The following is a 115343-nucleotide window of genomic DNA, read 5'->3' as shown; positions in this document are numbered from 1 at the left end:
CCGGGCCGCCCGGGAGTGCGCCGCGCTGCCCCTGTACCACGCCTGTCGGGCCGCGGTGCTGAACTCCGCCGGCCGGGCCCGGGCCAGCCTCCCCAGGTGCTCGTCGCGCAGCGTCCGCATCCAACCCGTCGGATCGTGCAACGCCTGCGTGGTGACGTACCGGTCGGCGGTCAGCGGCCAGAGCGGGGAGAGCACCCGGGCCTGGGCCAGGTAGTCGTCGGCGGCGGCCACGGTCAGATCGACGAGCACCCCGTCCACCCGCCGGGTCGCCGGAGGCGGCCCCGTCCCGGGTCGATAGGTGACCACCAGCATCCCCGCCTCGCGGTCCCCGCCGCCGTCGTCGTCACCGTGCGCCAGCGGCCCGTGCACCGCGATCGCGAGCACATCGGCCGGGAACCGCCGCCGGACCGCCTCGGCGACCCGTTCCGCGACCGTCCACCGTCGATCGTCGAGACCCCGGCCGACACTGGACTGTTCAACCACGGGTCCGCCTTTCGCTACCGACCGTCAGCCTAGCCAGCCGATGGCTGGCTGTCGGGTGCGCCGCGCCCGGTCGGGGCCAGCCGGAAGATGTGGATCTCCCGGCCGCCGGCGCGCTGCACGTACGTCCGGTACGCGGGCCACTCGGTGACCAGGAGCTGCCACAACCGGTCCCGTTCGGCGCCGGAGGCCCGCTCGGCCCGCACCGCGACCCGCCGGCCCTTCACGTCCACCTCGGCGGCGGGGTCGGCGAGCAGGTTCATCGCCCAGCCGGGGTGGTGGGTCTGCCCCCAGTTGGAGCCGATAACCACGTACGCGTCGCCGTCCGGCACGTAGACCAGCGGATTGCTGCGAGGTTTGCCGGAGCGGCGGCCGGTCGTGGTGATCACCAGGGACGGGATCAGGCCGAGCGCGACCACCCGCCCCCGGGTGAGGCGACCGACCACCCGGTCGGCGGGGACCAGTAGACGTGCGGCCGCGCCGAACCACCGATGATGACCGACCCGACGGGTGATGTTTCCCAGCACTGACACGCCGATCAGTCTGCCGGCTGCCCGGCCCCGGCGGCACCCCTGCGCGGTCCTCTTTCGGCACCCGCGGAGCAGTCAGTCCAGCCGCCGTTCGATCGGTAGCCGGGCCCGGGTGAACAGGCCCGCCCCGAGCATCGCCACCACCGGCACCAGCACCAGGACCCCGAGCGCGGGCCACGGCACCAGGAAGGGGTACGGGTCGGGCGCCGGCCAGTCGCCGGCGTACTGCCGGTTCACCGACACCAGCACGATCGCGGCGGTGCCGAGCCCGGCCACGATGCCGAGCACCGAACCGAGACCGGCGATGACCCCGGCCTGGCAGATCGCCAGCAGCCGGCGTACCGCCGGGGCCGCGCCGACGGCCGCCAGAGTGGTCAGCTCGGCACGCCCCTCGGCGGCCGCGAGCGCGGTGGCGATCCCGGCCGCCCCCACCGTGATCAGCCCGGCCGCCGCAGCGAGCAGCAGAAGCAGCGGTGAGACGTCGGGCGGAGCGCCGCCGTGCTCCACGGTCAGCGAGAACGTCCCGTAGGAGCGCAGCGCCGCGGTGAACCGCGCCTGTTGTTCCTCGCCGGGCGGCGTCGTGCTGCCGACCACCCAGCCGGCCGGGGACCAGCTCAGACCGAGTTGTCGGGCCGCGGTGGTGGACAGCAGCAGGCGGGAGAGACCGGCCGCCTGGGGGAGCGCGTACCCCGGCAGGTCGCGGACGGTGGTCGGCGCGTCCGGGTTCGCGTCCGTGCTGAAGACGCGGACGGTCACCAGGCCGTCGTGCAGGTAGCGCGGGTCCGTCACCACCACGCCACCGGCACGCAGCACCGCCGTGGCGGCGGCGGTCGTCGTCGGGTCGGCGCCGGTGAGAAGTGGCAGCGCGGTGCCGTCGTCCACTCCGGGCTGGACGTAGCCGCCGTAGTAGTCCACCTCTGGGATCTGGCAGCGGGGGTCGGCCCGCGCCTGCTGGCGGTGTGCGGCGGGGAGGCGGTCGCCGGGCTGCCACGGACAGGCCTTGCTCGGCGGGAGGACGGGCGCGACGTCGCAGTAACGGGCGCCCGTCGGGTCGCAGTTGGGCGTGTTCACGGTCGCGACCGCGTCGACCCCCAACTGGTCCCGGGCCGCGGCGGTGACCTGCGCCAGGGTGGGCTGCCCGTCCGGCCGGTTCGCGTACACCAGCAGGTGGCCGGTCGGCAGCGCCGGCCGGTAGGCGCGCGCGTCGCGGGCGCCGTCGCTGGCCAGGTATCCGCCGAGGGCCACGCTGCTGGCGACGGCGGCCATCACGGCGCAGATGGCCGGTGCCGCGGCGGCCCGGTTGCGGCTGGCGTCGCGCAGCGCGATCCGTGGTGCCAGCGGCAACACCCGGCCCAGGCGGGCCAGCGCCCCGAGCAGCGTGGGCGTGCAGCACACCAGACCCAACTCACCCAGGATCAGCCCGGTGAGGATCACCGCCGGGGAGGTCCGGGTGGCGCCGAACGCCGCCAGCCCCGCCCCGCCGAGCACCAACGCCAACCCGACCGTCAACCAACGGCCCTGGGACGCCGGTGGGGTGCGTCGTCCGGCGAGCCCGGCGCTGACGTCCTGCCGGGCGGCGGTCCAGGCCGGCGCCAGCGCGGCGAGCACCCCGGCCAGCACCGCGACGCCACCGAGCAGCACCAGCGCTGTCGGCCAGCAGCGGTAGCCGCCGAAGCGGGCGCCGAAGACGTACTGCTCCATCAGCGGTCGACCGGCGAACGCCGCGCCGACGCCGACCAGCAGGCCGGCGGCGGCGCCCAGCAGGCCCAGCACCACGCCGTCAGCCAGCACGACCCGGCGCAGCTGGGCGGCGTCGCCACCCGCCACCGCGACCAGCGCCAGATCCCGTCGTCGACGACGGATACCGACGGCGAAAGCCGGCCCGACCAGCAGGACGACCTCCAGCAGCCCGAGGCCCGCGATCAGGACGCCGGTGCTCAGGTCGTTGGCGTCGCTCGGCCCGATCAGGCCGAACCCCGTCCGGTCCGTTCCGGTCCGCGCACCGACCGGGTGACGCGCGGTGACCACCACCCCCCGGTCGTTGAGTCGGGAGACCAGCGCGGCGTCCACCGGTGCGGGCAGGTCCGCCAGCCAGACGGCGTCCGGCTGCGGGCCGGTCGCCCCCACGGCACCCGGGTGCAGCGCGACGACCGGCCCGAGGTCGTCGGGAAACTCGACCACCCCTACAACGGTGTACGCCCGGCTCCCGTCGGCGGTGGCCACGGCATGGCCGAGGCGCAGGTCCAGGCGGCGCAGCGCGGCCGGACTGACCGCGACCTCACCGGGCTGCCGTGGCGGCCGGCCGGCTCGGAACCGCACCAGCCCGCGGGCCAACGGGTCGGTGAGGTCGAGCACCCGCCCGTTGACGACCTCGTCGCGGCGCGGGCCGCGCAGCGTCAACGGAACGCGCCGATGCACCTCGGTGACCCGGCTCCCCGGCCCCAGCAGGGCGGTCATCTGCGCGGCGGTGACCCGCGCGGGGGCCTCGCCGTCCGGTATGTACCAGCCCTCACCCCACTCGTTCTGCTCGACCGGGCTGCTGGCGATCCACTGCAACTCCGCGTCGGCCACCCCGAGCCGGCGGTCGACGCGTTCGCCCGGGGTCAGCTCGGCCATGTCGTAGCTGGCCGCCAGGAAGGCCAGCGCCGCGACCGGCAGGGCGATCATCGCGAGCACCAGCGCGGTGCGCCCCCGGGAGCGGCGTGACTCCCGCCGGGCGATCCGCAGCGCCGCTCGCCAGGAGCCGGTCAGCTCGGCGAACCGCCGTCGCCCGACCGGAGCGGGCCGCGCGACCGGCCGCCGCGTCGCGGTGTCGGCCCGAGCGGGGGCCCGCGGTGGCCGACGGATGGTCACCGGTCGCTGCCGGTCAGTAACTGATCGACGTTGCCCAGCGGTGCCGTGGTGTCGACCAGGACGCCGTCGCGGAGGAACACCACCCGGTCGGCCCAGCCCGCGTGCCGCGCCTCATGGGTGACCAGCACCCCGGCGGCCCCCGCGTCGATCCGGCGGCGCAGCAGGTGCAGCACCGCCTCGCCGGTCTGCGAGTCCAGGGCCCCGGTGGGCTCGTCGGCGAGCACCAGCCGGCGCTCACCCACCAGCGCGCGGGCGATGGCCACCCGCTGTTGCTGCCCGCCGGAGAGCTGGTCGGGGAAGCGGTCACCCAGTGCGGGCATGCCCACCTCGGTGAGTGCCGCGCTGGCCAGCGCGCGGGCGCGGCGTCCGCTGGTGCCGTCGAGCTCCAACGGGAGTGCCACGTTCTCCAGTGCGCTCAGACTGCCCAGCAGGTTGAGCTGCTGGAAGATGTAGCCGATCCGGCGGCGGCGCAGCTGGGCCAGCCCGCGGCGGTCCAGTGCCCCCAGCGGTTGCCCCTCGACCCGGACCTCGCCGCCGGTGGGTCGGTCCAACCCGCCGGCGAGCGCCAGCAGGGTCGATTTGCCGGAGCCGGACGGCCCCATCACGGCGACCAACTCGCCGGGCCGGACGACCAGGCTGACACCGCGCAGCGCGTGCACCGCGGCCGGCCCGGTTCCGTGGGTCCGGTGGACGGCGCGTAGCTCCAGCACCGCGTCGTCCGACCCGCTCACCGTCGTGCCTCCTCGCCGGCCCATCGCGCCGCGTCATCCGCGTCGACGTCGCTGGGCGGGGGAACGGGAGGCGCCGGGCCGCTGGGTTGGTGTCGAACCAGACTGGTCTCGCAGTGGTCCAGCCAGCGCACCTCCGCCTCGGCCTGGAACACCATCGAATCCAGCACGAGACGCCACGGGAGGTCCTCCGGCCGGTTGCTGCCGTACTTCAATCGGGTCAACTCCTGCAGGGCCCGCATCGTCGCGCTGCGTTGGGCCTGCACCACCGACCGGACGTCGACCCCGGGGGTGGTGAGCGCCAGCGCCAGCTTGATCGCCAGCTCGTCGCGGGGCCGGTCGGTACGGCTGATCGGGGTGGCGAACCACAGCGCCAGGTCCGCCCGGCCGGCGTCGGTGATCTCGTACGGGCGCTGCCCGGCCTCGCTCTCCGGCAGCGGGCGCACCAGACCGTCCCGTTCCAGCCGGGACAGCGTGGTGTAGACCTGCCCGATGTTCAGCGGCCAGGTCGAGCCGGTCGACTCCTCGAACGCGGCGCGCAGCTGGTAGCCGTACATCTGGCCGCGTTCGAGCAGGGCGAGCAACCCGTGACGGATGGACATGGCAACGGAGTATGCATACCTGGTATGCGGACTGCAACCGGAGCAGACCGGTTCAGGTCGGGCGTCCGGGAAACGGGACGGTCAGCGGGGTCGATCCGGCCGTCTTCCGCCACCGGGTGGCCCGCACGGCGTACTCGACCAGGGCGGCCAGCGCCTGGTCCCGGTCGGCGCCGGTGGTGGACGCCAGGGCGGCCCGCCAGTGTGCGGCGGTGCGCTCCTCCACCTCGGCGGCGAGCCGCAGGGCGCTCGCCCGGTCGGTCACGGGGAACGGCAGCGCGTACCCGGCGCGGTCCGGCGGGACGACACCGCCGGCCGTGGTGAGCTGCACCACCAGCGCGTCGCGTCGGCGGCGATGCGCCGCCTCCGCCTGGCGTGCCGCGTCCCGCGCCGCTCCGGTGAGCCGGACGCCGATGCGTCCGTAGGCGTAGATGGCCGCGTACTCGGCGGACAGGGCGGAGGTGAGCGCCTCCCCGGCGGACGGCTGCCTCACTTCAGTGCCTCCTGGTGGGTCGCCCGGGCGGCGACGATCGATCCGAGCAGTGCGGCCCGTTCCGCGGGTGCCGCGGCGCAGGCGGCGGTGGCGGACTGTTGGGCGGTCTTCTCCAGCGCCCGCAGGGCGGCGCGCGCGCCGTTCGAGTCGGCGGCCGGTGGGGTGGTCGGGGCGACGGAGGCCGCCGAGGGCACCGTTACGCCGATCACGCGGGCCAGCTCGGTGGCGTGCGCGGTGTGCGCCTCGGCGATCGGGTTGAGCCGGTCGGCGAGATCGGGATGCGCGGTCGCGCTGGCCCGGTACGCGGCGGCCAGCGCGAGCGACTCGTCCACCATCGGCCGCAGCGGGTCGGGCGGTGGGGCTGGTTGGTCGTCGCGGTCGAAAAGATCACAGCCGGTCAGCGGCGTCACGGCGCCACCGAGCACCAGTAGCGCCCCGGCACTCAGGAGCTTTCGCCGGGAATGTCCGGATGTTTGGTCGCGCTGTGTCGTTCTGCCGATCCCCACCGGCCAAGTCAACACCATGTGCGTCGGTCCGGGGGTCACCGGCGTCGGTGCGCCGCCCGGTCCGCCGCCGGGCAGGCGCGTTACGCTCTGCGCAACCACCGGCGTGTCCACTCCGGTGGCGTGCCGGCATGGCGGGACGACTGTCCCCGTCGACCAGGGAGAGGGTGCGGAGATGACGCAGCGTGGCCGTGCCACCAGGCCGACGGGTCGACCCCGCGACGCCGCGGGTCCCCGCGACGCCGCGGGTCCCCGCGGCGGCGGCGGTGACCTCGCCGCGCGGCGGGCCCGACTGCGGGCCGTGATCGAGCCGGTGGTCAACGACGCCGGTTACGACCTGGAGGATTTGTCGGTTTCCCGGGCCGGCCGCCGGCACGTGGTGCGGGTGATGGTGGACAAGGACGGCGGGATCGACCTGGACGCCGTAGCGGACGTCTCCCGCGCGGTCTCGGCCGCGCTGGACGCCGCGGAGGAGACCGGTGGCGACATCGTCGCCGGCGAGTACCAGCTGGAAGTCAGCTCGCCCGGCGTGGACCGGCCCCTCACCCTGCCCCGCCACTGGCGGCGCAACGTGGGCCGACTGGTCAAGGTCACCGTCCGGGGCGCGGTCGCGTTGCCCGGCCAGCGTGGCGAGCAGCCCGCCGGTGACCGTCAGCTGACCGGCCGGGTGGTCGCGACCGACGACGAGGGCGTGCACCTGGAGACCGACGACGGCCGTGCCGCCTGGGCGTACGCCCAGCTGGGCCCCGGCCGCGTGCAGGTCGAGTTCACCCGGCTCGCCGAGCTCGGTGAGCCGGACGACGAGTTCGACGACGCGGACGATTCCGACGAGTTCGACGACGCGGACGATTCCGACGAGATCGACGATTCAGACGACATCGACGACGAAGATGATGTGGAGGACGAGGAGAGGTGAACATCGACCTCGCGGCGCTGCGCGCACTCGAGCGCGAGCGGGAGATCCCGTTCGACACGATTCTCGCGGCGATCGAGACCGCGTTGCTGACCGCCTACCGGCACACCGACGGGGCCGAGCCGTACGCCCGGGTGGAGATCGACCGCAAGTCGGGCGCCGCCCTGGTGTACGCGCAGGAGATGGACTCCGACGGCGGCCTGGTGCGGGAGTGGGACGACACCCCGCACGACTTCGGCCGGATCGCCGCCATGACCGCCAAGCAGGTGATCCTCCAGCGGTTGCGGGAGGCCACCGACGAGGTGCACTTCGGTGAGTACGTGGGCCGCGAGGGTGACCTGGTCACCGGCGTGGTGCAGGCGCACGAGACGCGGACCGAGAAGGGCATCGTCAGCGTCGACCTGGGCAAGCTGGAGGGCGTGCTGCCGCAGTCCGAGCAGGTGCCTGGTGAGCGGTACGCGCACGGTGAGCGCGTCCGCTGTGTGGTGGTGCATGTGGCCAAGGGCATGCGCGGGCCGCAGATCACCCTGTCCCGGTCGCACCCGGCGCTGGTGAAGAAGTTGTTCGCCCTGGAGGTGCCGGAGATCGCCGACGGCACCGTGGAGATCGGCGCGATCGCCCGTGAGGCGGGCCATCGCACGAAGATCGCCGTCCGCTCCACCACCCCTGGTGTGAACGCCAAGGGCGCCTGTATCGGCCCGATGGGTCAGCGGGTGCGGGCCGTGATGAGCGAGCTGCACGGTGAGAAGATCGACATCATCGACTGGTCGGACGACCCGGCCACCTTCGTCGGCAACGCGTTGTCGCCGGCCAAGGCGTTGCGGGTCGAGGTGGTCGACCTGGCCGGTCGGGCCGCCCGGGTGACCGTTCCCGACTTCCAGCTCTCGCTCGCGATCGGTCGGGAGGGGCAGAATGCCCGACTCGCGGCCCGATTGACCGGTTGGCGGATCGACATTCGCTCCGATGCGGAGCAGGCCTCGCCGGCGGCGCGTGGGGTAACTGATCACGTGCGGGAGCCGGGCGGCGCGATCTCGGGCAGCTAGGGGTAGACTTCTTCCAGTGGTACGACGCACAACGCCGGAACGCACCTGTGTGGGTTGTCGGCAACGTGCGCCGGCCAGCGAATTGCTGCGGATCGTCGCGGTCAGGGACGAGGCTGGTCACAGCCTCCGGCCTGATCCGCTCCGCAGGCTGCCGGGTCGGGGAGCGAACATGCACCCGGATCCGGCCTGCTTCGCGCTGGCGGTGCGGCGCCGCGCCTTTGGGCGTGCGCTGCGCATCACCGAGGTCCTCGACCACGGTGTGCTGGCGGAGCACGTCGATGCGCCAACCACTACGTCCGGTCAGCCCGACCGGGCGAGGGTCGCTAGCAGGGTAGGACGACCGACATGAGCACACGATGAAGTCCCTGAAATGACCAGGCTTCAAGTGCACGAGTGAGGTCGCTGCGGGTGCTGCCCGCACGACCTCGGAGTGAGGAGTGCAGTGGCAGGCAAGGCCCGCGTACACGAGCTTGCAAAAGAGCTCGGGGTCGAGAGTAAGACCGTTCTCGCCAAGCTGAAGGAAATGGGCGAGTTCGTGAAGTCCGCGTCCAGCACCGTCGAGGCGCCCGTCGCCCGGCGGCTGCGTAACGCATTCGTCGCGTCCGCCGGGGCCCCGGCTCCGGCCGCCCCGTCGGCGCCCGCGTCGACGCCGGCTTCAACCCCGACCCCGACGCCAACCCCGACCCCGGGCGCGCCCCGGGTCTCGGCCAAGCCGATGCCGCCTCGGCGGCCGGCCGCGCCGGCACCCGGTCCGAAGCCCAAGGGTCCGGTGCCCGGTGCGCCGCAGTCGGCGACCCCGGTCGCCAAGCCGGCGAGTGCCCACGACATCGAGGTGGCGGCCGCGGAGGCGCGTGCCGCCGCGCTGAAGGCTGAGCAGGAGGCCGCGGTCAAGGCCGCGCAGGCCGCCCGCCAGCAGCAGCGGGAGAATCCCGTTCGTCGGGAGCCTCCGGCAGACGGCGCCAACCGTCCCGGCCCTCGGCCGGGTCCCGCGGCGATGCCGCCCCGTCCCGGTTCGCCGGCAGCTCGTCCGAGCACGCCGGCTCCCGGTCCGGGTGCCCGGCCGGGCGGTCGTCCGCCGGCGCGCGGCGCCGGTAACAACCCGTTCGGCATTCAGGGTGGCCAGCAGCAGCGGCCTCCGGCCGCCGGTGCGGGTGGCCCTCGGCCCAACACCCCGGCGGGCATGCCGCCGCGGCCCAGCCCGAACTCCATGCCGCCGCGGCCCAGCCCGGCGTCCATGCCGAGCCAGCGGCCGGCTGCCGGTCGCCCGGGTCCCGGTGGGGCTGGTCGTCCCGGTGGCGGCGCAGGCCGTCCCGGTGGCGGTGGCGGTGGCGGCTTCCGTGGTGGTCCTGGCGGCGGCGCCGGTGGCGGCGGCGGTTACCGAGGCGGCCCTGGTGGCGGCGCGGGTGCCGGCGGTGGCGGTGGCTACCGTGGCGGTCCCGGCGGCGGTGCGGGTGCTCCCGGTGGCGGTTTCCGTCCGGGTGGTCCGGCCGGTGGCGGCGGTCGTCCGGGTGCCGGTGGTCGTGGCCGTGGCGGCGGTGCCGCGGGTGCCTTCGGGCGTCCGGGTGGCCGGCCGACGCGCGGTCGCAAGTCCAAGAAGCAGCGCAGACAGGAGTTCGACAACCTGTCGGCTCCGACCATGAGCTCGGGTGCTCCCCGGGGTCAGGGTCAGGTCGTCAGGCTCTCCCGTGGCGCGTCGCTGTCGGACTTCGCCGACAAGATCAACGCCAACCCGGGTTCGCTGGTCCAGGAGATGTTCAACCTGGGCGAAATGGTCACCGCGACCCAGTCCTGTTCTGACGACACCCTGCAGCTGCTGGGTGAGCACCTGGGCTTCGACATCCAGATCGTCAGCCCGGAGGACGAGGACCGCGAGCTGCTCGCGCAGTTCAACATCGACCTCGACGCGGAGGTGGCCGAGGAGCGTCTGGTCAGCCGTGCGCCGGTGGTGACCGTCATGGGTCACGTCGACCACGGTAAGACCAAGCTGCTCGACGCCATCCGTAAGGCGAACGTCGTGGCCGGTGAGGCGGGTGGCATCACCCAGCACATCGGTGCGTACCAGGTGCACGTTCCGCACGATGGTGTGGACCGTGCGGTGACCTTCATCGACACCCCGGGTCACGAGGCGTTCACCGCCATGCGTGCTCGTGGTGCCCAGGTGACGGACATCGTGATCCTGGTCGTCGCGGCCGACGACGGCGTGATGCCGCAGACCATCGAGGCGTTGAACCACGCCAAGGCGGCCGACGTGCCGATCGTGGTCGCGGTCAACAAGGTCGACAAGCCGGAGGCCAACCCGGACAAGGTCCGCCAGCAGCTGACCGAGTACGGCCTGGTCGCCGAGGAGTACGGCGGCGAGACCATGTTCGTCAACGTGGCGGCCAAGCCCGGCATCGGCATCGAGGAACTGCTCGAGGCCGTCCTGCTGACCGCCGACGCGTCGCTGGAGCTGACCGCTCCGATCGACGGGCCGGCGCAGGGTGTGGCCATCGAGGCGCACCTGGACAAGGGCCGCGGTGCGGTGGCGACGGTGCTGGTGCAGAAGGGCACCCTGCGGGCGGGCGACTCGATCGTCGCCGGTGGGGCGCACGGCCGGGTCCGGGCCATGCTCGACGAGAACGGCAACCAGCTCTCCGAGGCTGGGCCGGCGCGTCCGGTGATGGTTCTGGGTCTGACCGCGCCGCCCGGTGCGGGTGACACCTTCCTCGCCGCGGCGGACGACCGCACGGTGCGGCAGATCGCCGAGCAGCGACAGGCACGGCGGCGGGCGGCGGCATTCGCCAACTCCCGTGGTCGGGCCACCCTCGAGACGCTCATGGAGCAGCTCAAGGAGGGCGAGAAGACCTCGCTCAACCTCATCCTCAAGGGCGATGTCTCCGGTTCGGTGGAGGCTCTGGAGGACGCGCTGTTCAACCTCGACATCCCCGAGGAGGTCCAGCTCAAGGTCCTCGACCGGGGCGTCGGCGCGATCACCGAGAGCAACGTCATGCTCGCGAGCGCCTCGTCCGAGCCGGTCACGATCATCGGCTTCAACGTGCGGGCCTCGAACAAGGTCCGTGAGATGGCCGACCGCGAAGGCGTGGAGATTCGGTACTACACCGTCATCTACCAGGCCATCGAGGAGATCGAGGCAGCGCTCAAGGGCCTGCTCAAGCCGGAGTACGAGGAGGCCGAGCTGGGCACCGCGGAGATCCGCGATGTCTTCCGCTCGTCCAAGATCGGCAACATCTCCGGTTGCATCGTCCGGTCGGGCGTCATCCGACGCAACGCGAAGGCTCGCCTGCTTCGGGACGGGACGGTCGTGGCGGACAACCTCACGATCACCTCGCTCAAGCGGTTCAAGGACGACGCCACCGAGGTCCGCGAGGGCTTCGAGTGCGGTCTGACCCTGGGTGGTTACAACAACGTCCAGGTCGGCGACGTCATCGAGACCTTCGAGATGCGGGAGAAGGTTCGCGCCTGATCCGGCAGTGACACGCTGATCAAGGGGTTTACGCCGAACGGCGTAAACCCCTTGATCATGCGGGGCGGGTTGGCGGTATCGTCCGGGGCGATGTTCACCGGAACCGCGGTCTTCGACCTGCTGCTGCCGGGCGACTCCCGGTCGCTCAAAGCCAAGAGATCATATGTACGGCCGATCGTTGCGGCGCTGCGCCGTTTCGAGGTGTCGGCCGCCGAGGTGGGTGCGCTGGACCTGCATGGTCGAGCGCAGCTCGCGGTGGCCGTGGTGGCCGCCGAGACAGCGCACGTCCGCGAGGTGCTCGACTCCTGTGAGCGCCTGGTGGCCGCTCGCCCCGAGGTCGAGTTGCTGTCGGTCCGTCGCCGGCTCTACGGCGTGGACGACGACTGACCATGGTGCCGGCTGTGCCGGGTGACCGGCGCGGCCACGAAGGTAGTGTTCGAGATGTTGGCCGGTCGACCGGCGGCCTGCGGGCCGCCGGGTCGACCGGGAGCAGGACGCCGTGGAGGTGGCGAGATGTCTGATCCGGCCAAGGTACGCCGGCACGCGGAACGGGTGCGTGAGCTGGTCGCGTCGGTGGTGCGGAGCCAGATCAAGGACCCGCGGCTCGGGATGATCACCATCACCGATGCCCGGATTACCGCTGACCTGCGCGACGCGACGGTCTTCTACACCGTGCTCGGTGACTCGGTGGCCCAGGCGGACACCGCGGCGGCGCTGGAGAGCGCCAAGGGGCTGCTGCGCAGCACGGTCGGCAAGGCGCTCGGGCTGCGCCACTCGCCGACCCTCACGTTCGTCCTCGACGACGTGCAGGACCAGGTCAAGCACATCGACGACCTGCTCGCCGCCGCCCGCAACGCCGATGCCGAGGTGCAGCGGCTCGCCGCCCAGGCGAAGTACGCGGGCGAAGCCCAGCCGTACCGGGTGGACGACGACACCGACGAGGCGGACGAGGCCTCCGACGCCAAGGAGACCCCGCGGGGTGGGGAAACGCGGTGACCAGCACCGCCAACGCCCCGCTCGCCGGGGCAGCCGGGCTCGGTCCGGCCGAGGCGGACTGGGCTGCGGCCGAGGCGTTGGTGCGGGCTATCCCACCGACCGGCCGCACCCTGCTGATCTGCCACGTCAACCCGGACGGTGACGCGCTGGGCAGCATGCTCGGCTTCGGTCTGGGCCTGCGGCAGCTCGGCGTACGCGACGTGCAGGCCACCTTCCCCGGGCCACCGGAGGTGCCGGAGCCGTTCCGTGGGTTGCCCGGCCTGGATCTGCTGGTCCCGGCGGACGCCGCCGAGCCGGCGCCCGATCTGGTGATCTGCTTCGACGCGGCGAGCGTGTCGCGCCTCGGCGAGCTGGCCGGGCGGTTGTCGACGGCGGGTGCGGCGCTGGTGCTCGACCACCATGCCTCCAACCCCGGTTTCGGCACGGTCAACCTGGTCGATCCGAGTGCGGCGGCCACGTCGGTCGTGGCCGAACAGTTGCTGGCCCGGCTCGGGGTGGTTGTGGGTCCGGCCATCGCCGAGTGCCTCTACGTGGCGCTGACGACGGATACCGGCTCGTTCCGGTTCGAGGCGACCACGCCGGCCGTGCATCAGATGGCTGCCCGGTTGCTGGCGACCGGCATCTCGCCCGGTGACATCTCCCGGCGGGTCTTCGACACCCGGCCCTTCGGCGCGGTCCGTCTCTTCGGCGAGGTGCTCGGCCGGGCCCGGCTGGAGCCGTCCGCCGCCGGGGGTCGAGGGTTGGTGTGGACCTTCGCCACGCTGGACGACCTGGCCCGGCACGACCAGCGACCGTACGTGCTGGAAGCGCTGATCGACTCGGTGCGCTGCACCGCCGAGGCGGATGTGAGCTGTGTGGTGAAGCAGACCAGGCCCGCCGAGTGGGCGGTGTCGATGCGCAGCAAGGGCGCGGTGGACGTCAGTCGGGTCGCGGTAGCGCTGGGCGGTGGCGGGCACACGTTCGCGGCTGGTTTCACCGGTCGGGGCAGCGTCGAGCAGGTGGTCGAGTCGATCCGTGGTCAGCTGGACGCGGCGCTGATCGGCTGACGCCCTCGGGCGTCATCGATCCGTTGGTCTGGAAGATCAGGGTCAGCTCCGGGGAGTGTTGGCCTTCCCGCGCTCCGTGAGACCGGGAAGAATTGCGGGATGGAGCAGCCGCACGACCTCACCGTGGAGGCCCCCCGCGCCTGGGACCGGCCCGCCGTCTCCGTTCCCGTCATCGTCTGCCTGTCGCTCGTCGGTGGCCGGTTCGCGTCCTTCTCCACGGAGGCGAATCTGTTCACCCTCGGCACGGGTGGGGTGCTGATCTGGCTCGGTCTGAGCAACCGGGTGCCGCGCCGGCCCGCGCCGCGCCGGCTGGGCGCTGGGGCGGCCTGGTGGGCGGTGCCGGTGGTGGTGTTCGGCGTCTTCGAGGGCGTGACCTTCGTGCTGGCTGCCGGCGATGATTTTCCCACCTTCTCCCGGCTGGCCGACCCCTTGCTGGAGGATCATCTGACCCGCTCGGCGGCTTGGTTCGCCTGGTTGGCCGCCTTCTGGGGTTTGGTGCGGCGATGATGCGAGCGCTCGCGATCGGCGGTTTCCTCACCGCGCTGGTCCTCTTCGCGGTGGTCGAGTGGATGGCCCGGCGGGAGGGGTCCCGGATCCCCACCCTGGGCGAGGTCTGCGCGTACGTGATGCGCTATGAGGTCGGCTCGGTGCCGGTGGGCCGGATCGGTCTGTTCGGGTTCTGGTGGTGGCTGGGCTGGCACTTTCTGGCCCGCTGAGCTGGGTTGCCGACCGTCCAAATGGCGGGAACCGTAAGCAGTATGTGGACCTGAACGATAACTTGGGAGAGGGCCGGCGCCGCCTGGCGGTGCAGGTCACGGGCGGTGGTGCCACACCCTGTGCCGCCTCCCTCCAGGGTCGGACCGACCCGGGCTCACGCTGCCCAGCCGGCTGCTCCGGTAACCCCGGACCGCCGTGGGGCGCTCAGCACGACCGCCCGTGAGGGCCGCCGCGCGTCGGCGGCTCGCGCCCTGGAAGAGGAGCGCCACCATGCCGAACAAGCCCAAGCCCGAGACCACCACAGACGACGCCCGCGAGCAGGCCCGCCGCGCGCTGCAGACGTCGATGGACACCCGTCAGTGACCCACCTCGACCGGTGGTGACGCCGCCGACGTGCCACGCCGGCAGCGTCACCATCCGTCCGGCTCTGCTGCCCTGATTCGATCACGGTCCGCCGTGGCCGGCCGGTGTCGGCTCCCCTGCCGGCCCTCAGTGGCAATCGTTCAGGACAGGAACTTGTCCAGTGCCGCCTCGATGGTGCCGGAGTCCGGTGCCGCGTACGCCCTCATGGTGGTCTTGTCGTACGAGATGAAACTTGGGCACCTGGTCGTCGGGGCGGTCACGGTGCCGCCGCTGCCGATCTTCTCGCCGGTCTTGGCCGCGTAGAAGGTCAGGGTGTAGCGCGACGAGACGTAGTCGATGGAGATCTGCTTCTCCGACTTGTCCTTGTACTGACACTTCTTCGGGGAGCCCTCGCTGCCCTCGTCGAACTTCAGGCAGCCCACCACCGACACCTTCTGGAAGTCCTCGCCCTTGGCGTAGTAGGGCTTGTCCGAGGGGATGTACCTCGACGACCAGGACGTCGGCCGGTCGGGGTTGTTCGAGAACGTGTACGCCTTGGCGCCGGCCGGGCCGCTGTAGGGTGCCGCGTTCAGGATCGGGCTGCCCTCGCAGACGTTCGACAGGTCGCTTGAGTAGCGGGCGGTCATCGAGTTGTTGTCGTTCGGCGGATCCGCCGCCCCGGGCGCGGGGGAGGCCGCGGTGTCCGGCGTGCTGCCCGAGCCGCTGCCGGTGCCCAGGGTGGGTTCGGAGGACGTGGCCACCACGGGCTTGTCGCCGTCGTCGTCGTAGGCGAGCAGGAGGCCGATTCCGGCGCCGCAGATGGCGAGTACGAGGACAAGCGCGCCGGCGACCAGCCCGATGATCAGACCCTGGTTCGACTTGTTCGGTGCCGGTGGGGGTGGTGTGCCGTACTGCGGCGGCGGCTGGCCGTATGGCGGGTAGCCACCCTGCTGCGGTGCGGCCGGTGGGCCGCTCCAGGGGGTGGCGCTCGGGCCGGGCTGGGGCTCTCCGTACGGAGGGTAACTGTCGCTCAAGTTAACGGCCTATCGCTGTCATGGTGCCCCCGTTTGGGAGATTCGGACAGGGTAGTGAGCGCCACAAATCGGGACGCCGCCGAGATGGAGCGCGTCCGGGCCGGGGTCGGCAGTTGACTCCCGCCGGGCCGGTCAGAGGCCGGATGCGTAAGTCATCAGCAGTCTTGCGATCCTTACAGGGGGCGTGCGAGGATCGGCGACGATGAGCCAGCTCACCCCCACCGCCACCGCCGGGCCCGCCTCGCCACGCCGGATCGCCGCGCTCGCCCTGCCGGCCCTCGTGGTGCTCGCCGCCGAACCGCTCTACGTGCTGGTCGACACGGCCGTCGTCGGTCACCTCGGCCGGGTGCCGCTCGCCGCGCTCGCCGTCGGCGGCACGGTCATGACGCTCACCGCCTGGGTCGGCACCGTGGTCGCGTACGGCACCACCGGGCGCGCGGCCCGCCGCTTCGGCGCAGGTGACCGGGCAGCCGCCGTCTCCGAAGGCGTCCAGTCGTCCTGGCTGGCGTTCGGTGTCGGTCTGCTGATCGCGATCGGCATGCAGTTCGGTGGCGGCGCGCTCGCCCGTACCCTCGTCGGTGATGGTGGCGAGGTGGCCGACGCCGCCGCGCAGTGGCTGCGGATCGCGGCCCTCGGCGCTCCCGGCCTGCTGCTCGCCGCCGCCGGCAACGGTTGGCTGCGCGGCGTGCAGGACACCCGCCGCCCGCTGTTCTTCGTGCTCGGCCCCAACCTGCTCTCCGCGCTGCTCTGCCCGCTGCTGGTCTACCCCGGCGGGCTGGGTCTGGTCGGCTCGGCGGTGGCCAACGTCGTCGCGCAGACGCTCTGCGGGGTGCTCTTCGCCGCCGCCCTGGTCGGTGAGCGGGTGTCACTGCGGCCCCGGCCCCGCGTGATCCGCCAGCAGTTGGTGCTCAGCCGGGACCTGCTGATCCGTGGACTGGCCTTCCAGGCCAGCTTCCTGTCCGCGACCGCCGTCGCCGCCCGCTTCGGCGCCGCCGCCGTCGGCGCCCACCAGATCGCCCTGCAACTCTGGTTCTTCACCGCGCTGGTGCTCGATGCCCTCGCCATCGCCGCGCAGTCCCTGGTCGGTGCCGCGCTCGGTGCCGGCGACGACGCGGGCGCGCGGGCGCTCGCCCGCCGCGTCGGGCTGCTCGGCGGCGTCTGCGGCGTCGCTTTCGCGCTGCTCATCGCCGCCGGCGCCGGCATCGTGCCGTCGTGGTTCAGCTCCGATCCGGGGGTACGCGAACAGGCCATGGTGGCCTGGCCGTGGTTCGTCGTCATGCTGCCGTTGGCCGGGGTGGTGTTCGCCCTCGACGGCGTGCTGATCGGCGCCGGCGACGTGCGTTACCTGCGCAACCTCACCATCGTGGCGGCGCTCGGCGGCTTCCTGCCGGCCATCTGGCTGGCGTACGCGCTGGATCTCGGGCTGGGCGGCATCTGGGCCGGGCTCACCCTGTTCGTGGTGATCCGGCTGGTCGCCCTGCTGCTGCGACTGCGCGACGGTGGCTGGGCGGTCACCGGCGCGGTCCGCTGAGGGCTCCTGCTGGCACTGCCGGTCGCCCGGGTCACGCCGGGCCTGCCCACGCACTGCGGGGTGGGTGCCATCTGGCAGGCTTGGCCGACGTGAGCACCGATGGTCTGATCGTGGTCGACAAGCCCGGCGGCATGACGTCGCACGACGTGGTGGCGCGGATCCGCCGACTGGCCAAGACCCGGCGGGTCGGGCACGGCGGCACCCTCGACCCGATGGCGACCGGGGTGCTGGTGATCGGTGTCGGCCGGGCCACCCGGCTGCTGACCTACGTGATCGGCGCGGGCAAGAGCTACACCGGCACCATCCGGCTCGGCCAGACCACCGTCACCGACGACGCCGAGGGCGACGTGATCGCCACCGTGCCGGCCGGCCAGGTCAGCGACGAGGCGATCCGCTCCGCGTTGGCCGGGCTCAGCGGCGAGGTGGACCAGGTGCCGAGCGCGGTCAGCGCCATCAAGATCGACGGACAGCGGGCGTACAAGCGGGTCCGCGACGGGGAGAGCGTCGAACTGCCCGCGCGCCGGGTCACCATCTCCCGGCTGGAGGTGCTGGCGATCCGCCGCACCGAGCCGGACGTGGTGGACGTGGACGTGGACGTGACCTGCTCCTCCGGCACGTACATCCGGGCCATCGCCCGCGACGCCGGCCTGGCGCTCGGCGTCGGCGGGCACCTCACGGCGCTGCGGCGCACCGCGGTGGGTGGTTTCACCCTCGCCGAGGCGGCGACCCTCGACGAGTTGGAGCAGCGCGCCCCGGACGTGGTGAACCTGCCACTGGACGCGGCGGCGGACCGGTTCTTCGCGCGCCGGGAGGCCACGCCCGACGAGGCCCGGGTGCTCGCCCACGGCGGGCCACTGGACCCGGCCGGCCTCAGCGGGCCGTACGCCGTCTTCGGGCCGGCCGGCGGCCTGATCGCTATCGTCAGCGAGCGGGACGGGCGGGCTCGGGCGGAGATCGTGCTCGCTCCGGCCTGACAGCGGGCGCAGGTCCGCCGGCCCGCAGCCGGCGGTGTCGACCCGCCGGCCTGCGGGACAGCAGACCGGCGGGACAGCAGAGAGGAACGGCATGCAGCGGTGGCGGGGCTACGACGCGGCGCCCGGCGGGTGGGGACGCTCGGTGGTCACCATCGGCGTCTTCGACGGCGTGCACAAGGGGCACCAGGCGACGATCGGGCACACCGTGGCCCGGGCCCGCAAGCTGGGTGTGCAGTCGGTGGTGGTCACCTTCGACCCGCACCCGGCCGAGGTGGTCCGCCCCGGTTCGCACCCGGCGGTGCTCACCGAGCCGGCCCGGAAGGCCGAGCTGATCGAGGCGCTCGGCGTGGACGTGCTCTGCGTGGTGCCGTTCACCCCGGAGTTCTCCCGGGTGCCGGCCGAACAGTTCGTGCACGACGTCCTGGTCGAGCACCTGCACGCCGCGTTGGTGGTGGTCGGCAGCAACTTCCGCTTCGGGCACCGGGCGGCCGGGGACGTGGCGTTGCTGGAACGGCTCGGTCAGACGTTCGGCTTCGGCGTGGAGGGCGGCCCGCTGGTCGCCGAGGACGGCACCGTCTTCTCCTCCACCTACATCCGGTCCTGCGTCGACGCGGGCGACGTGGGCGCGGCAGCCGCCGCCCTGGGCCGCCCACACCGGCTGGAGGGGGTCGTGGTCCGCGGCGACCAGCGGGGCCGGGAGCTGGGCTTCCCCACCGCCAACCTGCTCTGCCACCGCTATGCGGCGGTGCCCGCCGACGGGGTGTACGCGGCCCGGCTGATCCGTCGCGGCCAGCGTGAGCCGCTGATGGCGGCGGTCTCCGTGGGCACCAACCCGACCTTCTCCGGCCGCGAGCGGCGGGTGGAGGCGTACGCGCTGGACTTCTCCGGCGACCTGTACGGCGAGCGGCTGGCCCTGGACTTCGTGGCGCACCTGCGTGGTCAGGTCCGGTACGACTCGATCGAGCCGTTGATCGCCCAGATGAACCAGGACGTCGAGCGCACCCGGCGGGCGTTGGCCTGATCGTCGTGCGGGTGACGGGGCGCCACCGAGGCCCTTCGCCGGGTGTTACCGGCGAGTGCTGGTAGTCTTGCCGGGACGTCGGGTGACCGGCGTGGGGCCTCGCGTGCCTGCTCGACGCCGCGGGTGCGAGGTGCCGGTCCGTTCCCGGTCCATCGGGACGACGGACACCCACTTGATCAACCCATCGAAACAGGGAGAACATGGCGCTCGATCAGGAAGCCAAGGCCAGCATCCGCGCGGAGTACGCGACCGCCGAGGGCGACACCGGTTCGCCGGAGGTTCAGGTCGCGGTCCTCACCAAGCGGATCGCGGAGCTGACCGAGCACCTGAAGGTGCACAAGCACGACCACCACAGCCGCCGTGGGCTGCTGCTGCTGGTCGGCCGGCGCCGTCGGTTGCTCAACTACGTCCAGAAGAAGGACATTGCTCGCTACCGGTCGCTCATCGAGCGGCTCGGTCTGCGCCGGTGACGTGACGGGGGAGTGGCCGGTCGGCCGCTCCCCCGTACCGCGTCCCACCTGAAGAAACACGGGCCGCGCGACCACCCGAGAGGGAGCCGGTCAGCGTACCGGTCTCCGGTAGTGGCCCCCGGGAACCCCGGCATCATGCCGGCCACCCGGGCGCTTCGATCGAAGACCGGCCGGCTGAGCAGCTCCCCGATGTCGTGGGCCCACGACGCGAAGGAGCACGACAGCACATGACCGAGACCAAACTCGGCACCGAATCCCGCACCGCCGTGATCGACAACGGGTCCTTCGGCACCCGCGAGATCACCTTCTCCACCGGCCGGCTGGCTCGCCAGGCCGCCGGTTCCGTCATCGCCCAGCTGGGCGAGACGGTGGTTCTCTCCGCCACGACCGCCGGTAAGCACCCGAAGGAGCAGTTCGACTTCTTCCCGCTGACCGTCGACGTCGAGGAGCGGATGTACGCCGCGGGCCGCATCCCCGGCTCGTTCTTCCGCCGTGAGGGTCGGCCCAGCGAGGACGCGATCCTCACCTGCCGGCTGATCGACCGGCCGCTGCGCCCGTCCTTCGTCAAGGGCCTGCGCAACGAGGTCCAGGTCGTCGAGACCATCCTCGCGCTCGACCCGCAGCACCCGTACGACGTCGTGGCGATCAACGCCGCCTCGATGTCGACCAAGCTCTCCGGCCTGCCGTTCTCCGGCCCGATCGGGGCGACCCGCGTCGCCCACATCGACGGCCAGTGGGTCGCCTTCCCGACCCTGGAGGAGCTGGCCCGGGCCACCTTCGACATGGTCGTGGCCGGCCGCACGCTCGACGACGGCGACGTCGCGATCATGATGGTCGAGGCCGAGGCCACCCCGAACGCCGTCGCCCTGATCTCGGCCGGTGCCACCGCCCCGACCGAGGAGATCGTCGCCAGCGGCCTGGAGGCCGCCAAGCCGGCGATCCGTGAGCTGTGCCGCGCGCAGAGCGAGCTGGCCGAGGTCGCCGCCAAGCCGGTCACCGAGTTCCCGGTGTTCCTGGACTACCAGGACGACGTGTACGACGCCGTTGCCGAGTTCGCCCGCGGCGACGTGGCCGAGGCGATCACCATCGCCGGCAAGGCCGACCGCGAGGAGGCCCTGGACCGGGTCAAGGCCCGCGTCGCCGAGGAGTTGGGCGGTCGGTTCGAGGGCCGGGAGAAGGAGCTCAGCGCTGCCTTCCGGTCGCTGACCAAGTCCGAGGTGCGCAACCGCGTGCTGCGCGAGCAGGTCCGCATGGACGGGCGTGGCCCGCGCGACATCCGGGCGCTGACCGCCGAGGTCGGGGTGCTGCCCCGGGTGCACGGTTCGGCGCTGTTCGAGCGGGGCGAGACCCAGATCCTGGGTGTCACCACGCTGAACATGCTCCGCATGGAGCAGATGGTGGACACGCTCTCCCCGGAGAACCGCAAGCGCTACATGCACAACTACAACTTCCCGCCGTACTCGACCGGTGAGACCGGCCGGGTCGGCTCGCCGAAGCGTCGCGAGATCGGCCACGGCGCTCTCGCCGAGCGTGCGCTGATCCCGGTGCTGCCGTCGCGCGAGGAGTTCCCGTACGCCATCCGGCAGGTCTCCGAGGCGCTCGGTTCCAACGGCTCCACCTCGATGGGTTCGGTCTGCGCCTCGACGCTGGGCCTGCTCTCCGCGGGTGTGCCGCTGAAGGCGCCGGTCGCCGGCATCGCGATGGGGCTCATCTCCGACGAGGTGGACGGCAAGACCCAGTACGTGACGCTGACCGACATCCTCGGTGCCGAGGACGCGTTCGGTGACATGGACTTCAAGGTCGCCGGCACGCCGGAGTTCGTCACCGCGCTGCAGCTCGACACCAAGCTCAACGGCATCCCGTCGGACGTGCTTGCCGCCGCGCTGCAGCAGGCGAACGAGGCCCGGCAGATCATCCTCGGGGTGATGAAGGCGGCGATCGAGGCTCCGGCCGAGATGTCCGACTACGCGCCGCGGGTCACCACCGTCAAGATCCCGGTGGACAAGATCGGCATGGTGATCGGCCCGAAGGGGCAGACCATCAACGCGATCCAGGACGAGACCGGCGCCGAGATCTCCATCGAGGACGACGGCACGATCTACGTCGGCGCCACCAACGGCCCGTCGGCCCAGGCGGCCGTCGACCGGATCAACGGCATCGCCAACCCGACGCTGCCGAAGCAGGGCGAGCGGTTCCTCGGCACGGTGGTCAAGACGGCCGCGTTCGGCGCGTTCATCTCGCTCCTGCCGGGCCGTGACGGCCTGCTGCACATCTCCAAGGTGGGCGACGGCAAGCGGGTCGAGCGGGTTGAGGACTTCCTCAACGTCGGTGACCGCGTCGAGGTCGAGATCGCGGACATCGATGCCCGCGGCAAGATCTACCTCGACAAGGTCCGCCCGGAGGGCACCGAGGCTCCGGCCGCCGGTGAGGCCGCCGCTGGCGACCGGCCGGCTGGTCGGGACCGGGGCGACCGGGCTCCGCGTGACCGTGGCGACCGTGAGCGTGGCGCCGACCGTGGCGCGCGTGGCCCGGAGCGCGGCGGCGAGGGCGGTAGCGGCGGCGAGGGTGGCGAGGGCGGCGAGCGTCCGCGCCGTCGGACCCGGCACAGCTGACCGTCGTACAACGCATCACCCACCCCTCGTCGAACCGGGAGCACCACGTGAGTCGGGCCTTCAGCGCGCCGTTTCCACCGGATCGACGGGGGGTGGCCCCGTCTCGGGACACCGGGGCGGGCCGTTCCGGCGGCACCGCCCGCGCGGTGACCCGGACTCTCAGCGACGACCCGCTGGGCGGCACGGTACGACGTACCGTGCTGCCCAGCGGCCTGCGTGTCCTCACCGAGGCGATTCCGGCGATGCGCAGCGTCTCGTTCGGCATCTGGGTGGCGGTCGGCTCGCGCGACGAGACCGGCCCGCAGGCCGGTGCCGCGCACTTCCTCGAACACCTGCTCTTCAAGGGCACCCACAAGCGCACCGCACTGGAGATCTCCTCGCAGATCGAAGCGGTGGGTGGTGAAACCAACGCCTTCACCACGAAGGAATACACCTGCTACTACGCACGCGTGCTGGACGAGGACCTGCCGCTGGCGGTCGACGTGATGTGCGACCTGGTCGCCGATTCGCTGTTGGAACCGGCGGACGTCGAGACCGAGCGTGGCGTGATCCTGGAAGAGATCGCCATGCACGACGACGAGCCCGGTGACGAGGTGCACGACCTCTTCGTCCAGGCCGTCTACGGCGACCACCCGCTGGGTCGGCTGATCTCCGGCACCGCCGAGACCGTCACCCCGATGACCCGCCGGCAGATCCAGAGCTTCTACCGGGGTCGCTACACCGCGCCGCAGATCGTCATCGCCGCCGCCGGCAACCTGGACCACGCCGCGGTGGTGAAGATGGTCCGACAGGCCGTGAAGGGCACGCCGCTGGACAGCGACCCGGCCAGCCCGGCACCGCACCGCGCGGCGACCCCGGCGGTACGCACCAAACCGGCGACCACCCTTGTGGAGCCGAAGGAGACCGAGCAGGCGCACGTCATCCTCGGCTGCCCCGGCATCGACCGGCTCGACGACCGGCGGTTCGCGCTCGGGGTGCTCAACAACGTGCTCGGCGGCGGCATGTCCAGCCGCCTGTTCCAGGAGATCCGCGAGCAACGTGGGCTCGCCTACTCGGTCTACTCCTACGCCAGCCAGTACGCCGACAGCGGCCTGTTCGCCGTCTACGCCGGCTGTGCGCCGGGCAAGGTGGACGAGGTGCTGGCCCTGACCCGCGCCGAGCTGGCCCGGGTGGCCGCCGACGGGTTGACCGAGGCCGAGGTGGCCCGGGGCAAGGGGATGAGCAAGGGTTCCTTCGTGCTCGGCCTGGAGGACACCGGCTCCCGGATGAGCCGGTTGGCCAAGGGTGAGCTGCTCTACGGCGACCTGATGCCTGTCGACGAGTTGCTCCGGCGGGTCGACGAGGTCACCGTCGAGGATGTCAACGTCCTCGCCGCCGAGCTGCTCAGCCGGCCGATGTCGCTGGCCGTGGTCGGCCCGTTCGGCAAGAACGACTTCTCCGCCTGAGATCGCGGCGCGACAGGGGTCGTCCGGCTGCGGGCGGAGCCCTGTCGACCTGGCATCCCGGCGGGTGGATCCCCGCGGATCCGGCCCGGAGGGCACGTCCCGACTGGGATAGGTTGTGGCCCGTGACTGACGAGCAGGAGAAGACCCCCGCCGAGCTGGTGCGGGTCGGTGTGTTTGGTGCCCGTGGCCGGATGGGCGTCGAGGTCTGCAAGGCGGTTGACACCGCCGACGACCTGGCGCTGGTGGCGTCGATCGACCAGGGCGACGACCGTTCCGCCGTCGCCACCGCCGAGGTGGTCGTCGACTTCACCACACCGGACGTGGTCATGGACAACCTGCGGTGGGCCATCGAGCAGGGCATCAGCGCGGTGGTCGGCACGACCGGCTTCACCGAGCAGCGGCTGGAGCAGGTGCGCGGCTGGCTGGCCGACAAGCCGCAGGTGGGTGTGGTCATCGCCCCGAACTTCGGCATCGGCGCCGTCCTGATGATGCAGTTCGCCGCGCGCGCCGCCCGGCACTTCGAGTCCGTCGAGATCATCGAGCAGCACCACCCGCGCAAGCTGGACGCCCCGAGCGGCACCGCCACCCACACCGCCCGGCAGATCGCCCAGGCCCGCGCCGAGGCCGGTCTCGGCCCGGTGCCGGACGCCACCAAGGACGAGGTGCCGGGTGCGCGCGGCGCCGACATCGACGGGGTACGCGTCCACGCAGTGCGCGCCACCGGCCTGGTCGCCCACCAGGAGGTGCTCTTCGGCGGCACCGGCGAGACGCTGACCATCCGACACGACTCGTATGACCGGGTGTCGTTCATGCCGGGCGTGCTGCTGGCCGTCCGCGCGGTGCGCAACCGCCCCGGCCTCACCGTCGGCCTGGACGCTCTGCTCGACTGACCAGATCTTGGACAGTTTCCGTTACGCGCTGACGGAAACTGTCCAAGATCTCGGGGAAGCGGACCGGGTAGCATCCGCCGGATGATCGATGCGGGACACCTGGACCGGGCCGGACGGCGCGTCACGCTGCGGCCGGTCGACAACGACAACTGGCGGGCGGTGGCCGACGTCGCCCCGCGCGACGACCAGCGCCGTTTTGTGGCCGCTCTGGGCGCCCGTTACCTGCTGCTGAGCACGCGCTCCGAGGTGTGGAACTCGCTCGCGGTGTACGCCGATGAGAGCGTCGTCGGCCACGTCATGTGGGGCGTGGACGACGACGGCTCGCACTGGATCGGCGGGATGCTGATCGATGCCGCCGAGCAGGGCCGGGGCGTCGGCCGGGCCACGGTGCAGACGCTGGCCGCCTGGTTGGCGGCCCGAGATGGCAACCCCCCGGTCCGCCTCTCGTACCACCCCGACAACACCCCAGCCGCCGCCCTCTACACCTCCCTCGGCTTCCACCCCACGGGAGCGCTGGACGACGACGAGCTGATCGCCGAACTCCGCCCCTAACCACCCCACCCCACCGCGCCCCTAACCACCCCGCCCCACCCCGCCCCCGCCCTGACCCCGTTGATCATGAAGTTATTGCCACGACACGCCGCGTGAAGCGACAACAACTCCATGATCAACGGGGGCGGGGTGGGGTGGGGTTAGGGGGTGGGGGTGGGGCGGCTTGGGGTGGGGCGGCGTGGGGTGGGCAGGGTGGGGATCTGGGTCAGGGGGGTGGGGAGGCCGTGGACGGTGGCTTCGCCGGTGCGGTTGACCGTGACGTCTACCGGGGCGTTGGCCACCCGGAGTCCGTCGACCGCGACGGCGCCCAACTCCGCTCCCGCCAGGGGGGCCAGTCGGACCGTGCCGCCTGGCACGTCCGGGTAGAGCCCTGTGGCGGCCTGGAGCAGCAGCACCGCGCCTGCCGCCGCCCACGCCTGAGGTCGGCACGCGGCCGGGTACGGCACCGGCCGATTGACCAGTGCGCGGTCGTCACCGCCGTACAGCTCCGGCATCCGGTAGTCGAATGCCTCGGCCGCGCTGAGCAGCCCGTCGGCCAGGCCGAGCGCGGCCTCCCGGTGCCCGGCGCGGGCCAGCCCACCCAGCACGATCGCGGTGTCGTGGGTCCAGATCGAGCCACAGTGGTACGACAGCGGGCTGAAGCCGGCGTCGTCGCTGGACATGGTGCGTAGCCCGAACCCGGCGGCCATCGTGTCGGTGGTGAGCAGGTGCGCGACCTGGGCCTCTTCGTCCCGGTCGAGCAGGCCGGTGCCGAGCAGGTGGCCGATGTTGCTGGTCAACGAGTCGACGGGGCGCTTGTCCCGGTCGAGGGCGAGCGCGGGTTGCGGGCCGTGGCGGCCGTCCACCCAGAAACTGTTCCGGAACCGGCGGACCAACCCTGCGGCGTGCTCGCGCCAGCGGTCCGCGCCCGGTCGGCCGAAGGCGTCCAGCAGGGCGGCGCCGTTCACGGCGGCCTCGTGCGCGTACCCCTGGACCTCGGCCAGCACGATCGGCGCGGTGGCCAGGGTGCCGTCGTGGAAGCGGACGGCGTCGCCGGAGTCCTTCCAGCCCTGGTTGGACAGCCCGTGCCCGGTGGTGTCGATGTACTCGACGAGGCCGTCACCGTCCGGGTCGGCGTGCTCGCCGAGCCAGCGCAGTGCCGCCTCCAGGTGCGGCAGCAGGGGCTCGACCTGTTCGGCGGGCATGCCCCACCGCCACGCGTCGTGCAGGAGGTTGACCCAGAGCATGGTGGCGTCGACGGTGCCGTAGTACGCGGGCGGCAGGCGCAGGCCGTTGCCGGGCACCGTGAACTCGTGTCGGCGCAGCTCGTGCAGGATTTTGCCAGGGGCCTCGCCGGTCGCCGGGTCGATCCGGGTGCCCTGCCGGCGGGCGAGCACGCGCAGGGTGCCGGCGGCCAGGTCGGTGCCGAGCGGCAGCATCATCCGGGCGGCCCAGAGGCTGTCCCGGCCGAACAGGGTGAGGAACCAGGGCACCCCGGCGGCGAGGAACACGTCCGTCGGCGTGCCGGTCTCGGCCAGTCGTAGGCCGCGCAGGTCGTCCAGGCTGCGGTCCAGCAGTCGGACCAGGCGGCGGTCGTCGGCGGTCACCGCGGGTCGGGACCATTCTGGCTCGCCGGCCGGGCCGACGACGACGGCGCGCGGGTCGTCGACGGTCAGCTGCCAGCGCAACACTGTCTCGCCGCCGGGGGGCAGGTCTACCGGCCAGGCCAGCCGGGGTGTGGTGGCACGCTCGGCGGTGGCCAGCACGTCCGCGCCCGGCGCGCTGACGGTGACGGTGATCCCGGCTGCCGACCAGGTGAGCAGGCCGGGCTGGCCGGTCTTGGCCTCCAACGCGGTGGTGGTGCCACCGGACTTGACGGTCTCGATGGGTGCCAGGTCGCAGCCGAGGTCGACGGTGACGGTGGCCCGTACGCCCACCGTGGCGGTGGAGATGATCCGCAGCTCTTCGGTGAGGCCGTTGCGGGTGGCCCGACGGATGCGGTCGACGCGGACGGTGGGGTCGGGCGTGGGGTCACCGAGCCAGCGGGCCAGGCTGACGAAGTGCGCGCCGTGTGGGCCGTCCTCGCCACGGGTCAGCCCTTCAAGCTCCCGCTCGTCGACCCGCAGCTCGGCGCGGGAGAGCACCCGGGCGTCGGCGTGGAAGACGCCCTGGACGCCGGTCGGGCGGATCTGCCCGGTCGCGTCCCCCAGCGCGCTGGTCGGGGCGAAGACCACCCCGACCAACTCGTGCAGGAGGGGTTGCAGCTGGCGTTCGATCACGGTGTGGCTCCAGATCCTCGGGGTGCGGGGCGGACATCTTGACAACGCGCCCCTGGCGGTGCAAAGTGCGAAACATTCCAGAAACTTGAACGATCCAATCCTGCCTTATCCAAATTGGATCGTTCAAGATGGCGAGAGGGATTAAGTGGCCGAAAAGGTGACCATCGCGACGGTGGCCCGGCACGCCCGAGTCAGCCGGCAGACGGTGTCCAACGTGCTCAACGCCCCGCACATTGTGCGGCAGGAGACCCGTCAGCGGGTCGAGGACGCAATCAACGCGCTCGGCTACCGGGCCAACCAGGCCGCCCGACAGATGCGCACCGGCCGGTCCCGCCTCATCGCCGCCCGGATCGACCCGACCCGCGACGGCATCAACGGCTCCGTGCTCGACCGCTTCCTGCACGGCCTCACCGAGACCGCAGACGCCGCCGGCTACCGGGTGCTGCTCTACACCGCCACCGACGACGACCGGGAGATCGCCACCTACGGTGACCTGCTCGGCACCTACGAGTTGGACGCGTTCGTGCTGGTGGGCACCAAGTACGGCGACCCGCGTACCACCTGGCTCGCCGACCGGGACGTACCGTTCGTGACCTTCGGTCGCCCCTGGGACGCGCTCGACGCGCACCCCTGGGTGGACGTGGACGGCGCCGCCGGCACCGCACAGGCCACCCGGCACCTGCTGGGCGCCGGCCACCAACGGATCGCGTTCATCGGCTGGCCGGCCGGCTCCGGCGTCGGCGACGACCGGCTGGCCGGCTGGCGCGACGCCCTGCACGCGGCCGGCGTCGACCCGACCGGGCTGCACCGGGAGACCGAGGACGGCATCGCCGAGGGCGAACGTCTGATGCGTGACCTGCTCGTCACCGTGGCGCCGAGCGCCGTCGTCTGCGCCAGCGACTCACTCGCCCTCGGCGCCCTCCAGGCCATCCGCGGCGTCGACCCGCAGGTGTCGGTGATCGGCTTCGACGACACGCCGGTGGCCGCCGCGGTCGGGCTGACCAGCGTCAGTCAGCCGCTCGGCGAGGCCGCCGCCCGCTGCGTGGACCTGCTCACCGGGGTCCTCGACGGCGACCACGAGACCCCTACCCCCGTGCTGCTCCAGCCCTCGCTGGCGCTGCGGCACACCGCGTAGTCCCACCCCCCCCACCAGGAGAAACCATGGCACCCCGAACAATCACCCGGGCAGCGGTGGCCGGCCTCGCCGCCGTCGCCCTCCTCGGCTCCGCCGCCTGCGGCAGCGGCTTCGACGACTCGTCCGGCGACGCCGCCCAGTCCAGTGGTCCGGCCAGCCTGCAGATCCTGATCGGCTCGTCCGGCGAAGCCGAGACCAAGGCGGTGCAGGACGCCGCCGCGAAGTGGGCCACGAGCTCCGGCAACACCGCGACGGTCACCCCGGCGCAGGACCTGACCCAGCAACTCGGCCAGAGCCTGGCCGGCGGCACCCCGCCGGACGTCTTCTACGTGGACGCCGCCCGGTTCGCCGACTACGCCAGCGTCGGCGCCCTGGAGCCGTACGGCGACAAGATCAGCAACTCTGGTGACTTCTACGAGAGCCTGCGCACCGCCTTCACCTACGACGGCAAGCTCTACTGCGCGCCCAAGGACTTCTCCACCCTGGCCCTGCAGATCAACACCGACCTGTGGACCAGGGCCGGGCTGACCGACGCCGACGTGCCGACGACCTGGGAGCAGCTCACCGCGGTCGCCCAGAAGATCAAGGCCAAGGGGCAGGTCCCGCTGGCCCTCGGCGACACCCGGGACCGGATCGGCGCCTTCATGGTGCAGAACGGTGGCTGGCTGACGAGCAAGGACGGCAAGCAGCCCACCGCGGACACCCCGGAGAACCTGGCCGCCCTCCAGTACGTCAAGACCATGCTCACCACCGGCCTGGCCAAGTACCCGAAGCAGCTCGACGCCGGCTGGTCCGGTGAGGCGTTCGGCAAGGGCAAGACCGTGATGACCATCGAGGGCAACTGGATCAAGGGCGCCCTGCAGAACGACTTCCCGAACGTGAAGTACAAGGTCGTGGCGCTGCCCGCCGGACCGAAGGGGCAGGGCACCCTCTCCTTCACCCAGTGCTGGGGCATCGCGGCGAAGAGCAAGTACAAGGACCAGGCGATCAAGTTCGTCGAGGCGATGACGAGCGGCGAGCAGCAGATGACCTTCGCTACGGCGTTCGGTGTGATGCCCTCCCGCCAGTCGGTGCGTGACCAGTACACGGCAGCCTTCCCGGCGGACAAGGTGTTCATCGACGGCGCCGAGTACGCCCAGGGCCCGGTGAACGCCCCGAAGATGGACAGCGTCCTCAAGGACCTCGACACCGGTCTGCAGAGCCTGAGCAACGGCGACCCGAAGACCGTGCTGCAGAACTTCGACAAGAACGCCAAGGCGGCGCTCGGCGGCAGCTGAGGTGCTGGCGGGGGCCCCGGCGACCACCGGGGTCCCCGCCGCACGTCGGCCGGAGAGGAAGGGAGGGACGATGGCAATCGACACACAGGCCGCCGTGGCGACCGCGCCCGGGCCGGGCCCCCGCCGGCGCAGGGGCGGCATCCGGAGCAACGAGAACCTCGCCGGCTGGCTCTTCGTCGCGCCGGTGATCGCCATTCTGGGGCTGTTCCTGCTGCTGCCGATCCTGATGGCGCTCTGGGTCAGCCTGACCGACTGGAACGGCCAGGGCACCCCCTTCACCGGCGACGTCCCGTTCGTTGGCGCGCACAACTACACCCAGTTGTTCACCGAGGACGGGCTGGCCCGCCGCGACTTCATGACCAGCATCCGCAACAACATCTACTACGTGGCGATCGTGGTGCCGGCGCAGACAGTGCTCGCGCTCGGCTTGGCGCTGGTCGTCAACAACCGGATGCTCAAGGGCAAGAGCTTCTTCCGCAGCGCCTTCTACTTCCCCTCGGTCACCAGTTCCGTCGCGATCAGCGTGGTGTTCCTGTTCCTGTTCGCCAACTCCGGTGCCGTGAACGCGCTGCTCGGCTTCGCCGGTATCGACGGCCCGGAGTGGTTCGCCGATTCCCGCGGAGTGCTGCACCTGCTGTTCGGCGTGGTCGGCGTGGACTCGCCACCTGCGGCACTGGCCGACGGCGGCCCGTTCGGGCTGACCTGGTGGGACTGGTTGGCCGGCCCGAGCGTGGCGATGATCTCGATCATCACGCTGGTCATCTGGACCACCTCCGGCACCTTCATGCTCATGTTCCTGGCCGGGCTGCAGAACGTGCCGGTCACGCTCGACGAGGCGAGCACTCTCGACGGCGCGTCCCGGTGGCAGCGCTTCCGGCACGTCACACTGCCGCTGCTGCGGCCCACCACCTTCCTGGTCCTCACCCTGGGCATGATCGGCTCCTGGCAGGTCTTCGACCAGGTGTACGTGATGAGCCAGGGCGACCCGGCCAAGACCACGCTCACCCCGGCCTACCTGTCGTACCGGACCGCCTTCCGGGACTTCGACTACGGCTCCGGCGCGGCGATCTCCTTCGTTCTGTTCCTGATCATCATCGTGCTCACGCTGATCCAGCGGCGGGTGCTGGCCGAACGGGACACCGACCGGCCGCGACGCGGCTGGTGGCGTCGACGCGTACCGGAGAGGTCCTGAGATGGCCGTGCTCACCGACCGCCCGGCGACGGCGCCCGCGCGGCGCGACGAGCGCGCGGCCCGCACCCTGGCCACTCGCTTCCTGGGGTACGCCACGCTGGTCTTCTTCGGGCTGGTGTTCCTCTACCCGTTCGTCATCCAGATCGGCAACTCGCTCAAGACCGAACCGGACGCGGCGGCGAACCCACTGTCGCCGTTCCCGGACCCGCTCACCCTCGCCGGCTTCGAGCGGATCTTCGCCGGCACCAACTTTCCCCTGTGGCTGGGCAACTCGCTGCTGGTGACGGTGCTGGTCACCCTCGGCCGGGTCTTCTTCGACTCCCTCGCCGGGTACGCGCTGGCCCGACTGCGATTCCGGGGCCGCAGCGGTCTGTTCGCCGCCGTCATCGCGGTGATGGCGGTGCCCGGGGTGGTGCTGCTGATCCCGAAGTTCCTGGTGCTCAACCAGTTGGGCATCTACAACAGCTACGCCGGTCTGGTGGTGCCGCTGCTGGCCGACGCGGCGGGCGTGTTCATCATGAAGCAGTTCTTCGAGTCGATCCCGGTGAGCGTCGAGGAGGCGGCACGGATCGACGGGGCGAGCATCTTCCGCACCTTCTGGTCAGTGGTGCTGCCGATGGCGAAACCGGCGCTGATCACCCTCACCATCCTGTCGTTCCAGGGCTCCTGGAACGAGTTCCCGCACAGCCTGGTGTCGGTGCAGGACCCGGACCTGTTCACCCTGCCGCGGGGCCTGGCCGACCTGGTCAGCGGTTCACTCGGCAGCGGCACCCAGTACCCGCTCAAGCTCGGCGCCGCGCTGCTGGCCACCATCCCGGTGGCGATCATCTTCGTGGTGTTCCAGCGGTACTTCGTCCGCGACGCGAACGACGGCTCGGACAAGGGCTGATCCGGGTCGGTGTGGCGGCCTCGACCCGGGGCCGCCACACCGGTCACTCGACCTTCTCGGTCGGCACGCCCACGTGCAGGCGCACCTGGGGCACCAGCATGTCGTCGACGTCCAGCGCGCGGGCCGCGCCGTCGGGCTCCCACCCGGTGCTGGTGAGGAACTTGCGAGTCGCCTCGTCACCGTCGAACGCCCAGGCCACGGCCCGACTCATGCCGTCCTCCCGCCACAGGTCGACGGCGGCGGCGAGCAGCCGACTGCCGTGCCCCCGCCGGCCCCAGCGCGGCTCCACCAGCAGGTCGGTCACCGCCGCCACGTCCGGGCCGAGCGCGTCGGCGGGCTCGCCCGGCGCCAATGCCTCGCTGTCGGCCGGGCCGGAGGCGGCGAACCCCACCAGATACGATTGCTCGGCCTGTTCGACGGCGACCAGCACCCGGTGCGCGCCCGAGGGCGGCTCCAACACCGCGGCGCTCCACCGCCGGGCGAGGAACGCCTCGTCCAGGTTGTCGAGTACATGCCGAGGCAGGATCCGGCGGTACGCGACCCGCCAGGTCGCGAGTTGGATGCGTGCGATCTCGCCGGCGTCCTCGGGACGCGCCGGGCGGACGTACCCGAGAGCCATGGGACGGAAGCCTACGCAGGGCGAGGGAGACGACGGTGGCGCAGGGTGCCAACAGGACAACCGCGCAGGTCGTCGGGGTGGTGGTGCTCGCCGCGGCGGTCACCGGGTTCCTCGCCGTCGCGGCCGTCCGGCACGGGTTCTTCGATCTGAAGGTCTACTACGGTGCGTTGACCTGGTGGGTGCACGACGGCGGGGAGATCTACGACTACCTCAAGCCGGGCACCCAGTACGGCTTCACCTATCCGCCGTTCGCCGCACTGGCCATGCTGCCGATGGCGTACCTGCCGTGGTCGGCCGCGATCGTGGTGAGCGTGCTCGCCAGCGTGGCCACCACCACGGTGCTGATCTGGTGGCTGGTCGACCCGATCGCCCGCCGCGCCGGCTGGACCCGCTGGTTCGCCCTCGCCGTGGCGCTCTGCCTGGCCGCCGCGTTCGAGCCGATGCGCGAGACGGTCAACTTCGGCCAGGTCAACACGCTGCTGCTCTTCCTGGTGGCGGTGGACCTGCTGCGTCTGCTGCCGGTCGGCAACCGGTGGGCCGGGGTGGGCATCGGCCTCGCCACAGCGATCAAACTGACCCCGGGCGTGTTCATCGTCTACCTGCTGGTGACCGGGCGATGGCGGGCGGCGCTCACCGCCAGTGGCACGGCTGCCGGGGTGTCGCTGCTGGCCGCCGCGCTCTTCCCGGACGCGTCCCGGGAGTTCTGGACCGAGGCGCTGTGGAACACCGGGCGGGTGGGCGAGCTGGCCTTCGTGTCCAACCAGTCGCTGCGCGGGGTGGTCGCCCGGCTCGATCCGGAGCACCCGAGCACCCTGCTGTGGCTGCTGCTGGTGCTCGGCACCCTGGCGCTCTGGGCCTGGCGGTCCCGGGCCGCCGTCGCGGCCGGCGACGAGGCGACCGGCCTGGCGCTGACCGGTGCCGTGATGTGCCTGGTCAGCCCGGTCACCTGGGTACACCACCTGGTCTGGCTGCTACCCGCGTTGATCCTGTTGGTCGACAACGCGATGGCCGCGCCGGCCGGCCGCCGGCGGCGGGTCCTGCTGGTCGCCGCGACCATCGGGTACGCGCTGCTGATCAGCCGGACCGTCTGGTTCTGGGAGAAGGACTTCACCGGCGTCGACGGCTTCCTGGGCAGCAACGCCTACGTGTGGATCAGTCTGGCGCTGTTGGCTTTCCTGCCGATCCGCCGGTGGCTGACCCCGCACGGGTCAGCGGTCGAGGCGTCCGGCGTACCGCAGCTCGACCAGCCCGACCGGCGGGCCCCCGCCGGCCAGCGGCACCTGGTAGGTCGACCGCTCACCGTCCGGTGACAGGCCGGCGCGCTCGCAGAACCGACGGGCCCGCCGGTTGTCCGCCAGCACCCACGCCCGGTACCCGGCCCAGCCGCGCTCGGTGAGCCCGCTCCGGGCGGCGTCCAGCAGCGCGGCGGCGGTCCCGTCACCCCAGCGGGCCGGCTCCACGTAGAGCGCCACCACCTCGCCGACCGTCGGGTCCAGGTCGTCGCGGTCCTGGTTGCGGCGGTACGGCCCGAAGGTGGTGAAGCCCACCACCGATCCATCCACCTCGCCGAGCAGGGTGGTGAACGGGTGCTCCGGATCGGCGGTGCCGACGTCGCGCCGACGCTGCGCCCAGGCCACCACGTTGAGCCGCCCGAGCACCTCGTCCGGCATGAAACCGGCATAGCCCGCCTGCCAGCCGTGCACGTGCACCCGGGCGACCGCCTCGGCGTCGTCCGGCTCCTCCCGACGGATGGTCAGCATTGCACCGTTCTATGCCTCGTTGGTCGTCACGTCCAGCTTCCCGCACCGGCGTCGTACCGATGAATTAAGGTCGCCGACGATGACCACACCGGAATCACTCTCGCTGGCCCAGGCCCGCCGCGTGGCGCTCGCCGCCCAGGGCTTCGCCGACCCGGCGCCGACGGGCGTGCCCACCCGCCGGCACCTACGGCGGGTGCTGGGCCGGGTCGGGCTGATCCAGATGGACTCGGTCAACGTGCTGCAACGCGCGCACTACCTGCCGCTCTACAGCCGACTCGGGCCGTACCCGACCACGTTGCTCGACCAGGCCGCCTACCGGCGCCCGCGGGAGTTGTTCGAATACTGGGGCCACGAGGCGTCGCTGGTCCCGGTCGAGTTGCACCGGTTGCTGCGCTGGCGGATGGCTCGCGCCCACAGCGAATCCTGGGGCGGCATGCGGCGGATCGCCCAGGAGCAGCCGGAGTTGGTCGCCTGGGTCCGCGACGAGGTGGCCGCCCGAGGGCCGCTGACAGCTGCCGAGATCGAGCACGATGCGCCCCGGGAGACCGGCAACTGGGGGTGGAACTGGTCGGCGGTCAAGCGGGCGTTGGAATACCTGTTCTGGGCCGGGGAGGTGGCCGCAGCCGAGCGCAGCACCTCGTTCGCCCGCCGATACGACCTGCCCGAGCGGGTGTTGCCGGCGGCGGCGCTGGCCGCGCCCACCCCGAGCGACGCCGAGGCGTACCGCACGCTGGTGGCCCTTGCCGCACGGTCGCTCGGGGTGGCCGCCGAGCCGGAGCTACGCGACTACTTCCGACTGCCGCTGGCCGGTGCCCGACAGGCCGTCGCGGAGCTGGCCGAGGCCGGTGAGTTGGTGCCGGTCACCGTGGCGGGCTGGCGTCAGCCGGCGTGGCTGCACACGTCCGCCCGGCTGCCCCGCTGGGTGCGGGGCAACACGCTGGTCAGCCCCTTCGATCCGTTGATCTGGGAACGTGCCCGCACCGAGCGGCTGTTCGACTTCAGCTACCGGATCGAGATCTACGTCCCGGCGCCTCAGCGGGTCTACGGCTACTACGTGTTGCCGTTCCTGCAGGGCGACCGGTTCACCGCTCGCGTCGACCTCAAGGCCGACCGCAAGGCCGGGGTGTTGCTGGTGCCGGCCGCCTGGCTCGAACCCGGCGCCGACCCGGGGGAGACCGCCGTCGCGCTGGCCGCGGAGCTGTACCGGCTGGCCGGCTGGCTCGGCCTGGACGCGGTGGCACCGCCCGCGGCCGGCGATCTGGCCGGTCCGCTCACCGCCGCGTTGGCCGGCGTGTCCGGTGTACCGTGAGCGCGTGACGAGCCCTTCCGGACCGGTCGACCAACCGCAGCCCGCCCCCGCGGCGGTCCACCTGGCGCCGGCCGACGGCGCGACGCCCGACGGCTTCGGTGCCGGCGGTGCGGGTCCCGACGGCTTCGGCCCTGGCGGTGCGGGTCCGGAGGGTTGGCCGACGACTTCGGCGGTTGGCTACTCGGCGCCTGAGCCGGATCGGATCACCCGGTTCGTGCTGCGGCTCCACGAACGCTCGCCACGCTGGGCCGCGCCGCTGGCGGCGGTCGGCTGTGTCGCCGTCGGGATGGGCTACGCGTTGCTCAGCAATCCGACCCACGCCGCCCCGGACGCCCTACCCACCTGTCTGCTCAAGTTGACCACCGGGCTGGACTGCCCGGGCTGCGGTGGCACCCGCGCGCTCTGGTACGTGCTGCACGGCGACCTGCCGGCCGCCGCCCGACACCACTTCCTGTTCATCTTCGCGCTGCCGTTCCTGGCGTACCTCTTCGTGGCCTGGGCGGCAAACCAGGCGTTCGGTTGGCGGCTGCCCGAGCTACGGGTCAGCTCGAAGGTCATCGGCGGGTTCCTGGGCGTGTGGCTGGCCTTCTCGGTGCTGCGCAACCTGCCCTGGGCGCCGTTCACCTCGCTCTACGTCTGACCCGTCGCCACCGCCGCCCGCCCGGCGCGCCGCCCCGCTGATGCGGCGCTCGGCGGGCATCCGGTGGTCGGACTCCCTTTGGAGCTGAATCGTTTGCGACATCACGTGTCGCCTGCTCCGCCGATCTCCTCGGCCGGTCGCCGCTGGTGAGTCGCCCGCCTCGGCCGGTCGCCGCCGGCCAGTTGCCCGACTGTTCGGGTCGCCCGACCAACCCATGATCGACTCGGCATTCACGAAACGGGGCCATCCACCCGCCCCGGACACCCCGACTTTCAGCAACCCGGAAGCGGCAGCTCGGGTCGCGCGGGCCTCGCTTGGGCGCCTCGGGTCGCTCGGGCGGCGTTCGTCGGCTCGGGCGGCCCAGCACTCAGGGCTGATGTCGTAAACGATTCAGCTCCAAAGGGACGCCGACACAACTGTCGGCCCCGGGCCTCGACGACGATGCGCGGACCCCGGCCCACGCCCCGGGTGCGTCGGAGGCCTCACCGCCTGAGTGATCGTCATTGCACGTGGCGCGGCTGAGTTGGGCCGGCCGGCACCGCACCACTAAAGTCCCAGGAATGCCGGACATGGTGCAGCCCCAGGTCAAGTTGATCGCGTGGACCCAATTCGCGGCCCCGGACGACGTGCCGTGGTCGACCGACGCGGAGGGTGGCCAGGCGCTCGCCGAGTTCGCCGGCCGGGCCTGCTACCAGTCGTGGAAGAAGCCGAACCCGGCGACCGCCACCAACGCCGGCTACCTGGCGCACATCCTCGAGGTGGGCCACCTGAGCGTGCTGGAGCACGGGTCGGTCACCTTCTACTTCACCGGGGTGTCCCGCTCCTTCACCCACGAGCTGATCCGGCACCGGCACTTCTCGTACTCCCAGCTGTCCCAGCGCTACGTCCCGGAGCGGGACGCGGCCATGGTCGAGCCCGCGGTCATCGCCGACGACCCGGAGCTGCACAAGAAGTTCGTAGAGGCGGCCGAGGCGAGCGTTCGGGCGTACACCGAGCTGCTGGAGGGCCTGGAGCAGCGCTTCGCCGACGAGCCGAACCCGACGCTGCGCCGCAAGCAGGCCCGGCAGGCGGCCCGGGCGGTGCTGCCGAACGCCACCGAGACCCGGATCGTGGTCTCCGGCAACTACCGGGCGTGGCGGCACTTCATCGCGATGCGGGCCACCGAGCATGCCGATGTGGAGATCCGTGAGCTGGCCGTGGAGTGCCTGCGCCAGTTGCAGGGTGTCGCCCCGAACGTGTTCGCCGACTTCGTGATCTCCACGCTGCCGGACGGCACCGAAGTGGCGGCCAGCCCGCACGAGGCGTCCTGAGCCCTTCCCCGGCGGGCCCCGGCTGGTCGTCCGCTAGGTTGGAGGGTATGACGCACGACCACCTCGACGCCGCCGCCCGACCGGCGTCCCGCCCTTTCGGCCGGCTGCTCACAGCCATGGTGAGCCCGTTCACCCCCGACGGTTCCCTCGATCTCGACGGCGCCGCCCGGCTGGCGAGCCACCTGGTCGACGAGCAGGGCAACGACGCGCTGGTGGTCAACGGCACCACCGGTGAGTCGCCGACCACCACCGACGCGGAGAAGGAGCACCTGATCCGGGCCGTGGTGGAGGCCGTCGGTGACCGCGCCAAGGTGGTCGCGGGCGTCGGCACCAACGACACCCGGCACACCATCGAGCTGGCCGCCGCCGCCGAGAAGGCGGGCGCGCACGGTCTGCTGGTGGTCACCCCGTACTACAACAGGCCGCCGCAGAGCGGGTTGCTGCGCCACTTCACCGCGGTGGCCGACGCCACCGGCCTGCCGGTGATGCTGTACGACATTCCGCACCGCTCCGGCGTGCCGATCGACACCGAGACGCTGGTCCGGCTCGCCGAGCACGGGCGGATCGTCGCGGTCAAGGACGCCAAGGGCGACCTGACCGCCACCAGCTGGGTCACCAGCCGGACCACCCTCGCCTTCTACAGCGGCGAGGACGCGCTCACCCTTCCGGCGCTGGCCGTCGGCAGCGTGGGCGTGGTCGGCACCTCGACGCACTTCACCGGGGCGCTGACCGCACAGATGATCGAGGCGTACGACGCGGGGGACATGCCTGCCGCGCTGGCCCTGCACCGGCGGCTGCTGCCGCTGTTCACCGGCATCTTCCGTACCCAGGGCACGATCCTGGTGAAGGCGGGCCTGGCATCGCTGGGCCTGCCTGCCGGCCCGGTGCGACCCCCGCTCGTGGACGCCACCGACGACGAGATCGCCCAGCTGCGCGCGGACTTCGCGGCAGCGGGCCTGGAGCTGCCCGAATGAACGAACGAAACGATGGACGTCGAGTAACGGCGTCGCAGAACGAGGTGGACGCGTGACCGAGGCGCACATCGAGGCGGAACTGCCCCCGCCGCTGCCGGAGGGCGGCCTGCGGATCATCCCGCTGGGCGGGCTCGGCGCCATCGGTCGGAACATGACCGTCTTCGAGTACGACGGCAAGTTGCTGATCGTCGACTGCGGGGTGCTGTTCCCCGACGTCGAGCAGCCGGGTGTGGACCTGATCCTGCCCGACTTCGGCCCGATCCTGGACCGGCTCGCCGACGTCCAGGCGATCGTGCTGACGCACGGCCACGAGGACCACATCGGCGCGGTGCCGTACCTGCTCGCCCACAAGCCCGACATCCCGCTGGTCGGCTCACAGTTCACCCTCGCCCTGGTCGAGGCGAAGTTGGCCGAGCGGCGGATCCAGCCGTACACGCTGACCGTGCGGGAGGGCGGCCGCGAGCGGCTCGGCCCGTTCGAGTGTGAGTTCTTCGCGGTCAACCACTCGATCCCGGACGCCCTCGCGGTGGCCATCCGCACCCCCGCCGGCCTGGTGCTGCACACCGGCGACTTCAAGATGGACCAGCTTCCCCTGGACGGCCGGATCACCGACCTGGCCGGCTTCGCCCGGCTCGGTGCCGAAGGCGTCGACCTGCTGCTGTCCGACTCCACCAACGCGGAGATCCCCGGCTTCGTCACCCCGGAGCGGGAGATCGGGCCGGTGCTCGACTCGATCTTCGCGAAGGCCAAGGGCCGCATCATCGTGGCCTCGTTCGCCTCGCACGTGCACCGCGTGCAGCAGGTCTTCGACTCCGCCGCCGAGCACGGTCGCAAGGTCGCGCTGATCGGCCGTTCCATGGTCCGCAACATGGGCATCGCCCGGGACCTCGGCCTGCTCAACATCCCGGCCGGCCTGGTCATCGGGATCGAGGAGGCGACCACGCTGCCGCCGGAGCAGATCGTGCTGATGTCCACCGGTTCCCAGGGTGAGCCGATGAGCGCGCTGGGCCGGATGGCCAGCGGCGACCACCGGCACATCACCATCGCCCCCGGTGACACCGTCGTGCTGGCCTCCTCGCTGGTGCCCGGCAACGAGACCTCGGTCTACCGGGTGATCAACCGGCTCGCCCGGGCCGGCGCGGTGGTCGTGCACAAGGACGTGGCCAAGGTGCACGTCTCCGGGCACGCCCCGGCGGGCGAGCTGCTCTACCTGCTCAACGTGGTCCGGCCCAGCAACCTGATGCCGGTGCACGGCGAGTGGCGGCACCTGCGCGCCCACGCCCGGCTCGGCATCGAGTCCGGGGTCGCCGCCGACCGGGTGGTGATCTGCGAGGACGGCGACGTCGTCGACCTGGTCGAGGGCCGAGCCAGCCTGGTCGGGCACGTGAAGAGCCGGTACGTCTACGTGGACGGCCTTGCCGTCGGCGACGTCAGCGAGTCACTGCTCACCGAACGGCGGATCCTCGGTGACGGAGGCTTCATCGCCACCACCGTGGTCGTCGACTCGGTCACCGGCAAGGTGGTCGCCGGCCCGACGCTCTCCGCGAAGGGTTTCTCCGAGGACCCGGAGGCGTTCAACCCGGTGGTGCCGCTGGTCACCGAGGCGCTCAACCGGGCCGCGGCGGACGGCATCACCGACCCACACCAGCTCCAGCAGATCGTCCGGCGGACCGTGGGGCGGTGGGTCAACGACAAGTACCGTCGTCGGCCGATGATCGTGCCCACCGTCGTCGAGGTCTGAGCGACTCCCGCTGACGCCGGTCCACCCGAACGGGGTGGGCCGGCGTCGCCGTGTCCGGGGCGGTCAGGGCAGCGCGGCGACCGCCTCGGCGTACGCGACGCCGGTGGCGATGGCGGCGTCCATGAGGACCCGCAACTGCGCCGGGGCGACGCCGTGGGCCAGGTCCGTGGCCAGGTCGCCGGCCAGCACCAACTCGTCGCCGAGGTCGTGGGCGTACGCCTTCGGCAGCAGCCGGTCGTGGTTCCACGCGTTGCAGAAGGCGTACGCCTCGGCGCGGCGGGCCGCCGGCAACCGGCGGTTGGCCATGGCGCGGGCGTGTAGCACCTCACCGCGCTCACCGGCCCGCCGGAACTGGATCACCGCACTGTCCCAGTGGCCGACCACGGTCTCGCCCTCGTCCACCAGGTACGGGTCGCCGCGCCCGTCGAGGATCGCGGTGATCATGGCGAGGGAGAGCGCTGACAACTCGCGTTCGCCAGGCTCGGCCTCGACGTCGGAACGGTCGTCGTCGGGTTCGTCGAGCCCGTCAGGCTCGTCGTCGGTGGGCAGTGGAACCTGCGCCGCGAGTGGGCGCTCGGCCAACCAGGCGGCCATCCGTCCGGAGTGGTGCCCGGTGCCGTTGCGCGCGTCGAAGCTGCCTGCCAACTCGCTGGCCACCCCGAGCAGCAGCGCCCCGAGCGTGGCAACGTCCAACTCGGTGGCCGCCCGCTCGCCGTACGCCGGGCGGGGCATCGTCCGCCCGCCCAGCCCCGCCTCCACGGCCAGCGCGCAGACCAGTGCCCCGGCGGCGGCGAACTCCATCGCGGCGAGATCGTCGGTCGGCCGGTCCAACCGGGGCAGCTGCTCGGCCAGAATGGCCAGCCCGCGTTCCAGGTGCCCGCCCAGCGCGCAGAACCGCAGGTGCGCGGCGAGGTGCGGGAACGCCGCCCGCTCACGTCGGTGCCGGCGGTACGCCCGCACGTGTGCCGCCGCCGCCCGCGCCGGCTCGCCGGTGCGCAGTGCCGGCAGCAGACCGGCGACCAGGTCCCGTTCGGGCTGGTCGGTGCAGGAACGCGGATCGCCGTCGGATTCGGCGAGTTCGGTGAGCGCGGCGGTCCACTCGCCCCACCCGGCCAGCAACTCGGCGCGCCGGGCCGAGGCGCAGCCCGGGCAGCCGCCGGCCGGGCCGGGCCGTTTGCCGGACCAGCGCTCGTACCAGTGCCGGGCGGTGGGCTCGTCGCCCAGGTGATCGGCGATCCGGCAGTGCAGCTCCGCGACCGTCGGCGTGTCCGGGCCGTCCGCGCCGACGCGGTGGGCCAGGTCGTGCAGCAGGGACCGGGTCTGGTCCAGCCCGACCCGGGGGGTGCCGAGCAGTGCCTCCACCGCGTACCGCTGGTAGCGCAGCAGCAGCCCGGTCTCCGGGTCGGTGAGCAGGTCGGGTCGGTGGTCGGCGGCGGCCCGGCAGCGCCGGACCGGCTCGACCAGCCGCCACCGCTCCCCGTGCAGCAGGTACGCCTCGATCAGCGCGAACCGCGCCTCCATCCCGGACCGGACGTCGCCGGCCGCGTCGGCGCGTTCGGCGAGCCGTTCCAGCGCCACCTGCCGGGCCGGGCCGTCGGGGAGGTCGCGGGCGTCGGTGAGCGCGGCCTCCAGCGCCGGCACCCGGCCGGTCACGACGGCACCGCGCCGGGCAGTCGACGGACCGCCACGGCCAGTTGGCAGCCGGTGGAGATGCCACAGTCGAGCAGTTGGTCGAGCTGATGGGGGGTCACTCCGCGTTCCAGGTCGGCGATCACCTCTCCGTACACCCGGGCTCGGCCGTCGTCGTCGACGTGCACGAACGCCTTCGGCCAGAGCCGGTCGTGGTTCCAGGAGTTGCAGAACGCGTACAGGTCGGGCACCCGTTCGATGCCGAAGGTCGGATCGACCATCGTGCGGATCTGGAGCAGCTCCCCGTCGCCGCCGACGCGGAGGAACCAGATCATGTTGTCGTCGAAGCGGCCCACCAGTTCGCCGTCCGGGGTCAGGCCGACGGACCGGCCGCGGGCGGCGAGCACCGCGGCGACCAGTTCGCCGGTCAGTGGACGCAGTGCGCCAGGGTGCCCGGCCAGCGGATCGTCCGGATCGCCCGCGATTTCCGGCGACGCCATGGGGCATCCCTTCTGAGGCGGATATCACGACCGGCGGCGGGGTTCGTGTTACGACGCGCGGACACGAACCGGAAAAGCGGGGATCTGCCCGGCCCCACCGTTACCGTGACTCTATGGCGGGCCGTACCTCTCAGGCGAGCCGGCGGCGCGGCGCGTCGCCGCGCGGTGGCACTAACAGTCGTGCCCGTCAGCCGGCGAAGAAGACCACCCGGGCTCCGGTCCGACGTCGCACCACGCCGCCCCGGCCCGGCCCGGCGGTCTACGTCGGCCGTGCGGTCGGTGCACTGTGGATGGGGTTGGCGCACGGGATGGGCTGGGCCGTGCGCGCCGCTGGCCGGCAGGCCGCCTCGGCCCGTGATCTCGACCCGGAGCACCGCCGGGACGGCGCCGGGCTGCTGATGTTCGGGCTCGCCCTGCTCTCCGCCGTGGCGCTCTGGCTGTCCGGAGCGGGGCCGGTGGGGGCGCGACTGGCCGACACGGTCCGGCTGTTCCTGGGCGCGATCTCGGTGGTCGTACCGGTGCTGCTGATGATCGGGGCGTGGCGGTTGATGCGTCAGCCGGCGGATCCGGCGCACCGGGGCCGCGGGTTGATCGGCTGGGGTTCGCTGCTGGTGTCGACCGCCGCGCTGCTCCAGATCGGCCAGGACCCGGCCGGCCCACTGCAACGTGACTTCGCCGGCGGCCTGGTCGGCGCGGGCGTCGGTGGGCTGCTGGAGCGGGCTGTGACCGCCTGGGTGGCGGTGCCGCTGCTCATTCTGCTGCTGCTCTTCGGCCTGCTCGTGGTGACCGCGACGCCGATCAACAAGATTCCCGAGCGGCTGGGCCTGCTCGCCGGCGGGCTGGTGGGCACACCGGAGGCGGACGAGGAGGCGGACGAGTCGGCCGCCAAGCCGGCCCGCAGACGACCGGCGAAGCGGATGCCCCCGCCACTGGACCCGGACGACTTCGAGGACCTGGACGGCGCGGACCTCCAGGAAACCATGGTGCTGCCGCGCAAGTCTCCGGCGAAGGTGCCGGCGAGCCGCAAGCCGCCGGCCGAGCCGCCGGAGCACTCGCCCGCCCCGACCCGGGCCGAGCAGCTCGCGTTGACCGGGCTGGCCGGGGACTACACGTTGCCACCGGCCAACATGCTCAGTGCCGGGGCTGCCGCGAAGACCCGCAGCAAGGCCAACGACGAGGTGATCGCCGCGCTGACCGGCGTGTTCGACCAGTTCGATGTGGACGCCGCGGTCACCGGCTTCACCCGTGGCCCGACCGTCACCCGTTACGAAGTGGAGTTGGGCCACGGCGTCAAGGTCGAGCGGATCACCCAACTGTCCCGCAACATCGCGTACGCGGTGAAGTCGCCGGACGTCCGGATCCTCAGCCCGATCCCGGGCAAGAGCGCCGTCGGCGTGGAGATCCCGAACACCGACCCGGAGAACGTCGCCCTCGGCGACGTGCTGCGTTCACGGGCGGCGACCAGCGATCACCACCCGATGGTGGTGGCGCTCGGTAAGGACATCGAGGGCGGCTACGTGGTGGCCAACCTCGCGAAGATGCCACACATCCTGATCGCCGGCGCCACCGGCGCGGGCAAGGCGCTGGCCCTGGACACACCGATCCCGACGCCTGACGGCTGGTCCACGATGGGTGACCTCCAGGTTGGCGGGAAGGTCTTCGACGAACGCGGTCGTAGCTGCACCATCGTCGCTGCCACCCCAGTGATGTACGACCGCCCGTGTTACGAAGTGGAGTTCTCCGACGGCACGGTCATCGTCGCTGACGCCCAGCACCAATGGCAAACGACGACGAGGGCTGGCCGCACCCAGCGAACCCATCGCTGGAGGGACGGGTCTTACTGGTCGGCGGATGATGTGCGGCGGCTGGCTGCAAAGGCAGACGAGGTGTTGGCAGAGCCTGATCGCTCGGTATCGACTGATGAGGTTATCTCCGACGCCGGCCAGCAGTTCCGGAACGCGCTGTATAAGGTCGCGCGTGGGCTGCCGAAGGAGCCGGGGAATACCCTGACCAGGTATGTGCGGGGTGGACGCGAGGTGACCCGCCGAGTTCCCGCCTATTCCCGTCACCGTCTCTATCAGGCGTTGAGCGAGCTCGTCGCTGATCCGGGCCGGTCGGGTCGGAGGCGTAGCTTCGACGACCGGCCAGTGACGACCGAAGAGATCGCAGCCTCGCTGCGGGTGGTCGGGCGTGGCGGATCCTGGGCCAACCATGCGGTCGCGGTGTGCGGACCCCTCGACTATGCAGAGCAGGATCTACCAATCGCTCCGTACACCATGGGTTGTTGGCTGGGTGATGGCACGACCGGCACGGCCGGCTTCACCTGCGACGAGGAGGAACTGCTGGACAACATTCGGCTGGACGGGTACGTCGTGACGAAGCATCCCTCCAGCCGGCTGCAATATACGATCTCCAATGGGCCAGAACGGGATGGGCGAATCGCCGAGGCCGTGGATCTGTTCGCTCAGGGTGTGAGCCTCGTGCGGGCGGCTCGGCAGGTCGGGGTCGGCCTCACCGCTGTGTGCAGGGCGGCTCGAGGTCGGGCCAGGGCTGTCCGTCCGGACCGCCGAGAGTCAGAGTCCGCTCCCCGTGAGCAGTACCGGACGTTGCGGCACTCGTTCCGCGAGATCGGCACGAAACATATCCCTGCCAGCTACCTACGCTCCTCGGAACAGCAGCGTCGTGCTCTGCTGGCCGGTCTGTTGGACACGGACGGAACAATTTCCCCTCGGGGTGGCGTCGAGCTCGGTCTCACCAACGAACGTCTGGCGCAGGATGCGCTAGAGCTGATCATCGGGCTCGGCTACCAGGCGACAATGACGACCAAGCGGGTAAAGGGCCGGACCGAGGCGTCCTCCACCTGTTACCGCATCCACTTCACCCCGTCCGACAAGGTCTTCCGGCTCACACGCAAGGCAAGTCGTCAGGTGGTCAGCGGGCGTGCCACAACCTCCCGGCGATACATCGTGGATGTACGACCGATTCCCTCGGTGCCCGTGCGATGCATCGAGGTCGACAGTCCGAGTCATCTGTACCTGGCCAGCCGCGCGTGCATCCCCACCCACAACTCCAGCTGCCTCAACACCCTGCTGGTGTCCATCCTCACCCGGGCCACCCCGGACGAGGTCCGGCTGCTGCTGATCGACCCGAAGCGGGTCGAGATGACCGGCTACGGGGGCATCCCGCACCTGGTCACCCCGATCGTGACCAATGCCAAGAAGGCGGCCGACTCGCTGGACTGGGTGGTCCGCGAGATGGACATGCGCTACGACGACCTCGCCGCCAACGGGGTCCGGCACATCGACGACTTCAACCGTAAGGTCCGCAACGGCGAGATCAAGGCCCCGCCGGGCAGCGAACGCGAGATGCGGCCGTACCCGTACCTGCTGGTGATCGTGGACGAGCTGGCCGACCTGATGATGGTCGCGCCGCGCGACGTGGAGGACTCGGTCGTCCGGATCACCCAGTTGGCCCGTGCCGCCGGTATCCACCTGGTGCTGGCCACCCAGCGTCCCTCGGTCGACGTGGTGACCGGTCTGATCAAGGCGAACGTGCCGTCCCGGCTGGCGTTCGCCACCTCCTCCCTGGCGGACTCCCGGGTCATCCTCGACCAGCCGGGCGCGGAGAAGCTGCTCGGCCGTGGTGACGGGCTCTTCCTGCCGATGGGCGCCTCCAAGCCGGTGCGCATCCAGGGCGCCTGGGTCACCGAGCGCGAGATCGCCGATGTGGTGAAGTTCTGCAAGGACCAGCGGGAGCCGGAGTTCCGCAAGGACGTGCTGGCCCCGGCGCAGGAGAGCAAGAAGAAGATCGACGAGGACATCGGCGACGACCTCGACCTGCTGGTCCAGGCGGTGGAGCTGGTGGTCACCTCGCAGTTCGGCTCGACCTCGATGCTCCAGCGCAAGCTGCGGGTCGGTTTCGCGAAGGCCGGTCGCCTGATGGACCTGATGGAGACCCGGGGAGTGGTCGGGCCGTCCGAGGGGTCGAAGGCGCGCGACGTGCTGGTCAAGCCGGACGAGTTGGACGAGGTCCTGGTCGGTCTGCGCGGCGACGGGGACTGACCGACAGCCGATCCCGGACGCAGGACGGGCCCGCCGGTTTCCGGCGGGCCCGTGACGTGGGGGAGCGGTCAGTTGTTGATCAGGGCGCCGATGATCACCAGGCTGATGATCGCGGCGACGACGCTCGCCACGGCGGCGTACCAACCCAGCGGCTTGTCGCCCAGCACCGCGCCGACGACGCCCGCGATGACGCCGAGCACGCCGAAGATGATCGGGTTGAGGAGCAGGGCCAGGACCGCGAAGACGAAACCCACGATGGTGAGGATGCGGGCGGCGCTGCTGCGGGGACGGGCGGTGCTCGGCATGTCGGCCATGTCTTCCTCCGGTTGAGAGCCTGTCGTGACAGATCGATCACTACCCACTGTGGGCGCGGCTCACGCCTGCCGACGGAGCGCCTCAGTGGAAGATCTTCAACCCGATCACGCCCGCGACCACCAGCAGCAGGCAGAGAATTCGGGGCAGGCTCGCCGACTCGCCGAGCGCCAGCATTCCGACCAGCGCGGTGCCGACCGCGCCGATGCCGACCCAGACCGCGTAGCCGGTGCCGACGGGGATGTCCCGCAGCGCGTACGACAGCCCGGCCATGCTCAGCAGCAGGGCCACCACGAACACCACGGACGGGGTCAGCCGGCTGAAACCGGCGCTGCGGTCCAGGGCGATTGCCCAGGCCGTCTCCAGCAGTCCCGAGATCACCAGTACGAGCCAGGCCATCGTTCACCTCACCGGAAGTGCCCGGGGCTGCCGCGCCGGGACGAGTCGAGTCTGCACGTCACGCGGGGCGTCTTGGCCTGACCGGGTACGCCCACCACTCGTCCGGAGCGGCCATGAACAACCGGCCACCGAATCCGACGCTAGCACCGACCCCGGCGCCGTGGCGGTGACCACCACCACGGTCCGTTGACCTCTACCTTACTTCAACTTGCAGTATCGCCAGCATGACCATGCTCTACGCCGACCCCGAGGTCGCCGCCGCGCTGGACGCCGCCACCACGGTCGACGCCATGCGTGCCGCGCTCCTGGCCGCGTACGAGGGACGCCTGATCGCGCCGCCCCGGGCCGCCGCACCGCTGGGCGGTGGGCGGATGGTGCTCACCGCCGGGCACCTGGTCGGCGAGTGGTACGGCTTCCGCTCGTACGACACCTTCGGCCACCCCCAGGGCGAGCAACTGGTGGTGTTGCACGACGCCCGGACCGGGGCGATCCGGGCGGTCGCGGTGGGCGAGGAGCTGGGTTCCCGTCGTACCGGCGGGTTGGGTGGCGTCGCGGTCGACGCGCTGGCCCGACCCGACGCCGCCACAGTCGGTGTGATCGGCTCCGGCCGACAGGCGTGGACCCAGGTCTGGGCCGCAGCCGCGGTCCGCCCGTTACGCGAGGTGGTGGTGCACAGCCGGTCCGCCGCTCGCCGGGAGATCTTCGCCACCCGGGTCCGTGACGAACTGGGCGTGCCGGCCCGCGCGGTGGCCGACCCGGGCTCGGCCGTCGCCGGGCGGGACCTGGTGGTGCTGGCGACCACCAGCCCGACCCCGGTCCTCTGCGCCGCCGACCTCAGCCCCGGCACGCACGTCAACGCGGTCGGCTTCAAGCAACGCGACCGCAGTGAGTTCGGCACCGATCTGCTGGACACCGCCGATCTGCTGGTCACCGACTCGGCAGCCCAGGCGGCGGACTACCAGCCGCCGATGCTCGCGGCCACACCCCCGTACGCCGGGCGGTTGCGCGACCTGGGCGGCATCCTGGCCGGCGCGGTCCCCGGCCGGACCAGCGCGGACCAGGTCTCCGTCTTCTGCTCCACCGGCCTGGCCGGCACCGAGGTGTTCCTGCTCGACGCGCTGACCCGGGTGGCGGCCCCGGCGCGCTGACCGGCTGACGGGACAGGGCTGACCGAATGGTGTCGACCGTCTCCGCAGCCCGCGTGCGTGGGCTCACCCGGCCGGCCCGGTACCCTCGGATGGTGTCTGCCACCTCTCCTTCTCCCGCTGACCACGCCGAGGGCCGTCGCGTCGCCCTGCTGACCCTGGGCTGTGCCCGCAACGAGGTCGACTCGGAGGAGCTGGCCGCCCGCCTGCACGCCGACGGCTGGCAGGTGACCACCGACGGCGAGGGCGCCGACGTGGTGGTCGTCAACACCTGCGGTTTCGTGGAGAAGGCCAAGCAGGACTCCATCCAGACCCTGCTCGCCGCCGCCGGAACGGGCGCCAAGGTGGTCGCCGCGGGCTGCATGGCCGAGCGGTACGGCCGCGAGCTGGCCGACAGTCTGCCCGAGGCCCAGGCGGTGCTGAGCTTCGACGACTACCCCGACATCGCCGCCCGGCTGAACGCCGTCGTCGCCGGCGAGCAGATCACCGCGCACACCCCACGGGACCGGCGCGAGCTGCTGCCGCTGACTCCGGTGCAGCGCCGCGACAGCGGGGTTTCGCTGCCCGGCCACGGCACCGTGACCCGCACCCCCGTCGACACCGACGAGCACACCCCGGCCCACCTGCGCCAGGTGTTGCGCCGACGGCTCGACACCGGCCCGGTGGCCTCGCTGAAGCTGGCCAGCGGCTGCGACCGCCGCTGCGCGTTCTGCGCCATCCCGGCCTTCCGGGGGGCCTTCGTCTCGCGTACCCCGGATGAGCTGCTCGCCGAGGCGGAGTGGCTGGCCAAGTCCGGCGTACGGGAGCTGGTGCTGGTCAGCGAGAACTCCACCTCGTACGGCAAGGACCTGGGTGACCCGCGCGCCCTGGAGAAGCTGCTGCCGCAGCTCGCCGCGGTGAGCGGCATCGTCCGGGTGCGGGCCAGCTACCTTCAGCCGGCCGAGACCCGGCCGGGGCTGATCGAGGCGATCGCCACCACTCCGGGCGTGGCACCGTACTTCGACCTGTCGTTCCAGCACTCCAGCGAGCCGGTGCTGCGCCGGATGCGGCGTTTCGGCTCGACCGACCGTTTCCTGGAGCTGCTGGCCAGCGCCCGCGCCCTGGCCCCGGACGCGGGCGCCCGGAGCAACTTCATCGTCGGTTTCCCCGGCGAGACCCGCGCCGACGTCGAGGAGCTGGTCCGGTTCCTGACCGAGGCCCGGCTCGACGCGATCGGCATGTTCGACTACAGCGACGAGGACGGCACAGAGGCCGCGGGCCTGCCCGGCAAGGTCTCCGCCGCGACGATCAAGCGGCGCTACGACCGGCTCAGCGCCCTCGCCGACGAGCTCTGCTCGCAGCGGGCCGAGGATCGGCTCGGATCGACCGTCGAGGTGCTCGTCGACTCGGTCGAGGACGGCGTGGTGGAGGGCCGGGCGGCCCACCAGGCGCCGGAGGTCGACGGCTCCACCACCCTGGTCGCCCCGGCCGAGGGCGGGGTCGATCTGGCCGCGCTGCGCCCGGGCGATCTGGTACGCGCAACGGTGACCGGCACCGAAGGGGTGGACCTGCTCGCTGTGCCGGATGAGATGATCTCGGCGGCGCCCGGCGCGGCACGGTGACGGCGGGCCCGAGCGGAGCGGGGGACCCAGGTGGTGCGGTGCCGGGAACGCCACGGCGGCCCGAGCGGAGTACGGCGGTGACCGGGGCGACGGAGTCGACGCCCGGCCGGGTGGTGGCCGTGGTGCCCGTCGTCAACGCGGCCAACGCGCTGACCGCCCTGCGGTTGGTGCTGGTGCCGGTCTTCGCCGCCTCGGTGATCATGTCCGGGATGACCCACGCCGGTTGGCGGATGGCGGCCTGCCTGATCTTCGCCGTGGCCTCGGCCACCGACCTGGTGGACGGTTGGATCGCCCGCCGCTTCGGGCTGGTCACCTCGGTCGGCAAGGTGGCCGACCCGATCGCCGACAAGGCGCTCACCGGTGCGGCGCTGGTGCTGCTCTCCTGGTACGACCAACTGCCCTGGTGGGTGACCGCGCTGATCCTCGTCCGCGAGCTGGGCATCACCGGGCTGCGGTTCTGGGTGATCCGGCACGGCGTGATCGCCGCCAGCCGAGGCGGCAAGGTCAAGACCGCGCTCCAGATCCTGGCCATCGCCTGGTACCTCTGGCCGATGCCGGCCGCGCTCGCCGTCGTCGGCCCGTGGATCATGGGAGCCGCCGTCCTGGTAACGGTAGCCACCGGCTTCGACTACATAACCCAAGCCATACGCCTGCGCCGCCCCCGCTAACCCCCGGGGTTTTCCCGCGTTGATCATGAAGTTATTGCCATCCCGCGCGGCGTGTCGTGACGCTAACTTCATGATCGACGCGATTGTGGGGTTCGGGTTGGGGGTTTGGTGGGGGAGGGTGTTGAGGTGGACGGTGTTGAGGTCGGCAGTGCGGCGGCGGGGGTCGTGCATCGGCTGGCCGAGCGGCACGAGACCCTGGCCACCGTCGAATCGCTCACCGGCGGGTCGCTGGCCGCCTCGATCGTGAACATCGCCGGTGTCAGCGGGATCTACCGGGGTGGCTTGGTGGTCTACGCCACCGAGTTGAAGGCGACCCTGGCTGGCGTCCCCGTCGACCTGCTGTCCGAGCGGGGGCCGGTGGACCCGGAGGTGGCGGCGGCGCTCGCCGAGGGTGGCCGGCAACGATGCGGCGCGGACTGGGGTTTGGCTACCACCGGGGTCGCCGGCCCCGAGCCGCAGGACGGAAAGCCGGTGGGCCTGGTCTACGTCGCGGTCGCCGGCCCGAACGGCGGTGCGGTCCGTCAGCTCCACCTGGACGGGGGGCGGGACCATGTTCGCGCTGCGGCGGTGGTCGAGGCGCTGCGGCTGCTCACCGAACGGCTCGTTGCCGCGACACCGTGACAGCCAGCGGGGCGGGGCGGGACTGGGCGGCGGCCCTCCCGGGAAGCCCGCCCCGGCGAACCGACGGGCGGGGCGGGATGTCGCTCGGGCCCGCAACGGGTACGGTTGCGGGAAGGCTCCGACGTTCGGGGTCGGCGTGGTCCGCCGCGACCGGCTGCCCAGCGCCGGGCGCGAGGTATCCCTCAGGGGGAGGTGCGATGATCCTGCTACGCCGGGTGATCGGTGACGCACTGCGAGCGCGCCGTCAGGGGCAGCAGCGCACGCTGCGCGAGGTCTCCACCGCCGCCAACGTCAGCCTCGGCTACCTCTCCGAGATCGAACGCGGGCACAAGGAACCGTCGAGCGAGCTGCTCGCCGCGATCTGCGACGCCCTTGGCGCCCGCCTGTCCGAGCTGCTGCGTGAGGTGAGCGACACCGTGGCGCTCGCCGAGCAGATGCCCGAGGTGCTCGTCTCGATGCAGGACGAGCCGGCCGACGTCGCAGCCAAGACCACCAACCGGGGTGTCCGTCAGGTCACCTCCGACGGCAAGGTCGCTGTCTCGGTCCGCCAGGACTCGCCGCTCAAGGCCACGCTGCGCAGCACCCGGGTCCGCCCGACCGAGCGCGACCGGGACGTGGTCTGCGCCGCCTGACCCCGATCCGGTTGACCATGGGCGGGGTGGCCCCGGCCGCGTAGGGTTGCTCACAGGAGCCGCCGGTGCTGTCGACCGCCCGGTACGGATGCCTCATTGGCGTTCGGCTGGGACGATGGAGACCGGCCGGTAACGGTCGGTCGGTTCTGCCGGCCCGGCCGTGGTGGAGCGACGCTACTGAGGGGATACCACGGAGATGGCGAACCCGTTCGTCAAGGGTTGGAACTACCTGATGGCACTCTTCGGTGCGAAGATCGACGAGCATGCCGATCCCAAGGTGCAGATCCAGCAGGCCATCGAGGATGCCCAGCGGCAGCACCAGGCGCTGGTCCAGCAGGCCGCCGCGGTGATCGGCAACCAGCGTCAGCTGGAGATGAAGCTGTCCCGGCAGATGTCCGAGGTCGAGCGGTTGCAGGGCAACGCCCGCCAGGCCCTGGTGCTGTCCGACCAGGCCCGGGCCAAGGGCGACGAGGCCGAGGCGGTGCGCTTCGAGCAGTCCGCGCAGACGCTGGCCAGCCAGCTCGTCTCCGCCGAGCAGGCCACCGAGGACCTGAAGACCCTGCATGACCAGGCGCTGGGTGCCGCCGCCCAGGCCCGCCGAGCGGTCGAGAACAACTCGATGATCCTCCAGCAGAAGCTCGCCGAGCGCACCAAGCTGCTCAGCCAACTGGAGCAGGCCAAGATGCAGGAGACGGTGGCCCGCTCGCTGGAGTCGATGTCGTCGCTGACCGCGCCGGGCACCACCCCGTCACTGGATGAGGTGCGCGACCGCATCGAGCGGCGGTACGCCAACGCGATGGGCCGCGCCGAACTGGCCGGCAACTCCGTCGAGGGCCGCATGTTGGAGATCCAGAAGGCCACGATCGACTCGGCCGGCTCGGCCCGGCTGGAGCAGATCCGGTCCAGCATGGCGGGGGAGCAGCTCGGCGGCGCCACCCAACGACCGGCCGTGCCGCAGGCCGAGAAGGCCGGCCCGGCCAACGACCCGACGGCTGCCGCCCGGCTGGACGAACTGCGCGCCAGCATGGCTCGCGAGCGGGGCACCGGCGACCCGACCGCTGCCGGCTGAACGACCGGACCGAGGAGTCACTGTGGCAGACGAGCGGACCCGGTACTTCCGGAAGCTGGGTCGGCTTCGCCGGTCGGCCCGACGGTGGAGTGTGCTGGCCGGTGGGCTCGGCGGCGCGGCGGTGGTGCTGACTCCGTACGCCGGCGTTGGTCTGCCCGACGCGGCCTGGGCTGGCGCCGCGGGCAGTGCCATGGCGCTCGCCGCCTGGCGTTGGATCGACGTGCGCGCCCTGGCCGCCCAGCCGGCGCCCCCCGCGCTCGACCCGGCCGAGGCGGCGGCCCGGTCGAGGGCCCGGTTGATCGCCGCCGTCGAGCGGCTGCCGGTCGGCCCGGGCGTGCTGGCCGAGGTGCGCCGGGTCCGTTCCCGGATCGCACTGCGCGGCACCAGCGCCGGGGAGCCGTGGGCCCGACTGGACCAGGCGGCGCTCACCCTGGCCGGAATGGCTCCCCGGCTCACCGGGCTGGCCGAGCCGGCGGTGCTGGAGGCCGCCGCCGCCGACCGCTCGCTGCGCGAGCTGGCCGCCCGGGTGGCCAGCGTCGAACGTGCCCTGCGGTTGGCTCCGGCCGACGCTCGGCCGCCGTTGGCCGAGGCGCACGCCGCACTGGCCGCCCAACTGGAGGGCGGGGTGGCGGCGTACGAACGGTTGGTGGTCGCCGCCGCCGGCTATCTGGCCGAGGACTCCCGACCGGAGACCGCCCACCCGGCCGCCGACCGGCTCACCGAGGCGACCGACCTGCTGCACGGGGTCGCCGGTGCCCTCGCCGAACTGCGGGCCGTCGGCACCCCGCTGCGCGCGCCGACGCGCTGACCGGGCCGTCGGCACCCCGCTGCGCGCGCCGACGCGCTGACCGGGCCACCCCCGGGACCGCGCGCCGACCTCGGGCCGGTCACGGTGGTGTCGTCACCACGACCGGCCCGGTGTACGGCGAGGTGCCAACGACGTTGAACGACCGGATCCGGTAGTGGTAGGTGACGCCCCGGGCCAGCCCCGTGTTGGTGAACCCGCGACCGGTCACCGTGAAGGTGGCCACCTCCTGGTCGAAGGCCGGGTCGAGGGCCCGCTGCACGGTGAACCCGGACCCCGGGCCGCCGGGGGTGCTCGCCGCCCACGCCAGGGTCACCGTCGCGGTGTCCGGCCCCGGAGCGCTGGCGGCGGCGCTCACCCCGCTGGGGGTGCCCGGCGCGGGTGGTGAGGTCACCGTGGCGACCGTCGACCACGCCGAGGCGGCGCCAAGGTAGGTGGTCCGCACTCGGTAGTAGTACGTGGTGTTCGGTGCGACGGTCGCGTCCAGGTGGTTGTCGCCGACCCCGATCGCCGTGGTGCCCGGGCCGCTGGTGAACGTCGGGTTGGTGGCCCGTTGCACGTCGATGCCGGTGGCGAACGACCGGTTCGTCCAGCGCAGCGCCACCCGCAGGGGCGCGGCCGGCGGGAGCGTCGCCACCAGACCGCTCGGCGCGGCCAGGTGCACCGAGGCGGGCACCCCGTTCGACCAGGATGAGTAGCTGACCGCGTTCTCCGCCCGGATCCGGTAGTGGTAGGTCACCCCGGGGGTGACTGTCGCGTCGGTGTACCGGGTGGCGGCGGCCGCGACGGTGATCGTGGTGACCTCGCCGCCGAAGGTCACGTCGGTCGCCCGTTGCAGCAGGTGGCTGGTGGCGGGTGGTCGCCCGCCGTTGCTGGTCCAGGCCAGCGCGATCGCGGGTAGCGCGGTGGCCGAGCCGGGCACCGGGGTGGCGGTCAGCCCGGTCGGGGCCTTCGGCGCCACCCGCAGCACCAACGGTCGGGTCATCCCACCGTCGCGATGGCCGGCGAGTTGGCTGTGCCAGCGGTACTCCCAGCCCAGGTTGACCAGTTGGTTGACCATAGTGGCGGGTCGCCCGTCGGCTGGGCTGATCGGTGTCGAGCCGGTCCGCGCTCCGGCCGGGCGACAGGGGTCGAGCAGCCGGACGCTGTCGCCCAGCTTGAACGGCAACACCGGGGCGACCGGGCGCAGCGCCACCACCACGTCCTCCCGGGGGTTGACCCGGACGATTCCCTTCCAGCCCAACTCCGTGCCGTGCGGAAGTCGCAGCGTGCCGTCCCAGCCAACCCGGTTGATCACCTGCAGGTCGCAGCCGCCGACCTGCAACGGCTCGGTCTGCCGGACGTTGCCACTGATCCGCCAGAGCTGTGTGCCGTCGGTGGGGCCGCCCACCGGCACGGCGGTGTCGGTCGCGAAGAGGACCTCGGTGACCGGGTCGGTGGCACCGAGCGGCAGCGCGTTCTGGTGGAGCGGCCCGGCGTGCGGGTGCCCGACGCCGAGCCGGCCGGCCAGCCGACCGTGGTCCGGCTCGAAGATCTGTTGCGCGGCCTTGACCGCGATGGGCAGGGTCACCGGGCCGGTGCCGGCGGTCGGCGTGAACGTCACGGTGGTGGCGTGCACCGGCACCGTCGTCTGCGCCGCCGTCCGGGTGCCGAACGCCGGGTCGTACGCCGGTTGCGGGACGATCGGCGGGCGCTGGCTGGCCGCGTACGCCTGGGGTAGCCGTTCGCGCAGCCGGTTCAGGTCGTACGGCGGCGCGGGCGTCCCGCCGACCCGGAACTGGAGCAGGGTGCGGGTGTTCGGGCCGTACCCCGGTTCGGTCGGCGGCGGGCCGCCCTCGGCGCTGCGGTCCGGGGCGTCGGTGTGCTGGTCGTAGCGGGGGTCGAAGCCGGGCAGTGGGGCCGGAGCGTCGTTGTACAGGATCAGCGTGGTGCCCGGTGGCACAGCGGAGAAGTCGACGAGCACGTCGGCCCGCTCGCCCGGGGCGAGGAGCAGCGTGTGCCCGTCGACGTTCAGCACTGTCGGGTCGAGCCGGTCGTACCGGTAGCCGATCGGTCGGTTCGGCAGCACCACCGGCGCCGGCAGGAGGCCGCCCTCGTTGCCGATCTGGATGAACTCCGGGCCGGCGGCGTTCGGGTCCGGCACACCGCCGTCGCGTCCGTCGGTCGGCCACCCCGCCGGACGGTCCGCCGCGCGCGCGGCGGGCACCATCGGCACCTCACCGGCGTCGGGGTCGGTGAGCGCGCCGTCGGCCGTCCACATCGCCGCGTCGGAGCGGGCGCGGTAGAGCTGGAGGTTGAGGCTGCGGTCCAGGCAGGCGTTGAGGATCCGGAACCGGTACGCGCGCGGCCGCACCTCCAGGTACGGGTAGGCGACGCCGTTGACGAGCGGGGTGTCGCCGTACGCCTCGGGGACTGCCGACGGGTGCGGCACGTCGGGGTTCAGCGGCGGCTCCTCCGGGGCGCCGACCGGGTCGTGGTGCGGGTTCGGCACCCAGCCGTCGGCGTGGGCGTCGTGCGGGGCGCAGTTGCGGGTCCAGGGGCCGTAGTCCCACCGGCCGGTGGGGTTGCGTCCGCCGGACCGGTAGGGGTTCTGCCGGGGTTGGTAGACGTGCGGGTGCCAGAGGCTTCCTCGGGCGCCCCAGCGTTCCCGGTCCCAGGTCGGGTCCTCGGCGGCGAGTTGGGTGTCGTCCGGAACGAACGTCTTGTCCTCGATCACCAGGGGCACCTGGTCGGTCGGCAGCACCGCGTCGGCGATGAGCTGGTCCTCGGCCGGGTCGGTGAGCAGGTAGAGCGCGAGCTGTCCGGCGTAGACGGTGAGTCGGGCCAGGCCGAGGGTGTTGTCGTGGAACCACAGCAGCCGGCCGCTCTGCTCGTTCGGGAAGTAGAGGGTGGTGGCCCCGACGCCGGGCGCCGGCATGTCCGGCACGTGGGCCAGGCCGGGTCCGGTCGGGTACGGGGTGATCTCCCCGGCCGGGGTGATCCACTGACCCGGGTTGCCCGCGCTGGTCCAGCCGGTCTGCGCCCCGGCCAGGTGCAGCACGGCTCGGTTCTGCGGGTAGGGCGCCGGCCCGTCCAGCGGGCCGAGGCCAGCCCCCTCGACCGTGTCGTCGACCGGCAGGAACAGCTCGCCGGCCCGGCCGGTGGGGAGTTGGTTGATGAACTTCACCCGGACCGGTCGACCTCGACGGGCGAGGATCATCGGCCCGAGGTGCCAGGGGCGCTCCGGCGGCACCAGCGTGTTGTGTCCGGCCGGGTCGGTGCCCAGGTTGAGTTGCCGGTAGCCGCGCAGTCGGGTGGCTGGCAGGTCCCGGTGCAGCCGCTGGGCGTACTCCTGGAGGCCGATCTCGTAGTAGTCGCAGCCCGGATAGCTGATCGTGTCCGGTGCTGCCACCGGCAGTTGGCTGCCGAGATCGCCGCGGCCCGGCTGGCCGGGCAGGGGCAGCGGGTCGACGAACTTGCGCAGCCCGGTCGCGGCTGCCACCTGCCCGTCGGGGTCCCGGGTCGGGCGTGGGCTGTGGGCGAAGTTCGGCACGGGGCCGAAGTAGCGGGGCACGACGGCCGGGTCCAGGCTCGGTGTCGCAACGGCCTCCTCTGCGGTACGCGCGGCCGGCACGGACGCCACCCGGCCGTCGGCGGCGTCGGTGTCGCGGGTGGCCCGTTCGAAGAAGGTGGAGCGGAGTCTGCGGAACATCGCCATGACTCTCCCCGGTTCGGGGCGCGAGGTCCGCCACCCCGGCGTGGGGAACCTCGGCACTCTGCTGACGGTCGGTGAGCGCTCAATCGCAGCATGCGACTCCGGCGGCCGGATAGGAATTACCCAATCGTCCGTTTCTGCGATGGGTTTCGTTCGGCGAGGGCCCGGTCAGCCGGACGGCGGCGGACCCGGGCGCTCGGGCTGGCAGACCGGGCACCAGTAGGTGACCCGTTCGCCCAGTTCCTCCTTGCGGATCGCGGTGCCGCAGCGGCGGCAGGGCTGGGCGCGGCGGCCGTACACATAACTGGTCTGCCCCCGACGCAGCGAGCCGGTGCTGCTCTGCGTCCACCGACCACGGTTGGCGGCGAGCAGCCGCTGTGCGAGAGCCACCAGGCCCGGCAGATCGGGCACCCCGCCGACCGGGGTCCACGGTGACACGCCACGCAGGAACAGCACCTCGCACTTGTAGAGGTTGCCCACGCCGGCCAGGTTGCGCTGGTCCAGCAGCGCCTCGCCGATGGTCTGCTCCGGGTGGTCGGTGAGCCGACGGACCGCCTCGGCCGGGTCCCAGTCCGACCCGAGCAGGTCGGGGCCGAGGTGGCCGACCAGTTGCTCCTCGTCGGCGGTCGGCACCAGGGCCAGGTCGTGCAGGTGGTAGCCGACAGCGACAGCGCCGGCGCTGCGCAGCACCGCCCGGATCAGGTGCGCGGGTCGGCCGCTCCAGCGTCCCCCCGGGGCGTACGCCCGCCAGGCGCCGTCCATCCGCAGGTGGGAGTGCAGGGTCCAGTGCTCCTCGGTGGGGGCGCTGAGTCGCAGCAGCAGGTGCTTGCCCCGGCTGGCCGACTCGCGAACGGTCCAGCCGGTGAGCTCCGTGGTCGCCAGTTGCGGCACCCGGAAGTCACTGTCGGTGATCCGCGCGCCGGCCAGCGCGCGGTGCAGCACGCGCGCGGTGTTCCAGACGGTGTCGCCTTCGGGCACCCTGCCATCCTCCCCCGGTCGAACGAGATTCGCATGTGTCGCTATTTGTACTCAGGTTCCTCATGATCTCCTGACATGCGAAGGTCAGGGGGTTCTGAGGAGAATGCCCATGACGCGACCGCGTTGTCCTATCCCATCCGTCGCCCTCATCGCCACCCTCTGCCTCCTGCTCACCGCAGCGCTCCTGCCCGCCACCGGCAACGTCCCGGCCACACCCAGCGCACCGATCGCCCTCGTCGCCGCCGCACCCGGGGACGAACGATGGAACGCCGACCTCACCATCGTCGACCGCGACGACGTCAACGTCCGGCGTACCACCGCAGGCCTACGTCTACGCGAGGCCCGGCCCACCGGGCGCGGCGCCCGCAGCCCGCACAGCGCGGTCGCCGAGGGGATGCTGCTGACCGCTCCCCGCACCCTCGCCCGGCCGGCCACCCGGGTCCGCGCCGAGATCAACGCCGCGGTCCCGACCGGGGCGACGGTGGAGGCGCAGGTCCGCGGCTGGCGGGCCGCCGGCTGGACGGAGTGGCGGGCCGCCGGCGCGGTCTTCGACCGGCCGGTCACCCGGGTGCAGATCCGGGTGGTGCTCACCGCCCCCGATCGTGGCGCGACGGCGACCGTACGGGGCGTGCGGCTCACCGCCGACGCGAACGCCGCCGTGTCCGCCGCCACGCCCGGCCGCACCTACCGGGTGTACGCCACCCGCATCGGACTGGTCGGTGAACTGACCGCCAACGGCCGTACCGTGCAACCCCGGGACCACTTCGCGGCGCTGCCGTCGCGGCGCGGTCTCTCCCCGCTCAACACCGGCGACTACACCGTGCGGGTCTGCACCACCAGCGGTTCCCGCTGCGAATACGCCCCGGTCTGGGACGTCGGGCCGTGGAATACCCGCGACGACTACTGGAACCCCTCATCGGTGCGGGAGAACTGGAAGAACCTGCCGCAGGGGCGGCCCGAGGCGCAGGCCGCGTACCAGTCCGGCTACAACGGCGGGCGGGACCAGTTCGGGCGGATCGTGCTCAACCCGGCCGGCATCGACCTGGCCGACGGCACGTTCTGGGACGGGCTGCGGCTGACCACCAACGCCTGGGTGGACGTCGCCTACCTGTGGACCGGAGGCGGGCCGCGCGGCGTGGTCGGTGACGGGCCGCTCAACATCCGCACCGGGGCCAGCACGTCGTACGCGGTCCGTGGTCTCGCCGCCCGGCTGGCCCACGTGCCGATCCAGTGCTACGTCACCGGCCAGTCCGTCGCCGGCCCCTACCGCACCACCACCCGCTGGAACCGCCTGGCCAGCGGCCAGTACGTCAGCCACGCGTACATCTCCAGCGTGTACGGCGGCAGCGTGCCGGCCTGCTGAGCCACGCCCACCCCGTCGGGCGCCGCGCCAGCGTCAGGGGCGCTCGTCGGGGCGAGCCGTCCGCACCATGTCCTGGTAGCGCGGGTGGCTGGCACCGTAGACGGCGTAGTTGAGACGGGCGTGCGAGAGGCTCAGGTCGCCGTTGGGGCCACCCCGGACGGCGTCGGCGTCGGCGTCGGTCTGGCCGTCGTCGGTCCAGAAACAGACGGGGCAGGTCCCCCCGCCGGTCCGGGATGCACAGCAGGGACAGCCCACGGGAACCACATGCTCACCCACCGGAGAAGCATTCCACAGTCGAACATCAGCCCGATACCCGCAGGAGGTCCCCCGGAGACGCCGCGAGGAGGTCCGCGGCCCGCCCGCCGTTGACCGCGACCGCGACCAGATCGGCCGAGTCGACGTACGTCACCAGCTGACCCGCCGGGGCGTCACCGAAGGTCCGTCCACGCACCGCCGTATGGGCCGGTGCCGTTCCCGGCGGCCCCACCCGGAGCGTGGCCGGCAGCGAATCGAGCAGCTCGGCCGGTGCGGCCAGTTGGACGTTGCCGAAGTGGTCCACGGTCAGCACCTCGGCGGTGAATCCGTCGGCGTCCCGGGTCACCGTCGGCGTCGGCAGCCGCACCAGCCCGGCCGGGTCGACCAGCAGCCCGCCCGGGGCGGCCAGCGCGACCCCCCGCCGGGCGGTGCCCACGCCCGGGTCCACCACCGCCACGTGCACCCCCACCGGCAGGTACGGCACGGTCTGCGCCAGCACGGCGGCACCCCGCCGGACATCTCCCGGCGGAACCAGGTGGGTCACGTCGATCACCCGGGCGGTCGGCGCGATCCGGGCGACGACCCCGTGACAGGCGGCCACGAAGCCGTCGGTGAGGCCGTAGTCGGTGGTCAGCGAGATCCAGGGCACAGCGGACATGCCCGCAGGCTAGTAGAACCGGGTGCTGACGGATTCGGGACAGCGCAGTGGCCGACCGGCCCCTCCCGCCGCCGGATGCCGTTGGGCAGACTGCCCTGGTGACAATTCGGAGCCTGCCCGCCGTCGGAATCCTGCTGGTCGCCGTAGCCGTCACCGCCGGCTGCGGCGGTGGCGACACCGATCCGTCGAGCGCGGCCCCCACCGCATCGTCGTCCTCGGCCGCGGCGGCGACCGCTCTGCCGAGCGCGCCGACGCCCTCGGCGGCTCCGCCCAGCGTCAGCGGTGCCGCGTCGCCGGCGGCCCCGCCGGCAGCGCCCCCGTCCGTCGCCCCGGAGGGGCCCACACAGCGCCGGCCGGCCAGCCCACCGCCGGTGGTGCTGCCCCAGCGCCCGACGGGTGCGCCCGGGGCGACCCAGGTCGTCAACGCGTTCAAGGCCGCCGGCCTGAAGGTGTCGCACCCGAAGGACCGCTCGGTCGACTGTGGGCCGGACGGCCTCGGCCTGGGCTGCTCCGAGCTGATCGCCACCGACGCCGTCACCGTGTACGTCTTTCCCGACGAGACCAGCGCCAGCGACATCGCCGAGACGTGGGGCGGCCAGTCGTACCGACGCGGTGCGGTGGTGCTCAACTACCTTGAGGCGAAGACCCCGGCCGCCGACCGGTCCCGCTACGAGAAGGTGCTCAACGGCCTGGGCTGAGACCTGGCGTGGCCGAAGCATGTCGCTCTCTTGACTGTGATGTCTGTGAGTCATCGTGATGACTCACAGACATCAGGCTCTGTGCGGGATTGCCCTCGATGGGGCCCTGGCTGGCTGGTTGGGGGCATCGGGCATCAATCGGCGCGTGCGCTCGTCCGCGTTGCGCCGACGGGCAGCCGCGCAAGCCCGGCCCACAGGGGTGGTCCGGAGTTGGCGGGTCAGCCGCGCAGGCGTAGGCCACGGGGGGTGGCCCGGAAGCCGGCAGCGGTCAGCGCGTCCCGCAACGGCGAGGAGTGCACCGCCTCGCCGTCGGCCCGCTCCACCGACATCGCGCCCAACGCCCCGGAGTGGACGGCGTCGGCGAGGGCCTTGCCGGCCGCGGCGAGCATGTCGGTGTCGTCGCTGAAGGAGAGCAGCGTCCGGCCGCCGCGTTCGACGTAGAGGACGAGGTCACCGCCGACCTGCACCACCAGGGCGCCTGCCTTGCGGCCGGCCCGGTGCCCGGTCGCCGGGGTGGCCCCGTCGCCGGAGTCGACCACCCGTTCCGGCCAGGGCAGCGCCGCGCCGTACGGGTTGGCCGGGTCGGTCGCGGCGAGCACTGTGGCCACCGCGCCCCGCCCCCGGGCACCGTCGGTCGGCTCGGCCAGCGCGCGCAGCCGGTCCACCGCACCGGGTACGGCGAACTGCGCGGCGCCGAGCCCCTCGACGAAGTAACCCCGGCGGGCCGCGCCGCGCTCCTCCAGCGCGGACAGCACCGGGTAGACCGCCGAGAACCCGCCGACCACCTGCTCGGCCATCACCGCGCCCCGGGTGACCACCCCGTGCCGCTCCAGCAGTAGGTCGGCGAGCGCGGCGGCCCGACGGGTCGGGTCGAGGTCCCGGTCGGGGAGACGTGACCAGCGGCCGGCGACCGTCGGCGGGCCACCGCGGGTCGGCAGCGCCACCCGACCGGGCCGCCGGTAACGGGTGCGGGGCGCGGACGGCCGGGAGCGGTGGGCGCCGCCAGCGCCGAGCACCGCCCGCAGCGGGGCGAGGGTGTCGTTGCTGAGGTGCCCCGCCCAGACCAGATCCCAGATCACCCCGGTCAGCGCGGCGTCGTCGGTCGAACCGACCCGGTCGGCCAGTGCGCGGAAGAACAGCGCCTGCCCGTCGCCGAGTGCGTCGAGCACCGCTTCGTGCAGCGGGGTGCGGGTCAACGCCTCGTCGGGCGGCGGGAGCAGCAGCGGCGCGGTGTCCGCGTACGCCAGGGTGACCCAGCCGTCGCCCCCGGAGATCGCGCCCGACCCCGCCCAGAGCACCTCCCCGCTCGCGCACAGCTCGTCGAGCTGGGCGGGGGAGTAGTCCGCGACCCGGGCGGGCAGCACCAACCGCTCCAGGGCGGACGCCGGCACCGCCGCACCCTGCAACTGCTCCACCGTGGCGGCGAGCGCCTCCACCCCTCGGGAGGACGAGCCGACCTGCTGCCAGCGGGGCAGGAACGCGGCCAGCGCCCGGGGTGGCACCGGCTCGATCTCCCGGCGCAGCGCCGCGAGCGAGCGGCGGCGCAGCATCCGCAGCACCTCGGCGTCACACCACTGGGCGCCGGCCGAATCGGGGGTGAACTCCCCGGAGACCACCCGCCCGGTCGCACCGAGCCGGCGCAGCGCCTGCTCGACGACGAACACACCGAGCCCGAACCGGGCCGCGCAGCTGGCCGCGGCGAACGGCCCGTGGGTGCGGGCGTAGCGGGCCACCAGGTCACCGAGCGGATCGGCCACCGGGGCGAGGTACGCCTCGGCCACCCCCATCGGCAGCGCCACGCCGAGGGCGTCACGCAGGCGGGCGGCGTCCTCGACGCCCACCCAGCGCTGCTCGCCCGCGATCCGGACCCGCAGCACCCGGCGGGTCGCCTCCAGCTCGCCGAGCCAGGTCTGCGGCACACCCCGCTCGGTCAACTCGGCGTCGCTCAGGTCACCGAGCACCCGCAGCAGCTCGACGACGTCCTCGGCGTCGCGGGGGCGGCGCTGCTCGGTCAGCCACCGCAGCTGCCGGTCGGTCTCGGTGAGCACCGCCGGGTCGAGCAACTCCCGTAGGTCGACCCGGCCGAGCAACTCGCCGAGGAGCGTGGAATCGAGGGCCAGCGCGGCGGCGCGGCGCTCGGCGAGCGGGGCGTCACCCTCGTAGAGGAACGCGCCGACGTAGCCGAAGAGCAGCGACCGCGCGAACGGGGACGGCGCGCTGGTCTCCACCTCGACCAGCCGCACCTTGCGGGTGGCCAGGTCGCGCATCAGCCCGGCCAGCGCCGGCTGGTCGAAGACGTCCTGAAGGCACTCCCGGGCCGCCTCCAGGGTGACCGGGAAGTCCGCGTACTCGCGGGCGACGTCGAGCAGCTGCGCGGCGCGTTGCCGTTGCTGCCAGAGCGGCTGGCGGCGGCGCGGGTCGCGGCGCGGCAACAGCAGTGACCGGGCGGCGCACTCCCGGAAACGGGCGGCGAAGAGGGCGGAGGTGCCGACCGACTCCTCCACCAGCTGGGTGATCTCGTCGGGCTCGAAGACCACCACGTCGGCCCCGGGAGGCTCGTCGGCGGTGTCCGGAAGTCGCACCACGATGCCGTCGTCGGAGGGCATCACCTGGGCGTCCACCCCGTACCGTTCGGCCAGCCGGCGACCCACCGCGAGGGCCCAGGGCCCGTTGACCCGGGCGCCGAGCACGCTGTGCACGGCCAGCCGCCAGTCGCCCAGCTCGTCGCGGAACCGCTCGACCACGACAGTGCGGTCGTCGGGCAGCGAGCGGGTGGCCTCCCGCTGCTCGCGCAGGTAGGCCATCAGGTTGCCGGCGGCCCAGTCGTCCAGCCCACCGTCGCGCAGCGCGGTCAGGGCCGCCTCGTCGGTCTGTCGCAGCAGGGTGCGCACCCGGGCACCGATGGCCCGGCCCAGCTCCACCGGCCGGCCCAGCTGGTCGCCCTTCCAGAACGGCATGCGCGCGGCCTGACCGGGTGCGGGCGAGACCAGCACCCGGTCAGGAGTGATCTCCTCGATCCGCCAGGAGGACGAGCCGAGCAGGAAGACGTCACCGACCCGGGACTCGTAGACCATCTCCTCGTCCAGCTCGCCGACCCGGGCGGCCCGCTCGGCCCCGGCCAGGAAGACCCCGAACAGGCCCCGGTCGGGGATGGTGCCGCCGCTGGTCACCGCGAGTCGCTGCGCGCCGGGGCGGCCGGTGAGCAGGTCGGTGGCCCGGTCCCAGACCAGTCGGGGGCGCAGCTCGGCGAAGGCGGTGGACGGGTAGCGGCCGGAAAGCATGTCCAGCACGGCGTGCAGCGCCGAGTCGGGCAGCTCGGCGAAGGGTGCGGCCCGGCGGACCAGCACGGCCAGGTCGCCCAGCGCCCACGGCTCCAGCGCCACCATCGCGACGATCTGCTGGGCCAGCACGTCCAGTGGGTTGCGCGGGTAGTGCAGCTCCTCGATCGCGCCGTCGGTCATCCGTTCGGCGACGACCGCGCAGGAGAGCAGGTCGCCGCGGTGCTTGGGGAAGACCACCCCGCGGGAGACCGCACCCACCTGGTGCCCGGCCCGGCCGACCCGTTGCAGCCCGGCGGCCACGCTCGGCGGCGCCTCGATCTGCACCACCAGGTCGACCGCGCCCATGTCGATGCCCAGCTCCAGGCTGGAGGTGGCCACCACCGCCGGGAGCTGGCCCGACTTGAGCGCCTCCTCGATGTGCTTGCGCTCCTCGCGGGAGACGCTGCCGTGGTGGGCGCGGGCGATCACGGGTGCCGCGCCTGCGGCCGCGCCGGACTGAGCCATCACCTCGGCCGGCGGCCGGTTGCGCAGCGGACCGGCCGGGCCACCCCAGAGCTGCGCGTCGGACGCCGGGCCGTCGTCGCCCGCCGGCAACCCCTCGGGTACGCCGATCGCGCCCTCGTCCGACGCGGACGCGGCCACCGCCTCGGCAGCCAGCTCGTTGAGCCGGGCGCAGAGGCGCTCGGCGCTGCGGCGGGAGTTGGTGAAGACGATTGTCGAGCGGTGCTGCCCGATGAGGGTGAAGACCCGCTCCTCCACGGCCGGCCAGATCGAGGCCCGGCGCGGACCGGGGCCGCCGAGGTCGTCCTCCGGCGGCTGTTCCTGCTCGTCCAGGCGGGTCATGTCCTCCACCGGGACCTGCACGCTGACCTCGATGGTCTTCGGAGTGGCCGGCTGCACCACGTCGACCGGGCGGGCGCCGCCGAGGAACTGCGCGCAGGCGTCGATCGGCCGGACGGTGGCCGAGAGGCCGATGCGCTGCGCCGGGGCGGGCAGCAGCTCGTCGAGGCGTTCGAGGGAGAGGGCGAGGTGGGCGCCCCGTTTGCTGCCGGCCACCGCGTGCACCTCGTCGACGATCACCGTCTGGACGCCGCGCAGCGAATCGCGAGCCGCGGACGTGAGCAGCAGGAACAGCGACTCGGGGGTGGTGATGAGGATGTCGGGCGGGGTGCGGGCGAAGGCTCGCCGCTCGTCGGCGGGAGTGTCGCCGGTGCGCATGCCGACGGTGATGTCGGGCGGTGCGACGCCCAGCCGGGTGGCCGCCTGCCGGATGCCGGCCAGCGGGGCGCGCAGGTTGCGCTCCACGTCGACGGCGAGAGCCTTGAGAGGGCTGACGTAGAGCACGCGGCACCGCTGGCGAGCCTCGGTCGGGGCTGGCTCGCGGGCGAGTCGGTCCAGTGACCAGAGGAAGGCGGCGAGCGTCTTGCCGGAGCCGGTGGGCGCCACCACCAGCGCGTTGCGACCGGCGGCGACCGACCGCCAGGCGCCGGTCTGCGCGGCGGTCGGGGCGGCGAAAGCGTTGTCGAACCAGGCGCGGGTGGCCGGCCCGAACCCGGAGAGCACCGCGCCGGCGTCTGCGTCTGCCCCGGTCACCGGTCCATCGTGCCCCGCCGGTCTGACATCTACGAGTGCCTCACAGCGGAATGGGCAGGCAAATGGCAAAAAGCGTGGAACGTGCGCTTAATACGTTAAGTCTCACTTAACTGCTTGCTTCTGAGGAGCAACATAAAGTAACTTCACTCGCAACGCGAACCGGGGTGAGGGGATCTGATGACCGGCGAGCAGCACACCGTCGAACCGGGCACCGACGTGCTGATTCGCAAGGTCGACAGCCATCTCGCCGCGCTCCGCGCCGGCCTGCACGGCCCCGAGCTCGAGCTCGCCGAACGTCTCGCCCGCTGCCTGCGTGAGTTGGTCCTCTGCACCGCCCAGGCCAGCGCCGCCGATCGGGGTCAGGTCCGCGTTGCCGTGCACTATTTCGTGCTGCGTCGCGAGAGCCGTGGTCGCTTGCTCTCGGTGCGATCGCTGACCGCCGCGGAACGCGTGGTCGACCGGGTCGCCCGCCAACTCGGCCGCCCCGACCTGCTGGCCGACCTGCGCCGCGACCGCCCCGCAACCGACGACGCGCAACCCCTCAACAACGCCCTCCTAACCTGACACCCCACCCCACCCCACCCCACCCCACTCGCCCCCCCCGCCCCGCCCCGCCCCCACCCCCCACCCCACCCCACCCCCCTCGCCTCCCGCGATCTTGCACTTGCTGTCGCGGCAAAGGGGACATTCCGTGCAGTTCGACAGCCGAAACTGCAAGATCGGCGCGAGCGGGGAGGTTGCGCGGCCGGGGCTGAGGGCTTGGGTGGGGGTTTGGGCTGGCGGGCGAATTCTGGCAAAACCGGCACGGTGAGGGACGAACTGGCGTCTGATCGCTGCTAGACGCCACCGCTGCCACGGGCGTCGGCCATGTCGATCGGGAGCGCGGGTGCTGGTACTGCTCATCCTCCATTTCGTGGCGGCCCTCGCCGCGCCCCTGCTCGTCCGCTGGTGGGGTCCGCGCGCGTGCTACCCGCTGGCGCTCGCGCCGGCCGCCGCGTTCTGCTGGGCGCTGGCCCGCACCCCGGCCGTCGGCGGTGGCGGGGCGGTGGTCGAGACGTACCCGTGGATCCGGCAGTTGGGCCTCGACATCGCGTTCCGGCTCACCACGCTGTCCTGGCTGATGACGCTGCTGATCGGCGGCGTCGGCGCGCTGGTGCTGGTCTACAGCGCCCGCTACTTCAGCGCCGGTTCCATCGGGCTGGCACAGTTCGCCGCTGTCCTGGTCGCCTTCGCCGGCGCGATGCTCGTCCTGGTCTTCGCCGACGACCTGCTGCTGCTCTACGTCGGCTGGGAGCTGACCACGATCTTCTCGTACCTGCTGATCGGGCACAGCACCGAACGGCGGTCCAGTCGTTGGGCGGCGGCGCAGGCGTTGACCGTCACCACGCTGGGCGGGCTCGCCATGCTGGTCGGCTTCATCATGCTGGGGGAGCACGCCGGCAGCTACCGCTGGTCGGAGATCAGCGCACAGCCGCTACCCGGCGGCGGGTACCTGGTGGGCGCCGTGCTGCTGATCCTGGCCGGCGCGCTGTCCAAGTCGGCGGTGCTGCCGTTCAGCTCGTGGCTGCCGGTCGCGATGGCGGCACCCACACCGGTCAGCGCCTACCTGCACGCCGCCGCCATGGTCAAGGCCGGTGTCTACCTGGTCGGGCTGCTCGCACCGGTGCTCGCCACGGTCGGCCCGTGGCGGCCGTTGGTGCAGGTCGCCGGCGTGGCGACCATGCTGCTCGGCGGTTGGGCCGCGCTGCGCCAGACCGACCTCAAGCTGCTACTGGCGTACGGGACGGTCAGTCAGCTCGGCCTGCTGGTCGCGGTGACCGGCTCGGGCACGCCGGACGCCGCGCTGGCCGGCACCGCGATGCTGCTGGCACACGCCCTGTTCAAGGCGGCGCTGTTCCTCGTCGTCGGCATCATCGACCACAGTGCCGGCACCCGTGACCTGCGCGAGTTGTCCGGGCTGCGGCACTGGTCCCGGCCGCTGTTCGTGGTGGCCGTGCTGGCCGCCGCATCGATGGCCGGGGTGCCGCCGCTGGTCGGCTTCGTGGCCAAGGAGGCGGTGTTCGCGGCGTTCACCGACCAACCGATCCTCCTCACCGGCCTGGTCGCCGGGACGGTGCTCACCGTCGCGTACAGCGCCCGCGTCCTCTGGGGCGCGTTCGCCGACCGGCCGGGCGTGGCGCCGGTCCCGCCGGGGTCGATCGCCGCGTCGCTGCTGATTCCGCCCGCGGTGCTGGCCGGGGTCGGTCTGCTCGCCGGACCGGCCGCGAGCGTCCTGGACGACCTGCTGCGGCCGTACGCCGATCTGCTCGGCGGGGTCGACGCGCACCTGGCGCTCTGGGCCGGACCGACCCCGGCGCTCGGCCTGTCCGTACTGGCGCTCGTCGGCGGCGGCCTGCTCTTCGCCGTGCACGGGCCGCTCGCCCCGGTGCTGGCCCGACTGCGGTCGCCGGTGAGGGGAAACCAGGGGTACGAGTGGGTCGTGGGCCGGTTCGACCGGCTGGCCATCGATGTCACCAGCGCGACCCAGCGCGGCTCCCTGCCGCAGTATCTGGGCATCATCCTGGTCACCCTGGTGCTGGTGCCAGGCGCGGCGATGCTCTCCGCAGCCCCCTGGCGGGCGCGGATTCCGCTCTGGGACAGCCTGTTGCAACCGGTGGTCGTGTTGGTGATCACGGTGGCGGCGGTGCTGGCGGTCCGTGCCCGTCGCCGGCTGACCGCGATGTTGCTGGTGGGCGTGACCGGCTACGGCACGGCGATGCTCTTCGTGCTGCACGGGGCGCCCGATCTGGCGCTCACCCAGTTTCTGGTGGAGACGTCGACGATCGCGGTCTTCGTGCTGGTGCTGCGTCGCTTGCCGGAGCGGTTCTCGGCCCGCCCGCTGCGCCGTACCCGCTGGGTCCGTCGGGCGATCGGGGTGGCGGCCGGCGTGGTGGCCGCCGGGTTGGCCCTCACCGCCGTCGGCGCCCGCCGGGCGCCGAGCATCTCCGCCGCCTTCCCGGATCTGGCGGTGGCGCACGGGTACGGCCGCAACGTGGTCAACGTGACCCTGGTCGACATCCGGGCCTGGGACACGATGGGCGAGCTGGCGGTGCTGGTGGTGGCCGCGACCGGGGTGGCCAGCCTGATCTTCGAGCGCTCCCGCACCGGGCCGCGGCCGCGCCGGCCCGAGTCGGGCCAGCGGGTGAGTGGGCACGACCGGCCGGTGTGGCTGCGCGGTGGCCCCACCCTCCACGAGGAGCGCCGCTCGATCGTGTTGGAGGTGGTCATCCGGCTGATCTTCCACACCGTGGTGCTGTTCTCCCTGTTCCTGCTCTTCTCTGGGCACAACGCGCCGGGCGGCGGGTTCTCCGGCGGTCTGGTGGCGGGTCTCGCCCTGGTGGTCCGCTATCTGGCCGGCGGCCGGTACGAGCTGACCGAGGCGGTCCCGATCGGCGCCGGCCCGATTCTCGGCGCCGGGCTGGCCCTGGCGGTGGGCAGCGGCGTGATCGCCCTGCTGCTCGGTGGGTCGGTGCTGGAGAGCGCGAAGGTCGACCAGACGCTGCCAGTGGTCGGCGACACCCACCTGGTGACGTCGCTCTTCTTCGACATCGGCGTGTACCTGGTCGTGATCGGTCTGGTGCTGGACATCCTGCGCAGTCTCGGCGCCGAGGTGGACCGGCACATCGAGGCCACCGGAACGGCCACGGGTGAGCTGGCCGTAGACAAGGGAGACCGGGCGTGATGACGGGGAGCGACGCGGGGCCGACGTTGGTGCTGGTCCTGGCCGTCGCGGTGCTGGTCGGGTGCGGGGTGATCCTGCTGTTGGAGCGCAGCCTGACCCGGATCCTGCTCGGTGTGATCATGCTCGGCAACGGGGTGAACCTGTTGATCCTGTTGGGCGGCCGGTCGGGCGGGGCGCCGATCGTCGGCACGGGGCCGGTGCAGCGGATGAGTGACCCGTTGCCGCAGGCGATGGTGTTGACCTCCATCGTGATCACCTTCGGGTTCACCGCGTTCCTCCTCGCGGTGGCGTACCGCAGTTGGTATCTCTCCGGCGACGACGAGGTGCCCGACGACCTGGAGGACCGGCACATCATCCGCCGGGCCGGGCGCAACGAGGCGAGCGCTGTCGACCGCGGTGGGGAGGGCCCGAACGGTGACCCGGAACAGGTCGACCCCGAGCCGGCGCGCCGACGGTTACGCCACGGGGATGACGCGTGATGAGCGCGCTGGTGCCACTGCCGGTGGTGGTGCCACTGCTCGGTGCGGCGCTGACCCTGCTGCTGGCCGGGAATCCCCGACTCCAACGCGTGATCAGCGTGCTGTGCCTCGGTGGCACGCTGACCGTGGCTGTGTTGCTGCTGGTGCAGGCGTACCGGTTTGGGCCGGTGGTGGTGGCGGTCGGGGCGTGGCCGGCACCGGTCGGCATCGTCCTGGTGGCCGATCAACTCGCCGCGCTGATGCTGGTGGTGTCCTCGGCGGTGACCCTCTGCGTGCTGTTGTACTCGATCGGTCAGGGTCGCAGCGAGACGAGCGAGATCTCCCCGGTGTCGATCTTCCACCCGACGTACCTGGTGCTCACCGCTGGTGTCACCAACGCGTTCCTGGCGGGCGACCTGTTCAACCTCTTCGTCGGGTTCGAGATCCTGCTGGCGGCGAGCTTCGTGCTGATCACCCTGGGCGGCACCGAGGCCCGGATCCGGGCCGGCTCGACGTACGTGGTGGTCAGCATCCTCTCCTCGATGATCTTCCTGACCTCGGTGGGCCTGGTGTACGCGGCCACCGGCACACTCAACCTCGCCCAGCTCGCCCAGCGCCTCGACGACCTGCCCAGCGGCGTCCGGTTGGCCCTGGAGCTGATGTTGCTGCTGGCGTTCGCGATCAAGGCGGCGGTCTTCCCGCTGTCGGCCTGGCTACCGGACAGCTACCCCACCGCGCCGGCACCGGTCACGGCCGTCTTCGCGGGGCTGCTCACCAAGGTGGGCGTCTACGCGATCATCCGTACCGAGACGTTGCTGTTTCCCGGTGGGCAAGCCGACGTGCTGCTCATGGTCGTCGCCGGGCTGACCATGGTGATCGGCATCCTCGGTGCGGTGGCCCAGTCCGACCTGAAGCGACTCTTCTCGTTCACCCTGGTCAGTCACATCGGCTACATGATCTTCGGGGTGGCGTTGAGCACCGCCGCCGGGCTCTCCGGCGCGATCTTCTACGTGGTGCACCACATCACCATCCAGACCACGCTGTTTCTCGTCGCCGGCCTGGTCGAGGAGCGTGCCGGCAGCACCGACCTGCGCCGCATCGGCGGGCTGGCCCGGGTGGCGCCGCTGCTCGGTGTGCTCTTCTTCGTCCCGGCCATGAATCTCGCCGGAGTGCCACCGTTCTCCGGCTTCCTCGGCAAGATCGGTCTGCTCCAGGCCGGGGTGGCGGCCGGCGGGCCGCTGCCCGGCGTACTGGTCGCGGCGGGGACGCTGACCAGCCTGCTCACCCTGTACGTGGCGTCCCGGGTGTGGAACATCGCCTTCTGGCGGGCGCCCCGGCTGGCCACCAGCGCGCCGATCGTCCAGCTGCCGAAGCTGATGGTGGGCGCCACAGTGGCCCTGGTCGCCCTCGGGCTGGCGTTGACCGTGCTGGCCGGTCCACTCTTCGACGTCACCGCGGACGCGGCCGCGGACCTGCGTCTGCGCACCCCGTACGTCCGTGCCGTGTTGCCCGGCGGCGTGCCGTGACCGGCCCCCCTGAGCCGGCTCCCGACGCCCGCGGGCCTGCGATTGTGGGGCGCGGCCGGCTCGGGCGCCGGCGGGACCAGGCGGTGGCGCTCGGCTGGCTGGTGCTGGTCTGGATTCTGCTCTGGGGCGACATCACCTGGGCGAACCTGGTCGGTGGCCTGCTGGTGGGTGCGGCCGTGCTGGTGTTCTTCCCGCTGCCGGCGGTCAGCTTCGGTGGCCGGCTGCGACCACGGGCGCTGCTGGCGTTCGCGGGGCGGTTCGTCATCGAACTGGTCAGCGCGAGCCTGCACATCGCCCGGATCGCCGTGCAGCCCGGCTACCGGCCGCGCGGGGCGATCATCGGGGTCCGGTTGCGGGTGCCCACCGACCTGAGCCTGGCGCTCACCGCGGAGGCGGTCTCGCTGGTGCCGGGCACGCTGATCCTCGAGGTGGATCGGGACGCCGGAACGCTCTACCTGCACGTCCTGGACACCCATGGCCCGGCGGACCTGGACGTGGCCCGGGAACACACGCTCGCCGTCGAGCGGCGGATCATCCGGGCGGTGGGCTCCACCGCCGAACTGCGCCGCGTCGAGACCCCGTCACCGCAGAAGGGAACCCGCCCGTGACCACGTTGCTGGCCGTCGTCCTCACCGTGCTGTTGTCGGTCACCGCGCTGCTCGCGCTGGCCCGCCTCTACCTGGGCCCGTCGCTGGTGGACCGGGTGATCGCCGCGGACATGCTGCTCGCCACGATGGTCGGCGCGGTGGGCGCCGAGGCGGCGGTCAACCGGCACGCCACCACCCTGCCCGTGCTGGTGGTGCTCTCCCTGCTCGGCTTCGTCGGCTCGGTGGCGCTGGTCCGCTTCGCCGTCCGGGAGCAGCAGTGATCGCCACCATCGCGGACTGGCTCGGCGCCGGTTGTCTGGTGGCCGGCGCGCTGCTCAGCCTGGCCGCCGGGATCGGCGTGCTGCGCTTCCCGGACGCGCTGTCCCGGATGCACGCGGCCACCAAACCGCAGGTGCTCGGGGTGCTCCTGTTGCTGCTGGGCATCGCGTTGCGGCTGCGGACCCCGGCGGACCTGGGCATGATCCTGCTGGTGGCGGTCTTCCAGCTGTCGACCGCGCCGGTTGCGGCGCAGATGATCGGGCGGGCCGCGTACCGGTCGGGGCGGCTCGACCGGGGTCTGCTCGACACCGATGAGCTTGCCGAACGCGGACCAGGCCATGGGTCGGCGGGGCCGGCGTGACGGCCGGCGGCGTCCGCGTAACCGGACGATTCGCTCCTTCGGCCCACCCTCAGCGGAGTCCCAGTCAGCGCCGATAAAATGAAGGCATGATCGACTCTTCTGCCCAGGAGGGCAGCAGTAGCCAGCCGGGTCGTGCCCGGCATATCCCCGTACCGACGACCCCGGGAGCCCTGAGCGACCCGTGTTGATCGTCGTCGGTCTCCTTCTGATCATCATTCTCACTGCCGCCACCGGTTACTTCGTGGCGCAGGAGTTCGGCTACGTCGCCGTGGACCGGGGCAAGCTGCGCCAGCTCGCCGATGACGGCGATCAAGCCGCCGCCCGGGCCCTGACCGTCACCAGCCGGCTCTCCTTCATGCTCTCCGGCGCCCAACTCGGCATCACCGTGACCGCGCTGCTGGTCGGCTACGTCGCCGAGCCGTACCTGGGTGGTGGTCTCGCCGACCTGCTCGGCGTGGCCGGCGTCAGCGAGGCTGTCAGCCTGCCGATGTCGGTGGCGTTGGCCCTGGTCATCGCCACCATCGTGCAGATGGTCCTCGGTGAGCTGGCTCCGAAGAACCTGGCCATCGCCCGAGCCGAGCGACTGGCCCGGGCGCTGAGCCGATCCACCCTGATCTACCTGGCCGTCGCCGGGCCGCTGATCCGACTCTTCGACCGGGCATCGGTCCGGCTGCTGCGCCGCGTCGGTATCGAACCGATCGAGGAACTGCCCAGCGGTGCCACCCCGGCCGACCTGGAACAGATCATCGCCGAGTCCCGCGAGGAGGGCAGCCTCGACGCCGAGATGTCCACGCTGCTCGACCGAGGTCTGGACTTCCGCGAACTGACCGCCGGCGAGGCCATGGTGCCCCGCGTCGACGTGCACACCCTACGGGCGCACGAACCGGTGAGCCGCGTGGTCGAGCTGCTGGACACCGGCCACTCCCGTTTCCCGGTACGCGGTGCGGAGGGCGTCGACGACCTGCTCGGCATCGTCGGCATCGCCGACGTGCTCGGCGTACCCCCGGGGGAGCGGGCCACCACCCCGGTGAGCGCGGTGGCCGGGCCGCCGCTGCTCGTACCGGAGACGTTGCCCCTGCCCACGGTGCTCGACCGGCTACGGTCCGGGCACCGGCAGATGGCGTGCGTCGTCGACGAGTACGGCGGCTTCGCCGGCGTCATCACGCTGGAGGACATCGCCGAGGAGCTGGTCGGCCCGATCCGCGACGAGGACGACCCACCGGAGCGGGCACCGGCCCGGCAGGACGACGGGTCCTGGGTGGTGCCGGCCCGCTGGCGAATCGACGAGGTCGCCGACAGCACCGGCATCGCCCTGCCCGAGGCCCCGGAGTACGACACCCTGTCCGGGTTGGTGATGCGGGAGCTGGGTCGGGTTCCGGAGGTCGGTGACCGGCTGGAGATCAGCCTGCAACCCGAGGGAGCGGACGGCGAGGAGCACGAGGCGGAGCCTCGGGCCCTGGTCGAGGTGCTGGCCGTGGACCGGCACGTGGCCGACTCGGTGCGGTTGCAGCTGACCAAACCGGGGGTGACCGCATGAGCCCCGGAATCGCACTGTTCAGCTCGGTGATCCTGCTGGCGTTGAACGGGTTCTTCGTGGCCGCCGAGTTCGCCCTGGTGGCCAGCAAGCGCTACCGCCTGGAGCAGGCGGCGGCGAACGGTGGTCGGGCCGCGCGGGCGGCGCTCGACGGCGTCCGCGAACTGTCGCTGATGCTGGCCGGCGCGCAGCTCGGCATCACGCTGTGCACCCTGGGTCTCGGCGCGCTGGCCGAACCGGCGATCGAGCACCTGATCAGCCCGCTGCTGCACGCGGTGGGCCTACCGGACGCGGCGAGCCACCTGGTCAGCCTGATCTTCGCGCTGGCGCTGGTGACCTTCCTGCACCTGGTGGTGGGGGAGATGGCCCCGAAGTCGTGGGCGATCACCGACGCGGAGCGCTCGGCGACGCTGCTGGCGCTGCCGTTCCGTGCCTTCGCCCGGGTCTCCCGACCGGTGCTCTCCGCGCTGAACGCCCTGGCCAACGCGATCCTTCGGTTGGTCGGCGTCAACCAGCAGGACCAACTCGCCCAGGTGCACGGCCCGGACGAGCTGCGGATCCTGCTGGAGCAGTCCCGTGAGCACGGGCTGCTCGGTGCCGAGCAGCACCAACTGCTGACCAGCATGCTGGAGTTGCAGGGCACGTCGGTGGCGCAGGTGATGGAACCGTTCGCCACCATGGTCACCGTCCGCCGAAACGACCCGGCCGGGCGGATCGAAGAGGTCAGCCGCGACAGCGGCCGATCCCGGCTCGCGGTGCTCGACGAGGCGGGCGACGTGTGCGGCCTCGTGCACGTCCGGGAGGCGGTACGGGTGGTCACCACCGGCCGGGCCGCCACCGCCGGGGAGCTGATGACGCCCGCGTTCACCCTGCCCGCGACGTCTTCGGTCACCGAGGCGGTGGCGGCGATGCGGGCCCGGCAGTCGCAGCTCGCGTTGGTGCGCAACGGCGGCGGCCCGGCCCGGCCGATCGGCTTCGTCGCCCTGGAGGACCTCCTGGAGGAGGTCATCGGGGAGTTCGACGACGAAACCGACACGGTGCCACGCGGGCGGCGATTGCGATGAACCGGATGGGTGGTCACGTTCCGCCGACGTTGGGGTCACCCCGTGCCGGGTCCGCCGAAGTTTCGGTGACCTCGCGGGGGATCCGCGAGAGTGGAGGTGACCCTTGCGGCGGATCCGCAAGAGTTGAGGTGACCTCACGGGGGTGAGGTTGTGGAGCCTGACCTGGCGGAGGGCGCGGTGCGGTTGACGGGAGTGTCGCCGGAGTCCGCTGGGACCGGGCTCTCCGTGCAGACCACGCTCCCCAATCCGAGCACCCGCCCGGGCCTGCGCCTGCCCGGGCGGGTGACCCTGGCCGCCGGGCTCGAGGACGTGCTCGTCCGCCACATCCGGCTCGGCCTGGTGACCACTGTCGAGCCGGACGATCCGGCGGCACCGCGGCGGCTCATGCAGTTCCACCACCTGCCGATCGCCGGCCGGTTCGTCGTACCGGCCGGTCGGCGGCGGGCGGTCGACTTCGCGTTTCCGCTGCCGTGGGAGACCCCGGTGACCATCTTCGGCGGGGTGCCGCTGCTGAGCCTGCGGATGGGTCTGCGGACCGAGGTGTCGCTCGACCCCGACCTTGACCAGGGGGCCATGGTGCCGGTGTTCGTGCACCCGATCCCCACCCAGCAGCACGTGTTGGCGGCGCTGGACACGCTGGGCTTCATGATCCGCCAGTCCGGCTTGCAGGAGGGCGGGTTGCCGGGGGTGGAGCACACCCTGCCGTTGCACCAGCGCTGGGGCTACTGGGTGGGGCCGCTCTACGCCGGCCCGATCACCGAACTGGAGGTGATCTTCGTGACCAACTCGGCGGGCCTGGAGGCGATCCTCTGGATGGATCGCCGGCTGGCGCTGGCCGGAATCACGCACCAGAGCATCAGTCGATTCCGGATCTGGCACGAGGACGCCGACCGGCGGGACTGGGTCGCCACCGTGGACGGCTGGATCCGCCAGGCGATCAACCGGCACGCCGCCGCGGCCGCGCACGCCGACTGGTCCGCGCAGATCGCGGGGTCGGCGCACGTCAGCCGCCATCCCGACGAGCCGATCCGACCCGGTTACGGCCTGGGCGGCACCGCCGGCAGCGCCGGTGTGGGAGGCGGCGGCTCCGGCGGCGACGGCACCTGACCCGGCCCGACCCGCCCCGACCCGCCCAGCCCCGGCCCCGCCCAGCCCGGCGATCTTGCGTTTTGTGTGTGGACAAATATGGTGAAAGAACGCATCCCGGCAACCGAAAGTGCAAGATCGCGGCGGCGCTCGGTGCGGAGAGCGAGTTCGTGCGGGCGTCAGACGCAGGGCTTTGGCCGCCGGTGTCGATCATGGAGATGTGGTGGGCGCACCTTTTGCGAGGCACTGCAACTCCATGATCGACCCGTGTGGCGCGTCGACCTGTGCGGGGGGTCAGCCGGCGCTGGCGGTGGCCAGCTTGAGGCTGAAGGCCAGGAAGAGGGCGGCCACGGCGGTGGTGCCACCGGCCGCCAGGCGGCGGCGTTGGCGGAACTGGGTGGCCAGGAAGGTGCCCGCGAAGATCAACGCGGTCAGGTAGAGCGCGCTGGTCACCTGAGCGATCAGCCCGAGCAGCAGGAACGACAGCGCCGGCCAGGCGTAGCCGGGGTCGACGAACTGGATGAAGAACGAGATGAAGAACAGGATCGCCTTTGGATTCAGCAGGCTGATCACCAGCGCCTTGCGGAACGGGCTGCGCATCGCCGCCGGCTCCGCGGCGTCGATGAGCCGCGGCGTGCTCGGGTCGTTGCGGTCGCGCCAGCGTCGCACGGCGCCGAGCAGCATGGTCACCCCGACATAACCGAGGTACGCGGCACCGGCGTACTTGATCACCATGAACAGCGGCGGGTACGCCTTGAGCAGCGACGCCACCCCGGCGGCGGAGAGGAACATCAGCACCCCGTCGCCGACGAACACGCCACCGGCGGCCCGGTAGCCGACCGCGACGCCCCGCTTGGCCGCGGTGGAGAGCACGAAGAGTGAGTTCGGCCCGGGCAGCAGGATGATGGCCACGGTGCCCAGCACGTACGTCCAGATGTCGGTGATCCCCAGCACGCCCGCCATCATCACGCCGCCGGTGCCGTCCGCAGAAGTCTTTCCCGCAGCCTGGCCTGTGCGTTCGGCCACTCGTCGACGGTCATCGCGTACTGCACGGTGTCCCGCCAGGAGCCGTCCGGGCGTTGCCGGTGCATCCGCAGCACCCCTTCCCGGGTGGCGCCGAGCCGTTCGATCGCCGCCTGGGAGCGAACGTTGCGGATGTCGGTGTGCCAGGCGACCCGTACCGCGCCCAGGTCGTCGAAGGCCCGGCTGAGCAGCAGCAGCTTCGCCTCGGTGTTGATCCCGGTCCGCCACCAGGGCCGGCCGAGGAAGGTGTGCCCGATCGCCACCGCCCGCCGCTGCGGGTCGATGTCGTAGTAGGAGGTGCTGCCCACCACCGCCCCGGTCGCCGCGCACCGCTGCACCCAGGCCACCCGCTCGCCCCGGTGCTGGGCGGCCAGGGCGGTGCCGATCACCTCGGCGGTTTCGGCTGGTGCGGTGGGCGGCGCGACGCTGAGGTGCCGCCACACCTGCGGGTCCGCGGTGGCGGTGTGCAACTCGTCGGTGTGCGCCAACTCCAGCGGCTCCAGCCGAACGTGTTCGCCGTGCAACGGCACCGGGTCGTGCCAGGGCGTGCGGGGCGTCCGCAGGTACGCCGGCAGCGGCGCGGTGACGCCGGCGTCCGGCTCGGGCGCCCCGGCGGTCAGTCGCAGCGGCAGCACGCCGGCCCAGTGCGGCAGGTGCAGGTCGGCCTCGTCCTCGCGGACCCCGCCGGTGCGGGCCCGGACGGACACCTCACGCAGCGGCAGCGCCAGTACGGCGGTCTCGGCCAGCTCGCGACGGCTGGGCGGACGGGTGGCCGTGCTGCGTCCCGCGCCGACCTTCTCGACCAGCGCGGTGAGCATGGCGAGCTTCTCCCGCTCGTCGGTGACCAGTCGGGCGGTGCCGTGCGCGACGACCGAGCGGTAGTTGGCGCTGTGGTGGAACTGGGAGCGGGCGTAGACCAGCCCGTCGAGCAGTGTCACCGCGACGCAGACCGGCAGCCCGTCGTCGCCCCGGGCGGCGAGCAGCGGCCGACTGCCGGTGGAGCCGTGCAGGTAGAGCGTGTCGCCGATGCGGACGTGCAGGGTGGGCAGCACCCGGGGCTGGCCGTCGACGGTGAAGCTGAGCGCGCAGTCGTACGCCTCGTCGAGCACGGCGTGGGCGGCGGCGTGGTCGTAGCTCATCTTGTCGCGGGAACGGTGGGGTGTGGTCCGGGCGGTAGGTGGATACATGCGCGCGCCCCTTTGTTCTAGTACAATCTCATATTTGTGTCAGCACACTATCAGTTCACCGGTACGACAGCCGTCGAGATTTCGGCCAGCATCGAGTCGGGCATCCGCTCCGGCGCCCTCTCGCCGGGGGCCGCCGTGCCGCCCGTGCGGGCACTCGCCGCGCAGTTGCAGGTCAGTCCCGCCACCGTCGCCCGTGCCTACCAGGAGCTGCGCCAGCGCGGCCTGCTCGCCACCGCCGGTCGGCACGGCACCCGGGTACGCCCCCGCCCGCCGGTGGCCGCCCGCCGCTCCGCGCTGCGTCCCCCACCGTTGCCCGGTGCCCGAGACCTGTCCCGCGGTGAACCCGACCCTCGGCTGCTCCCCCCGCTGGGCCCGCACCTGGCGGCGCTCGCCACCGACAGCGGCCCGTCGGTCGGCTACTCCGATGCCGGGGTGCTGCCCGAACTGGCCGAGGCGGCCCGCGCCCGGCTGCGCGCCGACGGCGTACCGGCCGGGGAGTTGACGCTCACCGGAGGTGCGCTCGACGGCATCGAGCGGCTGCTCGGTGCCCACCTGCGCCCCGGCGACGCGGTGGCGGTCGAGGACCCGGGCTGGGCCAACCTGCTCGACCTGGTCGCCGCGCTGGGGCTGCGCCCGATCGGCGTACCGCTGGACGACGAGGGGCCACTGGTCGCCGGGGTTGCCGCGGCGCTCGCCGCCGGAGCGCGGGCGCTGATCATCACCAGCCGGGCGCAGAATCCAACCGGCGCCGCCGTCTCCGCGGCCCGCGCCGAGGCGCTGCGGGCGCTGCTCGCCGGTCGACGGGACCTGCTGTTGATCGAGGACGACCACGCCGCCGAACTGGCCCGCGTACCCCTGCACCCGCTCGCCGGTGCGACAGCGAGTTGGGCCTTCCTCCGCTCGGTGAGCAAGCCCTTCGGCCCGGATTTGCGGATGGCGGTGCTGGTCGGTGACGAGACGACGGTGGCCCGGGTGAGCGGCCGTACCCGGGTCGGCGCAGGCTGGGTCTCCACGGTGCTGCAACGCCTGGTGCTCGCACTGTGGCGGGACCCGACGGTCACCGAGTTGGTGCAGCGGGCGGCGCAGAGCTACGAGGAGCGCCGCGTCGGGCTGCTCGCAGCGCTGGCCGAACACGGCCTGACCGGGCACGGCCGCAGCGGCATCAACGTCTGGCTGCCGGTCGCTGACGAGACCAGCACGGTGACCGCGCTACGCGACGCCGGCTGGGCGGTGGCCCCCGGCGCGCTCTACCGGATCGCCGCCCCGCCCGCCCTGCGCATCACCGTCAGCTCCCTGGACCCCACCGACCTGGCTCCCCTGGCAGCCGCCCTGGCCGCCGCCGAAAACCCACCCCCATCCCAAGGCTTCCCCACCTGACCCGCCCCCAGCCCCGCCCCGCCCCGCCCCGCCCAGCCCCCGCCCCGCCCAGCCCCCGCCCCGCCCAGCCCCCGCCCCGCCCAGCCCCCGCCCCGCCCCACCCGCCCCGCTCCGCGATCTTGCAGTTCGTGTTGGCTGAATGTCGGACTTGTGCATGTTGGTCCGGGCAGAAAGTGCAAGATCGCGAGGATTCGGGGCGGTGGAGACGGGTATGCGGGCGCCCGGAGGTGTGGGGATATGGCTTCTGGTGGGGCTCGTAAGGGGATTTGGATCGCCATCGCGGTGGCGATCATCATCATCATTATCGTGCTGATCGCGATCGCGTCCGGCGGGGATGGGGGCGGTAACGGGTACTGAGGTGCCGTAGCCGGTGCGCTGGGGCGTATCCGGCGGCGAGCATCGAACGGGTATATAACAGTCGGCATGGCCGAGCAGACCGGGAGCGCTCCGGGCGCCCAGCGGTTCATCCCGCCCGACGCCGACACCATCGACGACCTGCGCACGGCGGCTGGCGGCTGTCGGGGCTGTGAGCTGTACCGGGACGCCTCGCAGACGGTCTTCGGCCGGGGCGACGAGAGCGCCCGCGTGGTGCTGGTCGGTGAGCAGCCCGGCGACATGGAGGACCAGAAGGGGTTGCCCTTCGTCGGTCCGGCCGGGCGCCTGCTGCGCCGCGCGGTGGACGACGCTGGATTGGACCCGGGTCAGCTCTATCTGACAAATGCCGTAAAGCACTTTCGCTTCGAACTGCGCGGCAGGCGGCGGATCCACCAGACCCCGGACCAGGCGCACATCACCGCCTGCCGCCCCTGGTTGGTCGCCGAGTTCGCCCGGCTGCGTCCGGAGTTCGTGGTGGTGCTCGGCGCGACCGCCGCCAAGGCGCTGCTCGGCCCGTCCTTCCGGGTCACCCGGCAGCGGGGCGAGCTGCTGCCCTGGCCGGAGTCGGCGCAACACGCCGCGGACTTCGAGCAGGTGCCGGTGGACAACACCGGAAAGCGGGCCGACGCGCCGCCCGCTCGGCTGCTGGCGACGATCCATCCGTCCGCCGTGCTGCGGGCCGACGACCAGGACACGGCGTACCAGGGCCTGGTCGCTGACCTCACCGTCGTGTCCCGCGCCATCGCCGGACAGCGGGGCAACCGCTCGTCGTGACGTTGCAGACTCATGCGAGTCGCTCTTGTAGGCGAGGCCGTTATGAGCGACCAGACGCAGTCGATGGTCAGCCGGCGTGGGTTCCTGCGTACGGTCGGGATCAGCGGTGGGCCGGAGCGATGCTCGCCACGATGGGCGTCATGGGGCTGGCCCCCAGCGCGGAGGCGTCGGTCACCCCGGCGTTCCGGCCGCCGGAGCGGCCCTGCTACATCGAGGGCGCCTGGACCTCACCCCGGTACGGCACGGCCGGCTACAACCTGCTGCTCCAGCCGGCCGGGCGGGTCTACTTCGCCGGGGACTGGCTCAGCCACGAGGTGGCCTGGCAGCACGGCGCGTTCGTGGCGGCCCGCTCGGCGGTGTCGGCGCTGCACCAGCGGGTGATGGCCGGCTGAGAGCTGTTCAGATCTTGGACAGTTTCCGTCAGCACAGTCAGCAGCTGACGGAAACTGTCCAAGATTGACAGTGCGTCGCGGGTCGCCCGGATGGGTATCGGGTGTCGACGGACGTGGACAACGGGGAGAGTCGTGGCGGTGCGACCATCGCGGCCACTCGGCGCCGCCGGGGATGGAAGCGGTCCCTCGAGCGAGCGACCGGGTTGCACCTCATGGCCGTGTACTGGGTGCCCATGACGGTGTTCGTCGGGCTGCCGGTGCGCTGGCTCTTCGACCGGCAGGAGTCACTGGTCGAGGCCCTGCTGAACGCCGCGCTGAGCGCCGTCTGGATCGGCCCCGCGCTCTACCTGGGCAGGCGGGCGGCGGGTGGGCAGGACACCCGGCGGGATCCCGAGGGGTACGCGCTGCGCGAGGCGTTGCGCACCGGAACCGCGCCCGAGGACGGCGCGGTACGGGCCGAACTGCCCGGTCACCTGGCCGGGCAACGGCGGGCCACCTGGTCGGCGCTGCTGTCCATCCTGGGCGTCTCGCTCGGGCTGATCCTGCTCGCTCTGCTCGCCGCCGACAACGAGGGCTTCGCGGTGATCTTCGGCGTGGTCGCCGCCGTCAGCGTGGCCGTCGCCGCGCTCACCCTGACCCGGATCCGTCGGCTGGTGGCAAAACCCACTGCCGCTGGTCGGTGCGGGTGCGCGAGGATGGGTCCCCCGTCCTGAGGAGCGCCGATGGCCACCCACCTGACCGCGCCGCGTACCGGCGCCCGACCCGACGTCACGTCGATCCAGCGGCGCACCCTGCGGTTGCTCTTCACCACCCAGATCATCGGTGGGATCGGCGTGACCATCGGCATCGCCGTGGGCGCGCTGCTCGCGGCCCGGATAGCCGGGACCGCGGTGGCCGGTGTCGCGCAGAGCGCCGGGGTGGTCGGTGCCGCGCTGCTCGCCGTCCCGGTCACCCGGATCATGGCGCGGCACGGTCGCCGGCCCGGTCTGGTGCTGGCGTACGCGGTCGGCGCCGTCGGCGGCGTGCTGGTGGTGCTGGCCGCGGCGACCCGCTGGGTGCCGTTGCTCTTCCTCGGCATGCTGCTCTTCGGCGGGGGCACCGCCGCGAACCTGCAGGCCCGCTACACGGCCGTGGATCTCGCCGAGCCGGCCCGACGGGGGCGGCAGCTCTCCCTGATCGTCTGGGCCACCACCATCGGTGCGGTGGCCGCGCCGAACTTCGCCGCGCTGGCCGACCGGGTCACCACCGGTTGGGGGCTGCCCCCGCTGGCCGGCCCGTTCGCGTTCAGCGCGGCCGCGTTCGTGCTGGCTGCCGTCGTACTCCTCGGGTTGCTCCGGCCCGACCCGCTGCTCACCGCGCGGCGGCTCGCGGCGGCCGACGCACCGGTCGCCGATCCGTCGCAGGCCGCCGACGCGACGGCGACCGCCGTGGCGGCCGAGGCGCCGGCGGAGGGTGGCCCGAGCCGCGGCGGTGCGACCCCGGCCGCCGCGCCGGTCGGGGTGCGCGCGCCGCGCGGCGCCGGGATGCGCGTGGCCTGGTCGGTGGTACGCAGGCAGCCCGCCGCCCGACTCGGCATCGCCGCCGTGGCGGTGGGTCACCTGGTGATGGTGGCGGTGATGGCGATGACGCCGGTCCGGCTCGGTGAGTCGCACGCCGACGCCGACGTGTTGCGGCTGGTCGGCATCGTGCTGAGCCTGCACATCGCCGGCATGTACGCGTTCTCCCCGGTGGTTGGTTGGCTCACCGACCGGCTCGGTCGACGGGCGGTGATCCTCGGCGGGGTCGGGTTGCTGCTGGCCGCCTGCGCGGTCGCCGGCACCGCCGGGCACCACACGCCTCGGCTCTCGGTCGGTCTGGTCCTGCTCGGGCTGGGCTGGTCGGGGACGATGGTGGCCGGCTCGACCCTGCTGTCCGAGTCGGTGTCGGCCGCGGTGCGGCCGAGCGTCCAGGGGCTGTCCGACCTGATCATGGGGCTGGCCGGGGCCGTGGCCGCCGTGGTCAGCGGGTTTGTCATGCAGTTCGCCGGATATCCCGTGCTCACCCTGCTCGCGGCGGTCGCGGCGGTGCCCCTGGTGGCGCTAGCGTTGCGCCCGGTGCCGACCGGGGCACCGGACGAGGAGGGCTGATCACTGTGCGGCTGACCGACTTCTGGACGCGGTTGGATGAGGCGTTCGGGCCCGGCTACGCGGCCAGCATCGCCCGCGATCAGGTGCTGTCCCAGCTCGGTGGGCGGACCATCGAGCAGGCCCTGGCGGCGGGGGAGCAGACGCACGTGGTGTGGCGGGCGGTCTGCGCCGCGTACCCCGACCGCGTGCCCGCTCGACTACGCTGAGCAGCCTTTTTGCCGGTTCCGCGTGTCGCTTGTCGAGTCGTACACCTGTTCGGCTATTGTCCACAGCGGGGTGCTCGTCCACAGCTCGCGGCCCGTCGGCTGGTTTTCTGTCGGACCTAGCGCCTAGCGTGTCCGCGTGACGCGAAGCTCAGCAAAGACGCCGGCGAAGGCAGGGGTGGCAACCATGGCAGCAGGGCCTGACCGGGAGAAGGCACTCGACCTTGCTCTCGCTCAGATTGACAAGCAATTCGGCAAGGGCTCGGTGATGCGGCTGGGTGACCGGCCGGTCGTCCAGACCGCGATCATTCCGACCGGCTCCATCGCGCTCGACGTGGCCCTCGGCATTGGCGGCCTGCCCCGTGGCCGGGTGGTCGAGATCTACGGTCCCGAGTCCAGCGGTAAGACCACGGTGGCCCTGCACTCGGTGGCCAACGCCCAGCGCAACGGCGGCATCGCCGCCTTCATCGACGCCGAGCACGCGCTCGACCCGGAGTACGCGAAGGCCCTCGGCGTCGACACCGACGCGATGCTGGTCTCTCAGCCGGACACCGGCGAGCAGGCGCTGGAGATCGCGGACATGCTGATCCGCTCCGGCGCGCTGGACATCATCGTGATCGACTCGGTGGCGGCCCTGGTGCCGCGCGCCGAGATCGAGGGCGAGATGGGCGACAGCCACGTGGGCCTCCAGGCCCGGCTGATGAGCCAGGCGCTCCGGAAGATCACCGGTGTGCTCAGCAACACCGGCACCACGGCGATCTTCATCAACCAGCTGCGGGAAAAGATCGGCGTCATGTTCGGCAGCCCGGAGACCACCACCGGTGGTCGGGCGCTGAAGTTCTACGCCTCGGTCCGGCTCGACGTGCGACGCATCGAGAGCCTCAAGGACGGCACCGACGTGGTCGGTAACCGCACCCGGGTCAAGGTCGTGAAGAACAAGGTCGCCGCGCCGTTCAAGCAGGCCGAGTTCGACATCATGTATGGCAAGGGCATCTCGCGTGAGGGCTCGCTGATCGACGTCGGCGTGGAGCAGGCGATCATCCGCAAGTCCGGAGCGTGGTACACGTACGACGGCGACCAGCTCGGTCAGGGCAAGGAGAAGGCCCGGGAGTTCCTGAAGGAAAACCCGGACGTGGCCGCTGAGATCGAGAAGAAGATCCTGGAGAAGCTCGGCGTCGGGGCCGGCGCGGGTGACGCCGCCGGTGGCCCGGAGCTGCCGCCGGTCGACTTCTGACCGGTCGCTGACCCATGGCAGGACGACGCGCTCGTACGGGGCGGGGCTGGGATGCCAGTCCGCCTCGTACGGGCGACGCCACCGATCCGCCCCGCCCTCGGCGAGGCCGCCGGGGTGGGTCCGAGGAGGCCGACACCGTCGAGTCTCCGGCCCCTCCCCGGGATGAGTCCGAGGTGGCCCGCGAGATCTGCCTGCGCCAGCTTGCCGTTCGGCCCCGCACCCGGGCCGAGCTGGCCGGGGCGTTGGCCAAGCGGGGCATCTCCGAGCAGGTTTCGGCCGAGGTCCTCGACCGGTACGACGAGGTCGGCATCATCGATGACGCGGCGTTCGCGCGGGCCTGGGTGTCCAGCCGGCACGCCGGGCGCGGCCTGGCTCGCCGGGCGCTCGCCAACGAGCTGCGCCGCAAGGGCGTGGACGGCGAGGTGGCCACCGAGGCGCTGGGTGAGTTGGACGAGGAGACCGAGGCGGACACCGCCCGTGCCCTGGTGGAGCGCAAGCTGCGCACCGCCCGGGGTGAGCCGGACGCGGTCTTCCGCCGGTTGGTGGGCATGCTGGCCCGCAAGGGTTACCCGCCTGGTGTGGCCATCCGGGCGGTGAAGGACGCGCTCGCCGCGCAGAGCGCCGAGGCAGCCGAGTTCGCCGAGCAGATCGACGCCGACGCGCTCGCCGACGCCGAGGGCGAGTTGGAGCGCGACAGCCGTTCGTCGGGCTGACCGTGGACCGTTCCCACCGAAAGAGGCTGTCCGCCTGTCGGACGGATGGGTCACACTCCACCGCTGCCCGCCGCACCCGGTCTTATGACACCGGACGGTCGGTTAGGCCCGGCTTGAGCAGGCCTGACGTGTTTGGCAGCCCGTACACCTCGCGAGGTTTGTCCCCTCCTGTCCGGCGCGATATCAGCGCGGGGTTACGGTTCGACTTCTCTCCGTTCGGGGGGTTTGATCATGAGTCCTTGACCGGAGCGCCCCCGGCGACCTAGCCTCGCCATACAGGCTCACATTGCCCGACCAGCGCAGGCTAAGCGCACAACATAGATCGCGTAACAGAACAGCATCACTTTGGCCGACTCCGCGGCCTTTGGCGGCAGTTCCGGACAGGCCGGTCCGGAACGCTGCGACAACTGCACCCGGTCGCCGACGCTGCCCACGGGCACCGCCGGCGGAGAAAGCTACCCACGGCCAGCCGCTCCGGTCGGGCGTCCACAGCCGCAGGAGTGTGCCCCCGGCACGGTCGCTGCGGTCTCGACGTTAGGGGAGGCGGCCATGGCGGGGCGGCGGCACAGGTTCATCGGTAGACCCGACGGGGTCCCGGCATGAACACCTTCGACGTCGTGCTCCTCGCGGCCGTCCTCGTCCTCGCGGTGGTGGTGATCGGCGCCGTGCTGGTCGGCATCCGGACCCTGCGCCGGATGGGCGGCGCGCCGGCTCCGGAGGACCCCGCCTTCATCGCCGAGAAGGACCGCCAGGAGCAGTCCCTCGCCGCCCTGCGGACCGCGGCCGACGAGGCGAACAGCACGATCGACGTGGCGAAGTCCGCGGCCGCCGCAGCTCGTACCGAGGCGGCGGCGGCGAAGGCCGAGGCGAAGGCGGCCCGCGCCGAGGCGCGTCGCGTCCTCGACGACGCCCGCGCCGAGGCGGACACCGTTCTGGAACGCGCCCACAAGCAGGCCGAGGCGGACGCCGAGCAGCTGCGGACGGCAGCCCGGCGCAGCGGCGAGCGGGAGGTCGCGGTGCTCGCCGCCACCACCCGCGAGCAGGCCGCCGAGGTGGAACGTCGGGCCGCCCGGATGGACGAGCGGGAGCGGATGCACACCGAGGAGGTGGAGCGGTTCGCCGAGCGGGAGCGGCAGCTCACCGCCGCGAAGGCTGCCCTCGCCGCCCGGGAGGCAGCGCTCGCCCAGCGAGAGGCCGAGCTGACCGAGTCGGAGGAACTGCGCCGCCGGGAGCTGGAGCGGGTCGCCGGGCTCACCGCCGACTCCGCGCGACTGGAGCTGGTCGACGCCATCGAGACGTCTGCCAAGCGGGAAGCGGCGCTGCTCGTGCGGGACATCGAGTCCGACGCGCGTAACACGGCCGAGCAGCGCGCCCGACACATCGTGGTGGACGCGATCCAGCGGGTCGCCAGCGAGCAGACCGCGGAGAGCGTGGTCAGCGTCCTGCACCTGCCCGGTGACGAGATGAAGGGGCGGATCATCGGCCGGGAGGGGCGCAACATCCGCGCCTTCGAGTCGGTGACCGGCGTCAACCTGATCATCGACGACACCCCCGAGGCGGTGCTGCTCTCCTGCTTCGACCCGGTCCGCCGGGAGGTGGGCCGGGTGACCCTGGAGAAGCTGGTCCTGGACGGGCGCATCCACCCGCACCGGATCGAGGAGGTCTACGACCTGGCCCGGCAGGAGGTGGAGCAGCTCTGCCTCCGCGCCGCCGAGGACGCCCTGGTCGAGGTCGGCATCACCGAGATCCACCCGGAGCTGGTGACCCTGCTCGGTCGGCTGCGCTACCGCACCTCGTACGGGCAGAACGTGCTCAAGCACCTTGTCGAGACCGCCCACATCGCCGGCATCATGGCCGCCGAGCTGCGGTTGGACGTGCCCATCATCAAGCGGTCGGCGTTCCTGCACGACATCGGCAAGGCGCTCACCCACGAGGTGGAGGGCAGCCACGCCATCATCGGCGCGGACCTGGCCCGCAAGTACGGCGAGCACGAGGACGTGGTGCACGCCATCGAGGCGCACCACAACGAGGTGCCGCCGCAGACCATCGAGGCCGTGCTCACCCAGGCCTCCGACGCCTGCTCCGGTGGTCGGCCGGGCGCGCGCCGGGAGAGCCTGGAGGCGTACGTCAAGCGGCTGGAGCGGATCGAGGAGATCGCGGCCGGCAAGCTCGGCGTGGACAAGGTCTTCGCCATGCAGGCCGGCCGGGAGATCCGGGTGATGGTCAAGCCGGACGACGTGGACGACATCGGGGCGGCCGTGCTGGCCCGGGATGTGGCCAAGCAGATCGAGGAGGAGCTGACCTATCCGGGTCAGATCCGGGTCACCGTGGTCCGCGAGTCCCGGGTCACCGAGATCGCCCGCTGACCGGCCTGATCACCGGGAATTCACCGATATCGGGGTGTCCCCAACGCTGGGACACCCCGATATCAAGGAACTCGAGTCGATCACGCGCCGGGCCACCCGGCGGCCCGTCCGGTCAGATCATCCGGGCAGAGTCCTCGCCGACGCTTTGGGCGGGGAGCACCTTGGCCGCGGTACGCGGCGTACGGCCCATTCGTTTCTGCAACCACCAGGCGAGGACGGACAGCGCACCGCAGATGGCGATGTAGATCGCTCCGACGACCAGGTAGGTCGGCACGTACGGAAGGCCGAACGGCAACCGGCCGCCGATCTGCTTACCGACGAAGAGCAGCTCGGGGTACGTGATGATGAAGCCCAGCGCGGTGTCCTTGAGCAGCACGACGAGCTGGCTGACGATCGCCGGGAGCATCGACCGGACGGCCTGCGGCAGCAGGATCAGCCGCAGCACCTGGTTCTTGCGCAGACCGACCGCGTACGCCCCCTCGGTCTGCCCGTAGGGGACCGCGTTGATGCCGGCCCGGAAGATCTCCGCGAGCACCGAGCCGTTGTAGAGCATCAGCCCGATGACCAGCGCCCAGAGCTTGTCGATCGACCAGCCGTACTGCAGCGGCACGTAGTAACCGAAGAAGATCAGAATCAGCAGTGGAATCGCCCGGAACAGCTCCACCACGAAGGTGGCCGGGGTACGCAGGACCCACTTGTCGCTCAGTCGGGCGCTGGCGAAGACCGCCCCGAAGAGCAGTGCCAGGACCGCCGCGATGCCGGCAGCCTTGAGCGTCGCCCACAGCCCGCCCAGCAACTCGCGCTGCACCGACGCGTACTGCAGTTGCTCCCACTTACGGGCCTCGAACTGGCCGGTGTCGGCGAACTTGTAGCCGATGTAGGCGAGCAGGGCGATGATGCCGGCGGTGGAGGCCACGCCCAGGATCGCGTTACGCCGCTTGGCGCGGGGCCCGGGCAGGTCGTAGAGGATCGACGCCTGGCTCAACTCAGCCACCTTTCGTTCGCGACTGCGGGGCTCGCAAGCTCACTCACCGGGCGATCCTCCACTTGCGCTCCAGGAACCGCTGAAACGCCACCAGCGGCAGGATCAGGATCAGGAAGCCGATGGTGATCCAGAGCAGGACGGCGAACTGCGGCTCGCCCCGCTCGGCCATGTACGCGGGGATAGCGCCCGCCTCCAGCACGGAGAAGCCGGCGGCGATGGTGGTGTTCTTCAGCATCGCGATGAACACGCTCATCATCGGTGGGACCATCGCCCGCAGCGCCTGCGGCAGCACGATGAGCGTGAGCACCTGGCCGAAGGTCATGCCGAGCGCCCGGGCCGCCTCGGCCTGCCCGGCGGCGACCGTGTTCACGCCGGAGCGGATCACCTCGCACACGAAGGCGGAGGTGTAGACGGTCAACGCGATGCCGGCGCTGGAGAAGTAGTCGATGTTGACGTCGAGCTTCGGCACCGCGAATACCAGGAACGCGAAGACCAACGTCAGAGGGGTGTTGCGCACCAGGTTGACGTACGTGGCGCCGAACGCGCGCAGCGCCGGCACAGGGGAGACCCGCATCGCGCCGAGCAGCGTGCCGAGGACGAGGCTGCCGACCGCGGCGATCAGGAAAAGTTGGACGGTGTTGGTGAACCCGTCAACGAACAGCTGCCGGTTGTCCGTCAGTACGCGGAAGAACTCGCCCATGCCTCGCTCTCACTCCTCGGACGGGCGCCGGGCGGGGACGAGCCCCGCCCGGCGCCACAACTCGTTGTCGAGCCGTTCGGTCAGTACCGCTCGAGGGTGGGCGGGGTGCCCGCCGAGCCGGACAGGCCGAGCGTGCCGTCGTAGATCTTCTGCCAGGTGCCGTCGCCGAACGACGCCTCGATCTGGTTGTTGACGTAGTCGCGCAGCGCCTTGTCGTCCTTCGGCAGGCCGATGCCGTACTTCTCGGTGCTGAACGGCTGGCCGACCACCTTCAGCTCGCTCGGGCTCTGCGCCGCGTAGCCCTTGAGGATGGCGTCGTCGGTGGTGACGGCGTCGACCTTCTTGTCGAGCAGCTGCGAGACGCACTCGGAGTAGGTCTTGAACTCGACGATGTTCTCCGGCTCGGTCAGGCCCTCGTCACGGACCTTCTGGATCGGGGTCGAGCCGGTGGCCGAGCAGACCTTCTTGCCCTTGAGGGTGTCCTTGCCGGTGATCGACGACTCGTCCTTGCGGACCAGCAGGTCCTGGCCAGCAACGAAGTACGGGCCGGCGAAGGAGATGTCGTTCTTGCGCTTGTCGGTGATCGAGTAGGTGCCGACGTAGTAGTCGACCTCACCACCCTTGATCGCGGTCTCCCGGTTGGCCGACGCGATCTCCTTGTACTCGATCTTCGCCGGGTCGATGCCCAGCGTGCTCGCCACGTACTGGGCGATCTCGATGTCGAAGCCGCACCGCTTGCCCTGGGCGTCCTTGTAGCCGAGGTTGGGCTGGTCGAACTTGACCCCGACGGAGACCTTGCCAGCCGTCTTGATCTTCTCGAAGGTCGGGCTGCCGGCGATGGCCGCGTCGGTCTTCGGGGTGAAGGTCGCGCCGGAGCTCTTGCAGGTGTCACCCTGGGCGGCGCCGGAGGCGGTGCCGCCCGCGCTCGGGGTCGGCTCACCCTCCTTGCCGCACGCGGCGGCAGACAGGGCGAGGGAGGCCATCATGGCGACCGCCGCCACGCTCTTCATACGCATACTCTTCTCCTTCTTCAACGGAGCTCACCGAGGTGCGGCGCGCTCCACTACGGACGCCTAGTGCGTGAGGATCTTGGAGAGGAAGTCCTTCGCCCGATCGCTGCGCGGGTTCTCGAAGAACTCCGCCGGGGAGGCGTCCTCGACGAGCTTGCCGTCGGCCATGAAGATGACCCGGTTCGCCGCGTGCCGGGCGAAGCCCATCTCGTGGGTGACCACGACCATCGTCATGCCGTCGCTGGCCAGCGAGGTCATCACGTCGAGCACCTCGCCGACCATCTCCGGGTCCAGTGCGCTGGTCGGCTCGTCGAAGAGCATCGCCTTGGGCTGCATGGCCAGTGCCCGGGCGATCGCCGCACGCTGCTGCTGGCCGCCGGAGAGCTGGGCCGGGAACTTGTCCGCCTGGTTGGCGATGCCGACCCGGTCGAGCAGGGCCAGGCCGCGTTCGCGGGCGGCGGCCGGCTTCTCCTTGCGGACCTTGATCGGGCCGAGGGTGACGTTCTCCAGGATGGTCTTGTGCGCGAAGAGGTTGAAGGACTGGAAGACCATGCCCACCTCGCTGCGCAGCTTCGCGAGGGGCTTACCCTCGGCCGGCAGGACCTGGCCGTCGAAGGTGATGGTGCCCGAGTTGATCGGTTCCAGTCGGTTGATCGTGCGGCACAGCGTCGACTTGCCGGAGCCGGACGGGCCGATCACCACGACCACCTCGCCCCGACCCACCGACAGCGAGACGTCGTCCAGCACGTGCAGCGGCCCGAACCACTTGTTGACCGCGTCCAGCACGATGAGCGGTTCGCCCGTCGTCACGTCGTCCACCGTCCCCTGTCGTCTCCCGGATCGGGGTCGGTTGACCCCCGGTGCGGCCACTGTAGGCGGCGTGATGTGGCAGAACGCAACCCAGCGGGTCACGGAGCGGTAACACCGGTCACGATCGTTCTCGGTCGTCCGATTTTGGTCACCAGGTGGGGGTGGTGACGGTGGTGATCGTGGCGCGTTGTCGAGATCATGGGTGGATGACCGAACCCGTACGGCTGACCACGTACGCCCGCGGCGGTGGCTGCGCCTGCAAGATCCCACCGGGCGAGCTGGAGATCATGGTGGCCGGTCTCGGCCCGGCGACCGGCGCCGCGGAGTTGCTGGTCGGGTTGGATCACGGCGACGACGCGGCGGTGGTGCGCCTGGATGAGCGCACCGGCCTGGTCAGCACCGCCGACTTCTTCACGCCGGTGGTCGACGACGCGTACGACTGGGGTCGGATCGCCGCGGCCAACGCGCTCTCCGACGTGTACGCGATGGGCGGCACCCCGCTGGTCGCGCTCAACCTGCTCTGCTGGCCGCGTGACGTGCTCCCGCTGGAGTTGGCCCGTGAGGTGCTGCGTGGCGGCCAGGACGTGGCGCGGGAGGCCGGCTGTCACCTGGCCGGCGGGCACAGCGTGGACGACGACGGCCCGAAGTACGGTCTCGCGGTCACCGGCACGGTCCGACCGGAGGAGCTGATCACCCTCGACGCTGGGCGGGCCGGGGTGCCGTTGTCGCTGACCAAGCCGCTCGGGGTGGGTGTGTTGAACACCCGGCACAAGGCGACCGGGGAGAGCTTCCCGGAGGCGGTGGCCACGATGAGCGCGCTCAACCGGGACGCCGCCCGCGCGGCGGTCGCCGCCGGCATCCGCTGCGGCACCGATGTGACCGGGTTCGGGCTGCTCGGGCACGCCTCGAAGCTGGCCCGGGCCAGCCAGCTCACGGTGGCCATCGACACCGCCCGGGTGCCCTATCTGGCCGGTGCCCGCGAGGCGCTGCGTGACGGGTTCGTCAGCGGCGGCAGCCGGCGCAACCTGGACTGGGTGACCCCGTGGACCGACTTCGGCGCGGCGGACGAGGCGGAGCGGCTGCTGTTGGCCGACGCGCAGACCTCCGGTGGTCTGCTGGTCGCCGGCGAGGTGCCCGGCGCTCCCGTGGTGGGTGAGCTGCTGCCTCGGGGGGAGCACCGGGTCGTCCTGCGCTGACCGGCGGGGGGACACGCGGTGGGGGTGGTACGAATGCCGCACCGTACCCGATAAACTGTCACCTTCCCGCTACTCCGAGCAATGTCGCTCAGGGAAATTTTGCCCGGAATGGTCACAGACCGGTAACTTGCCCCCGGCTGGGGTCAAATGCCCCCCACCATCGTGTGTAAGGCCCGATCCGGAGGCCGGTGGGGACGAACGCAGCGAGGAGGCGGAATGACCGAGCTGTGGAACTGGAGAATCGACGGGGCTCAGCCCGTGGAGGTCTACCCGGCGTTGGCCGAGGCGCTTGGTCGGGTGGTGATGCCGTTGGCGGCGGCCGACCCGGCGCGGCTGCCGGCGTACGCGGTGGTGTGTGACGTCTGGCAGGCGCCGGGCGAGTTCGCGACGGTGGTGGACTGCTACGGGGTGCCTGAGCAGCTCTCCGAGCACGCGAGCATCGCCGCTCTGGCCCGATTGTTGGGCCGCAACTGCCTGCTGCGCGACGACACGCTCGACGCGGGCCGGCACCTGCTCGTCGCCCCGGACGGCACGGTCCGCCCGGTGCATTTCGACGTGCGGGACACCGACGACGGTGAGGTGCTCAGCAAGCTGCGGCTCTGCTCGCTGGGCGACCCGGGTTGTCGGGGCTGGTCGCAGTGCCACCGCTCGCGCTGGGCGCCCGACACGGTCGCCCCGGCGCTCGCCGCGGCCTGACCCGACAGGGGTCAGGCCCGGCCGGGCCAGGTGCCGTCTGGGCGAGCCGGACGGCTCTGGCAGGTCAGGCGGCGCTGGTGATCAACGCGGCGGTGGCGATCAGCCGGCGGCAGTGGCCGACCGGTCCGTGGCGCCCGATCCGGCGCCCCGCACCACCAGTTGGTCGAGCAGGGTGCGCGTCGCCCCGGCCACGGCGGCCACCGCGGCGTCGAACGCGGCAGCGTTGTGCGCGGCGGGCGTCCGGAAGCCAGAGATCTTCCGGACGTACTGCAACGCCGCCGCCTCGACGTCCGCGTCGGTCACCTGCGGGGTGAACGGTTCACGCAGCGTCTTGATGCTCCGGCACATGTGAGTTCCTCCTCGATTGGTGCGCTACTTGACCAACGATGACATCGTTGGGGCTGTTGCCTATTCTGGTGGCGCGTCAGGGCCCTCGGGCCGTCCATCACACCTCCCGTGGCACGTCCGCGGGACCCGGAGAATCATTGTGGACAACGCACCCACCCGCCCATCCCGTCCGAGCCTGGACGACTTCACACATAGCCTGGGCACCCCGCTGGAACGGATCGTCGTCGAGCACGCCGATCTGATCGAGGCGGTGCGCCGGCGCGTCGTCACCAACGGTTCCGTGCCGTCCGACACCGTGCCCGTCGCCGCCTTCAACTCGTCCATCTGAGTGATGGTCTGCCGGTGCGGCCCACCCGGAACGGGCGGATCCTGCCGGCGGATCAGTCAGTTCGTGTTGAAGGTGCACAGCCGGTGTGACCTCAGCTGCGACCACTGCTACGTCTACCAGCACGCCGACCAGACCTGGCGTGGCCGTCCGGCACGGATGCCGCCGGCCACGGTCCAGGCCGCCGCACGGCGCATCGCCGAACACGCCCGCGAGCACGAGTTGTCGATCGTGCACGTCGTACTGCACGGGGGTGAGCCGCTGCTGCTGGGCGCCGTCGGGCTGCGCGAGGTGCTGGCCGAGTTGCGCACCACGATCACCCCATGGGCTCGGCTGGACCTGCGCATGCAGACCAACGGCGTCCTGCTCGACGAGGAATTGTGCCGGCTGTTCGTCGAGTACGACGTGCGGGTCGGGGTGTCCTTCGACGGCGACCGTGCCGCCAACGACCGCCACCGGGTCTTCGCCCACGGTGGCAGCAGCTACGACCAGGTCCGGCGGGCGCTGGCCCTGCTCCGGCGACCGGAACACCGCGCCAGCTACGCCGGCATCCTCTGCACGATCGACGTCCGCAACGATCCCGATCGGGTGTACGAGGCACTGCTGGCCGAGCACCCGCCCCGGGTCGACCTGTTGCTGCCCCACGCCACCTGGGACAACCCCCCGGAGCGCCCCGGCCCCACCCCAACCCCGTACGCGGACTGGCTGGGGCGGCTGCACCGGCGGTGGGTGGACGACGGCCGCCCGATGTCGATCCGGATGTTCGAGGCGCTGCGCCCGGGTGGCGGCGGCACCGAGGCGTTCGGCCTCGCGCCGGCCGACGTGCTGGTCATCGAGGCGGACGGCAGTTGGGAGCAGGTCGACTCGTTGAAGACCGCGTACCACGGCGCGGCCGGCACCGGCTTCGACGTGTTCGACCACTCGGTGGACGAGGTCGCACGGCACCCCGGGGTCGCCGTCCGGCAGGACGGCGTGGACGGCCTCTGCGCGACCTGCCGGTCCTGCCCGGTGGTCGACCGGTGCGGCGGCGGCCTGTACGCCCACCGCTGGCGCACCGGCTCCGGCTTCGACAACCCGTCGGTGTACTGCGCCGACCTGCTCCGCCTGATCGACACCGTGGACGCCCACCCGCCGCCCACCCCGCCGACGTCGGGCAAAGCATCGAGCACCTCGCCCGTCGACGAGTTGCTGGACGACCTGGCGACCGGGCACAGGGCGGCGTCGACGCTCGCGCTGCTCGCCGCTACCCAGCTCTCCATCACCCGGGCGCTGCTGGCGGCCTGCCGGGGCGGCTTCGGCGCCATGGCCGCCTGGGAACTGCTCGTCCACCTCGACCAGGCCGCGCCGGAGGCGGTCCGAGCGGTCCTGGCGCACCCCTTCGTCCGGCCCGGGCTGGTGCATCGCCTCAACTCCTCGGCCCCGCCCGGCCTCGCCGCGGCAGCCGACCCACTGCCGGCCCTGGCCATCGCCGCGGCGCTGCGGGCCGGCATCCCGGCCGCGTTGCAGGTTCCGGTGCGGGCCAACACGATCACGATCCCCGCGCTCGGCAGCCTGGTGCTGCCCGGCCTGGGGGAGAGCGCCGAGGTGACCGTGCGACCCGGCGAGTTCCAGGTCCGGGGTGGCTCGGTCGACCATACGGTGCTCCTCGATCCGACGGCACCGCCGTTGACCGGCTGGCTTCCGACCCGCGACGTGTCGGTGCCCGGCGGCCGGGTGCTCCTCGAGGACAGCGACCCGTACCGCGACTGCTACGGCCAGGAGGTGCAGTCCCGCCTGGACGGTCCAGCGGCGCGGGCGTTGAGCCGTACCCTGGCGGAGGCCTGGCGGGTCGTGCACCGGGACGTGCCGGCGCACGCGGCGGCGCTCGACGGCGGTCTGCGTGCCGTCGTTCCGTTGGCGCCCGACCCGGCGCGACCGCTGCGGAGCGCGACCGCCCGGCACGCGTTCGGCGCGGTCGCCGTCACCCCCCATCCCGACCCGGAGACGATGGCGGTGCTGCTCGTGCACGAGTGGCAGCACGCGAAGCTGGGTGCGGTCCTCGACCTGTACGACCTGGTCGAGCCCGGCCAGGGCACCCGGATCCGGGTGCCCTGGCGTCCCGACCCGCGGCCACCGGAGGGCGTCCTCCAGGGTGTGTACGCCCACCTCGCCGTCACCCAGGTCTGGCGGTCGCGGGCTGTCTCCGACGGCGGCGAGGCGTTGGCGCATGCCGATCGCTTCCACTCCTGGACACGGGACGGCGCCGACGCGCTGCTGGCCAGCCGGTCGCTCACCGCGGCGGGTGAGCGGTTCGTCGGCCAGTTGCGCCACGCCTTGGAGGAGACCCGTGCCGGGTCCGGATGAGCGCCAACCGCCCAGACTGGGCCGTCTCCGCCTCGCCGACGACCTGCGGGCGTTGGGCGTCCGCCCGGGTGCGTGCCTCCTGGTGCACTGCGCCCTCCGCCGGGTGGGCCCGCTGAAGCACGGCCCCGCGACTCTCGCCGACGCTGCGCGGGACGTCCTCGGCCCGGTTGGCACACTCCTGGTGCCCACCCAGACCGACGGTAACTCGACCACTTCCCGGGCCTACCTGGCGGCGACCGCCGGTATGGACGCTGCGCAGCGCGAGCGGTACGACGCGGCGCTGCCGGGCTGGGACCGCCGGACCACCCCTTCGCAACGGATGGGGGCGCTTGCCGAGTACGTCCGATGTGCTCCCGGTGCCGTGCGCAGTGACCATCCACAGACCTCGTTCGCCGCGCTCGGCCCGCAGGCCCGGCAGCTCACCGACGGCCATGACCTCACCTGCCACCTGGGGGAACGCTCACCAATGGGCGAGCTCTACGCGGCGGACGGGCAGGTCCTGCTGCTCGGCCTCGGCTACGAGGCGTGCACCGCACTGCACCTGGCCGAGTACCGGCTGCCGGTGCCGCCGCCCGAGCGCGACTACCACTGCTTCCGGCTCGTCGACGGGCGGCGGGTCCGCCTCGACTTCCGGGCTGCCGACCTGGACGACCGGGACTTCCCGGCGGTGGGCGCCGCGCTCGACGAGACGCCGTTCGTGCGGCACGGTCGGGTCGGGCGGGCAAGCGCGCGCCTGTTGCCGGTGCGTGCCGCCGTGGACTTCGCGATCGGTTGGTTCGGCGCGCACCGCCTGGCGTTGCGACAGTGAACCGGCCGACCGCCCCGGCGCCTGCTGATACCCGCCACTGTGGACTTCGACGTAGAGTGACGTGGCGGCAACCGGATCGTCCTGCGGCATTGACGAGCGCCTTAGGCTGAAAGTCCGGTCGCTTTCCGGACGGCGGAGGAACGACGGTGAGCGAAGCGGTAGCAGTCGCCGATACGCAAGCCCCGCTGTTCTTCGTGAGCTATTCGCGTCCGAGCATTCGGCGTGCCGGAAACCCCCAGGGATACCTCTCGCGGTTCTTTGATGACCTCTCCACCCATGTCATCGAGTTGGTGGGCCTGCCGACCGGGGTCGACCCCGGTTTCATGGACAGCTCACTGGGCGGTGGTGAGCGCTGGACCCCCGAACTGTTGCGCGCCGCCGGGACCTGTCAGGTGTTCATTCCGCTGGTGTCCAGCGCGTTCATCAGCAGTGCGTGGTGCGCCATGGAATGGCATGCCTTCGCACGACGTCGCATCGAGCCACGTGTCGCGGGTAGCTCCGCGCACGAGACGGCGATCGTGCCCGTCAACTGGTCGCCGACCGCCGAGTCGTCGCTGCCGCCGAGTATTCGTGCCATCCAACGGTTCTCGCCGACCGCGAGACCGGATGACGACAGCATCGTGCGCCAGTACGAGCAGGAGGGGGTCTACGGCTTGCTGGCCATGCAGCAGGAGCAGGCGTACCGCGCGGTGGTGTGGCGTCTCGCCCAGCGGGTGGTGGCGATCCATCGCGCCTACCATGTGCAGCCGCTGGTGCCCGCGGGCGTCGAGGAGTTGCGCACGCTCTTCACCGAGGAGGCGGCCGCATGACGCCGCTCACCGCCGAGGGGCGGGTGCCAACTCGCCAGACCTACTTCTTCCTGAGTTACGCGCATTCCGCCCCGCTGCTGGGTGCCCGCACCGACACCGACGTCTGGGTCGACCACTTCTTCGCCGATCTGTCGGGTGAGGTGGGTCGGCTGGTGTCCCCGCGCCCGGGCGTGGAGATCGGTTTCATCGACCAGTCCATCCCACCGGGGGCCGACGTGAAGGCGGCCCTGGCAGACGCCCTCGGCGCGGCCCAGGTGTTCGTGCCGCTCTATTCGCCGGGCTACTTCGGCAGATCATGGGCGCTGGGCGAGCAGGAGTCCTTCCTGACCCGGCTGCTCCGCGCGACCGGGGAGCCGGCATCCCCCGTCGTACCGACCGACCACGTGGCGCCGGTCCTCTGGATCCCGGTGCCCAGTTGGGAGGAGCATCCCGAGCTGGACGCGGCACTGGATCTGGGTCGGGACGTGCCCGAGTACGCCGAGAACGGCATGCGAGCGCTCTGCATGCTCGGCGCCTACCAGGAGCAGTACCAGATCCTGCTCGGGCGGCTGGCCCGGCGGATCGTGGAGCCCACCCGACGTTTCTGGCTGCGCCCGTCCCGGGCTCCCGCCCTGGACGTGTCGCGGCGGATCTCGGCCGACCCGGATTTCGTGGTGACGGTGCTGGCACCCACCCGAGACCGGCCGCCCGAGGGGCGGGAGGCGTCCTCGTACGCCGAGCGCAGCCGCCTCTGGCGCCCCTTCGGTTCCGGACAGGAGCTCCCGGTGGCCGAGTACGCGGCGAGCACCGCTGAGCGGCTCGGCCTGTCGGTGCACATCACCGATTTCGCCGACGCCGAGGACCTGCTCGAGATCCGCCCCGGCGTGGTCCTGATCGACCCGTGGTGCACCGAGCTTCCCGGCGGCATACCCGCTCTGCGGTCCGCCGCGCGGTCGCTGCCGCCATGGGTGGTGCCGCTCGTGGTGACCGACGCCGACGACCCGCGCGACGCGCACCGCGGCGCCGACCTGGCGCGGCTGGTGCTGGGCGTACTGCAGGACGCGGGCGCGACGCGAGCGCGGTGGGTCGGGCGGATGGATGAGTTCGCCGGGCTGATGCCGACCTTGGTGACCGAAGCCCGGCGGCTCTACCTGAAGCATGGCGCGGTGTTCCCGGCATCGGGGCCGAACACCAGGCCACCCAGCCTTCGTAGCCCGGTCCCGTCACCGTTCGAAGCCCCGGAGGTGCCCGATGAGCACTGAGCGCGACGGTCAGGTTGTCACCTTCTACTCGTTCAAGGGCGGAACGGGCCGGACGATGGCACTGGCCAACGTCGCGTGGATCCTCGCTGCCAACGGCAAGCGGGTGCTGGTCACCGACTGGGACCTGGAATCGCCGGGCCTGCACCGCTTTTTCCACCCTTTTCTGGACGTGGCGGCGATCGGCGGCACCCCCGGGGTCATCGACCTGATCCGGGACTACGAGTCGGAGACCATGCGCGAGGCGGTGCGACCGGAGGGGTGGGTCGAGCAGTTCGCCCGGGTCAACCGGTACGCCTTCTCGTTGGTCTGGGAATTCCCCGGCGGTGGCGGGCTGAGCTTCCTCTCCGCCGGCCGGCAGAACAGCGACTACGCCGTTTCGGTGAGCGGGCTGGACTGGGACACCTTCTACCACCGGTTGGGCGGGGCGCAGTTCTTCGACGCCCTGCGCGAGGACATGAAGCGCGAGTACGACTACACCCTGATCGACAGCCGGACGGGGCTCAGCGACGTCGCCGACATCTGCACCCTGCACCTACCGGACACGCTGGTCGACTGCTTCACCCTCAGCGACCAGGGCATCGAGGGTGCCGCTCAGGTTGCCAGCGCCGTCGCCCTGCACCGCTCGCGCCGCGGCATTCGGATCCTGCCGGTGCCGATGCGGGTCGACCAGGCGGAGAAGGAGAAGGCCGACGCGGGACGGGCGCTCGCGATGCGCAGCTTCGTCGGTCTGCCAACCGGGATGACGGAGGCGGATCGGCGGCGCTACTGGGCGGCGGTGGAGGTGCCGTACCGGCCCTTCTACGCGTACGAGGAGACGCTGGCGACCTTCGGCGACGCACCCGGCTCACCCACGTCGCTGCTGGCGGCTTACGAGACGCTGACCATGGAACTGACCAACGGCGACGTGCGCGCGATGCCGCCGATGGACGAGTCGGTGCGCGAGCGGCAGAACGCCCGCTTCCGGCGCCGCTACGCGCTCCCCGACGACGACCTCCTGCTCCGCTACGCCCCTGAGGACGCGGTCTGGGCGGAGTGGATCGAGCGGGTGCTCAGCTCCGCCCGTGTGCGGGTCGTCGACGGGAGCCAACCGGCCAAGCCCGGCGCGAAGACGCCGGCCCGTACGCTGACAATCCTCTCCCCCGCCTACGTGGCCCTGCCTCCCGCGGCGTTGCCCCCGCGCGACACGGCCGCCGGCACCACTCCGCTCGCGGTCTACGTGAGTGATCTTCGGCCTCTCGCGGAGTTCGCGGTGGCCTCCTCCGTCCATCTGGTCAACGTCAGTGCCGCGGAGGCCGCGGAGCGGCTGTTCCGGCTGGTGGACCGCCCGCCGCCGCTGCGTGCCTACGGTCCGGCCGATGCCGGTCTGCGCTTCCCGGCCGCCGAGCCGGCCGTCTTCAAGGCACCGAACCGCAACGCGCGCTTCACCGGCCGCGAAGGTGAGCTGGCCAGGCTGCGTCGGCGCCTGGCCCCCGCCAAGCCGGTCGCCCTCCAGGGGATGGGCGGCGTCGGCAAGACCGAACTCGCCCTCGAGTACGTGCACCGGTACAAGTCCGCGTACGACGCGGTCTGGTGGATCACCATCGAGGCGACGGAGTCGGCTGGCGCCGACGTGGAGAAGTCCCTGGCGACCTTCGCCGCCCGGCTCGGTGTCGGTGGCCACTCGGACCGGGCTGACGACGTGCGGGCGGTGCTGGAGGCGCTGGGGCGGGGTGAGCCCGGGCGGTGGCTGCTGGTGATCGACAACGCAGAGGAGGTCGACCCGTTCGAGCGTTTCCTGCCGCGCGGCGGGCACGTGTTGCTCACCTCGCGCAATCAGGGCTGGGGGGCGCAGGCCACGCTGATCCAGGTTGACGTCTTCGCCCGTGCGGAGACCGTCGCCCACCTGCTGCAACGCGTGCCTTCCCTCACCAAGGAGGAGGCGGACCGGATCGCCGACGCGCTCGGCGACCTGGCGGTGGCGGTCGCCGCGGCCGGCGCCTACCTTGCAGATACCGGTACCCCGGTCGACGTTTACCTGGAGCAGATCGAGCGGCACGGGTCCATGGCCCTCCCGGTGGAGGCCACCTGGGATCTGTCGTTGGCGCGGCTGCGTACGCAGTTTCCGTCGGCGTTCCGGCTGTTGCAGCTCTGTTCGGTGCTGGCCCCGGAGATCGACCTGAAACTGTTGTACAGCAACGACATGGTGCAGGCGATGGCGTCGTTCGACCCCGCCGTGTCGGATCACCTGGTGATGGGGCAACTGGTCCAGCAGATAACCCGGTCGGCACTGCTCACGCTGAACAAGTCGGAGGAGCGGGTGCTGGTGCATCGGCTGCTCCAGGCAGTGGTCCGGGAGTCGATGACACCGGACGAGGTCGCCAACACCCGACACGAGGTGCACCTGGTGCTGGCTGGGGCCCGCCCTCAGGGTGACGCCGACGATCCGCAGACCTGGGACAAGTTCCGAATGCTCTGGCCGCACATCGAACCTTCGGGTGTGGTGGGCAGCCGGGACAAGTCGACCCGGGATCTGATCATCGACCGGGTGCGGTATCTGTGGCGTCGGGGTGAACTCGACCAGGCGAACACCTTCGCCGCGGAGGCCGACGGCGTCTGGTCGGCGCGGCTGAACCACCTCCAGGGCAACGACGAGGTCGCCACGCTGCATCAGCAGTTGCTGCACCTGCGCTTCAACCGTGCGAACGTGCTGCGGGCACTGGCCCGGTACGACAAGGCCCACGACCTGGACGAGCAGGTCCTCGAGGAGCAGCGAGAGCTCCTGGGCGACCGGCATCCGCACACCCTGATGACCGCCAGCAGCCTGGGTGCCGACCTGCGGGCTCTCGGCCGCTACACCGAGGCGATCGAGCGTGACGGGAAGACCTACAAGGCTTGGCGTGAGGAGGTCGGCGACCGACATCACAAGACGCTCATCGCGGGCAACAACCTCGCGCACTCCTATCGCCTCGTCGGCGACTTCCGGTCGGCGCGGACCTGGGACGAAGACGTGCTCCAGCTCCGCAGGCAGGTATACGGCCAGGAACACCCGTACACGCTGCACTCGGCCGCGCAGCTGGCACGCGATCTGCGGGAGGCCGGCGAGTACGTCGAATCGGCGACGACGCTACGCCCCGTCCATGAACAACTCGCCGGTCTGAAGGAGATGGGCAGCGAGGCGGGGGACACCCTGAACGCCCAGGTCAGCCTCGCAGTGTCGCTGCGTTGCGCGGGTCAGGAAGAGGAGGCGGCCGAACTGCTCGACGCGGCGTACCCGGTGCTCGAGGCGAAGTTCGGGCGGGACAACCCCGAGACCCTGATCTGCCGGGCGGCTCTGGTCGCCAATCTGCTGGCACTCGGCAAGACCGAGCGCGCCGTGGTCGAGGCGGAGCAGGTGGCGATGATTTATGGGCGGTGGCTGGGTGCCCGCCACCCGCACACCCTGGGTGCGCTCAGCAACTTTGCCGTGGCGCAGCGAGCCGTGGGCCAGGCGGCTCAGGCCCGCGCCACGGCTGAACGGGCCGCCACCGCGCTGCGCGAGGTGCTCGGGCCGGACCACCCGCACACCCTCGCGGCGGAGGAGAACCTCGGCGTCTGTCTCGCCGAGGAGGGCCATCGGGACGCCGCGATCGAGCGCCTCCGGGCGACCGCGGACCGCTGGGTGGCCACGTCCGAAGCGAGCCATCCGGACACCCTGCGTTGTCGGGCGAACCTGGATCTCGTGCTGCGGGAGACCGTCGGCGACCAGGAAGCTACGACCATCGCCGCGGTCGTCTCGTTGGGCGAGGTGGTCGGGGTCGACCACCCGGGCGTGCGGGCGCTGCGGGATGGACGCCTGGTCGCCCGGATCATCGACCCTCACCCGTTCTAGCCCGTACGACGCCAGTGCCCGGAAGGGAAGTCATGAGGGGTGAGCGCGACGTAGTCATCGACCCGTCGTACCTGACGGGGTCAGAGGCATCGGAGAGCATGGACGAGCTGCGTGAGCAGTGTGCCGAGGAGCCGGCATGAGCCCGTCGGCGGACCGGAGTCGGTCGGCGCGGGGGACGTACTTCTTCCTCAGCTACGCCCACTCGGCACCGCCACCCGGCGCCCGCGCCGACGCCGACTTCTGGGTCGGCCAGTTCTTCGTCGATCTGACCGACGAGGTGCGACGTCAGGCGCGGCCGGTCGCCGGGATGCGGATCGGCTTCTTCGACCAGCACATCCCGTTGGGCGCCGACTGGAAGGCCGCCCTCGCCGAGGCGCTCGGTGAGGCCGAGGTCTTCGTCCCGCTCTACTCGCCCGGCTACTTCAGCCGCCCCTGGGCACTGGGGGAGCAGGAGTCCTTCCGGGCCCGGCTGGCCACCGCCGGGCCGGCCCGGGCCACCGCCGGTCACCTCACTCCGGTGCTGTGGATTCCGTTCCCCCCGTGGGAGGCCCACCCGGAGCTGGACGGCGCCCTGGACCTGGCTCGGGACGTCCCGGAGTACGCCGCGGACGGCCTGCGCGCGCTCTGCATGCTGGCCTCCTCCTACCGGGCCCAGTACGAGCTGCTGCTGAGTCGACTGGCGAGCCGGATCGTGCACACCGCCGAGCGGCGACCGATGGGCCCCTCCCGGGCGCCCGGCCTGGACGAGGTTGTCCGCCCGGCGTCGACCGACCCGGACTTCGTGGTCGCTGTGCTGGCCCCGACCCGGGACCGGCTGCCGGTCGATCGCGACCCCGCCGGCTACGCCGCCAGCGGGCGGCAATGGCGACCGTACGGGCGCAGCCAGCAGCTACCAGCCGCCGAGTACGCGGCCAGTGCCGCCGAGCGGCTCGGGCTGTCGGCCCGTACCGAAGACTTCGCGCAGGCCTCCGCGCTGCTCGGTCGACGGCCGGCCGTGCTGCTGGTCGACCCGTGGATCGCGGCTGCGCCGGCCGCGGCCGCGGTCCTCGCCCGCATGCTGCACGGCCTGCGGGAATGGGTCGTGCCGTTGGTGGTCACCGACGACGGCAGTCAGGACGCCACCCGCTGGGCCACCGAGGTGACCGAGCTGCTGCACGACGCTGGGCTGCCCCAGGTGAAGCGCGCGTGCAGCATGCCGGAGTTCGTCGACCTGATGCCGGCGTTGGTCACCGAGGCACGCCGGCAGTTCCTCAAGTACGGCCCGGTGGTCCCCTTCGAAAAACCGCCGGGGCCGGTGCCGAGCCTGCGTGACGGTCTGACCGCCGCCGGCTCGACCGAGCCCACCGACCCTGCGTCCCCGCCTGCTGATCCGAGCCGACCGCGTCCCCACGGAGAAGACCGATGAACAACGATCGCGACGGCCAGGTCGTCACCTTCTACTCGTTCAAGGGCGGAACGGGTCGGACGATGGCGCTGGCCAACGTGGCCTGGATCCTGGCGGCCAGCGGCCGGCGGGTGCTCGTCGCCGACTGGGACCTCGAGTCACCCGGTCTGCACCGCTACTTCCAGCCGTTCCTCGACGCGGAGGCGATTCAGGGCACCAGCGGCGTGATCGACATGATCCGCGAATACGAGTGGGAGACCACCCGGGTCGACGACCGGCCGGACCGCTGGATGGAGCAGTACGCCCGGGTCGGGCGACACGCGTTCTCGCTGCGCTGGAACTTCCCCGACGGCGGCGGCCTCGACTTCCTCTCCGCCGGCCGGCAGAACAGCGACTACGCCGTCTCGGTGAGCGGGCTGGACTGGGACAACTTCTACAACCGGCTGGGCGGGGCGCAGTTCTTCGAGGCGCTGCGGGCGGACATGAAGCGCCAGTACGACTTCACCCTGATCGACAGTCGGACGGGGTTGAGCGACGTCGCCGACATCTGCACCCTGCACCTGCCGGACACCCTGGTCGACTGCTTCACGCTCAGCGACCAGGGCATCGACGGCGCGGCCCGGGTGGCGCACTCGGTGCGGGACCGGTACCGGCGGCGGGACATCCGGGTCCTGCCGGTGCCGATGCGGGTCGACCAGGCCGAGAAGGAGCGGGCCGAGGCGGGTCGCCTGCTGGCCATGCGCCGGTTCGCCGGCTTGCCGGCCGGCATGACCGAGGCGGAACGGCGGCGTTACTGGGCCGCGGTGGAGGTCCCGTACCGGCCGTTCTACGCGTACGAGGAGACCCTGGCCACCTTCGGTGACCCGCCCGGCTCGCCGACGTCGCTGCTGGCCGCGTTCGAGACGCTGACCGGGATCCTCACCGACGGCGCGGTGACCGCGCTGCCGATGATGGACGAGTCGGTGCGGGAACGGGGCAAGGCCCGGTTCCGTCGACGCACCGAGGCGATCGACGACCAGATCGTGCTCCGGTACGCGCCGGAGGACGCCATCTGGGCCGAGTGGTTGGAACGGTTGCTCAGCTCGGCCGGGCTGCGGGTGGTCGATCCCACGACCGCCGTCGGGTCCGCCGGCACGCCCGCGCCGCGCACGCTGACCGTGGTCTCACCGGCCTACGTGGCGACGCCGTCGGGCGGTCTGCCCGCTCGCGACACGAGCACCGGTTCCACGGCGCTCGCGGTCTACGTCGCCGACCTGCGCCCGCTGGCGGAGTTCCCCTCGCAGAGTTCCACCAACCTGGTAAACGTGAGCGCGGCGACCGCAGTGGAGCGGGTACTGCGGCTGGTCGGTCGGCCGGTGCCGTCGTCGGCGGACGGCCCGGCGGGTGGGAGTGCCCGCTACCCCGGCGCCGAGCCGTTGATCTTCAACGCCCCCAACCGGAACGCCCGGTTCACCGGCCGCGAGGACGACCTGGCCCGGCTGCGCGCGCAGTTGCAGAGCGGGGGCGACGCTGTCGTGCTGCCGGTCGCGTTGCAGGGCATGGGTGGCGTCGGCAAGACGCAGGTGGCCCTGGAGTACGTGCACCGGTTCAAGGCCGCGTACGACGTGGTCTGGTGGATCGTGGCGGACCCGCCGCAGTTCGTCGACACCGCCCTCGCCGACCTCGCCAATCGTCTCGGCATCCTCGTCGGGCCGACCCTGCCCGACACGGTCCGGTCGGTGCTGCAGGTGCTCGGCCGTGGTGAGCCGTACGAGCGGTGGCTGGTCGTGCTGGACAACGCCGAAGAGCTCGATCAGATCGAGCCCTTCCTGCCGCAGGGCCCCGGGCACGTTCTGCTGACCTCCCGCAACCGGGCCTGGGGTGACCGGGCGAACCCGATCCAGGTGGACGTCTTCGATCGCACCGAGAGCGTGGCGCACCTCGCTCAGCGGGTGCCCACGATCAGCGCCGAGGAGGCCGACCGGGTGGCCGAGGCGCTCGGCGACCTGCCGATCGCGGTGGCGGCGGCGGGTGCCTGGCTCGCCGACACCGGCACGTCGGTCGCCGACTATCTGCGGCAGATCGAGCGGCACGGCCCCAGCGCCCTCTCCGTGGAGGCCACCTGGGACCTGTCGCTGAACCGGCTGCTCGACCAGGCGCCGGCCGCGTACCGGTTGTTGCAGCTCTGCTCGGTGCTGGCCCCCGAGATCGCCCTCGAACTCATCTACAGCGACGAGATGGCGGCTGCCCTCATGCCGTTCGACCCGTCCGTTTCCGAGCGGCTGGTGCGCGGCGCCGTGGTCCAGCAGATCAACCGCCTGGCACTGCTCAAACTAAACGTTCAGAGCGGTCACGTTCAGGTGCACCGGCTGTTGCAGGCGGTGGTCCGGGACCGGATGACCGAGGACGAGATCGCCGCCGCCCGACACCAGGTGCACCTCGTGCTGGCCGCGTCCCGACCCCGCGGCGACGTGGACGACCCGGCCACCTGGGCCCGGCTGCGCATGCTCTGGCCACACCTGGAGGTCTCCGAGGCGCTGGCCTGCCCCGACGAGTCGGTGTGTCAGCTGCTGATCGACCGGGTCCGTTATCTGTGGCGGCGCGGCGGTCTGGACCAGGCCGACGTGTTCAGCCAGGAGGTGGACGACACCTGGAGCGCCCGACTCGGCGATACGCGCGACGAGGTCGAGGCATCGGCGCTGGGCCGGCACCTGCTGCACCTGCGGTTCAACCGGGCGAACATCCTGCGCAGCCTGGGCCGGTTCGACGAGGCCCGGGGCCTGGACGAGGCGGTGCTGGCCGAGCAGCGCCGACTGCTGGGCGCGCTGCACCCGCACAGCCTGATGACCGCCGGTGGCCTCGGCGCGGACCTGCGGGCGCTCGGCCGGTACGCCGAGGCCCTGGAACGGGACCGGTCCACCTACGCCTCCTGGCTCCAGACGTTCGGCGAGGACCACCCTCGGACGTTGAGCGCGGCCAACAACCTCGCCGTCTCGTACCGGCTGGTCGGCGACTACCGGTCGGCCCGTCGCTGGGACGAGGAGGTGCACCAGCGGCGGCGACTGGTGCTCGGCCCCACCCACCCCTACACCCTCGTCTCCGCCATGCGCCTCGGCATCGACCTGCGGGAGGCTGGCGAGTACGAGAGGTCGACCGCCCTGCTGCGCACGGTCCACGACACGTACTGCGAGGTGCTCGGGGCGGATGACGGGCAGAGTCTCGTCGCTCAGGCCAACCTGGCGGTGTCGCTGCGCAGCTCCGGTCGGGGCAGCGAGGCCGCGCCGATGTTCGAGACGGCCTACCACGAACTCGACGAACACTTCGGTCCGGACAACCCGGACACGGTGGCGTGCCGGTCGAGTCGCGCCGCGAACCTGTTGGCGGTCGGCGACGCGGCTCGGGCGCTGACCGAGATGACCGCGGTGCGTCTGGCGTTCGAGGAGCAACTCCGGCTCGGCCCGGAGCACCCGCACGCGTTGGCGACGGTGAGCAACATCTCGGCGGCGGAGCGTGCCCTCGGGCGCAGGTCGGACGCGCTCGCGTCGTCGGCCCGGGCGGTCACCGGGCTGCGCAAGGTGCTCGGGCCGGACCACCCGCACACGCTCGCGGCCGAGGTCAACCAGGCGGTGTGCCTCGCCGAGGAGGGTGACTGGGTGTCGGCGCGGGACCGGCTGCGGGAGACGTCCAGCCGGTTGGCCACGGTGATCGGCGCGGACCACCCGGACACGCTGCGCTGCCTCGGTGATCTCGCCCTGGTGGCGAGGACGGCCGGCGACGGCCCCGCCACAGAGGACGTCGGGGTGGTGGCCGACCGGCTGGCCGAGGTCATCGGCCAGGAGCACCCGACCGTGCAAACCCTGCGCGAGCGGCGCTTCGTCGTTCGGGTGATCGACACGCACCTGCTGTGATCGGACGCCGTACCGACTCGCCGCTGTGGCCGCGCCGGGATGTGGGCTCAGAGCCCTGGGCCGGTCGCGAGCTCTGGCGTGGCCAGCCAGGTCAGGGTCTGTGGCAGGATCTCCACCGCCCCGAAGTGCGCGGCGCCGGGCTGCACCTGCACTTCGGCGCGCGGAATCCGCGAGGCGAGCCAGTGGGAGTGCTCCACCGGGGAGAACCGGTCCTGTTCGCCGTGCCAGAGCCGGACCTCCGCGCGGATGGCGCCCAGGTCGAACCCCCAGCTCCGCCGGATCGCCAGCACGTCGTCGATCCAACCCTCCGGCCCGTGTCGCAGCGCCTCGGAGTACATGTCGGTCAGCAGCCGGCGGATCGCGACGTCGTCGACGACCCGGATGTCCTCGTCGGGCAACTGGGGGCGGAGGAAGTCCAACAGCGTCATCGGATCCCGCCGGGCCTCTGCCGCGCGGACCTGCAGGTTGAGCTTGAGCTCGGCCAGGTCCTCGTCGGCCTGCCCGTAGTCCTCCACCTTCGAATCCGCCATCCCGGCGTACCAGTCCAGGTCGGGCGCGCCGGCCGGAGCGAGCCCCACCAGCACGGCGGCCCGGGTGACCCGGTCCGGCAGGAGCGCGGCACAGGCCAGGGCATGCGGCCCGCCACCGGAGCGGCCCACCACCGCGAACCGCTCGATGCCGAGGTCGTCGGCGATCGCCGCCACGTCGGCCGCCGCGTCGGCCACCCGACGACCTTCGTGCCGGTCGGAGTCGCCGTACCCGGGCCGGTCGTAGCAGACGAGGTGCACGCCGAGGCGGTAGACGACGATGCCCCGGGGGCGGGGGGCACTGCGGCTGCCCGGGGTGCCGTGCAGCAGGAAGACCGGGGTGCCGTCCGCGGCGCCGGAGGTCTCCACCGCGAGGTGACGCCCATCCGGGGTGGCGACGGAGCGCTGTGCATCGTGTCGCAGCACGGTTGGCCTCCTGTGGGTCGTTCTGCGCTGCCCGGCTGAGCGGAGCCGCGCAGCGGTCGCCCTGAGTGCGAAGACCCCGAATCGCCCAGAAACACGTTCTGTGCCGCAGCGTACTGCCCGCTGTGAACCTCCACCATGGGTCGCCGGGTCGACGCCGCAGGACGGGACAATGCCGGTCGGAGGTCCTCCCGGGCCGGGCCGCTACCCTGGTAGCCCGAGGGGAAGGGGCACCAACAGGGTGGCTAGGACCTACAACGTCGTGACGTACGGCTGCCAGATGAACGTGCACGACTCCGAACGCATCTCCGGCCTGCTTGAGCAGGCGGGATACGAGCGTGCGCCCGCTGGCGACGACACCCCGGACATCGTGGTCTTCAACACCTGCGCGGTGCGGGAAAATGCGGACAACCGGCTCTACGGCAACCTCGGTCGTCTGCGCCCGGTGAAGGACAAGCACCCCGGGATGCAGATCGCGGTGGGCGGCTGCCTGGCCCAGAAGGACCGGGGCGACATCGTCCGCAAGGCGCCCTGGGTGGACGTGGTCTTCGGCACCCACAACATCGGCGCGCTGCCGGTGCTGCTGGAGCGGGCCCGGCACAACGCCGCCGCCGAGGTGGAGATCCTGGAGTCCCTCGACGTCTTCCCCTCCACGCTGCCCACCCGCCGCGAGTCCACCTACGCCGGTTGGGTGTCGATCTCGGTGGGCTGTAACAACACCTGCACGTTCTGCATCGTGCCGGCGCTGCGCGGCAAGGAGAAGGACCGGCGCCCCGGCGACATCCTCTCCGAGGTGCGCGCCCTGGTCGACGAGGGCGTGCTGGAGGTGACCCTGCTCGGGCAGAACGTCAACTCGTACGGTGTCGAGTTCGGTGACCGGTACGCGTTCGGCAAGCTGCTGCGGGCCTGCGGCGACATCGACGGCCTGGAGCGCGTCCGGTTCACCAGCCCGCACCCGAAGGACTTCACCGACGACGTGATCGCCGCGATGGCCGAGACGCCGAACGTCTGCCACTCGCTGCACATGCCGTTGCAGTCCGGCTCCGACGACGTGCTCCGGGCGATGCGCCGGTCCTACCGTTCCGAGCGCTACCTGGGGATCATCGAGAAGGTCCGGGCGGCGATGCCGGACGCGGCGATCACCACCGACATCATCGTCGGTTTCCCCGGTGAGACCGAGGCCGACTTCCAGCGCACCCTGGACGTGGTCCGGGAGGCCCGGTTCTCCTCGGCCTTCACCTTCCAGTACTCGAAGCGGCCCGGCACCCCCGCCGCGACCATGGACGGCCAGCTGCCCAAGCAGGTCGTGCAGGAACGTTACGAGCGGCTGGTCGCCTGCGTCGAGGAGATCACCTGGGCGGAGAACAAGCGCCTCGTCGGGGAGACGGTCGAGGTGCTGGTCGCGGTCGGTGAGGGCCGCAAGGACGAGCGGACCGGCCGGATGTCCGGGCGGGCCCGCGACGGCCGACTGGTGCACTTCGCCACCGAGACGCCCGGCGGGGAGTCGCTCGCCGGCCAGATCCGGCCGGGGGACATCGTGCACACCACGATCACGTACGCCGCGCCGCACCACCTGAACGCCGACGGGGCGCTGGTGGCGCACCGGCGTACCCGGGCCGGTGACGCGGCCGAGGCCGGCCGCTCCCCGCGTACCCCCGGGGTGTTGCTGGGTCTGCCGACGATCGGCGCACCGCCGGTCGCGCCCGCGCCCACCGCCGGTTGCGCCGCGCACTGATCGCACGGAAGGGCCCCTCGTCGAGGGGCCCTTCCTCGATCAGACGGTGATCTTTCCGGCGCCGGCGCCTGCCGTCACGATGGACTTGACGTTGCTCGCGGTGTCCAGCTGGTAGGAGTACGGGATGCTGGCCACGCTGCCGCCGGCCTGGCCGGTGGGCGAGTTGACGAAGTGGTTGTTGCGGGCGACCAGGCTGCCGGGCCCCGAGTCCCCCTCACCGAGGTGGTACGGGTCGTCGACGTTCTCGAAGTAGTTGCCCTCGACGAGCACGCCGGCGTTCTCGGTGGACGCGACGCCGTAGCCGCCGTTGGCCCGGTAGTAGTTGTTGTACACGTGCACCGGGTTGCCGAAGCGCACCCGGGGGTTGCGCTGGTTGCTGCCGTCGAACCAGTTGTGGTGGTAGCTGACCCGCAGGTGACCGACGTCCTGGCCGGCGTTGTCGTCGCTGTGGCCGAGCAGCATGGTCTTGTCGTGGCTGAAGACCCGGTTCCACGAGACGGTGACGAAGTCGGAGCCGCGCTTGATGTCGACGGCGCCGTCGTACCCGTTGCTGAAGGTGTTGTGGTCGATCCAGATGTTGGTGGCCGACTCCTGCACGTTGATCGCGTCGTCGTTCCAGTTGCGGAAGGTCAGGTTACGGATGATCACGTTGCGGTCGCCGCTGATGTTGAACCCGCAGCCGACGATTGTCGCCCCGTAGTTGCCGAGGATGGTCTTGTTGGACCGGACCCGCAGCATGCCCGAGCAGGTGATGGTCCCGGTCACCCGGATCACTGCGGCCCCGGTGGCGTTCAGTGCGCTGGTCAGGCCCGAGGCGTTGCTGACGGTGGTCGTGCCGGCGTTGCCGCCGCCGGTGGTGCCGCCGTTCTGGGTGGCCCAGCCGACCAGGGCCGACGGCTGCTGGTCGGTCGGCGGGGGAGTGCTCGACGGCGGTGGGGTGGTGGTCGGCGGTGGGGTGGTGGTCGGCGGTGCGGTGGTCGGTGTGGTGCTGCCGGTGCAGGCGACGTTGTTCAGGGTGAAGCTGCTCGGAGCCGGGTTGCTGGAGTTGTTCCAGCTCGCGTTGAAGCCGAACGTGGCGCTGCCGTTGGTCGCCAGGGTGCCGTTGTAGTCGACGTTGGTCGCGGAGACCTGGTTGCCGCTCTGCGAGGCGGTGGCGCCCCACGCCTGGTTGACCTGCTGACCGGCCCCGTACGACCAGCGCAGCGTCCACCCGGAGAGCGGGTCGCCGAGGTTGGTGACGGTGACGTTGCCGGTGAATCCTCCCGGCCACTGACTGGCCACCGAGTAGGCCACCTGGCAGCCGGCGGCTGCCTGGGCGGACACGGAGCTCAGCAACCCGGCAGTGACGAGGGTGGCGGTGGCTGCGGCGGTGGTGGCGATCAGCGTCGCACGACGCTGTCCTGTGCGCATGCTGCTTCCTTTCGGTGAGGCGGACGGAGGTGTCGCGACGCCCATGCCCGTGGGCGGCGATCTCGGCCGGGACCAGTGGTCCTCGGGCCCGCCAGTGCAGGTTCGTGAAGGAAAGCGGCTCCGACGCTTGCGCCCGCCGATAATAGGCAAGCGCTTTCCCGATGAAAGCATAGAAGAACCTTGATGTAAATGGTCGGGACGGCCGATGCGGTGCGCACCGGCCGTCCCGGGTGGTTCAGCAGCCGGTGCCGTTGAGTTTCACAGTGCCCGGCGCGCTGGCAGTGCCGTTGGCGGTGAAGCCCACGGTGACCGACCCGCCCGCCGGCAGCGAGGGGGCATGGCTCGGAGCGGCCGCGGTGACGGTCGTGCCGGACTGCGTGACGGTGGCGTTCCAGCCACTGCCCAGCGTCACCCCGGACGGCCAGCTCCAGGTGACCGACCACGGGTTCACCGCGCCCGAGCCGGTGTTCTTCACGGTCAACTCACCCTGGAAGCCGCCCTGCCACGCGTTGACCTGCCGGTAGGTGGCCGTGCAGGCGCCGGTCGGCGGATCCGTCGGCCCACCCGTCGGGCCACCGGTCGGCCCGCCCGTGCCGCCGGACGGCGCGATCAGGTACGGCTGCAGGATCGCCTGCTTGGCGGTGTTGATATTGGTCCAGTCGTCCAGCGCGATGCCGCCGGTGTCACCCGAGTTGGGGTTCCACGACCAGTAGGTGAAGGACATGCCGGTCACCCCGGTCCCGGTGTACGCCATCAGCTTCTCCAGCCACACCTTGTCCTTCGGGTCGACAAGGGTGCTGCCGAACTCGCCCATCATGATCGGGGCGATGTTCTGCTTGTAGAGGTAACCGAAGTACTTGTCCCAGATGGCCGGCATGTTCGCCGGGTAGTCCGGGGCGTCGAACCAGGTCTGCCGGTACACCGAGGTGGCGTACTCGTGCGGCGAGTAGACCAGCCGGTTCGCCACGTTCAGCCGTACCGGGAACTGCCCCGCCTTCGACAGGTTGCCGCCCCACCAGCCGCAGTCCTCGTCGTTGCTCGGGTCGTTGTCCCAGACGTTGGAGAGGCCACCACTCGGGCAGCTCACCCCCTCCACGAAGATCAACCAGTTGGGTTGGATGCCAAGGATGGCGTTCCCGGCCCGCTCGGCGGCGAGCCGCCAGTCCCGGGTGGTGTCGCCGCAGCCCCAGCACGCGCCGGTGGCCGCCGGGTTGGTGCCCTCCGCGTGCGGCTCGTTGTGCAGGTCCGCGCCGATCACCGTCGGGTTGCCCGCGTACCGCTGGGCCAGCATCTTCCAGTCGTTGATCCAGGTCGCCTCGGAGACCGTCGAGGTGTACCAGAGCGGCGACTGCCCGGCCGACGTCGGCCGGTGCCGGTCCAGGATGATCCGCATCCCCTTGCTGCCGGCGTAGTCGATCACCTTGTCGAGGATCTGCAACGGCGACAGCCCGATCAGGTCCGGGTTGACGAAATCGTTGATCCCGGTGGCGGTCGCGCCCGCCTTCAGCGCGTCGTTCGAGTACGGCACCCGCAACGTGTTGTAACCCAGCCGGGCCATCGTGTCGAGCTGCCCCCGCCACGGGTTGCTCGACCACAACCCGTGGAAGGTCTTGTTGTCGGTCTCCATGCCGAACCAGTTGATGCCGGTCAGCCGGACCGTGGCGCCGGTGCTGTCCACGATCTGGTTGCCACTGGTGTGCAGATAACCGGTACCGGTGCCAGCGGCAACGGCCGGGCTGGTGCTGACGGTGGCGGCGATGAACACGCCGGCCGCGACGGTGGCGAGCGCGGTGAGCGCGCCGCCGAGAGCTTTAGGACGGAACATTCGAGCTCCACTTCGGAGGTCCGGCGCCATCCAGGAACGACGCCGGCGGGCGGCCGCGCGCACGTCACGGTCCCTCAGGGGTACGCAGACAGTGCGCGACGGCCCAGGTCACGCGGACGTGGTCACTCGCGGAAGCACACCGGCGACCCGCGACGGCGGTTGCTCCGCCTTCGACGCCCTCGTGCCGGTGGCCCTAGCTGGCTCCGTCGCTCATTCTGATCAGGCCACGTCGATGCGTCAACCTGCCCCGCCGCCCCGCCGCCCCGCCGCCCCGCCGCCCCGCCGCCCCGCCGCCCCGCCGCCCCGCCGCCCCGCCGCCCCGCCGCCCCGCCGCCCCGCCGCCCCGC

97 protein-coding genes, 1 pseudogene and 1 riboswitch (1 of these 99 running past the window's edge) are annotated in these 115343 nt (G+C 72.0%); of the genes and pseudogenes, 68 read left to right on the top strand and 30 right to left on the bottom strand.

From position 1 onward, the window contains the following. From V6U86_RS24455 to V6U86_RS24425, 7 genes are all read right to left on the bottom strand, one after another. A protein-coding gene (locus V6U86_RS24455) for a nucleotidyltransferase domain-containing protein (RefSeq protein WP_334506886.1) crosses the window boundary here: on the bottom strand, window positions 1–483 show its 5' portion. It extends 246 nt beyond the left edge of the window; only the first 483 of its 729 coding nucleotides appear in the window; its start codon is at window positions 481–483; the stop codon falls past the left edge of the window. A 29-nt stretch (window positions 484–512) separates the two neighbouring features. Further along, window positions 513–1013 carry a nitroreductase/quinone reductase family protein gene (locus tag V6U86_RS24450; RefSeq protein WP_334506884.1) on the bottom strand — a complete coding sequence of 167 codons (501 nt, stop codon included), beginning with the start codon at window positions 1011–1013 and terminating at the stop codon, window positions 513–515. Between the two features lie 72 nt (window positions 1014–1085). Continuing rightward, window positions 1086–3863 (bottom strand): FtsX-like permease family protein, encoded by a 2778-nt coding sequence (locus V6U86_RS24445; protein ID WP_334506882.1) that lies wholly within the window; start codon window positions 3861–3863, stop codon window positions 1086–1088. Further along, on the bottom strand, window positions 3860–4618 hold the full coding sequence (locus tag V6U86_RS24440; protein ID WP_334506880.1) for an ABC transporter ATP-binding protein: 759 nt from the start codon (window positions 4616–4618) through the stop codon (window positions 3860–3862). Before V6U86_RS24440 ends, V6U86_RS24445 begins: the two co-directional genes overlap by 4 nt. Then, the gene (locus V6U86_RS24435; RefSeq protein WP_334506878.1) at window positions 4591–5193 is read right to left on the bottom strand and encodes a PadR family transcriptional regulator; all 603 of its coding nucleotides are present in this window, start codon (window positions 5191–5193) and stop codon (window positions 4591–4593) included. Before V6U86_RS24435 ends, V6U86_RS24440 begins: the two co-directional genes overlap by 28 nt. 52 nt (window positions 5194–5245) lie before the next feature. Further along, on the bottom strand, window positions 5246–5683 hold the full coding sequence (locus V6U86_RS24430) for a ferritin-like domain-containing protein (RefSeq protein ID WP_334506876.1): 438 nt from the start codon (window positions 5681–5683) through the stop codon (window positions 5246–5248). After that, window positions 5680–6207, bottom strand: a complete 528-nt coding sequence (locus V6U86_RS24425; protein WP_334506874.1) for a hypothetical protein — start codon at window positions 6205–6207, stop codon at window positions 5680–5682. The genes V6U86_RS24430 and V6U86_RS24425 overlap by 4 nt, the downstream gene beginning before the upstream one ends. 154 nt (window positions 6208–6361) lie before the next feature. Here V6U86_RS24425 and rimP point away from each other — a divergent pair, with 154 nt between their 5' ends. The 9 genes from rimP (at window position 6362) to V6U86_RS24380 (ending at window position 14363) form a co-directional block, all read left to right on the top strand. Further along, a complete protein-coding gene (gene rimP / locus V6U86_RS24420; RefSeq protein WP_334506872.1) occupies window positions 6362–7102 on the top strand; it encodes a ribosome maturation factor RimP in 741 nt (246 codons plus the stop codon). After that, window positions 7099–8142 (top strand): transcription termination factor NusA, encoded by a 1044-nt coding sequence (gene nusA / locus V6U86_RS24415; protein WP_334506870.1) that lies wholly within the window; start codon window positions 7099–7101, stop codon window positions 8140–8142. The genes rimP and nusA overlap by 4 nt, the downstream gene beginning before the upstream one ends. A gap of 16 nt (window positions 8143–8158) precedes the next feature. Continuing rightward, window positions 8159–8491 (top strand): YlxR family protein, encoded by a 333-nt coding sequence (locus tag V6U86_RS24410; RefSeq protein ID WP_334506867.1) that lies wholly within the window; start codon window positions 8159–8161, stop codon window positions 8489–8491. 93 nt (window positions 8492–8584) lie between these two features. After that, entirely contained in the window at window positions 8585–11605 is a 3021-nt protein-coding gene (gene infB, locus V6U86_RS24405; protein ID WP_334506865.1) for a translation initiation factor IF-2, read from the top strand. 90 nt (window positions 11606–11695) lie between these two features. Beyond that, on the top strand, window positions 11696–11992 hold the full coding sequence (locus V6U86_RS24400; protein ID WP_124771432.1) for a DUF503 domain-containing protein: 297 nt from the start codon (window positions 11696–11698) through the stop codon (window positions 11990–11992). Between the two features lie 126 nt (window positions 11993–12118). Beyond that, window positions 12119–12601, top strand: coding sequence for a 30S ribosome-binding factor RbfA (rbfA, locus tag V6U86_RS24395; protein WP_334506862.1), 483 nt, complete (start codon window positions 12119–12121; stop codon window positions 12599–12601). Next, the gene (locus V6U86_RS24390) at window positions 12598–13647 is read left to right on the top strand and encodes a DHH family phosphoesterase (protein ID WP_334506860.1); all 1050 of its coding nucleotides are present in this window, start codon (window positions 12598–12600) and stop codon (window positions 13645–13647) included. Before rbfA ends, V6U86_RS24390 begins: the two co-directional genes overlap by 4 nt. Window positions 13648–13746: 99 nt before the next feature. After that, window positions 13747–14154, top strand: a complete 408-nt coding sequence (locus V6U86_RS24385) for a hypothetical protein (RefSeq protein ID WP_124771429.1) — start codon at window positions 13747–13749, stop codon at window positions 14152–14154. Beyond that, window positions 14154–14363: a DUF6186 family protein gene (locus V6U86_RS24380; RefSeq protein WP_030489477.1), complete on the top strand. Its 210-nt coding sequence runs from the start codon at window positions 14154–14156 to the stop codon at window positions 14361–14363. Before V6U86_RS24385 ends, V6U86_RS24380 begins: the two co-directional genes overlap by 1 nt. Window positions 14364–14867: 504 nt before the next feature. Here the strand turns inward: V6U86_RS24380 and V6U86_RS24375 are convergent. Continuing rightward, entirely contained in the window at window positions 14868–15740 is an 873-nt protein-coding gene (locus tag V6U86_RS24375; RefSeq protein ID WP_334506857.1) for a hypothetical protein, read from the bottom strand. 202 nt (window positions 15741–15942) lie between these two features. Here V6U86_RS24375 and V6U86_RS24370 point away from each other — a divergent pair, with 202 nt between their 5' ends. From V6U86_RS24370 to V6U86_RS24335, 8 genes are all read left to right on the top strand, one after another. Then, window positions 15943–17271, top strand: a complete 1329-nt coding sequence (locus tag V6U86_RS24370; RefSeq protein ID WP_334506855.1) for an MATE family efflux transporter — start codon at window positions 15943–15945, stop codon at window positions 17269–17271. Window positions 17272–17402: 131 nt separating this feature from the next. Beyond that, on the top strand, window positions 17403–18245 hold the full coding sequence (truB, locus tag V6U86_RS24365) for a tRNA pseudouridine(55) synthase TruB (RefSeq protein WP_442935006.1): 843 nt from the start codon (window positions 17403–17405) through the stop codon (window positions 18243–18245). A gap of 91 nt (window positions 18246–18336) precedes the next feature. Beyond that, window positions 18337–19266: a bifunctional riboflavin kinase/FAD synthetase gene (locus V6U86_RS24360; RefSeq protein ID WP_334506851.1), complete on the top strand. Its 930-nt coding sequence runs from the start codon at window positions 18337–18339 to the stop codon at window positions 19264–19266. Between the two features lie 200 nt (window positions 19267–19466). Beyond that, window positions 19467–19736, top strand: coding sequence for a 30S ribosomal protein S15 (gene rpsO / locus V6U86_RS24355; RefSeq protein ID WP_030337594.1), 270 nt, complete (start codon window positions 19467–19469; stop codon window positions 19734–19736). Between the two features lie 227 nt (window positions 19737–19963). Further along, window positions 19964–22348 carry a polyribonucleotide nucleotidyltransferase gene (locus V6U86_RS24350; RefSeq protein WP_334506846.1) on the top strand — a complete coding sequence of 795 codons (2385 nt, stop codon included), beginning with the start codon at window positions 19964–19966 and terminating at the stop codon, window positions 22346–22348. A gap of 47 nt (window positions 22349–22395) precedes the next feature. Further along, entirely contained in the window at window positions 22396–23793 is a 1398-nt protein-coding gene (locus V6U86_RS24345) for a M16 family metallopeptidase (protein WP_334506844.1), read from the top strand. Window positions 23794–23915: 122 nt separating this feature from the next. Continuing rightward, window positions 23916–24683, top strand: coding sequence for a 4-hydroxy-tetrahydrodipicolinate reductase (gene dapB, locus V6U86_RS24340; RefSeq protein ID WP_334506842.1), 768 nt, complete (start codon window positions 23916–23918; stop codon window positions 24681–24683). A gap of 81 nt (window positions 24684–24764) precedes the next feature. Next, window positions 24765–25235, top strand: coding sequence for a GNAT family N-acetyltransferase (locus tag V6U86_RS24335; protein WP_334506840.1), 471 nt, complete (start codon window positions 24765–24767; stop codon window positions 25233–25235). A gap of 140 nt (window positions 25236–25375) precedes the next feature. On the opposite strand, the gene V6U86_RS24330 is transcribed toward V6U86_RS24335, so the two are convergent. After that, the gene (locus V6U86_RS24330; protein ID WP_334506838.1) at window positions 25376–27493 is read right to left on the bottom strand and encodes an amylo-alpha-1,6-glucosidase; all 2118 of its coding nucleotides are present in this window, start codon (window positions 27491–27493) and stop codon (window positions 25376–25378) included. A gap of 145 nt (window positions 27494–27638) precedes the next feature. Between V6U86_RS24330 and V6U86_RS24325 the strand changes: the two genes are divergently transcribed. From V6U86_RS24325 to V6U86_RS24310, 4 genes are all read left to right on the top strand, one after another. Then, a complete protein-coding gene (locus V6U86_RS24325) occupies window positions 27639–28628 on the top strand; it encodes a LacI family DNA-binding transcriptional regulator (RefSeq protein ID WP_334506836.1) in 990 nt (329 codons plus the stop codon). Window positions 28629–28654: 26 nt separating this feature from the next. Continuing rightward, window positions 28655–29905 (top strand): sugar ABC transporter substrate-binding protein, encoded by a 1251-nt coding sequence (locus V6U86_RS24320; RefSeq protein WP_334506834.1) that lies wholly within the window; start codon window positions 28655–28657, stop codon window positions 29903–29905. A gap of 70 nt (window positions 29906–29975) precedes the next feature. Further along, on the top strand, window positions 29976–31097 hold the full coding sequence (locus V6U86_RS24315) for a carbohydrate ABC transporter permease (RefSeq protein WP_334506831.1): 1122 nt from the start codon (window positions 29976–29978) through the stop codon (window positions 31095–31097). Between the two features lies 1 nt (window position 31098). Continuing rightward, the gene (locus V6U86_RS24310; protein ID WP_334506829.1) at window positions 31099–31986 is read left to right on the top strand and encodes a carbohydrate ABC transporter permease; all 888 of its coding nucleotides are present in this window, start codon (window positions 31099–31101) and stop codon (window positions 31984–31986) included. 43 nt (window positions 31987–32029) lie between these two features. On the opposite strand, the gene V6U86_RS24305 is transcribed toward V6U86_RS24310, so the two are convergent. Beyond that, window positions 32030–32605: a GNAT family N-acetyltransferase gene (locus V6U86_RS24305; protein ID WP_334506827.1), complete on the bottom strand. Its 576-nt coding sequence runs from the start codon at window positions 32603–32605 to the stop codon at window positions 32030–32032. 35 nt (window positions 32606–32640) lie between these two features. Here V6U86_RS24305 and V6U86_RS24300 point away from each other — a divergent pair, with 35 nt between their 5' ends. Continuing rightward, window positions 32641–33915 (top strand): glycosyltransferase family 87 protein, encoded by a 1275-nt coding sequence (locus V6U86_RS24300; protein WP_334506825.1) that lies wholly within the window; start codon window positions 32641–32643, stop codon window positions 33913–33915. Here the strand turns inward: V6U86_RS24300 and V6U86_RS24295 are convergent. Continuing rightward, window positions 33814–34365, bottom strand: coding sequence for a GNAT family N-acetyltransferase (locus V6U86_RS24295; RefSeq protein ID WP_196927908.1), 552 nt, complete (start codon window positions 34363–34365; stop codon window positions 33814–33816). The genes V6U86_RS24300 and V6U86_RS24295 overlap by 102 nt on opposite strands. Before the next feature lie 79 nt (window positions 34366–34444). Here V6U86_RS24295 and V6U86_RS24290 point away from each other — a divergent pair, with 79 nt between their 5' ends. From V6U86_RS24290 to V6U86_RS24270, 5 genes are all read left to right on the top strand, one after another. Then, on the top strand, window positions 34445–35674 hold the full coding sequence (locus V6U86_RS24290; protein ID WP_334506823.1) for a winged helix-turn-helix domain-containing protein: 1230 nt from the start codon (window positions 34445–34447) through the stop codon (window positions 35672–35674). 4 nt (window positions 35675–35678) lie between these two features. After that, window positions 35679–36314: a DUF2752 domain-containing protein gene (locus V6U86_RS24285; protein WP_334506822.1), complete on the top strand. Its 636-nt coding sequence runs from the start codon at window positions 35679–35681 to the stop codon at window positions 36312–36314. Window positions 36315–36883: 569 nt separating this feature from the next. After that, on the top strand, window positions 36884–37624 hold the full coding sequence (thyX, locus tag V6U86_RS24280) for an FAD-dependent thymidylate synthase (RefSeq protein ID WP_334506932.1): 741 nt from the start codon (window positions 36884–36886) through the stop codon (window positions 37622–37624). A 47-nt stretch (window positions 37625–37671) separates the two neighbouring features. Next, window positions 37672–38598 carry a 4-hydroxy-tetrahydrodipicolinate synthase gene (gene dapA, locus V6U86_RS24275; protein ID WP_334506820.1) on the top strand — a complete coding sequence of 309 codons (927 nt, stop codon included), beginning with the start codon at window positions 37672–37674 and terminating at the stop codon, window positions 38596–38598. A gap of 52 nt (window positions 38599–38650) precedes the next feature. Continuing rightward, complete coding sequence (locus V6U86_RS24270; RefSeq protein WP_124854118.1) at window positions 38651–40339, top strand: ribonuclease J; 1689 nt, start codon at window positions 38651–38653, stop codon at window positions 40337–40339. A gap of 63 nt (window positions 40340–40402) precedes the next feature. Here the strand turns inward: V6U86_RS24270 and V6U86_RS24265 are convergent, their stop codons facing one another. Together V6U86_RS24265 and V6U86_RS24260 are read right to left on the bottom strand one after the other, a co-directional pair. Next, on the bottom strand, window positions 40403–41992 hold the full coding sequence (locus tag V6U86_RS24265) for a YbjN domain-containing protein (RefSeq protein WP_334506816.1): 1590 nt from the start codon (window positions 41990–41992) through the stop codon (window positions 40403–40405). Beyond that, on the bottom strand, window positions 41989–42468 hold the full coding sequence (locus V6U86_RS24260) for a YbjN domain-containing protein (protein WP_334506814.1): 480 nt from the start codon (window positions 42466–42468) through the stop codon (window positions 41989–41991). The genes V6U86_RS24265 and V6U86_RS24260 overlap by 4 nt, the downstream gene beginning before the upstream one ends. Window positions 42469–42581: 113 nt before the next feature. Between V6U86_RS24260 and V6U86_RS24255 the strand changes: the two are divergent. Beyond that, window positions 42582–44066: pseudogene (locus tag V6U86_RS24255) on the top strand (DNA translocase FtsK 4TM domain-containing protein); the annotation flags it as partial. A 30-nt stretch (window positions 44067–44096) separates the two neighbouring features. Further along, the gene (locus tag V6U86_RS24250) at window positions 44097–46529 is read left to right on the top strand and encodes an FtsK/SpoIIIE domain-containing protein (protein ID WP_442935005.1); all 2433 of its coding nucleotides are present in this window, start codon (window positions 44097–44099) and stop codon (window positions 46527–46529) included. 68 nt (window positions 46530–46597) lie between these two features. Here the strand turns inward: V6U86_RS24250 and V6U86_RS24245 are convergent, their stop codons facing one another. Both V6U86_RS24245 and sugE read right to left on the bottom strand, forming a co-directional pair. After that, the gene (locus tag V6U86_RS24245; RefSeq protein WP_124771411.1) at window positions 46598–46843 is read right to left on the bottom strand and encodes a hypothetical protein; all 246 of its coding nucleotides are present in this window, start codon (window positions 46841–46843) and stop codon (window positions 46598–46600) included. Between the two features lie 82 nt (window positions 46844–46925). Next, window positions 46926–47240: a quaternary ammonium compound efflux SMR transporter SugE gene (gene sugE, locus V6U86_RS24240; RefSeq protein WP_334506811.1), complete on the bottom strand. Its 315-nt coding sequence runs from the start codon at window positions 47238–47240 to the stop codon at window positions 46926–46928. A gap of 61 nt (window positions 47241–47301) precedes the next feature. Beyond that, a riboswitch (guanidine-III (ykkC-III) riboswitch) is annotated at window positions 47302–47372 on the bottom strand. Between the two features lie 92 nt (window positions 47373–47464). On the opposite strand from sugE, the gene V6U86_RS24235 reads away from it, so the two are divergent. The 7 genes from V6U86_RS24235 to pspM all read left to right on the top strand — a co-directional run bounded on the left by V6U86_RS24235 (window position 47465) and on the right by pspM (window position 53784). Continuing rightward, window positions 47465–48388 carry an ornithine cyclodeaminase family protein gene (locus V6U86_RS24235; protein ID WP_334506809.1) on the top strand — a complete coding sequence of 308 codons (924 nt, stop codon included), beginning with the start codon at window positions 47465–47467 and terminating at the stop codon, window positions 48386–48388. Between the two features lie 89 nt (window positions 48389–48477). Next, window positions 48478–49986, top strand: a complete 1509-nt coding sequence (gene rimO / locus V6U86_RS24230) for a 30S ribosomal protein S12 methylthiotransferase RimO (RefSeq protein WP_334506807.1) — start codon at window positions 48478–48480, stop codon at window positions 49984–49986. Window positions 49987–50063: 77 nt separating this feature from the next. Further along, a complete protein-coding gene (gene pgsA, locus V6U86_RS24225; RefSeq protein WP_334506805.1) occupies window positions 50064–50654 on the top strand; it encodes a CDP-diacylglycerol--glycerol-3-phosphate 3-phosphatidyltransferase in 591 nt (196 codons plus the stop codon). Between the two features lie 126 nt (window positions 50655–50780). Continuing rightward, on the top strand, window positions 50781–51275 hold the full coding sequence (locus tag V6U86_RS24220) for a CinA family protein (protein ID WP_334506803.1): 495 nt from the start codon (window positions 50781–50783) through the stop codon (window positions 51273–51275). A 197-nt stretch (window positions 51276–51472) separates the two neighbouring features. Next, window positions 51473–51907 carry a helix-turn-helix domain-containing protein gene (locus tag V6U86_RS24215; protein WP_334506801.1) on the top strand — a complete coding sequence of 145 codons (435 nt, stop codon included), beginning with the start codon at window positions 51473–51475 and terminating at the stop codon, window positions 51905–51907. A 196-nt stretch (window positions 51908–52103) separates the two neighbouring features. Beyond that, a complete protein-coding gene (locus tag V6U86_RS24210; protein ID WP_334506799.1) occupies window positions 52104–52976 on the top strand; it encodes a PspA/IM30 family protein in 873 nt (290 codons plus the stop codon). Between the two features lie 22 nt (window positions 52977–52998). Then, on the top strand, window positions 52999–53784 hold the full coding sequence (pspM, locus tag V6U86_RS24205) for a phage shock envelope stress response protein PspM (RefSeq protein ID WP_334506797.1): 786 nt from the start codon (window positions 52999–53001) through the stop codon (window positions 53782–53784). A gap of 79 nt (window positions 53785–53863) precedes the next feature. On the opposite strand, the gene V6U86_RS24200 is transcribed toward pspM, so the two are convergent. Both V6U86_RS24200 and V6U86_RS24195 read right to left on the bottom strand, forming a co-directional pair. Continuing rightward, on the bottom strand, window positions 53864–57478 hold the full coding sequence (locus tag V6U86_RS24200; RefSeq protein WP_334506795.1) for a hypothetical protein: 3615 nt from the start codon (window positions 57476–57478) through the stop codon (window positions 53864–53866). A gap of 165 nt (window positions 57479–57643) precedes the next feature. After that, the gene (locus V6U86_RS24195; RefSeq protein WP_334506793.1) at window positions 57644–58453 is read right to left on the bottom strand and encodes a DNA-formamidopyrimidine glycosylase family protein; all 810 of its coding nucleotides are present in this window, start codon (window positions 58451–58453) and stop codon (window positions 57644–57646) included. A gap of 109 nt (window positions 58454–58562) precedes the next feature. Between V6U86_RS24195 and V6U86_RS24190 the strand changes: the two genes are divergently transcribed. Beyond that, window positions 58563–59816 (top strand): hypothetical protein, encoded by a 1254-nt coding sequence (locus V6U86_RS24190; protein WP_334506791.1) that lies wholly within the window; start codon window positions 58563–58565, stop codon window positions 59814–59816. Between the two features lie 33 nt (window positions 59817–59849). On the opposite strand, the gene V6U86_RS24185 is transcribed toward V6U86_RS24190, so the two are convergent. Together V6U86_RS24185 and V6U86_RS24180 are read right to left on the bottom strand one after the other, a co-directional pair. Continuing rightward, window positions 59850–60092 (bottom strand): CPCC family cysteine-rich protein, encoded by a 243-nt coding sequence (locus tag V6U86_RS24185; protein ID WP_030489441.1) that lies wholly within the window; start codon window positions 60090–60092, stop codon window positions 59850–59852. A 25-nt stretch (window positions 60093–60117) separates the two neighbouring features. Continuing rightward, entirely contained in the window at window positions 60118–60729 is a 612-nt protein-coding gene (locus tag V6U86_RS24180) for an SAM hydrolase/SAM-dependent halogenase family protein (protein ID WP_334506788.1), read from the bottom strand. Window positions 60730–60827: 98 nt separating this feature from the next. Between V6U86_RS24180 and V6U86_RS24175 the strand changes: the two genes are divergently transcribed. Beyond that, complete coding sequence (locus V6U86_RS24175) at window positions 60828–61427, top strand: hypothetical protein (RefSeq protein ID WP_334506786.1); 600 nt, start codon at window positions 60828–60830, stop codon at window positions 61425–61427. Window positions 61428–61645: 218 nt separating this feature from the next. Here V6U86_RS24175 and V6U86_RS24170 read toward each other — a convergent pair whose 3' ends face one another. Next, on the bottom strand, window positions 61646–66301 hold the full coding sequence (locus V6U86_RS24170) for an ATP-dependent helicase (protein ID WP_334506784.1): 4656 nt from the start codon (window positions 66299–66301) through the stop codon (window positions 61646–61648). Window positions 66302–66478: 177 nt separating this feature from the next. Here V6U86_RS24170 and V6U86_RS24165 point away from each other — a divergent pair, with 177 nt between their 5' ends. The 10 genes from V6U86_RS24165 (at window position 66479) to V6U86_RS24120 (ending at window position 76938) form a co-directional block, all read left to right on the top strand. Next, window positions 66479–66865 carry a hypothetical protein gene (locus V6U86_RS24165; RefSeq protein WP_334506782.1) on the top strand — a complete coding sequence of 129 codons (387 nt, stop codon included), beginning with the start codon at window positions 66479–66481 and terminating at the stop codon, window positions 66863–66865. A 322-nt stretch (window positions 66866–67187) separates the two neighbouring features. Then, complete coding sequence (locus tag V6U86_RS24160) at window positions 67188–70022, top strand: Na+/H+ antiporter subunit A (protein ID WP_334506780.1); 2835 nt, start codon at window positions 67188–67190, stop codon at window positions 70020–70022. Next, the gene (locus V6U86_RS24155) at window positions 70022–70501 is read left to right on the top strand and encodes a Na(+)/H(+) antiporter subunit C (protein WP_334506928.1); all 480 of its coding nucleotides are present in this window, start codon (window positions 70022–70024) and stop codon (window positions 70499–70501) included. Before V6U86_RS24160 ends, V6U86_RS24155 begins: the two co-directional genes overlap by 1 nt. Beyond that, window positions 70501–72006 carry a Na+/H+ antiporter subunit D gene (locus V6U86_RS24150; protein ID WP_334506778.1) on the top strand — a complete coding sequence of 502 codons (1506 nt, stop codon included), beginning with the start codon at window positions 70501–70503 and terminating at the stop codon, window positions 72004–72006. Before V6U86_RS24155 ends, V6U86_RS24150 begins: the two co-directional genes overlap by 1 nt. After that, window positions 72003–72614, top strand: a complete 612-nt coding sequence (locus V6U86_RS24145) for a Na+/H+ antiporter subunit E (RefSeq protein WP_334506776.1) — start codon at window positions 72003–72005, stop codon at window positions 72612–72614. The genes V6U86_RS24150 and V6U86_RS24145 overlap by 4 nt, the downstream gene beginning before the upstream one ends. Beyond that, complete coding sequence (locus V6U86_RS24140) at window positions 72611–72874, top strand: monovalent cation/H+ antiporter complex subunit F (RefSeq protein WP_334506774.1); 264 nt, start codon at window positions 72611–72613, stop codon at window positions 72872–72874. The genes V6U86_RS24145 and V6U86_RS24140 overlap by 4 nt, the downstream gene beginning before the upstream one ends. Beyond that, entirely contained in the window at window positions 72874–73233 is a 360-nt protein-coding gene (mnhG, locus tag V6U86_RS24135) for a monovalent cation/H(+) antiporter subunit G (RefSeq protein WP_334506926.1), read from the top strand. Before V6U86_RS24140 ends, mnhG begins: the two co-directional genes overlap by 1 nt. A 181-nt stretch (window positions 73234–73414) precedes the next feature. Beyond that, the gene (locus tag V6U86_RS24130) at window positions 73415–74770 is read left to right on the top strand and encodes a hemolysin family protein (protein ID WP_334506772.1); all 1356 of its coding nucleotides are present in this window, start codon (window positions 73415–73417) and stop codon (window positions 74768–74770) included. Beyond that, window positions 74767–75831, top strand: a complete 1065-nt coding sequence (locus V6U86_RS24125; protein ID WP_334506770.1) for a hemolysin family protein — start codon at window positions 74767–74769, stop codon at window positions 75829–75831. The genes V6U86_RS24130 and V6U86_RS24125 overlap by 4 nt, the downstream gene beginning before the upstream one ends. Window positions 75832–76008: 177 nt before the next feature. Further along, complete coding sequence (locus tag V6U86_RS24120) at window positions 76009–76938, top strand: sporulation protein (protein WP_334506924.1); 930 nt, start codon at window positions 76009–76011, stop codon at window positions 76936–76938. 273 nt (window positions 76939–77211) lie between these two features. Here the strand turns inward: V6U86_RS24120 and leuE are convergent, their stop codons facing one another. After that, window positions 77212–77883, bottom strand: coding sequence for a leucine efflux protein LeuE (leuE, locus tag V6U86_RS24115; RefSeq protein ID WP_334506922.1), 672 nt, complete (start codon window positions 77881–77883; stop codon window positions 77212–77214). Beyond that, on the bottom strand, window positions 77883–79127 hold the full coding sequence (locus tag V6U86_RS24110; protein ID WP_334506768.1) for a bifunctional pyridoxamine 5'-phosphate oxidase family protein/GNAT family N-acetyltransferase: 1245 nt from the start codon (window positions 79125–79127) through the stop codon (window positions 77883–77885). Before V6U86_RS24110 ends, leuE begins: the two co-directional genes overlap by 1 nt. 36 nt (window positions 79128–79163) lie before the next feature. On the opposite strand from V6U86_RS24110, the gene V6U86_RS24105 reads away from it, so the two are divergent. The 9 genes from V6U86_RS24105 to rny all read left to right on the top strand — a co-directional run bounded on the left by V6U86_RS24105 (window position 79164) and on the right by rny (window position 88687). Next, window positions 79164–80504: an aminotransferase class I/II-fold pyridoxal phosphate-dependent enzyme gene (locus V6U86_RS24105; protein WP_334506766.1), complete on the top strand. Its 1341-nt coding sequence runs from the start codon at window positions 79164–79166 to the stop codon at window positions 80502–80504. Between the two features lie 423 nt (window positions 80505–80927). After that, window positions 80928–81653, top strand: a complete 726-nt coding sequence (locus tag V6U86_RS24100; protein WP_334506764.1) for a UdgX family uracil-DNA binding protein — start codon at window positions 80928–80930, stop codon at window positions 81651–81653. 140 nt (window positions 81654–81793) lie between these two features. Continuing rightward, window positions 81794–82045: an FAD-dependent oxidoreductase gene (locus V6U86_RS24095; RefSeq protein ID WP_334506762.1), complete on the top strand. Its 252-nt coding sequence runs from the start codon at window positions 81794–81796 to the stop codon at window positions 82043–82045. A gap of 212 nt (window positions 82046–82257) precedes the next feature. Next, window positions 82258–82758, top strand: a complete 501-nt coding sequence (locus V6U86_RS24090; protein ID WP_334506760.1) for a hypothetical protein — start codon at window positions 82258–82260, stop codon at window positions 82756–82758. Window positions 82759–82767: 9 nt separating this feature from the next. Beyond that, a complete protein-coding gene (locus V6U86_RS24085) occupies window positions 82768–84171 on the top strand; it encodes an MFS transporter (protein WP_334506758.1) in 1404 nt (467 codons plus the stop codon). A gap of 5 nt (window positions 84172–84176) precedes the next feature. After that, window positions 84177–84377: a DUF3046 domain-containing protein gene (locus V6U86_RS24080; protein WP_030336777.1), complete on the top strand. Its 201-nt coding sequence runs from the start codon at window positions 84177–84179 to the stop codon at window positions 84375–84377. 184 nt (window positions 84378–84561) lie between these two features. Continuing rightward, entirely contained in the window at window positions 84562–85608 is a 1047-nt protein-coding gene (gene recA / locus V6U86_RS24075; protein ID WP_334506755.1) for a recombinase RecA, read from the top strand. 14 nt (window positions 85609–85622) lie between these two features. Then, on the top strand, window positions 85623–86321 hold the full coding sequence (locus V6U86_RS24070) for a regulatory protein RecX (protein WP_334506753.1): 699 nt from the start codon (window positions 85623–85625) through the stop codon (window positions 86319–86321). Window positions 86322–86920: 599 nt separating this feature from the next. Beyond that, complete coding sequence (gene rny, locus V6U86_RS24065) at window positions 86921–88687, top strand: ribonuclease Y (protein WP_334506751.1); 1767 nt, start codon at window positions 86921–86923, stop codon at window positions 88685–88687. A 112-nt stretch (window positions 88688–88799) separates the two neighbouring features. Here rny and V6U86_RS24060 read toward each other — a convergent pair whose 3' ends face one another. The 4 genes from V6U86_RS24060 to V6U86_RS24045 form a co-directional block, all read right to left on the bottom strand. Next, complete coding sequence (locus tag V6U86_RS24060; protein WP_442935003.1) at window positions 88800–89672, bottom strand: amino acid ABC transporter permease; 873 nt, start codon at window positions 89670–89672, stop codon at window positions 88800–88802. A gap of 43 nt (window positions 89673–89715) precedes the next feature. Continuing rightward, window positions 89716–90372 (bottom strand): amino acid ABC transporter permease, encoded by a 657-nt coding sequence (locus tag V6U86_RS24055; protein WP_334506747.1) that lies wholly within the window; start codon window positions 90370–90372, stop codon window positions 89716–89718. 80 nt (window positions 90373–90452) lie between these two features. Beyond that, window positions 90453–91388, bottom strand: coding sequence for a glutamate ABC transporter substrate-binding protein (locus V6U86_RS24050; RefSeq protein WP_130399700.1), 936 nt, complete (start codon window positions 91386–91388; stop codon window positions 90453–90455). Between the two features lie 57 nt (window positions 91389–91445). Further along, a complete protein-coding gene (locus V6U86_RS24045; RefSeq protein WP_334506741.1) occupies window positions 91446–92201 on the bottom strand; it encodes an amino acid ABC transporter ATP-binding protein in 756 nt (251 codons plus the stop codon). 197 nt (window positions 92202–92398) lie between these two features. On the opposite strand from V6U86_RS24045, the gene selD reads away from it, so the two are divergent. Beyond that, window positions 92399–93388, top strand: coding sequence for a selenide, water dikinase SelD (gene selD / locus V6U86_RS24040; protein ID WP_334506739.1), 990 nt, complete (start codon window positions 92399–92401; stop codon window positions 93386–93388). Window positions 93389–93604: 216 nt separating this feature from the next. Then, window positions 93605–94084 carry a hypothetical protein gene (locus V6U86_RS24035; protein ID WP_334506737.1) on the top strand — a complete coding sequence of 160 codons (480 nt, stop codon included), beginning with the start codon at window positions 93605–93607 and terminating at the stop codon, window positions 94082–94084. 99 nt (window positions 94085–94183) lie between these two features. Here V6U86_RS24035 and V6U86_RS24030 read toward each other — a convergent pair whose 3' ends face one another. After that, on the bottom strand, window positions 94184–94432 hold the full coding sequence (locus tag V6U86_RS24030; RefSeq protein ID WP_334506735.1) for a DUF2277 family protein: 249 nt from the start codon (window positions 94430–94432) through the stop codon (window positions 94184–94186). A gap of 139 nt (window positions 94433–94571) precedes the next feature. Between V6U86_RS24030 and V6U86_RS24025 the strand changes: the two genes are divergently transcribed. From V6U86_RS24025 to fxsT (V6U86_RS23990), 8 genes are all read left to right on the top strand, one after another. Further along, window positions 94572–94760, top strand: coding sequence for a hypothetical protein (locus V6U86_RS24025; RefSeq protein ID WP_334506733.1), 189 nt, complete (start codon window positions 94572–94574; stop codon window positions 94758–94760). A gap of 63 nt (window positions 94761–94823) precedes the next feature. Continuing rightward, on the top strand, window positions 94824–97100 hold the full coding sequence (locus tag V6U86_RS24020; protein ID WP_334506731.1) for an FxsB family cyclophane-forming radical SAM/SPASM peptide maturase: 2277 nt from the start codon (window positions 94824–94826) through the stop codon (window positions 97098–97100). Continuing rightward, window positions 97084–97908 carry an aminoglycoside N(3)-acetyltransferase gene (locus tag V6U86_RS24015; protein WP_334506729.1) on the top strand — a complete coding sequence of 275 codons (825 nt, stop codon included), beginning with the start codon at window positions 97084–97086 and terminating at the stop codon, window positions 97906–97908. The genes V6U86_RS24020 and V6U86_RS24015 overlap by 17 nt, the downstream gene beginning before the upstream one ends. A gap of 146 nt (window positions 97909–98054) precedes the next feature. Continuing rightward, window positions 98055–98717: a TIR-like protein FxsC gene (locus V6U86_RS24010; protein WP_334506727.1), complete on the top strand. Its 663-nt coding sequence runs from the start codon at window positions 98055–98057 to the stop codon at window positions 98715–98717. After that, window positions 98714–99958 (top strand): TIR-like protein FxsC, encoded by a 1245-nt coding sequence (locus V6U86_RS24005; RefSeq protein WP_334506725.1) that lies wholly within the window; start codon window positions 98714–98716, stop codon window positions 99956–99958. Before V6U86_RS24010 ends, V6U86_RS24005 begins: the two co-directional genes overlap by 4 nt. Next, window positions 99948–103805 (top strand): FxSxx-COOH system tetratricopeptide repeat protein, encoded by a 3858-nt coding sequence (gene fxsT, locus V6U86_RS24000; protein ID WP_334506723.1) that lies wholly within the window; start codon window positions 99948–99950, stop codon window positions 103803–103805. Before V6U86_RS24005 ends, fxsT (V6U86_RS24000) begins: the two co-directional genes overlap by 11 nt. 136 nt (window positions 103806–103941) lie before the next feature. Next, a complete protein-coding gene (locus V6U86_RS23995; protein WP_334506721.1) occupies window positions 103942–105210 on the top strand; it encodes a TIR-like protein FxsC in 1269 nt (422 codons plus the stop codon). Further along, the gene (gene fxsT / locus V6U86_RS23990) at window positions 105207–109076 is read left to right on the top strand and encodes an FxSxx-COOH system tetratricopeptide repeat protein (protein WP_334506719.1); all 3870 of its coding nucleotides are present in this window, start codon (window positions 105207–105209) and stop codon (window positions 109074–109076) included. The genes V6U86_RS23995 and fxsT (V6U86_RS23990) overlap by 4 nt, the downstream gene beginning before the upstream one ends. 47 nt (window positions 109077–109123) lie before the next feature. Here fxsT (V6U86_RS23990) and V6U86_RS23985 read toward each other — a convergent pair whose 3' ends face one another. Next, window positions 109124–110026 (bottom strand): alpha/beta fold hydrolase, encoded by a 903-nt coding sequence (locus tag V6U86_RS23985; protein WP_442935004.1) that lies wholly within the window; start codon window positions 110024–110026, stop codon window positions 109124–109126. A 241-nt stretch (window positions 110027–110267) separates the two neighbouring features. Here V6U86_RS23985 and miaB point away from each other — a divergent pair, with 241 nt between their 5' ends. Next, window positions 110268–111761, top strand: coding sequence for a tRNA (N6-isopentenyl adenosine(37)-C2)-methylthiotransferase MiaB (gene miaB, locus V6U86_RS23980; protein ID WP_334506714.1), 1494 nt, complete (start codon window positions 110268–110270; stop codon window positions 111759–111761). A gap of 39 nt (window positions 111762–111800) precedes the next feature. On the opposite strand, the gene V6U86_RS23975 is transcribed toward miaB, so the two are convergent. After that, window positions 111801–113171, bottom strand: a complete 1371-nt coding sequence (locus V6U86_RS23975) for a pectate lyase family protein (RefSeq protein ID WP_334506712.1) — start codon at window positions 113169–113171, stop codon at window positions 111801–111803. Window positions 113172–113406: 235 nt separating this feature from the next. Then, the gene (locus V6U86_RS23970; protein ID WP_334506710.1) at window positions 113407–114996 is read right to left on the bottom strand and encodes a cellulase family glycosylhydrolase; all 1590 of its coding nucleotides are present in this window, start codon (window positions 114994–114996) and stop codon (window positions 113407–113409) included. Between the last annotated feature and the right edge of the window lie 347 nt (window positions 114997–115343).

The sequence above is a fragment of the Micromonospora sp. CPCC 205558 genome (genome assembly GCF_036902955.1).
Taxonomy (GTDB): Bacteria; Actinomycetota; Actinomycetes; order Mycobacteriales; family Micromonosporaceae; genus Micromonospora.
Note: the sequence above shows the minus strand (reverse complement) of the source record. Positions and strands in the feature narration are given on the sequence as shown.

Coding starts and splice junctions, on each gene's coding strand:
- V6U86_RS24320 (WP_334506834.1), top strand. CDS start 28,655: ATGGCACCCCGAACAATCACCCGGGCAGCGGTGGCCGGCCTCGCCGCC.
- V6U86_RS24095 (WP_334506762.1), top strand. CDS start 81,794: ATGGGGCTGGCCCCCAGCGCGGAGGCGTCGGTCACCCCGGCGTTCCGG.
- selD (WP_334506739.1), top strand. CDS start 92,399: ATGACCGAACCCGTACGGCTGACCACGTACGCCCGCGGCGGTGGCTGC.
- rbfA (WP_334506862.1), top strand. CDS start 12,119: ATGTCTGATCCGGCCAAGGTACGCCGGCACGCGGAACGGGTGCGTGAG.
- V6U86_RS24245 (WP_124771411.1), bottom strand. CDS start 46,843: ATGGCCGACATGCCGAGCACCGCCCGTCCCCGCAGCAGCGCCGCCCGC.
- leuE (WP_334506922.1), bottom strand. CDS start 77,883: ATGATGGCGGGCGTGCTGGGGATCACCGACATCTGGACGTACGTGCTG.
- rny (WP_334506751.1), top strand. CDS start 86,921: ATGAACACCTTCGACGTCGTGCTCCTCGCGGCCGTCCTCGTCCTCGCG.
- V6U86_RS24100 (WP_334506764.1), top strand. CDS start 80,928: ATGGCCGAGCAGACCGGGAGCGCTCCGGGCGCCCAGCGGTTCATCCCG.
- V6U86_RS24180 (WP_334506788.1), bottom strand. CDS start 60,729: ATGTCCGCTGTGCCCTGGATCTCGCTGACCACCGACTACGGCCTCACC.
- V6U86_RS24125 (WP_334506770.1), top strand. CDS start 74,767: ATGAGCCCCGGAATCGCACTGTTCAGCTCGGTGATCCTGCTGGCGTTG.
- V6U86_RS23995 (WP_334506721.1), top strand. CDS start 103,942: ATGAGCCCGTCGGCGGACCGGAGTCGGTCGGCGCGGGGGACGTACTTC.
- V6U86_RS24150 (WP_334506778.1), top strand. CDS start 70,501: ATGAGCGCGCTGGTGCCACTGCCGGTGGTGGTGCCACTGCTCGGTGCG.
- V6U86_RS24090 (WP_334506760.1), top strand. CDS start 82,258: ATGGCCGTGTACTGGGTGCCCATGACGGTGTTCGTCGGGCTGCCGGTG.
- V6U86_RS24425 (WP_334506874.1), bottom strand. CDS start 6,207: ATGGTGTTGACTTGGCCGGTGGGGATCGGCAGAACGACACAGCGCGAC.
- dapA (WP_334506820.1), top strand. CDS start 37,672: ATGACGCACGACCACCTCGACGCCGCCGCCCGACCGGCGTCCCGCCCT.
- truB (WP_442935006.1), top strand. CDS start 17,403: ATGACGTCGCACGACGTGGTGGCGCGGATCCGCCGACTGGCCAAGACC.
- rpsO (WP_030337594.1), top strand. CDS start 19,467: ATGGCGCTCGATCAGGAAGCCAAGGCCAGCATCCGCGCGGAGTACGCG.
- recA (WP_334506755.1), top strand. CDS start 84,562: ATGGCAGCAGGGCCTGACCGGGAGAAGGCACTCGACCTTGCTCTCGCT.
- V6U86_RS24440 (WP_334506880.1), bottom strand. CDS start 4,618: ATGGGCCGGCGAGGAGGCACGACGGTGAGCGGGTCGGACGACGCGGTG.
- V6U86_RS24085 (WP_334506758.1), top strand. CDS start 82,768: ATGGCCACCCACCTGACCGCGCCGCGTACCGGCGCCCGACCCGACGTC.
- V6U86_RS24315 (WP_334506831.1), top strand. CDS start 29,976: ATGGCAATCGACACACAGGCCGCCGTGGCGACCGCGCCCGGGCCGGGC.
- V6U86_RS24370 (WP_334506855.1), top strand. CDS start 15,943: ATGAGCCAGCTCACCCCCACCGCCACCGCCGGGCCCGCCTCGCCACGC.
- V6U86_RS24295 (WP_196927908.1), bottom strand. CDS start 34,365: ATGCTGACCATCCGTCGGGAGGAGCCGGACGACGCCGAGGCGGTCGCC.
- V6U86_RS24165 (WP_334506782.1), top strand. CDS start 66,479: ATGACCGGCGAGCAGCACACCGTCGAACCGGGCACCGACGTGCTGATT.
- V6U86_RS24215 (WP_334506801.1), top strand. CDS start 51,473: ATGATCCTGCTACGCCGGGTGATCGGTGACGCACTGCGAGCGCGCCGT.
- V6U86_RS24235 (WP_334506809.1), top strand. CDS start 47,465: ATGACCATGCTCTACGCCGACCCCGAGGTCGCCGCCGCGCTGGACGCC.
- V6U86_RS24385 (WP_124771429.1), top strand. CDS start 13,747: ATGGAGCAGCCGCACGACCTCACCGTGGAGGCCCCCCGCGCCTGGGAC.
- V6U86_RS24435 (WP_334506878.1), bottom strand. CDS start 5,193: ATGTCCATCCGTCACGGGTTGCTCGCCCTGCTCGAACGCGGCCAGATG.
- fxsT (WP_334506719.1), top strand. CDS start 105,207: ATGAACAACGATCGCGACGGCCAGGTCGTCACCTTCTACTCGTTCAAG.
- fxsT (WP_334506723.1), top strand. CDS start 99,948: ATGAGCACTGAGCGCGACGGTCAGGTTGTCACCTTCTACTCGTTCAAG.
- V6U86_RS24250 (WP_442935005.1), top strand. CDS start 44,097: ATGGGTGACCTCCAGGTTGGCGGGAAGGTCTTCGACGAACGCGGTCGT.
- V6U86_RS24305 (WP_334506827.1), bottom strand. CDS start 32,605: ATGGCTCTCGGGTACGTCCGCCCGGCGCGTCCCGAGGACGCCGGCGAG.
- V6U86_RS24335 (WP_334506840.1), top strand. CDS start 24,765: ATGATCGATGCGGGACACCTGGACCGGGCCGGACGGCGCGTCACGCTG.
- V6U86_RS24005 (WP_334506725.1), top strand. CDS start 98,714: ATGACGCCGCTCACCGCCGAGGGGCGGGTGCCAACTCGCCAGACCTAC.
- V6U86_RS24035 (WP_334506737.1), top strand. CDS start 93,605: ATGACCGAGCTGTGGAACTGGAGAATCGACGGGGCTCAGCCCGTGGAG.
- V6U86_RS24350 (WP_334506846.1), top strand. CDS start 19,964: ATGACCGAGACCAAACTCGGCACCGAATCCCGCACCGCCGTGATCGAC.
- thyX (WP_334506932.1), top strand. CDS start 36,884: ATGGTGCAGCCCCAGGTCAAGTTGATCGCGTGGACCCAATTCGCGGCC.
- rimP (WP_334506872.1), top strand. CDS start 6,362: ATGACGCAGCGTGGCCGTGCCACCAGGCCGACGGGTCGACCCCGCGAC.
- V6U86_RS24200 (WP_334506795.1), bottom strand. CDS start 57,478: ATGGCGATGTTCCGCAGACTCCGCTCCACCTTCTTCGAACGGGCCACC.
- V6U86_RS24290 (WP_334506823.1), top strand. CDS start 34,445: ATGACCACACCGGAATCACTCTCGCTGGCCCAGGCCCGCCGCGTGGCG.
- V6U86_RS24310 (WP_334506829.1), top strand. CDS start 31,099: ATGGCCGTGCTCACCGACCGCCCGGCGACGGCGCCCGCGCGGCGCGAC.
- V6U86_RS24360 (WP_334506851.1), top strand. CDS start 18,337: ATGCAGCGGTGGCGGGGCTACGACGCGGCGCCCGGCGGGTGGGGACGC.
- V6U86_RS24030 (WP_334506735.1), bottom strand. CDS start 94,432: ATGTGCCGGAGCATCAAGACGCTGCGTGAACCGTTCACCCCGCAGGTG.
- V6U86_RS24210 (WP_334506799.1), top strand. CDS start 52,104: ATGGCGAACCCGTTCGTCAAGGGTTGGAACTACCTGATGGCACTCTTC.
- V6U86_RS24190 (WP_334506791.1), top strand. CDS start 58,563: ATGACGCGACCGCGTTGTCCTATCCCATCCGTCGCCCTCATCGCCACC.
- V6U86_RS24260 (WP_334506814.1), bottom strand. CDS start 42,468: ATGGCGTCGCCGGAAATCGCGGGCGATCCGGACGATCCGCTGGCCGGG.
- V6U86_RS24055 (WP_334506747.1), bottom strand. CDS start 90,372: ATGGGCGAGTTCTTCCGCGTACTGACGGACAACCGGCAGCTGTTCGTT.
- V6U86_RS24110 (WP_334506768.1), bottom strand. CDS start 79,127: ATGTATCCACCTACCGCCCGGACCACACCCCACCGTTCCCGCGACAAG.
- V6U86_RS23970 (WP_334506710.1), bottom strand. CDS start 114,996: ATGTTCCGTCCTAAAGCTCTCGGCGGCGCGCTCACCGCGCTCGCCACC.
- V6U86_RS23975 (WP_334506712.1), bottom strand. CDS start 113,171: ATGCGCACAGGACAGCGTCGTGCGACGCTGATCGCCACCACCGCCGCA.
- V6U86_RS24400 (WP_124771432.1), top strand. CDS start 11,696: ATGTTCACCGGAACCGCGGTCTTCGACCTGCTGCTGCCGGGCGACTCC.
- sugE (WP_334506811.1), bottom strand. CDS start 47,240: ATGGCCTGGCTCGTACTGGTGATCTCGGGACTGCTGGAGACGGCCTGG.
- V6U86_RS24155 (WP_334506928.1), top strand. CDS start 70,022: ATGACGGGGAGCGACGCGGGGCCGACGTTGGTGCTGGTCCTGGCCGTC.
- V6U86_RS24050 (WP_130399700.1), bottom strand. CDS start 91,388: ATGCGTATGAAGAGCGTGGCGGCGGTCGCCATGATGGCCTCCCTCGCC.
- V6U86_RS24380 (WP_030489477.1), top strand. CDS start 14,154: ATGCGAGCGCTCGCGATCGGCGGTTTCCTCACCGCGCTGGTCCTCTTC.
- V6U86_RS24070 (WP_334506753.1), top strand. CDS start 85,623: ATGGCAGGACGACGCGCTCGTACGGGGCGGGGCTGGGATGCCAGTCCG.
- rimO (WP_334506807.1), top strand. CDS start 48,478: ATGGTGTCTGCCACCTCTCCTTCTCCCGCTGACCACGCCGAGGGCCGT.